Consider the following 113,122-nt stretch of genomic DNA (forward strand, 5'->3'; position numbering starts at 1 on the left):
TCGTTTATCCGCTTTTGCCGGGCATGGTCGCCGCTCAACAGATAGCACTGCGCAAAGAGCTCCCTATGTGGGCTAACGCTGGCGCGTCAGGTGGTACACGCGGGGAACCATGTACATGAGGCTCAACTGCCCGCGCGTGGGCTCATAGCGCGTGGCAACCACCACCGAGCCCAGATTCCAGAGGTGGGCGTCATCACCTTCTCCAGCGGAGGCCTTGCCAAAACGGTCAGTGACCATCTTGAGTATCATGCCCTCCACCGTATTGTTCGGCGCGGTGTAATCCAGCTCAAGAAATCCCAGTGAGCCGGGGTTTCCGGGGCCGTAGCAGATCGCCATCTGGCGCGCTCCGGGGGCAACCTTGGCCGCATCGTACAGATCGCAGATATAGGCGTCATCCTCGCGGATAACGGTTGCCCCGTACTGTCGCAGGGCCGTGCGCATGGAATTTCTGTCGGTATTGTCGAGCCGCTGGCCAAACAGAACGGCCTCGGGGCGCGAAGGTTCGGCGCGGGCCATGTCTTCCAGTTCCTTCATGGCGTTGGCATCGCCGTTCATGGCAGCCGCATAGAGCAGCAGCACCGCCCGCGAGGGGTTCTTGGTAACCCCTTGGCCGACGCGATAAAAATGCCCAAGGCGGAACAAGGCCTCAGTCTGCTGCTGCGCCGCAGCGCGGCTGTACCACGCCGCCGCCGCTGTGAAATCCTGCTGCACCCCGCGGCCCAGCTCATAGAGCATGCCCAGATTATACTGGGCCTCGGGCTGGCCTTGCCGCGCAGCCAGATCAAACCAGCGTGCTGCTTCTGCGGGGTTGGGCTCTATGCCGCGTCCCTGTTCCAGCATGCGCCCGTAATTGCTCATGCCGGAGGGGTGCCCGGTCTTGGCTGACTCCGCAAACCAGTGCAGGGCGCGGCCCAGGTCAGGCTCCACCCCCTGCCCGAGGTCGTAGAGCACGCCAAGGTTGTTCATGGCCTGCCCATCCCCAGCTTCGGCCTGTTTGCTCCAGATGCTCTCCGCTGTGGCATAATCGCCTTTGGCGTATGCTGCTGCGGCTTCTTCCGCCTGTGTGGGCGGCGAGGTTCTTTGCGGAACAGGCACCGGCGCTTTGGTGGGCGCGCTTTCCACTGTGGGAGCGGCTTTTTCCTGCTCGGCGGCCTCTTCTTTCTTGCCCTTTTTTGATTTTTTTTCCCTGCGGTTTTTTGAGCCCTTTTCCTTTACTGGAGCTTCTGGCTTTTTGGGCGCTTCAAGGGCAGGGCTTGCAGGCTGGGCAGGAGCTGCTGGGGCAGATGCGCCCTGTGCCGCAGGAACCTGCGGTTGCTGGGCCTGAGCAGGGGCGGGCGCTCCCGGTGCGGTCAGGGGGTTGACCTGCTGCGGCGTGGGCACGGATGGGCTTGCGACGGTTGGGGTTTGCACCGTGGGTGTCTGTACGGTAGGCACCTGAACCGTAGGCGTCTGCATTGGCGCCGCTGGCATTGGCTGCGAGAGCGTGGGCGAGGTGCCACCCCCGAAGGGTTGCCCACCCATGCCGTTGGGGCTGGGCGCATTGCTTCCGCCCATGGGAGCGGTGGGCGCGCCAGTACCCTGAACAAAAACGGAGTCTGACGCGGCAAAGGCCGCGCCGCCCGACAGAGCCAGGGACACGCACAGGCTGTACACGAGTACGGCCCGAATGGCTGAAATAAGATGGGCGCGGCTGTAAACCGCGCCCCATCGAAGAAACATGCGGGTGTTCCTTACGGTTTACGTTTGGGGCAGTTAAAATTCATAAAGTCCACTTCCGGGCGGCTTGTGAGGCGCTCGTCAGGCACCAGAGCATAGCCGCGCCAGTCGCGCAAGGTGGCATTGATTCTATCCATATTCACGTAAGCCAGCAAGGCGGGCCAGCGGTCGGCCATATCACGCAGCATGCGCGCGTAGGTGACTTCCCCGCCGTGGAAACCGTCAAAGAACTCGCAGTCGCCAGAGGCAAAGGTGCGCGGGTCGGTAAATTCCATAACATCAATGCCACGGGCAAGCAGGGCGTCGCGCAGCTTGAAGAGGTGCGGATAATCGGCCTCACGTTCGCGCATGGCGTCAAGCACACGGACAGAAAGGGGCGAAATGAAAACAAAGGTGGCAATGCCCCTGGCCTTGAGCCGGCAGTAAATTTCTGCAAAGGCGTCCAGATGGGCGCTGCTGATGCCGCCGGGGTCGCGGCTGTCAGCCAGTGGCTTGGCGTGGAAAAAGGCCTTGGTACCGTAGCGTACCTGCTTGAGGGTGTCCTCGAACTGGTAGTCAAAGGGCCGCTTTTGTCCGGTGCTTTCACCTGTATAATACCAGGAGCCGTCAGAGCCAAAGCCGTCGTTGTACTGCTGGGCCATGATGCCGTAACGGACGTTGCGGAATCCGCCCATGGACTGCGGCAACATGGGGGCGATAAAGTCCCTGAACGAAATCTTGCCTTCAAGCAGCCATGTCCAAGGTTTCTTGAGGCTGTCGAAACCGTAGTTGTACGATCCGCTGGTGGGCGGTTCTTCCTTGAAAGGATCGGCATTCCACTGCGGCATGAACCACCAGAAGTCCAGCCCGATGATGATGGCATCCGGCTTGTGGATGCGCAGCATGGCATCAATGGTGGAGCGCAGCACCGGCAGATTGCCCGCCGTGCCGCCCACATTGAGGAAAGGCTTGCGGAAGTATGCGCCCCGGAACTGCATGACCCGCGAGGAACCCACGACGGCGATTTCAGGCTTCACCTTGGCATAGAGTTGCAGTTTGTAGTCCACAAAATCCTGGGAAACGCCGGATCCAAACACGGCAAAATTCCCCTTGGACTGTTCGTTGACGGCCCGTTCCACGGCTACGTCGCCGCTGCTGTGCAGCCACCACGCGGTATAGGGAACGGCCAGCAGGCATCCCGCCAGGACAAGGCCCAGCAGCACGAGAAAATAACGCTTCAAAAAGGCGGTTTCTGTGTTGTTCATGGCGTTCACGCGTGGTTAAAATTGGAAGTACAGGAAGGTCGCCTTGCGCGAAACCAGAATCAGGGTGAGGAAGGCCATAACGGCCAGCCCCGTAGCCCAGGCGGCTGTGGGCCGCCAGCTCAGGCGCGGGCGGCTTCCATCGCGTCTGCCGTGCAGAATCTCGCGGCTGTTGGGCAGCGCCCAGACCACCAGAAAGCTCACCAGCAGCAGGGCAAAGGGAACCCATCCCTGAATGTAGTTGTTGGGCAGCCAGCGGGCCACCAGGGCGGCAAAGCCCGTAAGCCCGTCGGTTGTTGCGCTCAGGCCCGCCGCTTCACGCGTAAACGGCCCTGTGAACATGGCTTTGAACATGCGGCCCGCGCCTTCAATTGTCAGCGCGCGGAACACAACCCAGCACAGATTGATGCAGAAAAATGTAAACAGGATGGAGCAGATGCGCAACGGCGCAAGGGCCAATACGCGCTCCAGCGTTTTGCCCTTGATGCAGGCGCGGAAAAAGTGGTTGATGCCCAGCATGGAACCGTGCAGCGCGCCCCAGACAATAAAGGTCCAGCCAGCGCCGTGCCACGCGCCGCCGATCAGCATGGTCAGAAACAGGTTGCGGTACTGCATGAGCCGCCCTTTGCGGTTGCCGCCAAGGGGGATGTACAGAAAATCGCGCAGCCACGAACTGAGCGTGATGTGCCAGCGCCGCCAGAAGTCCACAATGCCTGTGGATTTATAGGGCGAATCAAAGTTTTCCGGCAGTTTGAGGCCCAGCATGAGGGCAAGGCCAATGGCCATGTCCGTGTAGCCCGAAAAGTCGAAATACAGCTGGAAGGTATAGCACAGAGAACCCAGCCACGCCTCGGCCCCGCTGAGCGGAAAGGCCTTTTCCGCCGCATTGAAGACAGAGTCGGCGTACATGGCAATGCTGTCGGCCAGCAGAACCTTTTTGATCATGCCGAAGGTAAAAAGCGTAAAGCCCTGAGCCAGATTCTCAGCATTGGTGGGGGCAAGGGTATCAAACTGCGGGCCTATCTGCTCATAACGCACGATTGGCCCGGAAATCACATAGGGAAAACATGCGGAGAACAGCGCATGCCGCGTAAAGCCCTGAGGCGTTACCTGCCCACGGTATACGCTGACAAGCCAGGCGATCTGGATGAAGGTATAAAAAGAAATACCCAAGGGCAGCCCGGGCGGGGTGAAATGCCACTGCGCATGCAGCAGCGCCCCAAGATTCTGGGCCAGAAAGGCGGAATACTTGAACCACAGCAGGGGCAGCAGGTTGAGCACCAGAGCAAGGATAAGCAGACCCTTGCGGCTCAGGTGGAACCGGCAGCCAGCCTGCTTGCGCGAACCGCACAGGCAGGCCTTTTCGGCATCGCCTTCCGCGTTTTCAGCGGGGGCTGCATCCTGTTTTTGCTCTGGCTCTGGCGCTGCCAGGGCAAGGGCAAAGGCATAGTTCATGCCCAGAATCACAGCCAGCAGAATCAGGAAGGGCAAACCCCACAAACCGTAAAATACTACGGAAAAAGCCAGCAGCACCAGGGCAAGACCCGTGGGGCCGTAGCCCTGGGTCAGCCGCCAGCATACCAGCAGCAGGGGTAGAAAGGCGAAAAGGAATGTGTACGAGTTGAAAAGCATGTGCGACTCCCGTTGGACGGCGTGGACATGCCCGCCGCGCTGGCGTCAGCCTGGATTCTTCCGAGTTTGCGGTGTGGGATGCTCCGCACTCTGCGGCTGAGCCGCCGAAATGCCGGGCACCCTGCTTTGATCCCCAGTGCCGCCTTGCGTTCCGCACAGCAGGGCAAGGCGGTTGCTCAAGCCCGGCATGCATGTCTGCCGTGCCGGGCTGTGCATTTTTTGTAGGCCAAATGGCAAAGAAAAAGCGCGCACGACAAGAAACGCGTCACACGCGCCCCCTCCGGCATGCCAAGGCTGCCGAGGCTCCGAGCTTGCCTAGGGGTTCAGCTCTGCGCGAAGCTTGCGCGAGAGGCGAAACACCATAACCTTGCGCGGCGGCAGGGTGATGGTTTCATCTGTCTTAGGGTTGCGGCCCTTGCGGGAGGCCTTGTCATAACACTCAAACTTGCCGAAGCCGCTGATAAGCAGGGCCCGGTCTTTTTTGATGGCGACCTTCATGATCTCCAGCAGTTTTTCTACCACGTTCTTGACATCTACGCGGTTTTTGTCCGTTTCTTCGTAGATGGCCTCCACGATGTCCGCTTTGGTCAGTGTTTTTTTCATAGTGCTCTCCGGCGCAGTGCGCTGGTATGGCTGAGTGGAACTCAGTGTCCCTAATGCCCCGCAGCAATGTTTGTCAGCTTCACACAAACGGAACTTTTGTGTAAAATACACGCAACTTACAGACAGAGCAAGATTTTTTTAAAAAAATCGCCTGCATGTTATTTGCCGTCCAATGCGCTCTACATACCGTTTCACAGTCAGCGAGCCCCATATGCCCCCCAAAAAAAAGTTTTTGTCCATGATCTTTATGGGCATTTCTTCACCCCTTTATAGGCAATCTCATTCCGAGAATACCTGCTGTGAAGCAGCCGCCGAACCACATATTGGGGGGCTGATATGGATATGACTCAGAATATTGCGCAACGTTCATCGCAAACTGGGGGCAAAGGGCGCGTAGTGCCGCTGGATTTTACATGGCTGCGGCGCAGTGCGGCACAAAGGCAGGCAGTGGTGCCAGTTTTTTTACCATTCAGGGGCTGCCCTGTGCGCTGTGTTTTTTGCGCGCAGGATGTGCAGACGGGTATTGGCGGTTGCCAAAATCCGGACAGGGCGGAAAGTTCGCGCGCCGCAAGTGTAGAGGGCCTGCTGCTCGCCGCACGGGAGAATCTTCGTCTGCGTCATGAAAGCGGGCAGGCTGCGGCGGAACTGGCATTTTACGGCGGCACGTTCACCGCATTGCCCGAGGAAGATCTGGCAGCCTGCCTTGATCTGGCCTGTGAGGCGCAGCAAAAAGGCTGGATAAGTTCCTTCCGCTGTTCAACCCGTCCGGACAGGGTCGATGCCCCAATACTGGAGAGGTTGCGCGCCGCAGGCTGCGGTGTGGTGGAGCTGGGCGTGCAGAGTTTTGCCGACAGTGCCCTTGCCGCCTCCCGCCGGGGCTATACCGGCGGCGCTGCCCAGGCGGCCTGCGCCCTTGTGCGGGCTGCGAACCTCAAGCTGGTGGTGCAGCTCTTGCCCGGCATGCCGGGGCATAGCACGCAGTTTTTTAGGGACGATGTGCCAACGGCCCTTGCTGCGGGCGCGCAGATGCTGCGGTTTTATCCCTGCCTTGTGCTTGAAGGCACCGGTCTTGCCGCCATGTGGCGCGAGGGGAGCTACAAACCCTGGCCGCTGGAGGATACGCTTGAAAGCCTTGCCCACGGCTGGCTCATGGCAGCGCGGGCCAACGTGTCCGTGATCCGCATGGGGCTTGCCCCGGAGCCGGGGCTGGAGAGTGCCGTTCTTGCCGGGCCTGTGGACAGGGAGCTTGGCGGCAGGGTCAAGGGCCGTGCCTTGCTGTTGGCGGTAAGGGAAGTGCTTGGCGAGGGTGCGGCAACACCAGCCGCGCAGTTTGATTTGCTGCTGCCCCGGGCCGCCCAGGGGTTCTTTTGGGGCGCGAAGGGTGAACTGCGCGCCAGATGGGCTGCGCTGGGGCTGCGCACGGTATTTTTTGACGATAACATCTCGCCGCAGCTTGTTTTCATCTAGGTCTGGTTGGAAGCGAAATGTTTTGCAGGGAGACGCCTTTTGTAAAAAGGTTTTTCCCACGCCCAGTTACTAAAATTCAAGCGCGGCCAGAGTAATACCGCGCAGGGCAAAACGCACAGAACCCGCGTTACGGCGGATTCTGTGCGTTTGTTGTCTGCTCTGGAAAAGGAGGCGGCCGCCGGGGGGGAACCGGCGGCCGAGAAGGGAGGGAGGGTGTTGATGGTTATAAGGTTCTGTTCAAAGGAGGAGGTTCTTGGAGGCTCCGTGATACCCCCCTTGGGGGTAGGGGGCAGGACGGAAATTTGTTCTCTGTGATTCTGTATATGTCAACCGCCTTGGGCGGACGAGTTGGGAGCGGCAATTTGGGTTAAGTTGTGGTTACTGGGCCGCGCCGTGCTGATGTTTCGCCGCAGCGGGTGCGTCCTTTTTGGGCATGGGGGCAGCGGCAGGCTTGCCCACTTCCTTTTCAAGACGCTGGGTCATGGTTTCGTGCATCTGACCGAGCTGCTTTCTGAGTTGCAGCAATTCGGTGGCAGTGGCGCGCACAGCCGCAATGTCGGGGTTGGAGGCATTTTGCAGGGCGCGCAGCTCCTGTCTCTTGATGAACATCTGGTCCTTTACGGGTTCCATCTGTTTGACGAACTCAGCCACAATGGCATCATACTTCTGCTGCTGTTCGGGGGTGTAGGCCCCACGCCCCATCATGCCGTGTCCCTGCATGCCAGGGCAGGGCATTTCACCCATGCAGCCGCCCATTTCCCGCATGCCTTCGGGCATATCGCCTGCGGGGCCAGGCTGGCTGTAGGCAGTTATGGCGCCACCCAGCAGGGTTGCGGCAAGTATGGCTGCGATGGCGATGTTTTTGGATTTCATGGAAGGCTACCTCGTAGTCTTTTTTCTCGTATATGGTTTCGTTGTTCCTGCAACGTTTGCTTCGTATATAGCAATGCGTGTGCCAACTAAATTTTATTTAATAAAATTAGTATTTTAATGTGGTGTTCCCTGTTGCCGTTGCGCCTGCGGGCAGAGAAGCGTATGTTTTTTATACATTCGGGCATTGTCTCTGTATAAAATTTGTACATCTGCATAATTTTCTTACAGGGGTCGCCGGGCAAAATTGAATAAAAAACGCGCCCGCCTTGAGGGCGGACGCGTGTTGTTGCGAGCAGATTGTCGCGGTTATTTGCTGGCGGAAGTGGACAGACCGGGATATTCCATGCTGCACCCGCGGGTTTGCGGGCTGCCAAGCGGAACGCCTACCTCAATACCCATGCGCTGGTCTGCTCGTTGCAGAAGGGCGCGCAGTTCATCTCGCAATTGCTGTAATTCATGCCCCAGACGGGGCAGCGTTTCCGGCGAGGTGGTCTGGTTGTAGCTCAGGTGGGCAAGCTCGTTTTTTTTCAGCATGATGCTTTTGCGCAGATCGTTCACCTTGGGGGAGTATTCGTCAATGACGGCCTGGGCTTTGGCCCGTTGCGCGGGCGAAAGCTGTTGCAGCCATGTCCGCATATCTGCGGCGTGGTTGGCTGCGGGGCTTCCCGGCGAAGGTGTATATTCCGCATAGTCGGTCTGATCCGCCGCCGTTGGCTGGGGGAGGCACAGACTGGCCAGAACACAAAGGGAAAGAAGGGGTTTCATCATAAAAGACCTTCTGAAGAATAAACTCGTCCCGCTCTCATACCAATCACTGAGCGGGGTGGCAAGATTCCCGGCTTTGTGGGCACAAGGAATGATTATTTTATTGCAAAAAGCGTGCAAATTTTTTTACTCGTGGTGCGCCCTTGGCGGTGCCGCCGCAATACAGAGTGTGCCGTATGAACATGGAAAACAGCACGGCTGAAAAAAACGGGCAGGAAGCTGCGCAACAGGGCACAGCCGCAGCAAACCCCACAAATCCCGCAAGTCCCACAGACAAGGCGCGGACAGCGCAGGCAACCGCTGTTGGCGCGCATACGCCGCTCGGCCTGCTGCTGGGCGGGGCCGCCGTTGTGCTGGCCCTAATGGTGACGCTGCTGACCCTTATTTCCATTGACCGCAGCGAGGCGGCCATGGCCCGCCTGCTGGCGGAAAAGGGCTCATCGCTGATCATCGCCTTTGAGAGCATCCTGCGCTCGGGCATGCGCAGCGAGGCTGGCGTCCGCCTTCAGGTGCTGCTGGAAGAAATGGGTGAAAGCCCCGGCATTGTTTTTGTGGCCGTGACCATGCCTGACGGCACCATTGTGGCGCACAGCAATCCTGCCCGGCTTGGCGAAATTTTGCAGGTGGGCTCGCACGAAGCCGATGAGGCCACCATGCGCGATCTTGCCCCCGACATGCTGCCCCACTGGGGCATCATGCGCATGGAGGGGCGGCGCGTGTTTGCCGTGTACAGGCAATTTTCGCCGGGCATACGCGATCTGCCGAGGGGCTTTCCCCTGCCGGTGATTTTTCTCGGGCTTGACCTTTCGCCCTTTGAAATAACGCGCAGCCAGAACCGGGACTACGTAGCCATGCTGGCCGCTGTGACCCTGCTGGTGGGGCTGGCCTGTCTGGTGGCCCTGTACTATGCCGAGCGGGCGCGGGAGTCGCGTCAGCGGCAGCGCATGGCCGAGGGCAAGGTGCGCCGGCTTGAAGAAGAAGTGCGCCGCAAGGAAAAACTGGCCGCTGTGGGCAATCTGGCCGCAGGCGTTGCGCACGAAATCCGCAATCCTCTCAGCTCCATCAAGGGCTACGCCACCTACTTCGGTCAGCGTTTTCCCGAAGGAAGCGAAGACCGCGAAGCCGCCAATGTGATGGTGCATGAGGTTGACCGACTCAATCGCGTAATTATGGATCTCATAGGTCTCTCGCGTCCCAGCGATGTGAGCCCGCACCCGGCGGATCTCAAACTTGTGGTGGATCACGTGACTCGCCTCATCCATCAGGATGCGGACAAGCGCAATGTCAAGATTGTCTGCCGTTCGCCCCGGCGGGTGCCGCTGGCCCTGGCCGACCCTGAGCGCATGGGGCAGGCCCTGTTGAACCTCTGCCTCAATGCTCTGGACGCCATGCCCGATGGCGGGCAGCTCACGCTTGCCATTGTGGAGCGCAAGGGGCGCGTGTGCCTTATGGTGCGTGATAACGGCACAGGTATTGAGGCCAGCCAGTTGCCGCATATTTTTGACCCCTACTATACCACCAAGGGGCAGGGTACGGGGCTGGGGCTTGCCATGGTGCACAAGATTGTGGAAGCCCACGACGGCGAAATCAGCGTTACCTCGCGCCCCGCGCAAACTGCGCGCCGTGGGGAGACCACGTTCAGCATCTGGCTGCCCCGCGCGGCAGAAGGCGCAGTGGCGCAGGGCAATCGTAAAAAATAACCTGCGCGGCTGCGGCGCGGCCCGGGATTTCAGGTTTATGCCAAGCATAAAGTGAGGATATGGTGAGCAACTGCATACTGGTTGTAGACGATGACGATGCACACCGCGGCATGCTGCGCACCATGCTGCGCTCTTGGGGCTATGCTGTGGAAGAAGCCACGGACGGCGACGAGGCCATTCCGCTGGTGCGCGAAAAATCCTTTGACGCCGTGCTGACTGACGTGCGCATGGCGCGCATGGACGGCATCCACGCGCTCAAAAACATTCTTGAATATAATCCGGCTCTGCCCGTGGTGCTCATGACGGCCTATTCATCAGTGGAAACAGCCGTGGAAGCTCTGCGCCTCGGCGCATACGACTATCTGGTCAAGCCGCTGGATTTTGAGGCTCTCAGGCATACGCTTGAAAAAGCCATTGAGCATTCGCGCCTCAGTGTGGAAAACCGCGAGCTGCGCCGTCAGCTCAGCGATGCCGCAGCGCGCCCCGGCATCCTTGGTCGCAGCGCCCCCATCCGCGCCATGCAGGAGATTATCGCCACTGTTGCCCCAACTGAGGCCACAGTGCTCATTTCCGGCGAATCCGGCACAGGCAAGGAACTGGTGGCCCGCGCCCTGCACTGCGCCAGCGCAAGAGCGGATAAACCGCTGGTAACAGTGAACTGCGCGGCCCTGGCCGAAAATCTGCTGGAATCCGAGCTGTTCGGGCACGAAAAGGGCTCGTTCACCGGCGCGGATCGCCGCCGCGAGGGGCGCTTTGCCCAGGCCAACGGCGGCTCGCTTTTCCTGGACGAAATCGGCGAGATGCCGCTTGCCCTTCAGTCAAAGCTCTTGCGCGCCTTGCAGCAGGGCGAGGTGCAGCGCGTGGGGGCCGATGCCGCCATAACCGTGGATGTGCGCATACTGGCGGCCACCAACCGCGACCTGCGCGAAGAAGTGGCCCAAAAGCGCTTTCGCGAGGATCTGTATTTCCGCCTCAATGTTATCTGTATTGAAGTGCCGCCCCTGCGCGACCGCGCCGAGGATATCCCCGTGCTTGCCGCGCATTTTCTGGAACGCTTTGCCAGCCGCAACCGCAAAAGCGTGCGTGGATTTTCGCCGCAAGCTCTGGCCTGCATGCTGCGTTACGGCTGGCCCGGCAATGTGCGCGAACTGGAAAACGCCGTGGAACGCGCCGTGATTCTCTGCAACGGCGACCTCATCACCGAGCGCGAACTGCCCTCTGTGGTCACAGGCCCCGCCCTGCCCGACGAGCGCCAGCCCGAGGTGGACGCCTCCCTGGCAGGCCTGCCCCTTGATGCCGTGGAGCGCCGCGCCATCGAGGAAACCCTGCGCCAGACAGGCGATAACAAGAGCGAGGCGGCCCGGCAGTTGGGAATTACGAGGGCTACTCTGCATAACAAGCTCCGCAAGTACGGCCTTGAGTGATCGGGTTCTTTTGCGCGCTGACGGCGTTCCGCTGCGGAGGCGACATCGGTCATGGACCGAACCGTCCACTCCCTCTGTCGCTCCTTGCGGGCCTCGTCAACGCACAAAATTTCCACATACAAAAGACAGTCGAAAAGTTATTGCCGTGTAAAACACTCCCGCCAGTAAAAGGCGATAGGAAGTTTCCTTCGTCGGAAAAGGCAGCGGAGTGCAGTGACAAGCTCATGAATTAGCAGGCAAGATTGGGTGAATCGGGGTTCTTGAGGGCGCAGCCCTTGAACCGCCGGAGGCGTTTTTTGTCCATTCTCCCATCAGCGCCGCGCATCCTTGCCACAGGCCGCCGGGATCGGTATTGAACATACATGAGTGAATCCAAGAGCAACAACGGTGATTTCCCGGCTATGGACGTGAGCGCGGATAGGCTTGACCGGATTGCGGATTTTTTTAACGAAGTCGGCATGCTGCGGCATACGCCCCGCACGGGTTACGCCTTTTTGGGCACCGGGCAGGAGAACGTGGCCGAACATTCTTACCGGGTGAGCGTCATGGGCTATGTGCTGGCTCGCATGTGCGATATGGATCCAGCGCGGGTGACGTATCTTTGCCTGTTCCATGATTTGCACGAGGCGCGCACGGGCGATCTGAACTACGTGAACCACCGCTATGCGCAGTGCCAGGCCCGCAAGGCGCTGGAAGACTGCGTGGATGGAACCGGGCTTGAGGGAGACGTGCTGCCCCTCTGGGACGAGCTGGAGGAAGAAGCCAGCCGTGAGGCCATTCTGGCGCACGATGCCGACCAGCTTGATCTCATCTGCAACCTCAAGGCCGAGCTGGACAAGGGCAATGCCTTTGCCGCCCAGTGGCTGGAAAGCGCGGTAAAGCGTCTGCGCAGCCCTGCGGCGCAGCAGGTGGCAGAGGCTGTGCTGCGTGCGGATCACAACCGCTGGTGGTATGGGCAGGTTGAGCGGGAATGGTGGGTGCGGCGAGGTCGCTAAAAACAGATTTTCAGAAGTATGAAAGGCCCGAAACCGGGCGGCGCATTGCCGCGTCATCCGGTCTCGGGCCTTATTTGATGTTTTGTTGGGGAGCCGGGCAGCCTTTTAACTGGCAGTCTGCTTTTTCCCCGCAACACATCCCGCAGTTATAACGCCCTAGGCGACCACAGTGCCAAGCGGGGCATCGTCAAGCAGGTAGCGGCGCAGGCTTGAAGGCGAACGCCCGTCAAGAATGAGCGCGCGTTGGCAGCCTGCGTCCAGGGCGTTAAGGCAGGCTTCCACCTTGGGGATCATCCCCCCGGTGATGACGCCCGCCTCACGCAGGTTCTGGATTTCCGTACGGTTGAGGCTGGGAATGATCCTTCCGTCAGCATCCAGCACGCCGGGAACATCAGAGATCAGCACAAAATATTCCGCGCCGATGGCCCCTGCCAGCGCGCCTGCGGCGGTGTCGGCATTGATGTTCAGGGCTTCGCCGTCCGGTCCGGAGGCCACAGGGGCCACAACGGGCACAAAGCCTCCATTCAGCAGGCAGCGGGGCAGGGCGGGGTCGACCGTTTCCACAGTACCCACCAAGCCGAGGGCGGGATTCTTCACCTTTGCGCGCAGCAGCCCGCCATCGCGGCCTGAAATGCCCGCAGCGCGCACGCCCTGACGTGTAAATTCGTTGACCACGGCCTTGTTCACCTGCCCGCACAGCACCATTTCAACAGCTTCCATGGTGGCGGCATCTGTAACGCGCAGGCCGTCCACAAAATGGCTTTCAATGCTCAGGCGTTTGAGCAGGGCAGAAATCTGCGGGCCGCCGCCGTGCACCACCACAAGGCCCATGCCCTGTTCGGTAAGCTGCGCAAGGTCTGCTGCAAAGGCCGAACTGAGTTCGGGCTTGTCCATGGCGTGTCCGCCGTATTTGATAACGACTGTAGCGTTTTTCATCTGTTTGATCCTTTGGCCGTCTGGCCGGAAAGGCTGCTCCGCCTCGTTCGCGCTTAGGCGCAGGCGCGGGCCTTTCATCAGTATTGCGTACTTGGTTTACAGTTGGAAGCACTAGCACCCTGTGCGCCGCCCTGCAAGAGTCGTATGTGACAAGCGTGTGGCGATGCGTAAAATTTTTGATTGTTGCCGTGAGCAAATTACGTTGGCCCCTGGCAGCCCAACCTTCCCCGGCATTGTCTTGGAGTAGCAAAACAGCTATGTATGGTACAATGGAAAACGGGGGAGTTATGGCCGCAAAAAGCGCTGCAAAAGACGCGTCCCGCAATGAGGACTGGAACAGCGAAGCCTTGGCTGCTGCCAATGTGGGGCTGTGGGTCATTGATATCGACAGAAACACCGGTCATATATCCATGCTTGCCAATCCGGTGACCCTGCGCCTGCTTGGTGCAAGCGAAGAAATGACCCCCGCAGAATGCTTCAACTTCTGGGTGGACAGGGTTGATGCCCGCTCCCGCCCCCATCTGTGGGCCATCCATGACGAATTTATTGCAGACACGGCCATGCATGAAGTGCGCTACCAGTACAACCATCCCACGTGGGGGCTGGTGCCTGTGCGCTGCGGCGGGCGGCGCATCAGCGCCGATAATGATGATGTTGTGCGGGTTGTCGGCTATCATCAGGATATGACGGAGCTGCACGAGGCGCATCAGAGCCTGCGCGAGGGGCTTGTGCGGCTTTCGCTGGCCTGTCGCCTGGGCTGGCTTGGAGTTTTTGAGATAGCGCGCCTTGAAAATTCCGGTCTGGACATCACAGGCAATGATGTTTTTTATGAGCAGTTTGGCATCAATACGGCCGCAAACACGGCGGACAGACTTGAGATCCTGGGTTCGCGCATTGTAAGCGAGGATCAGCCCAAGTGGCGCAAACTGTGCGACCCCGCCGGGTGGACGGCTGGCGGGCAGAAGCATCTGGACTTGCGGGTTGCTCACCCGCGTAAGGGCTTGCGCTGGTATGCCCTGGCCTATGAGATTGTGAGCGGGCCGGGAGTGCTGCGCATTGCCGGTTATATCAGCGATGTGACGGAGGCGCGCCAGCACGAGCGCATCCTGCGCGAGGCCAAGGAGGCCGCCGAAGCCGCCAATGCCGCCAAGAGCATTTTTCTGGCCAACATGAGCCACGAGATACGCACCCCCATGAACGGCATCATGGGCATGGCGCATCTGGTGCTCAACACCCCCCTGAATCCCCAGCAGCGGGATTATGTGGAAAAAATCCATGCAACCTGTGAATCGCTGCTGGATATCATCAACGATTTGCTGGATTTTTCAAAAATTGAGGCCAACCATCTGGAGCTTGAAAATCTGCCTTTTGAACCGCGCAAGGAACTTGAGTCGGTCATGTCCCTGCTGCGGCCCAAGGTTGGGCACAAGCTCAAGGATTTCAGTCTTGAGAGTCACATGGACCCTCGCATCCCGGAAATCCTCTCCGGTGACGCCCTGCGCCTGCGGCAGATTCTGCTGAATCTGGGCGGCAACGCCCTGAAATTTTCCGAGCGCGGCACGGTGCGTCTGGCCGTGGAGCTGCTGGAACAAAGTGACGGCAAGGCGCGGCTGGCCTTTCTTGTGAGCGATGAAGGCATTGGCATGTCGCCCGATGAACTGGCCCGCGCATTTACGCCTTTTTCGCAGGCGGATACGTCCATCACCCGCAGATTTGGCGGCACGGGGCTTGGCCTCTCCTTATGCCGCCGCCTGATCGCCCTCATGGGCGGGAGCATTTCCGTGCAGAGCGAGCCGGGTCAGGGGAGCGTTTTTCGTGTGGAACTGCCCTTTGCCATTTGCAGTCAAGACTGCGCGCAGGAGCAGGCAGAAGAAAGCAGCGGGGACGAAGCCGCGTCGCTTCAGGGCCTGCGGGTGCTTTTGGCCGAAGACGGCGATATTAACCGCGAGATCATGGAAGTGCTGCTGGAAGACATGGGCATAACCTGCATTTCTGCCGTCAACGGGCAGGAGGCCGTGGAAATCTGGAACCAGCGGAGCGCGGAGATTGATATTGTCCTCATGGATGTGCAGATGCCGGTTATGGACGGCTATTCCGCCACGCGCGCCATCAGGGCCAGTAACCTGCCGGAGGCGAAAACCGTGCCCATTATCGCCATGACGGCCTATGCCATGCGGGGCGATGCGGAACGCAGCATGCAGGAAGGCATGGACGCGCACCTGACCAAGCCCGTTAACCTTGCCGATCTGCGGCGCACGCTCAAACTTTTCAGCCGCAACCCGGCAGAGTAGAAATGTCTGATGCTCTGCGGACGGCAGCAGGCTTGCCGGACGCGGCAAAGCCGCCTTCACTTGCGCAGCGGCCCTTGACACTCAGCCGCCCATGCGCGACCTTCCCCCCAACGCCAGTTTCAAGGAAAGCAACATGACTCAAGTGGTAACCCGATTTGCACCCAGCCCGACAGGGCATCTGCACATAGGCGGTGCACGTACCGCCATTTTTTGCTGGCTTCTGGCCCGCCACTCCGGCGGACGTTTTCATCTGCGCATTGAAGACACTGATTTGCTGCGCTCCAAGCAGGAATATACCGATTCCATCTTAGCCTCCATGCGCTGGCTTGGGCTGGACTGGGACGGCGAGCTGACCTACCAGACCCAGCGGGCCGACGTGTACAACCGCTATGTGGACAAGCTGCTGGAAACAGGCCACGCCTACTGGTGCTCCTGCACGCCGGAAGAAGTGGAAGCCATGCGCGAAGAAGCCCGTCAGAACGGCCTCAAGCCTCGCTATAACGGACGCTGCCGCGAACGGAACATCGGCCCCGGCGAGGGGCACTGCGTGCGCCTCAAGGCGCCTGTGGCGGGCAAGGTGGTTTTTGACGATCTGGTGAAGGGCAAGATAGCCGTGGATGTCACCGAACTGGACGACATGGTTATCCGCCGCGCAGACGGCATGCCCACCTACAATATGGCCGTGGTGGTGGACGACTACGAAATGGGCATCACCCATGTTGTTCGCGGCGACGACCACGTTTCCAACACGCCGCGCCAGATTCTTATTTATGAAGCTCTGGGTCTGCCCGTGCCCCGCTTTGGGCATGTGCCCATGATCCTTGGCCCGGATCGGCAAAAGCTCTCCAAGCGCCACGGCGCGCGGGCTGTCATTGAGTATCAGCAGGACGGCCTGTTGCCTCAGGCTCTGGTGAACTATCTGGTGCGGCTTGGCTGGTCGCACGGCAATCAGGAGCTGTTTACCAAGGAAGAGCTGATCGAATACTTTGACGGCACCAATCTGAATCCTGCCGCTGCGGCCTTTGACCCGGCCAAGCTGGAATGGTGCAACGCCCATTTCATGCGTGAGCTACCCCTGCCAGAACTGGCGGCGCTGGTTGCGCCCTTTGTGGAAGAGGCCGGGCTTGGCGCATTGCCGCAGGAAAAGCTTGAGCCATTGTGCGTCATGTTCCGCGAGCGGGCCAACAACCTCAAGGCGCTGGGCGAGGCCTTCCGTCCGTTGGTGGTGCCTGCCGCAGAACTCAGCTATGTGGAAAAGGACACGGCCAAGCATTTTACCGATGCGGGCAAGGCGCATTTGCAGGCCCTCTCGGCTGTTTTTGCCGCGTGCGAACCTTTTACCGCTGAAGCTCTCGAGGCCGCGCTCAACGCCTATGTTGCCGACAACGGGCTGAAGTTCAAGGAAGTGGCCCCGCCTCTGCGCACGGCTCTCATGGGCTTTATGGGCGGCTCGCACCTCAATGAAATCATGGCCTTTCTGGGCAAGCAGGAAACCCTTGCCCGACTGCAACGGGCTATGGGCTAACAGGCGTTTTATTGTCAAAACCTCACGCAACGGGCAGTTTTGCCACGAGTGCCTGAGTTGATTTGAGCGGCGAGGGTATCCGGTTTTTTACTGCCGGATACCCTCGTGCCGCAGAATGGGCGTATGTTACCCTCAGGCGGCCTTCCTGCCCCCGTGCACTGACGCGTCTGAGCCCGGTTGCCTGAAGCGTGCGCTTCTTCTGAAGCAGCAAGCTTGCGCATCCGCGCTGGTATTGAGATTGCATGCAAGGGAAGGTGGAAAAGAGTGCCTTTGCGGCCTTGCGTCTTTTCAGGGGGGATAATGCCGGATCTACAGGGCGAGGATGTTGCGGGCGCGCCATGCCCGAGCCATAGCAGCAGACCGCTGGTGTCTTTTTTTGCGGCAGGCCGCAATGTGCAGGAGTATGTGGAGCAGGCCATGCGCTCCATGCTCGACCAGACGGTTGACGATTTTGAATTGCTCATGCTGGATGACGGCTCCACCGACAAAACCTACGACGTTATGATGGGCGTGCAGGACCCGCGCGTGCAGGTTTTGCGCAATGCAGAGGGGCAGGGCATCGCGCGCAGTCTCAACCGGCTTATGTCCCAGTGCCGGGGGCGGTACTGGGCGCACATGGACGCGGACGATATCTGCGCTCCACAGCGCCTGGAAAAGCAGCTTCAGCTCATGCAGGCAAACCCCGATATTGGTATCTGTGGGTGCCATTTTGTGGCCTTTCTGCCATCCGGTGAGGGCGGGCTTTTCAGGCTGCCTCTTGATTCAGAAAGCATCAAGGCCAACTTGCTCTTCAAAGCGCCGATGGCGCATCCTTTTGTGACCTTTGACGGGGATCTTTTTTCCCGCCTTGGCATACAGTATTCTGAAAAAATGATCTGCGCTCTGGATTACGAGCTTTACCTCAGGATATTTCTGCGTCATCCGCAGATGGCTTTTGCCAATGTGGATGATGTGCTCGGGTTTTATCGCAGGCATGACGCCCAGATTTCCACGGCCCGCAGCACAGAGCAGGCGCAATATGCCTTCAGGGCGCAGATGCAGGTATTCCAGGCTCTAGGTGTTGCGCCTGGCAACCGACTGATGATGCATCACCGCCATCTGTATGGCGGTGCCCCCGTTGAAACCGCTGAAGAGATGTCTGGGCTTGTGGATTGGGCTGTCACCCTGCGCATGGCCAACGCAACCAGAAAACTTTTTTCGCCTGATCTGTTCAGTGCCCTGTTGCATGATCGGCTTGCGGCCGCCATGCAGCGCAGTCCGCATTTGGCGCAGCCCCACATGTGGCGGCTGCAAAAGTGGAATTGTCAGCAATGACAGGGCCGCACTGATGGACCTCACGGGCCAGAAAGGCATGGCGCCTGCCGCAACCGTGCGCAATGAGGTAATGATGGATACCACTCTTCCTCCCCAGGAAAGCTTGCAGCCCCAGATGAGCGAAGCCGAAGTGGCCCTCATGGACAAATATACGCCGGATGGCTGCATTCTCGAATTTGGGGCTGGCGGAAGCTCGGCCTTTTTTGCAGAAAAAGGCGTACGCCAGCTGATCAGCGTTGAATCTGACCGGGAGTGGATAAACCGCATGCTGCTGGGCAACAGCACTCTGCGGGAATGGGCCAAGGCGCGGCGCTGGTGCCCCTTTCATGTAGAGATAGGGGCTACGGGCGAATGGGGATTTCCTCTGTCGCATGAGCCTGACGTGGCATGGCTTAACTACCATCAGGTCATATGGGATGCCGTTGACGCCTCAAGCCTGGATTTTGTGCTTGTGGACGGAAGGTTCCGGGTTGCCTGCGCCTTGCAGCTACTGCTGCGCACCAGGGAGAAAACGCCGCTGATCATGGTGCACGATTTTACGCCCCGCGAGTATTATCATGTGCTGCTTGAGTATTTTGACGTGGTTGAGCAGGCCGATACCGCCGTCATTCTGGAGCGCAAGACGCCAGTATCCTTTGCAGAAGTGGCTCTATGCGTGCAGCGGCATCAGTTTGACAACCGGTAGGCCTGTGCAGAACCGTTTGCGGACTGGCACCGTTTGAGGAAGGCGACCTGTCGGTATGGCAGGCCCAATAGCTCTTTTTTTGACCGCATCCATGCCCATCCCTGCAACTCACGGTGATTGCGCATAAAGGAGCCGCAATGTCTTTTCCGATCGATGTAGCCGCTATCCAGCGTACGGCGCTTGTGAAGGTGGATGGTGGCCTGGGCAGTCAAATGTGGCAATACGCCCTTTCGTTGGCTGTGGGGAAACACAGTTCCTTTACGGTAAAACACGATTTGTCCTGGTTTCGCCATTACGGCAAAGATATACGCGGGGTCGAAAACAGGTTTTTTATCCTTAACCGAGTTTTTACCAATATCAATTTGCGCTTGCCTTCTGAAAACGAACGTCTGTTCTTTCATATAGCTCTCAATCGCTATCCCGACAGCATTTGTAATTTTGATCCTGAAATATTTGCCCTGAAACAGCCCACCTACCTCGGCGGCTATTATGTCAATGCGCAGTATGTAACCAGTGCGGAAAAAGAAATCCGCGAGGCCTACGTGTTTGCGCCGGCGGTGGAAGAGAGCAACCAGGCCATGCTGCAAACCATACATGCCGCGCCGATGCCGGTAGCCGTGCACGTACGCCGCGGCGACTACATTGGCTCAATGCATGAGGTGCTTACCCCACGGTATTTTGAACGCGCCTTCAAAATTTTGGCAGCGGCTTTGCAGCCAAAGCCAACGTTTTTTGTTTTTTCCAACGGTATGGAGTGGACAAAAAAAGCCTTCGCCGGTCTTCCCTACGATTTTGTTTATGTGGATGCCAACGACAACGACAATGTCGCCGGGGATCTCTTTTTGATGACGCAGTGTAAACACTTCATCATCTCAAACTCTTCGCTGAGCTGGTGGGGGGCCTGGCTTTCGCAGCGGGCGGAGAATAAAACCGTCATCATGCCCAGCAAGTGGCGTGGCGGTAAAAGCCCCATCCCGGGAGAATGCATGCGAGTGGAAGGCTGGCATATGTGCCCGGTAGAATAACGGGCGCACACCCTGTTTTTTGCATTTTTTGCGGCAACGATCAGCGATACTGGGGGATATGTGAAAAGTGAAGAAATGGCGCTGAAAGAACGGTTTCTTCTGCGGTTTCTGGAAGTGGCGGAGCAGCTGCAAGATGGCGGGCGTTTCCTCTGCCGCAAGGAAGATCTGCACCCCTGTCTGAATGATGCGCAGGGCACAACCCCCTTTGACGCCCATTATATCTACCATACGGCGTGGGCGGCACGCGTTCTTGCACGCACGCGGCCTGCAAGCCATATAGACATTTCTTCGAGCCTCTATTTTGTGTCTATCGCGTCGGCCTTTGTGCCCATCACGTTTTACGACTATCGTCCCGCCCCCCTTACCCTTGGCAACCTGCGCTGCAAGCGGGCCGACCTTACCAGCCTCCCCTTTGCTGATGAAAGTGTGGATTCCCTGTCGTGCATGCACGTTGTGGAGCATATTGGCCTTGAGCGCTACGGCGATCCTTTTTCCCCGCAGGGGGATATTACAGCCATGCGCGAACTGGTGCGTGTTCTTGGCAAGGGGGGGCGTCTGCTCTTTGTTGTTCCCATAGGCGGGGTGGCAAAAATTCACTACAACGCCCACCGTATCTACACATACAGCGCGGTTTTAGAGGCCTTTGGCTCCCTGTGTCTTGAGGAATTTGCCCTTGTCACCGACAGGGGAGAATTCATTGCGCATGCCTCAGAAGCGGAAGCGCAGCAACAGAAGTACGGCTGCGGTTGCTTTCTTTTCAGAAAACAGAAGTAGCCTGCATGCCGCCTGAACTGCTGGAGGGGGCTGGCCGCGTCAATTGGGCCTTCTGCACTGACAGTGTTTTGGGATAGGGGCGACAGGGGAAGCCGGGCGACGTGTTTTGGATTTTGTCAGGGGCTTACTGGTACAAGGGACTCATGGACCGCAGTAGGTTGATGAACAGGCCGTCCAGCCCCTGCACAAAGGATGCGATGCGGTCAGACATGATGACCATGAGCAGCCCCAGAAAGAAAAAGCCCACCATCACCTTGATGGGGAAACCAAATTCCATAATGGGTATCTGCGGCGAGGTGCGGGCCATGAGGCCCAGCGACACTTCAACCATGAACAGGGCCACCATGACCGGGGCTGCGATCTGCAAGGCCAGCACAAACATCTGCGAGGCCAGATACAGGATCTGACGCAGCACCACAGGCCCGAGAAACAACCCTCCCGGCGGCACCAGGTCAAATGAGGCCGCAAATCCCTTGATCATATACAGATGCCCGTCAAGACTAAGAAAAACGAGCAGGGACACCATCCACAGAAAAAATGCCGTGACGCCTGTCTGGTTGCCGGTGAGCGGATCGGCAAAGTTGATCATGGTAAAGCCCATCTGAAAGCCTAGCAGCTCACCGCCCGCCTGAATGCCCATAAACAGAAAATTGACGGCCATGCCAAGTACCAGACCCAGCACCATCTCTCCCAGCATCATGAGCGCCACGTCAAAGGGATGCGCAGGCAATGCGGCGGCTGGGAGCGTGAGGTGCGGCCATACGCCCAGGCAAAAAACAATGGTTATGGCCGCCTTGACCTGCGTGGGGATGTTGTTGGTGGAAAATACGGGCAGCATGAACATGACGATACTTACGCGCATCATGGTGAGCAGCAGGCTGAGCACACTGGCCGGTTCGTAATTATAAACATCCATATATTGAGTTTTGCAAAAAGGTTGCCAAGTATTTCGTCACGCTTGTGACGCCCAAGGACAGGAGAGCGAATTGATTGGAGCGGCAAGCCTGAAATGGGTGTCACGCGATACCAGCATCGAACGGTTCCCGGTATGGCTTGCTTGATGCGTTCTGTCCTGGGTACTACTGTGACGCACCTACTATCACTGCTGCAAGGGGATATTATGGCCATTCCCACATCACGCACGCAAAGCGCGGCCACTGTCTGCATTGAAACCGCACTCTGCACTGGCTGTGGCCAGTGCGTTGCCGTATGCAAGGATTTTGGCCTGCGGCTTGAAGGCGGCAAGGCCAGTCGTGCACCCCAACCTCTTTTTGGCTGCGTGGGTTGCGGTCATTGCATGGCTGTTTGCCCCGTCGGGGCCATAACCGTGCGGGGCCGGACGCTGGGGCCGGACGATGTGTTTCCCTTGCCGCCCAGGAGCAGCGCCGCGAGTTTTGATGCGTACTACGCCCTGTTGCGGCGGCGTAGAAGTGTGCGCGAATTTATGCCCGCCGAGGTGGAGCCAGGGCTGGTTGAACGCATCCTTGACGCAGCTCGCACCGCGCCCATGGGCGTACCACCTTCAGACGTCAATGTGCTTGTGCTGGACAGCCGGGAGAAAAACCGCGCCTTCGCCAGCGATTTTTGCGCACACCTCAAAACCCTTGGCTGGCTCACTGCCCCATGGTTTCTTGCGCTCATGCGCCCAGTCTGGGGCAAGGCCAATGACGGGCTGTTCCGCAATTTTGTCCGGCCTGCGCTGGCGGCGTTCACGTCTTCAATGGATGCGGGGAAAAATATCGTTACCTATGACGCGCCCCTGACCATGTATTTTTACGGTTCGCCCTGGGCAGACCCCGCGGATCCGCTGGTGGCCGCATCCCTTGCCATGCTGGCTGGCGAGGCTCTGGGCCTTGGCACCTGTATGATAGGTTCCATCCACCCTTTGTTGCAGTGGGGCGGCAGCGCTGCGCGTTTTCGCAAACGGCATGGCATCCGCTGCAAAAGCCGCGAGGGCGTGGCGGTGCTGTTTGGATATCCGAGCGTCCACTATAGCAAGGGTATTGAACGGAGTTTTGCCTCGGTGCACAGGGCATAGACATCATTTATATAAAAAGCGCCGCAGGATATGTTCCTGCGGCGCTGGTAAATCTGGCCGGGAGCTGATTGGAGCAAGGTTGCTCCGGCCCTTTATTTGTTCAGTTTTTCGGAAATAACTTCGCGTATGATCTTGTTCAAGCCGGGGAGGTCAGGCTTGGAAACCTGCCTGTCTGCCCCAACCTTTACGCCCTTTTCATACAGCGCATCGGTGATGAGCGAGGAGAACAGGATGATGGGCAGTGTGCTGAGGCCGGGGGTTTCACGGATTTTTGCCGTGAGCATGTGCCCGTCCATTTCCGGCATTTCAATGTCGGAAATAACCAGATGCACCACATCCGTAAGTTCCTTGCCCTTGGCCTGGGCTTCCTCACGGGTGTGCATCAAAAAATCCCACGCAGCGCGCCCGCTGCCCACAGCCGTGACCTGGAAACCGGATTTTTCCAGCGACGACTGCATGACGTTGCGCAGAGAGCTTGAATCGTCAGCCACCAGCAGGTGAAACTGACCAGCGCCTTCCACTGGGGTGGTGTCCACCTCAACCTGCGACATGTCCAGCGTGCTGTCGAGGCTGGCGAGAATTTTTTCCATGTCCAGAATAAAAAGCACGCGATCCTGAATGCGCAGAACGCCCGTGATGCTTTCGCGCGAATATGTCTGCACGTACTGGTTCGGCGGCTCAATGCGATCCCAGGTCATGCGGTGGATGCTGGTGACGGAGGAGACCATAAACGCCGCCTGCACGCCGCTGAATTCGGTGACAATGACCTTGGTGTTTTCTTCCGTGGCCATTTCTTTGCCCAGCCATGCGGCCAGGTTCAGTATGGGCAGCACCCTGCCGCGCAGATTGAACGTGCCAAGTACTGAAGGGTCGCACTTGCTGGGCACACTGGTGATATTGGGCAGCCGGATGATTTCAAGCACCTTGGCAACGTTGATGCCGTAATGCCCGCTGTAAACCTTGCCGTCCGGCTGCTTTTCATCAATGATAAATTCAATAATTTCAAGTTCGTTATTGCTAACGTTCAGCAAGCTGTTTTGCGACATGGCTTTCCATCCTGTGCTGCGGAAGGCGTGGCTTTCCACCGATATCGTGTGCTCCGTTTACGGGAACCGCTGTTGAGATGTATCGGCAGGATATGCATTCCCTTAAGGCCTTTGTTCAAAAACCTATTTGCGGCCCCTGGCAGGCTTGGCTGCCTTGGGCGGTTCGCGCCGGGGGCAGAAGCTCAGCATTTCACACTGGTCGCACAGGGGTTTGCGCGCATCGCACACTTCGCGCCCAAACCAGACCATGCGGTGGTTCACATCGCCCCATTCCTCGCGCGGAAAAAGTTTCATGAGGTCGCGCTCAATAGGTATGGGATCGGTTTCGTCCGTCAGCCCCAGGCGGTAGGCAATGCGTTTTACATGCGTATCAACAGCAAGCCCCTCATTGATGCCGAATGCGCCAAACAGCACAACATTAGCCGTTTTGCGGGCAACGCCGGGGATTGTGACGAGGTCTTCAATGCTTTTGGGAATTTGCCCGTCAAAAACATCACGCACACGCCGCGCTGCCCCCAGCAGGTTTTTGGCCTTGCTGTGAAAAAATCCTGTGGGCCGAATGACGCTTTCCAGTTCTTCCAGCTGGGCCTCTGCCAGGGCGGCAGGGGTGGGCCAGCGGCGGAACAGCTCCGGCGTAACGGTATTCACCCTGGCATCTGTGCACTGTGCGGCCAGCACTGTGGCTACCAGCAGTTCCCATGCATTTTGGGCGTCCAGATGGGTGCGCGGGTGTGGATAGCGTTTTTGCAGGGCGGCAAGAACGTTCCGGGCCGTTGCCTGTGGGGATGATTTTACGCTCATGTCTCTTTATGCCACAGGGAGCGCATGCCCGCAAGCAAGCGCGCTGGCGGCGAGGCGCAATCCGCCGTGATGCAATCCCTTGCCCCGTTCGGATACATATTGCACCCGTGGCTAGGGTTTGTTTTTTTTTCGGCTACGTGTAGCATGCCTATATGGAACACGAGGAAAACAGCAAGGTTTTTCTGGTCTATATGACCGCGCCCACCCAGGAGGAGGCGCTGACGCTCGCGCGCGAGCTGGTGCGTCTGCGTCTGGCCGCCGGGGTCAACATGGTGCCCGGCGCGCAGTCGGTTTACCGCTGGAAGGGCGAGGTGCACGAAGCCGGGGAATGCCTGCTTGTAGCCCAGGTGAGCGAGGCCGCATTGCCGGATTTTATGGCAAAGGCGCGCGCACTGCACAGTTATGAAGTCCCCTGTGTGGTCGCCATGCCCATTGCAGACGGCCATCAGCCTTTTTTGCGCTGGATTACAGAAAACAGTCTGCCGCCCACGGCCTGACCAACCTTCATCCGTCACGTCATCAAGAGGAAACTATGTCCATCTATGTTTCAGGATCACTGGCTTTTGACCGCATCATGACCTTCCCCGGCAGTTTTCAGGATCACATCCTGATGGACAAACTGCACATGATCAACGTGAGCTTCATGGTGGACGGCATGGATGAACGGCGCGGCGGTTGCGCGGGCAATATTGCCTATTCTCTGGCCCTGCTTGGCGAAAAGCCCACCATCGTTGCCGCCGCTGGGCGCGACTTTGGCCCTTACGCCATTGTGCTGGAAAATATGGGGCTGCCGCTGGAAGGTATCCGCCGGGCGGAAGAAATCTTTACCGCCCTGTGCTACATCACCACCGACCTCAACAGCAACCAGATCACCGGTTTTTACCCCGGCGCCATGAGCCTCCCTGCTGATTACAGCTTCCCCGCCATTGATGGGGATAAGGACATTGCCATCATCTCCCCCGGCAATGTGGAAGACATGCGTCGCCTGCCGGGATTTTACCGCGAAAAGGGCGTTCCCTATATTTTCGACCCCGGCCAGCAGTTGCCCGTGCTTACCGGCAACGATCTGCTGGCGGCCATTGAAGGCTCCTTTGCCTGCATCACCAACGACTACGAACTGAACATGATCTGCAAGGCCACGGGCAAGAGCGAGGACGAACTGGTGGGCCGCACCCTGTGGCTTGTGACCACGCTCGGCGCCGACGGCGCGCTGGTGCGCGGCGCGGACGGCACGGAAACGCGCATTCCCGCTGTACCTCCCCGTCAGATTCTCGACCCCACCGGCGCGGGCGACGCGCACCGCGCGGGCCTGCTCAAGGGCCTTCTGCACGGGCTTCCCATGCCTGAAGCCGCCAAGATCGGCTCGGTGAGCGCCAGCTTCTGCCTTGAAAAAATGGGCACGCAGGAACACGAGTATTCACCGGAAGTCTTCCGGCAGCGGTATGAATCCGTGTTTGGCCCCCTGCCCGCAGGCATTCTGGCTTAAGCGGCAGGCCGCCCTTGCGGCAGACAATTTAAACGGGCTGTACCCCGGGGGTAAACCATGCAGAACAAGCTTCCAGAGGGTATACGGGTTCTGTTTGTGGCTGGTTTTGGCCCGGTAGTGGCCGACCCTGACGCAAGCGGCAAGCTGTACAGAAAGGTGCTGGGCCTGCCCCTGCGCCATGAAGAAGGTTACGAAGGCTATTGGCATTCCCAGTGTCTGGAGGGCGTAAAACATTTCGCCCTCTGGCCGCTGGAAAAGGCCGCGCTCTCCTGCTTTGGCGAGGAGGTCTGGCCGGAGCGCCTGCCTGTGCCGCAATCCTGGCTTGAGCTTGATGTGGAAGATATTGTTTCCGCCACGCGCATTCTTGAGCAGAACGGCTATGAGCTGCTCCTCCGGCTGAAGGAAGAACCCTGGGGGCAGACCGTCACCAGATTCCTCAGCCCCGAGGGTATACTCATGGCTGTTACGCACACGCCTTTTTTGCGCGAGGCGGCTTCGGCGGAGGAAACGGCCTGAGCAGGGAGGCGGCATGTACTACATTGCGCTGGTGGTATTTGCGGGCTGCATTGTGGCCCTGCAACCGCCCATTAACGCAGCCTTGAGCCGCACGGTGGGGCTGCTGGAAAGCGGGCTTATTTCCTTTGCCATAGGCGCGGTTTTTCTGGCTGTCCCCGTGCTGCTGATGGGGCGGGGCAATGTGTTCCGCGTAATTGAAACTCCTGTCTGGCAGTGGGCTGGCGGGGTGCTGGGCGCGTTCATGGTTGTGAGCACAACCATGGCCGCGCCGCGTATTGGCGTGCTGGCTACGCTGGTCGCCATGATTTTTGGCAACCTCGTTATGGCGGCCATTATTGACCACAACGGCTGGTTCGGCCTCAATACGATTCCTTTTGACTGGCGCAGAATGCTTGGGCTGGTGTTGGTGCTGGCGGGCATTGCCCTTGTGGTGCGCCGCTGATAATGCCTGCGGCGCGCGGCAAGAGGCTGGCGTTGCAGCAAAAATAAGGGAAAGAAATGCGCGTTGATGCAGTGCGGGAGTTTTTGGCCCGTCACGGTCTTGAAGAGGCATACCGGGAGTTTGAAGTTTCAAGCGCCACAGTTGATCTGGCGGCTCAAGCCATCGGCTGCGAGCCGGGGCGCATTGCCAAGAGCCTTTCCATCAGCGTCAACGATGCGCCGATGGTGCTGGTGGTCATGGGCACGGCCCGTCTGGACAACCGCAAGTTCAAGGACGCTTTTCACGCCAAGGCCCGTTTTATCAAGCCGGAAGATCTGGAGGCCCAGGTGGGGCATCCCATGGGCGGCGTCTGCCCCTTTGCCCTGCCCGAGGGCGTTGCCGTGTATCTGGACGAAAGCCTCAGGCGCTACGATCCTGTGTACCCGGCTGCGGGCGCGCCCAATAATGCCGCCAAACTCACTCTGGCGGAGCTGGAGCGGGTCACGGGCGGCGTGTGGGTGGACGTGTGCAAGAACGAAGAATTATGATTTTTTTGTGCTGATACGCCCGTAGGATAATACTGCGTTGCGGCAGGTGCCGTGCGTGATCCTGCGGGCGGGGCGTTCATCTGCGGATTGTTGCGTCAGAGCGGCCCGGTGAGCTGATTTTTTTGCCCTACTGCCCAAAACCGCCGCGCCGTCTGTGGCAGCCGCCCACGCCGCAGCGTGTGCCGTGCCCGTCGCACAGTTCATAATCTCCGCCTTCTATGCGCAGCAGTTTGCCGTTCACCAGCGAGTCGGCCAGTTTTTTGCGCGCTTCCGCATAGATGCTCTGCACAGTGGTGCGGGCAATGCGCATTTTTTCAGCGCAGGCCTCCTGATTCATGCCCTCAAGATCAATGAGGCGCACGGCCTCATATTCGTCCACGGTCATGATGACTTCCTGCTGCACCTGCGGGGCGCTCTGCCCAAAGCCCGGCAGCGGCCCAAAGTTGCGGGTTTCCGGCAGGCAGCAGACTTTGCGCCATTTTTTTGGTCTTGGCATGCAATCCTCTTAGTGGCCGTCCGGCAATGGCGCGCACAGGATGCGCACACTGGCCGGGCGGCCTTGCTCATTCATATGCGGGCACTTTAGCCGTTATTGCCCGCTGCGTCACTGCCTGCCGCAGGGCCTGCACCGCAGCTTTCGGCCTGACCTGCGGGCCCGTTGCCCTGCTGCATACCGCGACCCATACCACGTCCCATGCCTGCTTCCTGCCCGTTCATGGCGCAGTTGCCGCCCCTGTTGCCGTGTCGTTGTCCGTGGCGGCAGCAGCGGCCTTGCCCTATGCCCTGGCCCATGCCCCGGCCCATATTCTGGCTTGTGTCCTTCCCCTGATCTGCGGTCTGGCCTGCATCGGGCATGGCTCCCATGCCGCGACCTGCCGCGCGGGCGGACTTGCCGCCGCACTTGCCCATACCGCGCCCTGTGCGCGAACCGTTGCCTTCAGGGCCTGTGTGATCAAAATTAGGCATATGATGCTCCTTGTGTTGGTGTTATTGACATATGTCATAAATAGGAGTATGTCTGTTTTTGACATATGTCAATAACAAAAAATCAGGCAAGGCCAATTTGTCTGAAAAAATGCTTCTGAAAGCAGTTCATCTTGAGAGGGCAAAAAATCATGAGTGATTGCAATCATCAGTGCGGTTCCTGCGGCGAGCAGTGCGACGAGCGCAGCGAGGGGCAGGAGGCGCAGGTGGATTTTCGCGTTAAACCGCACCCCAAAAGCCGCGTTGGCAAGGTTATAGGCATTGTCAGCGGCAAGGGCGGCGTCGGCAAGTCGCTGGTAACATCCCTGCTGGCAGTAGCCCTTACCCGGCAGGGCAAACACTGCGCCATTCTGGATGCGGACATCACTGGCCCTTCCATTCCGCGCGTGTTCGGCCTGACGGGCAAGGCCCATGTTGAGGGTGATGGCCTTGTGCCCGAGCGCAGCAAGGGCGGGGTAGACATCATGTCCATGAACCTGCTGCTGCCCGGCGATTCAGACGCCGTGCTCTGGCGTGGCCCCATCATTGCTGGAGCGGTCAAGCAGTTCTGGTCGGATGTGGTCTGGCGCGATGTGGACTACATGTTTGTGGACATGCCTCCAGGAACGGGCGATGTGCCGCTGACCGTGTTCCAGTCCCTGCCGGTGGACGGTATTGTGGTTGTGACCTCGCCGCAGGAACTGGTGAGCATGATCGTGCAGAAAGCCATTGATATGGCGCGCCAGATGGATATTCCCATCCTTGGGCTGGTGGAGAACTACTCGTACTTCAAGTGCCCGGATAACAACAAGGAATACAAAATATTTGGCGAGAGTCACATTGACGCCGTGGCCCAGCGGTACGGCCTGAAGGTGCTTGCCCGCCTGCCCATTGACCCTGCCCTTGCGCAAGCCTGTGACAAGGGCGGCATAGAGGATGTCGACCAGCACTTTATGGACGGTGCATTGGCCGTGATTTCACATATGTAGGATCGCATACAGCGTAGCGCCTGTGTGGCGTCTGTTGCGTATGGCCGCAGGGTGAGGGAGCCGTTGCACGGCTGGCCCCGCCTTGCGCCATGCGCCTTTGCTGAATACGTAAAAAAGTGAGTATCTTTACCTTTGCTGCCATGTGTGCCTATGCTTGCCCAAACCAAGGAGCAACCATGCGTACATACCAACAATTCATCAACGGCAAATTGGTTTCCCCTACAGGCTTTGCAATGATTGAAGTGGAGAACCCCTCCACAGGCAAAATAATGGCCCAGACGCCCAACGGCGGGCGTGAGGACGGGCTGGCGGCGCTTGCAGCCGCGCACAGGGCACAGGATGCCTGGGCGGCGCTTCCGGCGGTGGCACGCGCCGGATACCTTAAAAAAATGGCGGATCTTATCCGCAAGCACAGGCTGGAGCTTGGGCGCATCCTCGCCGAGGAACAGGCCAAAACCCACCCCCTGGCCCAGGTAGAAATCGACCTCACCGCCGAGTATTTTGACTACTATGCCGGATGGGCGCGCATCTACGAGGGCGAGATCATCCAGAGCGACCGCCCGCGCGAAAACATACTACTGTACCGCAAGCCCATTGGCGTTGTGGTGGGCATCTGCCCGTGGAACTTCCCCTTCTTTGTCATGGCGCGCAAGGTCGCCCCCTCGCTGCTGGTGGGCTGCACCACGGTCATCAAGCCCAGTAGTATCGCCCCGGCCACGGTCATGCATTTTGCCAGCCTGCTTACGGAACTGGATCTGCCCGCTGGCGTGGTAAACTTTGTCACGGGCGGCGGCAGCACCCTGGGCGAGGCCCTTTCTTCCAGCTCCATGACCGACATGGTCAGCCTGACAGGCAGCGTGGAGGCCGGACAACGCATCATTGCCGCTGGCGCGCAGAACATCACCAAGGTTTCGCTGGAACTGGGCGGCAAAGCCCCGGCCATTGTCTGCGCCGATGCGGATATGGATCTGGCGGTCAAGGCCGTTACGGCCTCGCGCACGGTGTTCAGCGGGCAGGTGTGCAACTGCGCGGAACGCCTCTATGTGCACGAAAGCGTGGCCGACATGTTCGCCGAAAAACTGGCGGCTGCCTTTGCCGCAGTGCGGCTGGGCAATCCTTTTGACGATCCGGCCCCGGACATGTGCAGCCAGATCAGCGCCGAGCATCTTGAAAAGATCAGCGGCATGGTCAAGCGCGCGGAAGCGGACGGCGCGGAAGCCGTTGTCGGCGGCGCGCCCGCAGACCGCGATTCCGGCTACTTCTATACGCCCACCTTGCTGCGCAACTGCCGCCAGGACATGGAAATCGTGCGTAACGAAGTGTTTGGCCCTGTGCTGCCCATGATGACCTTCCACGATCTGGATGAAGCCCTGGCCCTTGCCAACGACTGCGACTACGGCCTGACGTCCTCCATCTACACCACCAACGTATCCACGGCCATGGAAGCGGTGAACCGCCTGAAGTTTGGCGAGACCTACGTGAACCGCGAAAACTTCGAGGCCATGCAGGGCTTCCACGCCGGCTGGCGCAAGTCGGGCATTGGCGGCGCGGACGGCAAGCACGGCCTCATGGAATACCTCCAGACTCATGTGGCCTATATTCAATATTAGCGAGTAATTGCAGACATGCTGAAATAGACGAGGCCCCTCACTGAGGGGCCTCGTCTATTTCATATCAGGGGGCGGCTTGCTTACTTGGTAAACAGAATCAGCGCCACCATCTTGAGATCCGTGGAGCCGGTATTGAGCAGGGCGTGGCTTTCGCCATCGTTGCACACGGTCACGTCGCCGGCTTTGACAGGGGCTTCAACGCCGTTGTCGTTGTACATGCCTTCGCCTTCAAGGATATAGTATATCTCGATTTCGCCGTTGTGTTTGTGGTTGCCCACGGCACAGCCGGGCTTGAGAGTGCCGATGTTGAAGAGGCGGCCTTTGCCAGCCAGCCCGTTCTCATTGACGATCTTGGTAAAGTGGACGGCGCCCGGCCCGCCAAAAAGTTCCTTTTCAAAGCATTCCAGAGCGTCAGCGCGGTTGATCATGGTGTTCTCCTGTGGTTCGGGCGCGGATGCGCCGGTTAAAACTGGGCTGCAAGAGCGCGTTTCCTTGTTTTGCAAGGCCCGCCCGCAATGCCCGCGTGATAACCGGGCATTGCTGCGGCGATCATTCGCGCGGTAGGCGCTTAGTTGGTGTTCTCGTCATCGTCCCCGTCATCGGGGGCGGCGGCTGGCGCATTTTTGGCGTCCGGCTTGCCCTTGGCACCGGCAGGCAGAACCTTGCGCGGACGGCGCGGCGCGCGTCTTTTGCTTGCGCGCGGCTCTGTCGGCGGTTGAAGCGCCCTTGTGAGCGGCGGCAGTTCCTTGATGTTCACATCAAGCTGCGGGAAGGCGATTTCAATGCTCTGTTCGCGGAATTCGCGCTCGATTTCCACGCGGATGTCCGAAGCTGTGGAAACAGATACGTCATAATCCCGCACCCAGAACTTCAGGCTGAAATCAAGCGTGCTGGCTCCAAAATCCACAAAGGCCACGCTCGGCGGGGGATATTTGAGCACGTTGCTGTTGGCGTTGGCCGTGGCCAGCAGGATTTTCATCACCGCATTGGCATCTGAGCCATAGGCCACGCCGATCTTGATTTCCCTGCGCACGGTGCGGCTGTTGCGCGTCCAGTTGATAAGGCGGCTGGCCACAAATTCCGAGTTGGGGACAATGATCAGGGCATTGTCAAAGGTTTCCACCATGGTAGCGCGCACGCTGATCTTGCGCACGCGGCCCTGAGTGCCGCCCACTTCCACCACATCGCCCGCCTGGAGGGTGCGGCTGAAGATCAGTATCAGACCCGACAGGAAGTTGTTGACGATGGTCTGCATGCCGAAACCGATACCGACAGAAAGACCACCGGCTACCATGGCAAGGTTGCTCAGTTCCATGCCTACGGCGCGCAGGGCGAACAGGCCGAAGCAGCACCACAGCGCATAGGTAAAGGCCGTCTGCATGGGAGGAATGAGCGTGGCGTCGATAGCCAGCCCCTGTTTGGGCAGTCGCGCCAGAAAGCGCGAACCCATGGCAACGGCCGTGCGCGTGAGGTAGAACATGGTGATGATAAGCAGCAGGTGCACAACATTGAACTGCGTTGCGCCCACATTGACGCCGCGCAGAACATAATGCTGGAGCAGGTACATGCCGCCGGGCAATGTGCCAACCCACTGCGAAACCCCCACAAAGGCCGCAACCAGCACCACAGGGGCGGAGAGCGCCACGGCAAGGTGAGCAAGGGCTGCGCGCACGCCTTCCTGAGGCAGCTTGTCGTTGAGGCTGCTGACAAGAGACATGCCGCCCATGCAGAGTTGCAGGGCCAGCGAGCAGGAAACAAAGAGCAGGTACAGCACCATGCTGTAGATGTGCAGCCCGGCCAGGGTCAGCACAAGGCATATCCACAGCACGATGGGTTCGCATTCAAGCACGCTGGTTTCCACATGCATGGGGCCAAGATCAAGCTTGGGCCGGCGGTGCTGCCGCACAATGGAAATGATGACGATGCACAGCCAGATAACCAGCACCAGAGGCTTGGTCAGCGGCAGATAAAGCAGCACGTATGAGCACAGCGTTGGCTGAATGAGTATCCAGAAGGGCGGCTTTTGGCGGGGCACCTCGGGGTATTTCAGCAGGCGCAGGTCCCATGCCAGATGGATCTGGGCCACAATGAGGCACAGGTTGCCCAGGGCCAGAAACAGGCGAAAGAACTCGCCGGATGCGGACATGGAACTGCCAAGAAATGCCAGCCCCACGCACAGCCAGGGCAGACTGACGCGGAAAACATGCCGCAGGGTGCTGTTTTCGTCCTTGTCCTGCGCGGCCCAGCGGCGGTACAGCAACACGGTGAGCACGCCGGTAAGCAGCAGTCCGAGGATAAAGCGCAGCACTGCTGTGCCCCAGCGTTCAAGCGTGACGGGAACTTCCACAGGCAGGCGCAGGATCATGCCCTGAACCGAATAGTGCATCTGCCGCCCAAAGTCGGCCCATGCATCGGGGCTGAGCCAGGGCACCGGGCTTTGCAGATAATAGTTCTTCCATAGCAGGGGGATCTGGGTGTTGATCTCTTCCTGCATTTTTTCCAGCCGTTTGATAAGCGCCAGAGCAGGAGCAAGGGCCGAGTCGTACTGCGCCAGCACGGCTGTAAGGCGCAAACGGGTAAGAGCCAGCGTTTTGCCGTATTCCTGCATTTCAGGGCTAAGACTGCCATCGTGCAGGTCTTCAGGCATGCTGTCGGCCAGATAGCCCACGCGTTCCAGCAGGGCCTGGGCTTCGGTGCGCGCAACCAGCACAGGGTCAAGCACCTTGCGCAGATCAAGCACCGTGGCCGTGATGCGGCGGCTGACAGCTTCAACGGGGTTGGGCCAGTTTTTATACGTATTGAGCAGCACCAGCAGGCGGCGCGCTTCTTCCATAAAGGGCTGAACCTTCTGGCTCAGATTGGTTGACCGCTGGGCAAAGGTATCACCCATGGCCGTGGCCTTCTGGGTGATTTCATCGAGCATGGCCTTTTGCCCGCTCCAGACCATCTCCCAGGGATCGCGCAGGGGCAGGGTGGCGATGGCGGGTTCTTCGTTGGTGTCAACCTTGCCCTCAGCCTTGTCGCCAGCCTTTGGGTCGGCTTTTGCGTCGGCCTTGGCATCGGCTTTTGCGTCAGCCTTGGCGTCTGCTTTTGCATCAGCTTTTGCATCGGTTTTGGCGGCGGGCTTGTCGGCCTTGTCAGGTTTGTCTGCTTTGTCAGGCTTGTCAGCCTTGTCGCCCTTGGGGGCGTCCTGTTTGGCGGCATCGGGTTTGGCAGTATCAGGCTTGGCAGTGTCTGCCTTGGGGGAATCCTGCTTGGCGGCGGGGGTCGGTTCCGCCGCAAATACGGCGGGAGAGGCCAGGGCACAGCACAGGGTCAATAAAAGGGCGGTTATCAGCAATTTGGGTGCGTGCATGGAATCCTCAGATTACAGTCGGTTGTCCCTGAAGGTGGATGCCCTTCCATACGTCAAGAAAGGCCGTTTGAAAAGGCCGCGGTCTTTACAAGGGGCCGGACGGGCGGCATAGTCCGGGCATGGAAAACGGCATCAATACCCCGCCTGCCGGGCTGGAAAACAGCCCTGTCGCCGCCCCGGCTTCACTGCCCGTGGCCTTGTTGCAGCAAGAGGATTACCATGATCCCGGCTTGGTCAGGGCTGTGGGCGACGTCATGGACGCCGCCCGCCTGACGGAACTTTGCCCCCTGCGCCCCGGTGCGCGCGTACTGGTAAAGCCCAACCTTTTGCTGGCAAAGCCCCTTGCTTGCGCTTCGCCGCAGGTTGTGGCCGCCGTATGCGCCTGGCTTATGGATCACGGGGCGCGGGTGCGTGTTGCGGATTCGCCGGGTTTTGGACGTGCGGCCTCCGTGGCCCGGGCTGTGGGGCTTGAGGCGGCTTTGCGCCCTCTGGGGCTTGAAGTTGAAGAGATCGGCCCTGCGGAGCCGGTGCCTCTGCCCCTTGAGGGCGAAGCGGCGCAAAAGGCTGGTTTGCAGGCGGGCGGATCGCGCTTTCATGTGGCGCGTCTGGCGCTTGAGAGCGATTTTATTGTGTCGGTTCCCCGGGTCAAGGCCCATGCGCAGATGCTGGTGACGCTCTCCGTCAAAAACTGTTTTGGTTGCGTGCGCGGCCTGCACAAGGCTTTTGCCCACGCCCGCGAGGGGCGCGACCCCCTGTTTTTTGCCGACTGCCTTGCGGCGTTGTGGGCGGCCTTGCCCCCTGTTGCCGCAGTTGCGGACGGCGTTACGGCCATGCACGTTACAGGGCCGAGCAACGGCAGCCCTTATGCACTGGGCGTGGTCGGGGCCAGCGCCTCTGCCGTGGCGCTGGACGAAGCGCTGTATGCCGTATTGGGCCTTGCGCCGCAGGATGTGCCTCTGGGTGCGGCCCTGTGCCGCCGCCAGGCCTGGGGCAGCGCCCCGGCAGAAGGGTATGACGGCATTGGGGCTGTCTTTCCCCTGCGAAGCCCCGGGGATTTTTCATCCGAAGGATTTCAGTTGCCAGCGGAGCTTTCGCACACGTCCTTTCATCCTGCCCGCTTTGTACACAGTTGTTTTCGCCGCATTGTTGCGGCGTTCAGAAAATAGCCGCCAAGGAGCCTCATATGCCCAGAATCCTGCCTGGAGAAACGGATATTTATGCCATCACGGATGCCGGTCTTTCACTGGGAAGGCCGCTTGAAGAAGTTGTTTCCGCCCTTATGGGGGCAGGCGTGCGCATTTTGCAATATCGCGAAAAAAAGCTGAAATCCGGTGCCATGCTGGAGGAATGCCGCCTGTTGCGGCGGCTGACCAAGGAGGCCGGAGCCTGCTTTATCGTCAACGACCACGTGGATATCGCCATGCTGGTGCAGGCCGACGGCGTGCATGTGGGGCAGGAGGATTTGCCTGTCCCCGACGTGCGCAGCCTTGTGGGGCCGGAAATGATCATCGGCCTTTCCACCCATCTGCCGGAACAGGCACGGGAAGCCCGCAGCCTTGGCGCGGACTACATTGGCGTGGGGCCGATCTTTGCCACCAACACCAAGGAAGACGTGGTTGATCCCGTTGGGTACGAGTATCTGGATTGGGTCGCCCGCAATGGGGATTTGCCCTTTGTGGCCATTGGCGGCATCAAGCGGCATAACATTGCGGAAGTCGCGCGGCACGGCGCGCGCTGCTGCTCGCTTGTGAGCGAACTGGTCGGCGCGCCCGACATCCGTACCAGAGTGGAAGATGTGCGCAAGGCCATGCGTGAAGGCATGGTGGGGTAGGGCCTGTTTCTAAATAATTCTTTTGGCCGATCACTGCGTCATCCAGCATTTTTTACTCCAGTCATGGACAAAAAGCGCTGCTGTCTTTATCCGTAGATTCCTGCGTCGCAACGGCTAAAGCGAGTCCACTCCTGTCGTAAAAAACACTGTTTTCCTTGTCCTCGGCGCAAAATCTTTTATTTAGAAACAGCCCCTAGATGTAATATTCCAATAGGTTGTTCACCCTCCATAAATCGGTAAAGCTGTTGTTACCAGACAACAACAAACCGAGTGAAGGGAAGGGTGAACAACGTGTTGACACTCTACACCTGGAGCGGGCCAGCCCCAAAAAAGGTGGCGGCACACGCTGTTGCGTATGCCGCCATCTATGATTCAGAACGCATGGTGTGCTATTGCAGCGCCTGGCCCACTGCCCTGTGGTAGCCGCGCATGCGGCGACTTTCGAGGCGTGAGCGTTGCAGCTGCGACCTGATTTCGCTGTGCGCCCTGGTGGCAAGTTCCGTCAGTTGATCCTGCACACGGGCCAGTTCAATCAGGTGAGTTTTGTACTGGTCGGCCTGGCTGTCTTCCAGCATGTGCCATGCCATGCTGGTCACTTCGCCCCGCCTTTCGGCAAGCTCGACCGCCCTGTCGTATGCGCCGTCTTCCAGTGCCGCCATTTCCAGGCGGGCAAGATTCAGCGCTTCATCAAGAAGGCATACTCCCTGATTCATGCAAGCTCCTGAGGCCTATTGGGCCATGTGTTCGGCAACCTGCTTGTGCAGAATCTCGCTGGTGGCGCGCCAATCGTCGCAAAGCGGGATGAATTCATATTCAAGCAGGTCTGCCAGAAGAATCCAGTCTTCGTTTTCCAGCACGTCGCCCATTTCAGAAAGCAGGCTGGAAAATTTTTCGGTTTTTTCGGCAAAATCGGGCAGAGCACCATCTGTGTAGTTGGTGCGCAGTTCGCCCAGCATGCCCATGAAGTCGCGGGTCACGTCCAGCAGATCCTGAAAAAGTTCCAGGGCGTCCGTGTCAGAGGCGGCGCGGAATAACCGGGCCACTTCGCGCGAGCCGTGGGCCATCATCTGGGCGACCTTGCCCAATTCGGCGGACATATCCACAGCCATTTCAGCCATGGGCACGGAGCGCACCTCAATGGAAGAAATTTCGGAGCAGGCGATGTCTTCGGCCTGATGCGGATAGATCTCGGAAAACGCTTCGTTGTTTACCAGAACGTCCGTTACCACGCGGTTGACCATCTGGTCTTCCAGCATTACATCCTTGAGCAGTTCTTCAAGGTTGGCAAAGGCAGAAATACTTTTTTCGCTTTGTGAGCCGTCTATGATTATCATTCCAGTTCCCTCCTCTCCCCACAGGGAAGATTTTACCGTAATGTGTTCTGAGTATGTTTAAGCAAATGACGTGCCATCGGTAAATTTATGACGCCAGATAACGAAATGCGCGCCAAGCTGGGCAGTAAGCTCCAGCAGGTCGTCCAGCCGGTCGCCGCGTTCCTGGCGCAGTTCACGCCAGAAGGCTCCCAATGAGCGCAGCTCGGGGCAGGCGTCAAAAACTGTTTGCAGGCGTTCGCAATTACGCAAAAACAATTGCCCTGCCTTGGGGCTCTTGCCCAGCAGTTGCCCTTGTTGCGTAAGCATTTCAAAAAGTTGTGCGGCCTGCTCCAGCGATGCCGCCATGCGTTGCGCAAATCCGGCAGAAAACGCGGCAGCCGGGCCGTCCGCATGTGCTGTGCCGTGCGCAGATGCTGAAGGGGCATTTTCTTCAGACAGCCTGGTATCCGCGCTCTGTTGCTCCACAGCTGCGGGCCGGGCGGCATCGTCCAGTTCGTCAAGTATCTGACGCCAGAAAATCCGCTGCTGCGCAAGCCATAGGCTGCGATCTTCGGCGGCGTGCCTCGTAAGGCAGCGCACGGTCATAAATCCCTTGTCGTCCTGCTCCGTCAGCCATACGCGGGCCTCGTGCCCCACAAGGTCGAGTGGGGCGGCATCCCAGCGGCCAGCGTCAAGCCACGACAGAGCGAGGGATTCCACGCTCCTGGGGCTGACATGCGTCACACACGCCAGATTATTGGGGCAGGGGCGGCCAAAGGGGCAGGGATGGCAGGGCAGGGCAGGTTCCAGACAGCAGCATCCGGGCAGATAGGGGCCAGTGTCGCAGGGCTGGGCCGTGGCAAGGAATATGGCCAGGCAGGGCACCCCAAGGCCAGCAGCTAGATGCATGGTGCCGGTATCGTTGGTAAACAACAATTTTGACCGGCGCAGCAAAGCCGCCAGTTGGGTAAGATTGGTCTTGCCCACGGCATCCACCCAATGGCTTTGGGCAGCCTGAGCATAGGCCTCGGCCAGCGGGCGTTCGGCAGGTGAGCCAAGCAGCACCGGGCAGAGCTTACGCTCGCGCCACAGCTGGTCGCCCACCTCGGCAAAAAAATGTGCGGGCCACTGCCGCCGTGCTTCACTTGCGCCCAACTGCATGGCCACAAAACCGCATGTCTCTGGCGGAACTCCGGCAAGCAGGGCATCCGCTGCATCCTGGGCTTCCTGGGGCGGATCGGCCAGCCTTTGGCGAGTCTGCACGGCTGCGGCTGCTGGTGTGTGCGGCGCGCCCACCATGCGGAACATATCCGCAATATTGAAGGGAGCGCTCAGACGGTTTGTAGCGCCGCTGTTCAGGAATGTGGACCAGATGCCCCTGTTCTGCCCAAAACCGTGCGCGTCAAGGCAGAAACCGCGAATTTCGGCCTGCCCGTCAGCCTGCCCGCCAGCCAGCAAGCCTGTGAGCAGCCGCGCAGGCAGGGTGGTAGTCAGGTTGACAACGCAGCCGGGCCTTGCCTCGCTCCTGACGGCGCGGGCAAATTCCAGCAGAAGGGCCGTTGCGATGCGCCAATCCTTGTCCATGTCGGCCATGAGCCGCGCGCCGGGCAGGGGCCAGGTGCGCTCCACATGGCGCAGCAGGGGCTGGGCGCTGGAGAAATTGTCCAGACACACCAGATGCACTGTCTGGCCCTGACGATGCAGATCCTCAATGAGGGGCTGGCATTGCAGCAGGTCGCCAAATCGCGTCAGGTTGATGACCAGTGTGGTGCCTGAGCGGTCATCCGCAGAGCTGGTGGTCTCCATTGCTTGGCCGCCTTATGCCAGCGCCGAGGTTTTGCCGCCGTTCAGAAGGTTCAGGGCCAGAGCCTTTTCCTGCTTGAATCGGTTGGCCACGGCTGCCTGAATATTGCTGTCGGAAGATCCAAACTGCCCCACGCGTATGTTGTACACGTTGTTGATGAGGTTGCGTTCATAGGCCGCATCGGTCGGCTTGCCGCTCATGGCGTGCGCCCGCTCGAAAATGCGGGCCGCGCCCGCAGGGCCGTGCTGCACGGATGTGCTCCAGATAACCTCGCGCATGGCTGTGGAAACCTTGTCGGGGTTCAGTCCGATGCGTTGCGCAATGGAATCCAGTGCGGGTTTGTAATGGCTCTGACGCACAAAGGCCTCCTGAAGATCCTCAAAACGCTCGGGCTGTTCGCTGGCGATGGCGCGCCAGGTGTCGGGCATGGCGCCCTTGCGGCTGCCCGTGTTGCCGGGGCCTGAGGAGCGCAGGCGTTTGGAAAGATCCGGGGCTTCCGTATCCAGAAAATCCAGAAAATCCTTCAGGCTGCCCGCGCGTGACGATACCTGATACTTGCCGTAAGAGGTGCCGCCGTTGCGGTCATAGCCCACGGCGGCAATGCCGTCGCTGCCAGACTCAAAGCGGGCTGAAAGCTGACCGAGCTCCATGTCCTCGACCTTATGCGAGGCCTTGGTGCGGGCCTGAGCCTGGGGCTGGGTGCGCGAATGGACAAAATCGCCCATGCTGAGCCCCTTGACGCGGTTGTCCATGGCGCTGGTCATGGAGCGCAGATGCCGGGCAGTACCCATGCTGCGGGCAAGATCAAGGGTGGAGTTGCCGCCGGATACTGTCTGCATGAGGCTGTCAATGGCCTTGGTCTGCCGCATGTCGGTTTCTGCCTTGCTGAATACCTGAGTGCGGGCAAGATCGCTTGGCGAGCGCCCTGCCAGTATCATGCCCTGCTGCCCCATGTTCCCGGCCAGGGCCATGCCTGTGCGCTGCGTTTCGGCAGTGCTGGCGTTTTCCGCATTGGTGGTCTGGCCGCTCATGATGTTGGCAAAGGACGCGGGGTTTCCGGCCTGCGCAGGCGCAGTGCGGCGTGGAGCGCCCGCCTGGGCCTTTTGTGCATCAGATGGGGGGCGGATCAGAAAATTGGAAAGTGCCATGTGTTCCTCCTGCGGGGCTGAGGCTCCGCGTTGAGGAAAAAGCAAGTACAGTGCCAACTCTGGATATGCGCGGGTAAAACGACAGGTTATATTTTGCGGATCGGGCCTGCGCCGGAATGCTGACGCTGGCGCAGGAACCCTTCAGGGCCGCCGTCAATAACAAGGGCAACCGACGCTGTCGGTTGCCCTTGGGAAAGACAATGGGGTGGGAGTCAGGCCGGGTCTTCCGCGCGGAAGCAGCTACTGCTTTGCGGGTTGGGTTGGTGCTTCTTCGGTGTTGGCGCGGTGAACGGAAGTCGCCAGTTCCTTGGCAAGGGTTTCGGCAAAGACCGGGGGCATGCCCGCGCCCGTCTTGAATTCCTGATGGACGAGCAAGGCAATGCGCATCTGGCTGCTGCCAACGGCATTGCGTTTGCCAATGTTTTTGAGGTTTGTGCGGCGGGAACCCTGAGTGCTGGGGACATGGCGCTGCACCAGCAATACATCCGCCACCATGGCGGTGCCGCCTTTGCCGCTCAGTTGCGAGGGGGCGTCATACCCTGCAGTCACCACCTGACGGGCGGTTTCCGGTGCGGTCGTCCCGGCAGCAAGCACGACTATCTGGAGGATGTAGCCAGCTTCGCTGGGGTTTGGCACTACCGTGTAGCCCTGGCGTTGCAGCCATGTTTCCACCTGGGTGCGCAGGCCGAAAATCTTGTTGGTATTGTCGCGCACGTTGACATAAACCGCCGGATGGATGTTCACATCGGCTTCCGGCTCCTCAATCTGGCCCTGGCGCAGCACTTCCACACGTGCGGCGTCCGCCGATTGGCGCACGCAGCCGCACAGGGAGGCAAAGGCCAGGCACAGCATCAGAATATAGCGGATAAAGGACATACTGCTCCTTTGAGATGCCGCCGCCAAAAAAGGCGCGGATCTGAGTTGTATTCGGGGGGAGATAGTATTTGCGCCCAGCCTCGCAGGGCGAGGGCTGGAATGCGGATAGCGTTGGCGCGAAATCAGGAGCGCAGCGACTCGAGAATCTTTCGGCTTAATGTGTCCTCTAGGGCTGGCAGGATTTCCTCCTTGCCCATGTTGGCTCCCTCAGCGCGCACCGTGGTGCGGTGCATGTCCGCATCTGACGGTTCCCGTCCGTTGCGGCCCACGCCTACAAGAGCTTTCATTCCCCATATTTTGCTTTTGCCGGAACTGTCCAGCAGGGCCACGCCCAGGCCAAGGGCTGCTCCGGCGCCGGCCCCCCAGGCTGCCCCGCTTCTGCCGCCGGTTGTGCCGCCAAGCAGCACGCCCAGCATGGCTCCGGTGGCGGTTGAACCCAGGGCATGCCCTGCGCTCACAGGCGCGTTGCGCGAACCCAGAGGGTATATGTCCTCCACCTTCACGCGTATGAGCAGGTCTGCCTTTTGCGCCGAATCGGCGGGGGTCAGATCTTTTTCGCTCTGTAAATAACTCGTGAGCATGGATTCAAAGTCGGCGTTAAACGAGGCGTCGCCGCCGCTCACTGTCACGTGCACGGTCTGCCCTTTGCGCACCTGCACACTTTGCAGCGGCGCATCAGAAACGTCTGCATCTCTGCCTGGCTGCGTTCCGGAATCTGCGGCAGGCGGGGTGCCCGGCTGCTCCTGATGCGTGGCGCAACCCGCGCCAAAAGCAAACAGGGTCAGCAGGCACAGAGCCGCAAAAAAGTTACGTGGCAGAAAACAGATTGGCATATGCTTCCTTGCAATTTTGAACGACACTATCATAAATAGCGCAGATTGGCCTTGCTGTCCAGTTTGGCACGGTTGACCCCAGGGTAAGCGGTGTTGGCGCATGGCACTGAGATAGGTCGGGACTTGACAAATGCTTCGTACTTGACGCTATTGGTTGTGTCGCGCATTGCCGCCAATGGGGCGTTATGGCGCTGCAATGGATTTTGGCAACGGGAAATAATCGTTGCGAGGGCGTGTTGCGTTGCGATTGCACGTAAGAAAAATTGCGCGAAAACGCCGCGCTGACAACCATATAAGTGACGGTGCAGGGTGCGGGCGGCAGCCACGCGATGGCGTGAGCGTTGACAGGGCCGCGCGTCTTTTGCCGGCAAGCACGAGATAACCGAGGGGCAGCATGGGCAAACAGCTTATCATTGTGGAATCACCCGCCAAGGTGAAGACCATCAAGAAGTTTCTGGGGCCGCAGTACATGGTGCAGGCCAGTGTTGGCCATGTGCGCGACCTGCCGTCCAGCTCGCTTGGTGTGGACGAAGCCAACGACTTTGCGCCGCACTACGAGGTTATAGACAATAAAAAGAATGTGGTCAGCGAACTCCGCGCGGCCGCTTCCAAGGCCGATACCGTATATCTCGCGCCCGACCCCGACCGCGAGGGAGAGGCCATTGCCTGGCATGTGGCGGAGCTTATCCGCGACAAGGCCAAGGATATCAAACGTATCCAGTTCAACGAGATCACGGCCAAGGCGGTGAAAGAAGCCCTGGCGCATCCGCGCGAGCTCAACGTACATCTTTTTGACGCGCAGCAGGCGCGCCGTGTACTGGACCGGCTGGTGGGCTACAAGATTTCGCCCCTGCTGTGGAAGTCCATCAAGCGCGGTATTTCTGCCGGGCGTGTGCAGTCAGTGGCCCTGCGCCTCATTGTTGAGCGCGAGGAGGCCCGCGAGGTCTTCAAGCCCGAAGAATACTGGCTGTTCAAGGCTCTGCTGGCTGCGGAAGTTCCGCCGCCCTTCAAGGCCGAGCTTGCCAAGGTGGGCGGCAAAAAGGCTGTGGTCAGCAATGCGGCCCAGGCCAAGGATATTGAAGACGCCATGGCGGGCAAGCCCTTTGTGGTGGAAAGTGTGGAAGAAAAAGAGCGCGAACGCGCCCCGCAGCCGCCCTTCATTACCTCAACCTTGCAGCAGGCTGCCAACCAGCGCCTTTCGTACACTGCCAAGCGCACCATGAATATTGCCCAGCGTTTGTACGAAGGCGTTGAACTGGGCGACAGGGGGCTCACGGCACTCATCACCTACATGCGTACCGACTCCACACGCATTGCCGATGAAGCCCGCGATGCGGCCAAGGCCTTTATTGAAGGCAGCTTTGGCAAGGAATATCTGCCCAAGCGGGCCAGGGTCTACAAGGCCAAGGGCGGCGCGCAGGACGCGCATGAAGCCATCCGCCCTGTTGACGTGGCCATCACGCCCGATGAGGTGAAAACTCACCTGCCGCCGGAGCAGTACAATCTTTATCGGCTCATCTGGTCGCGCTTTGTGGCCTCGCAGATGGCCGGGGCGCGCTTTCACGACACAACGGCCAGTATTGCCTGCGCGCATACGCAGTGGAAGGCCAAGGGCGAGCGCCTGCTGTTCCCCGGTTTTCTGGCGGCCATGCCGCGCGGCAAGGATGAGGCGGACGCTGAGCTGCCGCCCCTGACCGCTGGGCAGACGCTCACGCTCGAAAAGCTCGACAAGGAACAGAAGTTCACCCAGCCCCCGGCCCGCTTCAGCGAAGCAAGCCTTGTGCGCGAGCTGGAAGAACTGGGCATCGGGCGTCCTTCCACCTATGCGGCCATTATTTCCACCCTTCAGGACAGGGAATACGTGAGCCTGAAGGAACGCCATTTTGTGCCCACCGACCTTGGGCGCGTGGTATGTACCCAGCTTGTGGAGCATTTCGGCAAGCTCATGGACGTGGGTTTCACCGCCCAGATGGAAGAAAACCTGGACAAGGTGGCCGAAGGTCAGGAACAGTGGGTCGAACTGCTGCGGCGTTTTTCGGAAGATTTCAATCCCACGCTGGCGGCTGCGTCCAAAAATATGAAGAGCCTCAAGGGGGGCATGCCCGCAAACCTGCCCTGCCCGGAGTGCGGCAAGGATCTGCTCATCAAGTTTGGCAAGGCCGGGGCTTTTCTGGCCTGTTCGGGCTATCCGGAATGCCGCTACACAAGCAATTTTGAGCGCACGGAAGACGGCACCGTGGAAGCCGTGGCCCAGGAAAAGCCCCAGTATGAAAAGGTGGGGGACTGCCCGCAGTGCGGCAAAGACCTGGTGATCAAGAAGTCCCGCACGGGCAGCAGCTTCATTGCCTGCACGGGCTATCCCGATTGCAAGTACGCGGCTCCGCTTTCCACCGGGGTGCCTTGCCCGCGTTGCGGCAAGGGCTCGCTGGTTGAAAAAAGCACCAAGCGCGGCAAGATATTCTATTCATGCGACCAGTACCCGCAGTGTGATTTTGCCCTGTGGGACAAGCCCGTGCCCGGCCCCTGCCCACGGTGCAATTCGCCCTATCTGATCGAAAAGAAAAGCCGCGATGGCGCAAAGGTCATCTGCCCGGTCAAAGGGTGCGGCTATGTGAAGGAGGATGGAGATGGGTAAGAAAAACGAGGCCTCTCTGTTGCCTTCAAACGGCGAAGGCCCCAAGGGCACGCCGGAATCTCTGGTGACAATCCCGTGGGAAGACACGCTTGAAGCCCGCGCCGCGGCCCTGCTGACAGGGGGCGAACCTCTGGTGCTTGTGACTGTGGTGAGCCGCACAGGCTCTGCCCCGCGCGAAGCCGGAACCCGCGCCCTTCAGACGCGCAATGGATTTGAAGGAACAGTGGGCGGCGGCCTGCTTGAAGCCCGCGCCATGGAAGCTGCCCGCAACAGCCTTGCAAGCGGCCTTTCTGCGCGTGTTTCGTGCGACATGAGCGGCTTTACGCCCAACAGCGACATGATCTGCGGCGGCGGCATGGAAGTACTGTGCGAGGTGCTTGCACCACGTCAGGCTGAAATGTTCGCCCTTGCGGCAGAGGTGTTGCGGCTGGGGGGGCGGGGCGCATGGCTGGTTGAACTGCGTCAGGACGGCGTTTCGCTGCATGGCGAGGCGGAAACCCCGCAGCGGCGGCTGTTTGTGGACGCCTTGCCGGAGCATTCCGTTCAGCCCGAAGGCGTGACCCTGGGGCTGGACGCGGTAAACTCCCAGCTTGAGACGCGCAAGGGCCGCCCTGGCCTGGTAGACGTTGACGGACGCATCTTTTACGTGGAACCTCTGGATGCGCCGCCAGTGCTCCTACTGTGCGGCGGCGGGCATGTGTCGCTGGAAGTTGCGCGGCTGGCCCATTCCTGCGGCTTTGTGGTGGATGTGGTGGACGACCGCGAAGAGTTTTCCAATGCGGGGCGCTTCCCCATGGCCCGCCATTGCCGGGTTTTGCCGGGCTACGAAAATCTTGTGCAGACCTGCGACATCGGGCGCAGACATTTTGTGGCCATTATCACGCGCGGGCACAGTTTTGACCGTGAGGCCTTGGCTCAGGCCCTGACAAGTCATGCCCAGTATGTGGGGATGATCGGCAGCAGAACCAAGCGCGAACAGGTCTATGCCGCTTTGCGCAAGCAGGGTGTGCCGGATGCGGAACTGGCTGCCGTATGCTGCCCCATTGGCCTTTCCATAGAAGCGGAAACCCCGCAGCAGATTGCAGTTTCCATCGTGGCCGAACTGCTGGCCGCCCGTGCCGGAACCCTGATGCGCCTGCGGTTTGACGACTAGAGCAGTTGACAATGAAATGAATTAACTGCTTGGCAAAATTTTTTTGAAAATTCTTGCGGCGAAATGCGGGCAGGCAGGCTTTTGCCTTCTATAGGCGTCTTTCAGGTGCTAACTGGCCCTGAAAGGCGAGTGTGCGCCGCTCCGCCGCGCAGTTGCCTGCTGCCGGATTGCCGGGTGCGCAGATACTTCATCCCTTACCCTCCAAGGCGCTTTGCATGACCCTTACAATTGTCGCCCTGCTGTTCCTCCTGCTTGTAGGCATTTATATAAATGCCAGGATGCGTACTGCGCGCCATCTGCGCTGCATCGCAGAGGAGAAGGGCGATATTGCCAGGGCCTCCGGCATGACGGCCAGCATCGGCGTTTTTTATCCTGATGTAAGCGCCACCGTTGTTATGGGCGTTTCTGAGGAAATCGGGGCGTGTTATTACCGTGTGCTGCGCGATGGCAAGGTCATCAACCGCAGCCGTATCAATCTGGCCAACATCAAGCGTATGGAACTGTTGATCAACGGCGATGTGCGCAAGGTGGGCATTTCATCCGCCCAAGCAACCAGTTTCCTCAAGGCCACCGACGTGGCAGGCAGAATACTTACCCAGTATTCCCCGGCAGACCTGCGCGTCATGCTGCGCGCTGGCCTGCGGATTGTCTTTATGGGCGAAAATGGCGCAGAGAAGCAGCTGGAGATAACAGTGCTGCGCATGACTGACGAGCGCCACAAGTTCAAACGCATGGAGCTGTTCAAGGATACCGTATGGTGGGTGGTCTTTCTGGACAGCGCAAGCGCCAATGCCAGACACATCAGGGAGTACTTTGAGAAGAGTGAAACCCCTGATTCTGATGGAGAATTTTTCTAAAAAAATAGTTAGTGATTTCAGCATGTTATAAAAAAATACCACGATATTGTAACTACCTGAAATTACAAAGAATAATCACGCTCAGCATTTGGCTGCCAAACAGCCAGATACATTGCTTTTTGGCGTGAACTGTGCTTTTTAAAGGGGTGGTTTACTGCAATTGTCGGTGAGTTTATCAGGCTGGGGCCGTATGACGCCCCCAACGCGTCATGAGGCGCTTGTTAGCGCCAAATCTTTCATGCTGATCCCCCCCAGGAACGACGTTTAGCGATGACCCGTCTCGGTGGAAAATTAAGCCACCGCCGTTACGCCGTGCGTGTTTTGAGCGCCGTGCGCCACGCCATATGGAGTTATTCATGAGTATCAGATCTATTGCAAAAATTTCAGTTGTATTGGGGCTTTGCCTTGCCCTTGTCGCCTGCGAGAGCGACAAAAAAGGACAGCCCGACATGCGCTTGCCGGTGTCGGCTGTTGAAGTAACCGTTGCCGATGCCTCCTGGCCCAGCCAGTTCCAGGCGCAGGCCTCAGGTTCACGCGCTGTTGAAGTGCGCGCCCGCGTTCAAGGGATTATTGAAAAGCGTCTGTATAACGAAGGCGATTTCGTTAAGGCCGGAAAGCAGATGTTCCAGCTTGAACGCGACCAGTACGAAGCCCAGGTACAGCAGGCGCAGGCCCAGTACGTGAACGCGGAACGTGAATGGAAGCGCATTCGCCCTCTGTACGAAAAGAACGCCGTTTCGCAGAAAGACCGCGATTCTGCCTTGGCCGCGTACGACAGCGCCAAGGCATCCCTGCGTCAGGCCAAGATCAATCTGGATTACTGCCAGGTGGTGGCTCCTGTTTCCGGCTACAGCAGCAAGGAAAACTACACCCCCGGCAACCTGGTGAGCAACAACTCGCTGCTTACCTATGTGAACCAGACAGACCCCATGTACATTGACTTTTCCATTGCCGCCCCTGACCGCATGCTGCGCCAGCAGCTTGCAGCCTCGGGCATCCTGATGTTCCCGAAGGACAACCGCTACAAGGCCAGGTTGCGCCTGCTGGACGGCACCATGTACGGCACGGAAGGCGAAGTGACCTTTATCGATAGCCAGGTGCAGCCCACCACGGGCGTTATCAAGGCCCGCGCGGTGTTTCCCAATGCCGACGGGCAGATTATGCCCGGGCAGTATGTGCGCCTGTTTGTGGAAGGCGACATCCTCAAGAACGCCATTCTTATTCCGCAAAAGTGCGTTATCGTGACCCAGAAGGGTACCGTGGTCATGGGGCTGGACAAGGACGACAAGGTCTACGCCATCCCCATCACTGTGACTGTGGCTGTGGGAGATCAATATCTGGTGGGTTCCGGCCTCAAGGGCGGGGAACGCATCATCAGTGAAGGTATCATCAAAGCCCGTCCCGGGACTCAAGTGCGCGTGCAGCAAGCCGGTGGGCAGCAGCCCCAGGATGCCGCGCCGAAGAAGTAGGTAGCATATGGCTGTTTCTACAAAGCCGAATTTCTTTTTGCGCAGGCCGGTTCTGTCGGCCGTTATCTCTATTGTCATAACCCTGGTGGGCGCGCTGGCCATGAAGGCCCTGCCCATCGCACAATACCCCGACCTTGTGCCGCCCACGGTCAACGTGAGCGTGTCGTACCCCGGCGCTTCTGCGGAAACCATTGCCTCCACGGTTCTGGCCCCCCTCGAAGTGAATATCAACGGTGTGGAAAACATGCTCTACATGACTTCCATTGCCGCTTCGGGTTCCGGCTCGGGCAACATCAACGTGTACTTCAAGCTGGGCAGTGATGCCAACATGGCCCTGGTCAACGTTAACAACAAGGTTAACCTGGCCCAGGCCACCTTGCCGGAAGATGTGCGCAGGCAGGGCGTCACGGTCGTCAAGCGTTCGCCCGCCATGTTGCAGGTGTTCTGTTTCTATTCGCCCGACGGGCGCTATAGCGACGTGTTCATCCACAACTGGGCCCAGGTCAATGTTGTTGACGAACTCAAACGCATCAACGGCGTGGGCGACTGCACGCTTTTTGGCAGCATGGACTACTCCATGCGCATCTGGCTGCAGCCGGACAAGCTTGCCAAGTACGGCATTACCACAAAGCAGGTAACCTCGGCCATTCAGGAGCAGAACTCGCAGTATGCGCCTGGGCGTCTGGGCGACATGCCCACGGCAGACTCCACCCAGCTTACCTGGCAGATCGACACTCAGGGCCGCCTTGTAACGCCTGAAGAATTTGGCGAAATCATCATCCGCTCCGGCGATGACAGCGCCATGCTGCGGCTCAAGGATGTGGCGCGTATAGAACTGGGCGGCAAGGACTACAGCGTTCTTTCCAGCTACAACGGCATGGGTGCCCGCATGGGCGCCGTGTATCTGTTGCCGGGCGCCAACGCCATCGCCACTGGCGATATGGTAAAGGCCAAGCTGGAGGACATTGCCTCGCGCATGCCCGATGGTCTGGCTTACACCCTGCTGGTGGACAACAACGACTTCGTTATCGAATCCATCAAGGAAGTGGTGAGCACCCTGGTCGAAGCCATGATCCTGGTGTTCATCGTTGTTTACGTCTTTTTGCAAAACTGGCGCGCCACGCTCATTCCCTGCATTGCCGTACCTGTATCCATTATCGGCACGTTCGCGGGTCTGTACGCCTTTGGCTACACCATCAACACGCTTACGCTGTTCGCTCTGGTGCTTGCCATCGGTATCGTGGTGGACGATGCCATCGTTGTGCTTGAAAACGTTGAACGTATCATGAGTTCGGAGCATCTGCCGCCCAGGGAGGCGACAGCAAAGGCCATGAACGAAGTTACGGCCCCGGTTATCGCCATTGTGCTTGTGCTGTGCGCCGTGTTTATCCCTGTTTCGTTCATGGGCGGCCTTGCGGGGCAGATGTACAAGCAGTTTGCCATTACGATCTCGGTATCGGTGGTGCTTTCGGGCATTGTGGCGCTGACGCTCACTCCGGCGCTCTGCGCCCTGCTGCTCAAGCCGCATGCCCATGACCACACGCCTGCCAAGGGCTTTGTGTGGTTCAACTATGTGTTTGGTCGCATTACCCGCCGCTATGTAAACGCCGTGCGTTTTGTCAAAGCCTCCGCCTGGCGTGCGCTGGCGCTCTGCGTAGTCATGGTTCTGTGCATCGTGGGGCTGTTCCGCGTAGTGCCCGGCGGCCTTGTGCCGGATGAAGACCAGGGCTACCTGCTTGGTCTGGCCATTCTGGACGATGGCGCGGCCCAGCCCCGCACCCGCGCGGTCAACAAGGTGCTTACCGACTTCATGCTCAAGAACCCTGCGGTCTTGAGCGTGGGTACGCTCTCCGGTCTGGACATCACCTCCATGGCTGCCAAGAGTAACTACGGCACCTTCTTTGCCCTGCTCAAGCCCTGGGGAGAACGCAAGGATCCCAAGGATGCAGCCAGCGTCATCGTTAACTCGGTGGGCGCTGTAACCGTGATGCAGCCCGAGGCCTTTATCTTGGGCTTTACGCCGCCGCCCATCAGCGGCATGAGCAATACCGGTGGTTTTGAAGGCTATGTGCAGATGCGCGGCAGCGGCAGCCTCAAGGACATGGAAGAAGCTGCCAACAAGCTGGTGCTTGAAGTGACCTCCAAAAATGCCGACGGCAAGCCCAAGTACCCGGCAGTGGGCATGGTGCGCAACCTCTTCACTACTGGTTCGCCCCAGCTCTACGCCAACCTTGACCGCGAACGCTGCAAGGATATGGGCATCAGCATCGCCGATGTGTATTCGGCCATGAGCGCCACCTTCGGCAGTTCATACGTCAACGACTTCAACCTCATGGGCCGCACCTTCCAGGTACGCTTGCAGGCTGAGGCGGATATTCGTGTGCTGCCTGAAAGCCTCAACGACATATACGTGCCCAACAAGAGCGGGGACATGGTGCCCCTTACGGCTGTGATGACTCTTGAACGTCGCACAGCCCCGCAGGTGGTGGAGCGCTACAACGTGTTCCCCGCGGCCCACATCATGGGTTCACCCTCGCCTGGGTATTCTTCGGGCCAGGCCCTCAACGAAATGGAAAAAGCCGCTTCTGTGGTCTTGTCCTCCGATTATCAGCTGGGCTGGGTTGGTACCGCCCTTCAGGAAAAGCTGGCAAGCGCCGACACCACTGTCATTTTTGTGCTGGCGCTGGTCATGGTCTTCCTGATTCTTGCCGCACAATATGAATCATGGTCGTTGCCGCTTTCAGTGCTCACGGCAGTGCCTTTTGGCGTGTTCGGTGCATTGGTGGCGACCTGGGGTCGCGGACTTTCCAACGACATCTACTTCCAGGTGGCACTAGTGACCCTGGTTGGTCTGGCGGCTAAAAACGCCATCCTTATCGTGGAATTCGCTGTTGAGGCCTGGCGCGCCGGGCGCAGCCTTGATGCGGCGGCCATCCACGCATCCAAGCTGCGTTTCCGTCCCATCGTGATGACCTCGCTTGCCTTTATCCTCGGCTGCGTGCCGTTGGCCATCAGCACGGGCGCGGGCGCAAACAGCCGCCACGCCATCGGCACGGCGGTCATCGGCGGCATGCTGGCGGCAACGTGCATCGCCACGCTGTTTGTGCCGTTCTTCTTTAAGGCCATCATGCAACTCTCACTGAAACTGCAGGGCAAAACTGATCCCAATGCGGGCAGGGACCACCTTGCGGAAGACCAGGAGGACGACATATGAGCGCTTCCGGCAAGGCCCCGGCCATAATGCTCAAGACACCTGCATTGGTGCTGATGCTGGCCATGCTGCTTTCGGCATGCTCTCTTGCTCCGCGCTATGACAGGCCGGAGCAGGAAATGCCCAAGCAGTGGCGGGCAGTGGATATGGGTTCAGCGCCCCTGCATACCGACTGGTGGAACAGGTTTAACGATCCTGTGCTGTCAGAACTGGTTGAAGAAGCGCTGAAGAACAACCAGGATCTGGCCGAATCCATGGCCAAGATCGAATCTGCCGCCGCCAAGGTGGGTGTAGGCACAGCCGCGTTGATGCCCGTCATCAACGGCACCGGTTCCGCCGCCGCTCAGGGCGCATCAGAAAAAGCCGCCAACACGGTGCCTTTTGACCAGAGCAAGATGTCGCGTTCTACCACAGCCTACCAGGGCGCGCTGAGCGCCTCCTGGGAGCTGGATTTCTGGGGCAAGATCCGCAACCAGTACACCATGCTCAGCGATATCCTGATGAACACGGTCATTGGGCACGAAGCTCTCCGCCTCTCGGTGGCTGGGCAGACGGCCCAGGGGTACTTTGCCCTGCTGGCGCAGGACATGCAGCTTGATACGGCCCGGCGCACCCTGAAATCGCGTGAGCAATCATTCCAGATTTATACTGCCCGCTACAAGCAGGGAGATATAACCGAGCTTGACTGGCAGCGCGCCCGTGCAGAGGTGGAAACCGCCCGCGCCCAGGTGCACACCAGCACCGTGGATGTGGACAAGGCTGAGGCTGGCCTGGCCGTACTGCTTGGCCGTTCGCCCCGCGACATTATGGATCGGGCCATGAAGCGCGGACAGGGCATCCACATGTTGCCCGCGCCGCCCGTGCTGCCCGCTGGCCTGCCTTCTGATCTTCTGGAGCGTCGGCCAGACGTGCGCGCAGCAGAATTCAGCATCATGGCCTACAATGCCAATATCGGCGTAGCCCGGGCGCAGTTCTTCCCCTCCATTTCCCTTACGGGCATGCTGGGTTCCCTGAGCGCTTCCATGGGCAACCTTTTTACCGGCCCCGCTGGTACATGGAGCTATGGCGCAAGCGGCACCGTGCCGTTGCTGGATTTTGGCCGCAACTGGTATAACCTCAAGGATGCCGAAGCCCAGAAAAAGGCAGCCACCGCCGTGTACCGCAAAACCGTGCAGACTGCCTTTGAGGACATCCGTACGGCGCTTACCTCGCAGCGCGAGGCTGACCACATCGTGCGCAGCATGCAGGTGCAGGTTGAAAGCCTGCGGCGTGCCGCCCAGATTGCTGGCCTGCAATACGACAACGGCTATACGGACTACCTGACGGTGCTGGACGCAGAGCGTCAGCTTTTTGCTGCCGAACTGCGGTTGGCGACAGCGCTGCGCGACAGGCTTGATAGCGTGGTCAGCGTATGCATGGCCCTTGGCGGCGGCTGGCAGGACCCCGGCACAAGCCCCAGCTTCCCTGTGGTGAACACAGAAAAGCTGTTGCAGGAGCAGGCTGGCGGGCGGGCAAGCGCGCCTGCGGCTAAATCCGAATAACACACGAACCCAAGCGGCATGCTGCCGCTGACTGATAAACAGTGGGGGAGGCGTCTGACGGCGTTTCCCCCACTGTGCGTTTGCGTGCATATTCGGCCCATATCTGGGAATTGAAGCCAGTCCTGCCCGCTCGCGGGGCTTTACAGAAGGGGCAGGCCTGTCGTAAAGGGAAAAACATGGATAAGAAGTTGCCCCTGATTTTCCTTTCTCTTTGCGTTGCGCTGGGCTTGTGCTGCTCTGCGCCTGATTTGGCATGCGCCAAGGAAAATCCGGCTTCGTCAGAGCAGACCGACATAAGTGCCCCCCAGATTGCCCCAAAAAGCTCCAGAGCCAAGCGTTCTGGCGAAAAAAAGGGGGTCTCTGCCAAGGCAAACCGGCGCGAAAGCAAGCAGAAGGAAAAGAACTCCAAAGGTATTCACGCGCCAGCGTGGGCGTTTGGCGGCGAGGCGCAGAGCCGAGATGCATGGCGGGAAGGTACAAGCTCCAAAGATTTGCAAAAGCGGGCCGTGGTGGATGACGCGCCCAAGGAAAAATCAGTAAATACCACGGCCAGCATCAATTCCGCCCTCAAGGGGCCGCTGGCAAAAGAAGAACACAAAAGCGGCATGGCCGTGAGCGTGGGGCAGGAAGACTCCGCGTGGCGGAAGAAGGGGCAGCATGAAATAGAGGCTGACGAAAACATCCCTATGCAGAGCCGCCATGTTGTACGGGCCTATGCGGATGTAGACGCGGGCGATGACCTGAGCATCAGGGTGGGGCCTGAGCTGATCCTCAAGGATGAGCAGCGCGAGCGGACCAATGCCAACAAGCAGCCGGAATCTGCCCTGGGGCTGGGCATGCAGTTCAAGCTTGACTTCTAGCCTGGTCGCCCTGAGTAAGCGATTGTTTGTCTGGGAATGTAGGCTTGCATCAGGAATAGCTGCACAGCAACTGCAACGCTGTATGAGCGTTACTGAACGTTCTGCGCAAGGATAAGATCCACTTCATCCACGCTGAGGCCAGCGTTTTTGGCGATCTGCCTATTGGTCAAGCCTTTGCGGTGGCCATTCAAAATCAGTTCCCGCAAAAACTGGGGCGAGCGGCTGATGCCCTCGGCCTGTTCCAGCAGACGGCGCAGTTCATGCGTCCGCGCTTCGAGCTTTTCATCCAGATTCCGCAATTCTGCTTGTCGTTGGGCAAACGTAGCCACGATTTCCTTTTCCAGCCGAGCGTTCATTTCTATGCGCGCCAGCAGGCTGTCCTGATTGCCCTGCAAGGCGTTGAGCAGGGCTTCCGACCGGCGCAAGCGCAGGTAGAAAACAAGCACACCGCCAAGTATGGCAAGCTCGAAGAGGGAAAAGAGCATGATAAGTGCGTAAAGCAGGGTGTCGTTCATACTTTTATGTTCAAAAGGTTGCCCACAAGCGGGGATGAAGTTTCACCCGATGGGGCTTCCGGTTCAGGGGGGGGCCGCCGCCTTCTGCGGCTGCCAAAATGGGGTGCGCCCTGGTGATCGGCATCCGGGGTTAGCGCCGTCTGGCTCCCAGGTTCTGTGCGTGCTACCTGTTGCTGCTCCTGCTTTGCCATGGCGGCAGCAATAACGCGCGACATTGCAGCCGATGCCTGCGGGGCGACAGCAGCGGCATTGCTTATGGATGTGCCCAGGCTGGTCTGGGCATACAGCACGGCCATGGTGGCGTCAACGCTCATGGAGGCCTCCTGTTGCCGGTTCCGGGGGCCTGTACGACCATTCAGAGGGTCGCGTGTGCAGCAGCGGGTTATGCTTGCGCCGCGCAACGGGCGCTGGCGTTTGCGGGCTTCACTGCCCGACAGCTGCTGCTGTGGCTATTCGTTCAGATAACTCTCAAACAAAATGTCATCAATGCGCCCCTGCGTCAGGTAATCGTTCAGCACCCCGCTGAGGTCTTTTTTTATGGTAGCCGTATTGGCCGGATTCAGCAAAAATTCGTCCGACTTGCTGCTCAGGTAATAATACAGGGCATCGCGCAGAGGAATGAGCTTGTGGTCAATCTCCATGCCGACCCTGGGGCTTTGACTGACTGTTGAAAATTTGCAGATCAAAAAGCGCGCGCCAGTGGGTGTTTGCCGGGGTATAACAAATGGCGCCAGTTCCTTGACGCTGTCAGGCTGGGCAGTGGGCGTTTTTGCAGAAGGCACCACGATGACCTCTGGCTTGATTGGCTCCGGAGGCAGCGGCGGGGGAGTGCGCAGTACAAACCACCAGATTGCAGCGCCTGCCACCAGCAGCACGAGCAGGCCAGCAGCGGCAGCAATGATCAGAAGTTTTTTTTTCTTCTTGGGTGGTTCGGCCCCATCTTCGGCTACCTGAAGTGGGGCTTCCTCGGTTTTGGCCTGGGGAGGAGGCGCCTGTTCCACAAGGAACGGGGCATCGTCAAGATCAAGTTCGACCTTGCGCAGGCTTGTATCCTGGCTGACCGCAACCTGAAGTTCATCCTTGACGGGGGCGTCTTTCAAATCCTGCTTTTCAGCCACGCGCCTCTCCTGACAAACACGGCCTGTTCATCTGTTCCATGCCGTGACCAGCATTACACGACCGCAACCACTAAGAACAAAAAACCCGCCCCGAACCAGGTGAGCGCATGCAGCGCTGACCCCGGCCAGAAGCGGGCCGTCAAAGCCAGGGAAATTTTGGCGCTGTAGCCAAGGGCAGGTTGCCTGCGAAAAGGCTGGCTGCCCTGCGTGGATATTGATGGATATCCGCGCCACGCATACGTGCCGGGCGAATGCACATCGCCACTGGCAAGTATTTCAATGTGGAATGCCCTAGGGAAAAATCTTGTCGATTTTCTGCTTCATCGTGTCCGCAGTAAAAGGCTTGACGATGTAGTTGGAAACCTTGGCCTGCACAGCTTCAATTATGTTTTCCTGCTGGGCTTCAGCAGTGACCATCAGAAAGGGGATGTTGGCAAACTGCTCGCTTGAGCGAACCTTGCGGAGCAGATCAATGCCTGTCATCTGGGGCATGTTCCAGTCCGAAACGATAAAGTCGATCTTTTCGCGGTTCAGAACATCCCATGCCGAGGTCCCGTCATCGGCTTCCACCACGTTCTGAAAACCAAGCTGGCGCAGAATGTTGCGCACAATACGGCGCATGGTGGAAAAATCGTCAACCACAAGAACACGCATATTCGGATTGTAAGGCATGAGAAAAACTCCTTGAAGCGCCGTCAATATCGGTTTGCAACAGACGTTGCAGCCGTGCGCCACTGTCTGTTGTAAGCTTATATTTCAGTGCCTTCGCCGTAGAGATTATGAAATTCCTTGCGAAGGCGGCTCAGTGCCTGTGAATGCAATTGTGAAACCCTGCCTTCGGTGATGCCCATGACTTCGGCAGTTTCACGCATATTCAGCTCATCAGTATAATACAGCGAGAGTACCAACTTTTCTCTTGGCGTCAAGCGGTCGATCAGCGGCGCCACACGCTCGATGAGCTCTTGCAGGGCAGTGCTGCGGAAGGGTTCTCCGCCTTCGGGGCCTTCGCCCGAGAGCGTGTCCTGAATGGCGTCAAGTGAAATCCAGAGCTGGTTTTGCAGGGCTTCAAGACCCTGCCGCACATCGCGCATGTCGAGGCCGGTGATCTTTTGCAGCTCGTCCTCGGTGGCCTGTCGGCCTTGCTCGTGCTCAACCTTGCGCATGGCTTCATCAAGCACCCGCACACGCTGACGCAAGGACCGGGGAAACCAGTCAAGCCGGCGCAATTCATCGAGCATGGCTCCCTTGATGCGGCTTTCGGCATACGTTTCAAAGCGGATGCCGAGCTGCGGCCTGAACTTGCCCAAGGCTTCCATGAGGCCCAGGGTGCCGGAGCTGATCAGCTCCCCAAGTTCTATGCTGCGTGGCAACTTGGCTTTGAGCCGCAAAGCGAGAAAGCGTATCTTGGGCGCATAGTGACGCACCACGGATTCCTGCTCTGCCGGTGAAAAGCTCTCCCAAGGGGTTGCCCCGGTTTCGAGCGCTTCCCAGGGGCAGGGAGCTTGCGCTTGCGCTGTGCCGGTCTTCATGTTGGTTTCCTTCGGATTTGCCTCTTCTACCCCGTGGCATCTGGATGCCTGTTATGCCTCGCTCCACCTGCCCGCCAAGGCTGGTTGCGCTGCGTTTTTGACACGTTGAGGTTATGGAGCGTTGTTTCTGTCGCAAAAGGCCTGTCAGGTCAGGAATCCCACCCGCAATTCTAGCGGAACAGCAGTTTTTTCCAGAAAAACTTGATGTTGCCGTCGAGGTTTTCGGGGGCTTCCCATGCGCTGATGTTCTTGGCCAGCGACATGGTGGCCTTTGCCGCCGGGCTTTGCGGTTCGCTTATGCAATAGGGCAACTGCTGCACCACGGCCTTGCGTACGCCTGTATCGCGCGGGATAACGCCCACGAGTTCCAGGGAGACGCCACTGAGAAAATGGTCGCAGGCCTGATGCAGACGCACAAACATGTCCTTGGCCGTCTTGAGGTCCGGGGCCATGTTAACGCACACCTTGAAGCGTTCAACGCCGTGATTGTTTTTCAGCACCTTGATAAGAGCATAGGCGTCAGTGAGCGAGGTCGGTTCCGGTGTAAGCACTACCAGGCGTTCTTGCGCGGCCATGTTGAAATAGAGCACGTTGTCGCTGATGCCTGCACCTGTGTCCACGATGAGGTAGTCAAGCCCGTCTTCCATTTCGTCAACGGCTTCAAGCAGTTCAAGCTTTTGACCCGTGGAAAGGGTGAGCATTTCGCTCATGCCGGAAGAAGCAGGCAAGATGGAAAAACCGTAAGGCGTGGGAAAGAGTATGTCCGAAATGGTGGCCCCTTCGTGGAACAGATGAAAAATATTCTTCTGCGGGGTCAGACCAAGCACCACGTCTACATTGGCCAGGCCGAGGTCGGCGTCAATAAGCACCACCTGCTTGCCCAGTTGCGCAAGGCAAATGGCAAGATTAACCGAGATATTGGTCTTGCCTACGCCGCCCTTGCCTGAGGTGACGGAAAAAACCAGAGGGAAAGTGCCGCTCATCTGTCTGCTCCACATGTTATGGCTCATACCGCGCTAGGCGGCCTGGCCGGGAAGTTGCCTTTTGAAAATAAGACGCCAGACCAGCGGCTCGGTGGCCGGGGCAAGGCTTTCCTTGAGTTCCGCGCCGAACGACAGTGCTGAAACCGGCAATCCGGCAGCGCAGGCCACATTCACAATATTGCCGAAGCTTACGGCTTCGTCCAGCTTGGTCCATACAAGGGAGCCAGGCCCTTCAAATTTGTATCTTTGTAAAAACGCCTGTGTTTGCAGAGCGTCAAAAAATGGCGAAAGCGTAAGGTGTGTAGCGGTTTCCACAGTGTCCAGACCCATGTCGGCCCGCCAGTGAGCAAGATTGCCGTTGCGGTCAAGGCCGGGAACATCAATGAATACGGCGCGGGCCTCGCGGGTGGCGGCCAGGGCAAGTTCCATGGCGGCCTTGTCGGGCGCTTCCATATACGTAAAATTGGAAAGTTCCGCCCAGTGGCGCAAAATCAGCCTGCCGTTGCCGCGCAGGCAGTCGGCGTTGATAAAGGCAATGCGCGCTTCTGGTTCGTGTTTGCGCAGGTGCAGTGCAAAGCGCAGGGCAGTTGTGGTTTTACCAAAACCGAAAGGCCCGGCCATCAGGTGGATACGCTGCCGCCACTGTTCCGCACCCCAGGCCTTAACCGGCACCATGCCGCAGAGGCATTCCAGTACAGAGGCTCCGGGTTCTGCCAGCAAACGCTGGTAGAGGTCAACCGCCACAGAGTCAGAAACACCTTCGCGCTGCAAATATTCCAGAGCAACTCGCTGGCGGGGCGTGAGGCGTTCAAGCTGAATGGCTGGCTTCATCAAGGCAAATATTTGATCCTTGAGATGCATCCATTCCTTGTGCCATTCACCCCAGCCAGCAGGCGCGCCTGCGGCTTGCGTTCCTTCGGTCTTGGGGCGCTCGATCCCGGCAGTTATTTCATGGCAGACGGCCCCGTTCTTGCGATAGGTGCGGTTGCCCAGGATAACGGCGTCAGGCCCCATCTCGGCCTTGATTCTGGCCAAAATTTCCTGTGATGTGGCCCCTGTGAACGTCTTTACCTGCATGGCCCATTCCTTTGCCTTACGGTTCAATATCGCCCAACGGCGCATCAGTGCCGTTTGTTTGACGACAAACCTGTATTTGCAAATTCGGGGCCAACTTTTTGGGCAGTATTGGCCCATGCGATTTCAACCACGGGAACACAGCTTTTGCCATAAACAATACTAGCTGGTGGAAAAGTAAAAGGCAACGAATCCTGATAGCTGGAGATGAATATAAAAAATAAAGCGGCGCTCTGACACAAGGGTCGGAGCGCCGCGTAACGTTGGGGCAGGCCGGATTATTCGGCGCTTACCACGCCCACCGATTGCAGCCGGATGTCGGGCGGAATCTCCGCCTGCGAGATGACCGGCACCGTGGGCAAAAAGCGCGTGACAATCTGGGCCAGATGCGGGCGGATGATCGGCGTCACCAGCAGCACGGGCTGGGCATCGGTATTCACCGCATTGTCGGCAGCCGTGCTGATGTTGTTCACCAGCCGCTGGGCCACAGCCGGATTCATGGAGAGGAAGGTCACGCCGTTGTCGGCATGGCGAATGCCTTCCTGCACCAGACGCTCGGCATTGGGCGCAAGGGTCAGCACTGAAAGCGTTCCCTGGCTGTCCAGATAGGGCCGTACAATGGCGCGGGAGAGTTTTTCGCGCACATATTCTGCCAGCGTGTCGGGATTTTTGACGCTTGAGCCAAAATCGCCCAGAGTTTCCACAATGGTGAGCATGTCGCGTATGCTGACGCTTTCGCGCACCAGCAGTTGCAGCACTTTCTGCACCACGCCAAGGGGCAGCACGTTGGGCACCAGGTCTTCCACTGCCTTGGGCGAATGCTTGGCGACCGTGTCCAGCAGCCCTTGCACGCCCTGGCGGTCAAGAAAGTCGGCCAGCTGACGCTTGAACACTTCCGTCAGATGCGTAGCGATAACCGTTGCCGGGTCAACCACAGTGTAGCCCGCAAGCATGGCCTCCTCGCGCTGACTGTCGGGAATCCACAGGGCAGGCAGGTTAAAGGCAGGCTCGCGCGTTTCAATGCCGCTGATCTTGGTGGTCACGTTGCCGGGATCCATGGCCAGAAAGTGATCGACCAGAATTTCTGCCGAAGCCACCTGATTGCCCTTGATAAGCAGGGCGTACTGGCCGGGCTTGAGCTGAAGGTTATCGCGCAGGTGCAACGAGGGAATGACCACGCCCATGTCCAGAGCAAACTGTCGGCGTATGGAGCGGATGCGGGCCAGCAGGTTGCCGCTCTGTTCTTCGTCCACCAGGGGGATGAGGCCGTAGCCCACTTCAAGTTCAAGTGTATCAAGGGGCAACAGCGCCTGTACCTCTTCCGGCGTGTCGGCGGTGCCGGAACCGCTTTTCTTTTTCTTGTCTGCCTTGGCCTTGTCGGCGGCCTCCTGATCCTTGTTTTCCGTGAGGCGGCTCACCACAAAGATAAGGATGGATATGCAGAGGAAGGGGATGGTCGGCAGGCCGGGAACCAGCGCAAACAGCAGCAACACGGCCGAGACCATCTTGAGCGCACGGCTGTTGAAGGTAAGCTGGGCCAGAAATTCTTCGCCCATCTTGGCTTCGGAGGCGGCGCGCGAAACCAGCAAGCCAGTGCCGGTGGAAACAATGATGGAAGGTATGGTGGAAACCAGGCCGTCACCGATGGTCAGCAGAGAATAGGTGGTGAGGGCTGTGTTCCAGTCCATATCCTTCTGGACCATACCAATGATGATACCGCCCACAAGGTTCACCAGGGTGATGAACATGCCTGCGTTCACGTCGCCCGAAACAAATTTGCAGGCACCGTCCATGGCGCCGTAAAAATCTGCTTCCTTGCGCAGTCCTGCGCGGCGGGCATTGGCCTGTTCTTCATCCAGCAAACCAGCGTTGAGGTCAGCTTCAATGGCCATCTGCTTGCCGGGCATGGCGTCCAAGGTGAAGCGGGCAGCCACTTCTGCGATACGCGAGGTACCAGCGGTGATAACGGTCTTGTTCAGAATGAACAGGATCATAAAGATAACGGCGCCCACAACGTAACTGCCGCCCACAACAAACTGGCCGAATGCGCGGATGACTTCGCCCGCAGCGTTTGCGCCCATATTGCCGTTGAGCAGAATAAGGCGGGTGGACGCCACGTTGAGCGCCAGCCTCAGAAGGGTTGTGACCAGCAGCAAGGAAGGAAAGATGGTAAATTCCAGCGGCGAGGTCATGAACATGGTGGTTATAAGCACCAGCAGGGAAATGGAAATACTGATGCAGAGCATGAAATCGAGAAAAAACGTGGGCAGAGGCACCAGCATGACAAACAGGATGATGACCACACCGGCTGCAAGAAATATTTCGCCGTTTTTTGAAAATCGAGCGTAATCAAGCTGGGGGATTACTACGGCAGCCATTTTTATGACACCTCTCTGCGTTGGTTCCCGAAAGCGGGTTTACCCTGGTACGTATGGACAAGATGGAAAAATTCCTTGCCTTTCTAGGGCCTTGCCGCCTTGGGCTTGAGCTTCCAGATGCTGGCCAGCACAGCAGCCACTGCTTTGTAAAGCTCTTCGGGAATCATGTCGCCCACCTCTGTGGACTTATACAAAGCCCGTGCCAGAGGCACGTTTTCGCGAATGGGAATCCGGTTTTCGCGGGCTACTTCCTTGATTTTTTCGGCCAGATTGTCTGCACCCTTGGCAAGCACGATGGGCGCGGGAGCTTCCGAGGTATTATAGCTCAGGGCCACGGCTATGTGCGTGGGGTTTGTGACCACCACATCCGCCTTGGGCACGTCGGCCAACATACGCTTGCTCATCATTTCCATCATTTTTCTGCGCTGCTGTCCCTTGATCACGGGGTCGCCTTCAGCCTGTTTCTGCTCGTCCTTCACTTCTGACTTGGTCATCTTCATGCCTTCGTTATAGGCATAGTGCGACTGCCATACGTCAAAAATGGCAATGGCAATGATGGGCAGCAGCGCGTAGCAGGTCAGCTTGAAAGCCATTTGCAGCATGTAGGTCGCCACGCCTTCGGTGCTGGCGTAGTACATGGGCAGAAAATTCTGATGTTCCTTGAAGATGATCCAGCCAGGGATGATGCCAAGAACAAGAGAAAACAGCAGGCTCTTGATGGTGCGCAGGGCTGTTTGCGGCGATGCCAGCATCTGCTTGAGCCCCTGGACTATGTTGAAGCGCTTCAAGGTGGGGCGCATGGCCTTGGTTGTCCAGAGTTTTCCCACCTGTAAGCGCTGCGCCAGAAAGGCCAAAAAGCCCAAGGTCAGCAGAATGGGCATGATCATGCGGGCAATTTCAAGCGTGACCTCAATGCTGAGGCTGTAGACGTTTTCAGGGTTGGGATCGAACTCCCACGAGTGGCTGAGAAAGTGGCGGAACAGGCGCTTGATGTTGTCGGCCATGGGGCCGATCCAGGCATAAAGAACACACAAGCCCCCCAGCAGGCTCACTGCCTTGCCCAGTTCTGGCGCTTTGGGAACATTGCCCTCCTCACGCTGCTTACTGACGCGTTTTGGAGTGGCTCTTTCTGTTCTGCTTGGATCTTGCTGCGAACCGAACATGCTCTTACCGCCCTGGTTTGGTTGGCGCTGTTAAGCGCTTTGCCCAGGCAATAGCAAAAAATATGCCCGTCAGAGAACTGGCGGGCATATCAGATCAGGGCGCAATGGTCATTGGGCGCATGGAGTTTCCTCCGCATGTGCGTCATCTGTTGTGGGCTGTTTGAAATCAGGGAGTTTGCTGATCCGCTTCTTTCTGCCACCACCAGCGGGCGCGCTGGCAGAGCAGGTCAATATCGCCAGCGGCGGCGAGGTTGAGCATCTGCCGGTATTGGCGCACAGCTTCGTAGCTGTAGGGATTGGCCTCAAATAGGCCAGCGAACATGCTCGCGTCTTCTGTCAGCATTTTGCGGGCAGCGTTCTGGCGGCGGCGGAATGAAGGCGTAAGAAAGGGCAGCAGGTCCTCATGCTCCGCCAGCAGGGCAAAGTACGCCAGGCTGGTGATGAAGTTCATGTTCTGGATGCTGGCCATGGCCTTGTCGTGTTTTTCGGCAGTGGTGCAGAAAACACGGCAGCCAAGGGCTGTAAAAAAGCCCGAGGCCAGTTCCACATGATCTTGCCCCGCATGGTCCCCCGGCACAATGGCCACGGGCTGGTCTGCCTGCGGATCCGGCTTGGGGCCAAAGAGGGGGTGCGTGCCCACTACTGGCCCGGCCCAGACCTTTTCCATCTGTTGCAGCGGGATTTCCTTGACGGAGGTTATGTCCGCCAGCACCGCCCCAGGGAGCAGATGCGGGCAGACCACAGCAATAACCTCGCTGAAAACAGCGGCAGGAACGCAAATGATGGCCAGCTCGGCACCCGCGCAGGCGGGAGCCAGAACTTCGGGCGTCAGGGGCACGTCCACGCCAGCCACGTTCAGCCCTGCCGACTCGGCGCGAGCCAGCAGCATGGCACCCATGCGGCCAGTGGAGCCAACAATGACGGTTTTTACGGGATTGCGCGGGCAGAAGCCGGTAAAGCCGTCAAATCCATCATCCACAGCGGATTCCCCGCCGTTCTGGGCGGCAGGGACGCCGTTGCTGCCTTGATTGCCGTTCATGCCAGTTGCTCCCAGATATTCCAGAATTGCGGAAAGGATTTGCGCACCACCAGCGGGTCGTCCAGCAGGCCGCGTACATTTGTTTCAGGCTGGCGCAGCCCCAGCAGGGCCAGAGACATGGCAATGCGGTGGTCGTTGTGGGCCGAGAGGGAAACGCCCTCGGGCAAGCGCGGACAGTCCGGCTTGCCGTTGCCGCGCCCGGCCAGGCCGTGAATGAGCATGCCGTCGGAAAGCTGGTCAATGACCACGCCAGCCTTGGCAAGCTCCTGCGCCGGGGCGCTGATGCGATCCGATTCTTTATAACGCAAATGGGCCACATTGCTGATGCGTGTGGAACCCTGCGCAAAGGCTGCCAGCACAGCTACAGTGGGCACGAGGTCGGGGCAGTCGCCCATGTCCAACTCCACGCCATGAAGGGCGGAGGGGTACACGATGACGGAATTTTCCGTCATGGTCATGCGCGCGCCCATGCGCTCCAAAATGCCCAGCATGGCGCGGTCCCCCTGCAGGGAATCCGTGCGCAAACCTTCAACCCTCACGGGCTTAAGGCCCAGTGCGCCAGCGGCCAGCAGATAGGACGCGCCAGACCAGTCGCCTTCAACGGTGTAGTTGCCCGCGCGGTACGCGCCGGGATGGACTGTCACGCGCAGGCAGCCGGGATGCGCGGCCTTGAGTTCGCGCCATACGCCAGGAGGCAGCATTTCCCACGGAGCATCGGCCGCGTCGCGGGTTTCCACGTCAAAGTGGATGCCGTAGTCTGTCAGGCATTGCAGGGTCAGCCCCACATAGGGCCAGGACACGGCTTTCTGCCCGCCAAGCGTTACGGACAAGGGCGCAGGCCCCATGGGGGCCGCCAGCAACAGACCCGAAAAATACTGGCTCGAAATATCCATGCCCAGCGTCACCTCTCCCCCGCACAGGGCAGGGTTGAGGCCCTTGGCGTGCAGCACCAGAGGCGGACAGTCGGGCTTGCCCTCAAATGTGACGGCAAGGCCCAGTTTTTTGAGGGCATCGGTCAGTTCTTCAATGGGGCGTTCGTGCATGCGCGGCGCGCCGTGCACGCGAAATTCACCCTCGCCAGCGGCCAGCACGGCGGTGAGCAGCCGACATGTGGTGCCGGATTCTTCCACATCACAGGAAAGAGGATCGCCCGTTGCGCCGCCGCGGGGCTTGCCGCCCATGCCCGTCACGCGCCACGCGCCGGAGGCTTGTGTGCTTTCGGGCAGGGTTTCCATGCTCGCCCCGGCCCCGCACAGGATGGCGCGGGTGCGTTCGAGGTCGCGGCTTTCAAGGGTGTGCCGCACTGTGGAAACTCCCTGCGCCAGCGCCGCGCCAATAAGGTAGCGGTGCGAAACAGATTTGGAAGCGGGTGCGGTAACGCTTGCCGTGGCCTGCTTTTCGGCCTCAGTGATGATAATGGTGCTCTGGCTCATGAGGCTGGCTGCTCCGGTGTTTCCGAGTGGAGGTCAAGACGGTCCAGTTGCGGCCCTGTGGGGTAGCTGCCCAGTATGCGGAAGCTGGTGCAGACTTCGTGCAGTTTTTCCAGCAGGGGGGCGTAACGGGGATCTTCCAGGTCGCTTTCCACATCGGCAAAGAAGACGTATTTCCAGCGCTGGCCGCGCAGGGGGCGCGATTCCAGCTTGCGCATGTTGATGCCGTTGCTTGCCAGCAGGTCAAGCACGCTTGAGAGCGCGCCCGCCTTGTCTGCCGTGGTGAACAGCAGCGAGGTTTTGTCCGCGCCGGTATGGCCGGGCTGGGGGCCGCCCGTGCGGCTGCCCGAGCGCGCATCGCCGGGGCCGATGATCACAAAGCGCGTCCAGTTGCCGGGCTCGTCCTCAATGCGGCGGGCCAGAACGGCAATGCCCATGAGGTCGGCCAGCTTGCCGTGACCAATGGCGGCAGCGTCTTCCTTGCCAGCGGCGTACTGGGCGGCGGCAGCGGTGGATTCCACCGGCACAAGGCCTGCGCCGGGCAGATGGGCGCGCAGCCACGCGCCGCACTGAGCCAGCGGCTGGGGGTGGGAATACACGGTGCGCACGGCGGCCAGCGAAGGCGCGTTGCTCAGCAGACAGTGCGAAATGCGCGAAAACAGTTCGGCCTGAATATGCACGTCGTACTTGAGGAACAAGTCAAAGCTCACGCCCACGGTTCCCTGAAGGGAATTTTCCAGCGGCACCACGCCGAGCTCGCACTGGCCGGAAGCCACTTCCTGAAAGACCTGCGTAATATCGTTGCAGGGGCGGAACTGGGCGGCATGGCCGAGGTATTCCACGCCCGCAAAGTAGGAAAACGTGCCTTCCGGGCCGAGATAGGCCACATTCTGGGGCCGCTGCAAGGAGCGGGAGGAAGAAAATATCTCGCGCCAGATGGCCCGCAGATGATCCTCCGGCAGGGGGCCTGGGTTGCGCGTTGCCAGACTGTCCAGCACTTCCTTTTCCCGCAGGGGCTTGAAGATAATGCCCGGCACATCGGCCTTGATGCGTCCCACTTCGAGGCTCAGGGCCGCCCGCTGGTTAAAGAGCGCGAGCAGATCCTGATCCACGGCGTCAATCTCGTGCCGGATGGCGGCAAGGCGCGCGCCCGCCTCATCTGGAGAGGCTGCCTGACGGTCTGCTGCGGCTGCGGGGTGGTCCTTGGGCCAGTGGCTGTTGCTGTCGTCCATGCTTATATCTCCCGGATGTCTTCGCGGATGCGCATGCCAAAATGGCGACCAGCTTCGTCCAGACGGCACAGCACGGTATCGCCGGGTTTCAGGCTCACCACGCTTACCGGCTCGCCGCCGGGGGTCGTCAGGCGGATGGTTTCGGCATTCTGCAAAAATACCGCGCCGGTTTTAACGCCGTCTTCGGTGGTAACCTGGGCTTCAACCAGCAGCATGGGGCGCACTTCAATCTTGACCCTGCCAAGGGTGGCAAGGCTGGTTTCGCCGTTGGCGTCCACGATCAGCACTTCCTGCCCCGCCTTGAATTCGCCAAGATAGGTGGTTTTGTCGCCGGGCAGGCGCACGTAGGCATGCACAGCCCCCGCATTGACCCTGAAGGGGCGGGCGGCAACATACTCGTTGCGTTCGGTTTCCGCGTGCACAAGAAAGGTAAAGGCGCTGGAATTGCCCACCAGCATGCCCTGGCCCTTGCGCAGGATGGAGAGCGTATCGGCGCAGACTCGGTGCCCGAGGCCCACAGATTCGACACGGGTGATCACGGCGGGCAGCAGTTCTTCATGCCCCTGCGAAAGCTTGCACTGGCTGACAATGGTCTTGAGATCGGCCACGGCCTCTCTGGATACAACAATGCCCGCCACACCGCGTTCCAAAATTCCTGCGGCAAGGCGGGCCTCGTCCAGCGTAGCGGCCTCAGCCAGAACGCTGTCGCTCTGGGCCAGAAGGTTTTCCACAGGTATTACCTCCCAGCCGCGAGCCAGAACCACACGCTCGCCCTTATGCAGCCGTTCGAGCACGGCTTCTTCGTCAGCCTTGACGGTGAGCGTCATCATGGCGGTATCTTCGGCGGCCCACACTGGGCAGCGCGAAAGACCGGAAACTTCTTCCACATGCTTGCGCGGCACAATAACGCCGTCCACGCCGGATTCCAGCGCCAGGGTCACATCGCCCTTGTCAAAGGGAACGCAGTTGAAATAGATGCGGGACATGCGGCTTACTCTCCTACAATTTCCATGGCCTGATCCACGGAAACGTTGTCGTGTACGATGGCGCGCAGGGCCTTGACCAGAGCAACGCGGTTGGGATGCTGGAAGACGTTGCGGCCCACGGAAATGCCCGCCCCGCCTGCGCTCAGCGAATCCTGAACCATCTGGAGGATCTGGCGGGTGGAATCCATGCGCTCGCCACCGGCGATAACCACGGGCACACAGCAGGCGGCCACGACTTCAGAGAAGCTTTCCGCATCGCCGGTGTAGGGCACCTTGACGATATCCGCGCCCAGCTCAACGCCCACGCGGGCGCAGTGGGCCACCACGTCCTTGGCGTAACCGTTCTGGATCTGGGGGCCGCGGGCGTACATCATGGCCAGCAGCGGGATGCCCCAGTTGTCGCATGATTCGGCCACACGGCCCAGATCGGCCAGCATGAGGCGTTCGTTGGGGTCGCCCAAGTTCACGTGGACAGAAACGCAGTCCGCGCCGTGCTTGATTGCTTCTTCAACTGTGGCCACGAGGGTTTTGGTGTTGCCGAGGGGCGAAAGCGTGGTGGAGGCGGAGAGGTGGATGATAAGACCGATGTCGCTGCCCGCGTTGCGGTGGCCGCAACGCACAAGGCCCTTGTGCATGAGCACTGCGTCTGCGCCGCCCGTGGCCATGTCGTTGACGGTGTCTCGCATGTCCACCAGACCTTCAACAGCACCAATGGTCACGCCGTGATCCATGGGAACAATGATGGTACGGCCATTTGTGCGGTTGATGATGCGTTCCAGGCGGATTTTTTTTCCAAGGTACATGGGCTCGCTCCTTTCAGTCTGCTGCTTTAAGGTGACCCGCGTGGAGCGGGGTTTGCCGCATTTTTTCCGGCGGCCCATACAAAAAAAGGGCCGCTGGCTTGTTGCCTGCGGCCCGTTGAACTTTCTAACTTTTACGCGTCAGCAAAGCTCCCGACCACAGGCTCCGGTAAAGTACGCAAAATAATACCAGCTAAAGATGCCGGCGGCGTAGGAGGAGGTGTGGTTGGAAGAAATGCGCTGCATGAAAGTATCCTTAAATTTTCTAGGTAAAAAGCTACGCGGCATGCAAAAGCCTGTCAATAAAAAATTGAAGTTTGCATGCAAATTATTCGCAAAGTCAGGCTGCGCCCCGCTCTGCGGGGTCAGAGGGGGCCTCCGGGGCTGTTGTTTTGCGCCGCCGCTTGCGCGTTTCAAGCCGCCTGAGCACAAACTCGCCGGGTTTGACCCCTTCCGGTACTGCCGACAGGGGAAATTCCGCGCGGGCCAGATTGCGATGCCCGCCAGCCTCGCCCACATCGTAAAAACAGGCGTCCGCCAGACGGCCAATGTCCCGTCCGCCATCGCCGCGAAAGATCACGATAACGGTTTTGTCCACCACGCCGCTCACGGCTATCCACCGCAGGCCGTGCACGCGTGTGAAAAAGTCCGCCACTGCCACCAAAAGGTCTGCGCTGTTGACCTCGTTGAGCGAGGCAAAGGCTCCGCCGCCTCGGCAGTCGGCAAGGGAACGGAATGCGCGTGAAAACAACGGCAGCCATTCCCGCAGGTATTCGCTACGCAGAATACGGCGCAGCAGGCCGTTGTCCGCATGGCGCGAAAGCCACTGATACGCGCGAAAATCGTCTTCGCCGCCGGAGCGCTCAAAAGCCGCCGTGTCTGTGCGTATGCCGTACAGCAGGGCTGTGGCAAGCCTTGGCCCTGGGCGCATGCGCAAGGCCTTGAGATAACGGGCCATCATGGTGCTGGTGGCGCCCATATTGGGGCGGATATCACGCAGCAAGGCCGGGCCAGCCAGCGAGCATGCCGCAATGTTGTTGGTAACGCGGGGCAGGGGATGATGGTCGATAATGCAGTCAAAGTGCAGGCCTTGAAAAGCCTTGCTGTGGTGCGGCTGGGAATCCACCATGGCAAAGTGGGTGTACTGGTCGGCATTTTCAGGCTGCCAGGGGCGCACCGGGATGTTCAGGTAGCGGATCATGGCCAGGTTGTCGGGCCGGGTCACCTCATTGATGCGCGCAATGTCCACGTTGTGCACCTTGTGGATCATAATACGCTTGAGCGCCAGCGCCGATGCCAGGGCATCGGGGTCGGCATTGATGAGGATGCACCAGCGGTCGTCCTTGCTGAGACCTGCCCGCCATTTTTGCAGCAGGGCGATGTGGTCTGTGGCGCCAGCCATGATTCTCCTTAAAAGTTCTTCTGCGAAAGCCCGCTTGCGAAAGTGCGTTTGCCAATGTTCATTCGCCGGAATGCGGTTGCGCAAGCGCCTCCAGCACCGGCAGGGATGCGGCCAAACGATCCCAGTTGAATATCTCGACCATATGCACTGCTGAATCGGGGATGCGCTGCATGAGGGCGGCTGCGGTCTGCGCCTGCCCGGGCGTAAAAGCCGTGAGGGGCAGATGCCGGTCGCCGTCGCCGGGGGCGCTCCAGTGCGTCATGCTCGCCTGCTCTGGCAGGGGCGAAACCAACAGGTTTTTTTGACCATAGCCCAGGAGGTGCCCTACGTCCAGACACAGCCCCAGTCCGTGATCCTGAAGAAATCCCTGTCCAAGGCAGGCAATATCGCTGTGGGCAACGTTTTCCAACAACAGCGGAATATGACAGCAGCTTTTCCAGTGAGAGGCAAACCCTGCCAGAAGGCTGCGTTGCACCATCGGCGAGCCTTGGGGCGGGTGCAGCACGGCACAGCGCGGCTGAAGAAATGCCGCCTTGCCAAGTACAGACAATGCCAATTGCGCTGCCCTGCGGGCAGGATGCGCGGCAGAACTTTTGCTGGAGGGCCAGGGCAGGTCAACGGGCAGATGCACATGCCAGCGCAGGGGCAGGGTTGCCAGATCGGGCGGCAAGTCCTGCGGCCCGTAATTCAGGCAGGACTGAGCTTCAAAAAAGCACAGTCCTACCTCGTCCACCTTGCCAGCCAGAAAACGCGCATTTTCCGCCACTCCGGCGGGCAGCACAAAGGACGGCGCGGCCAGACGGCCTGCAAAGCGTGCGGGCCGCAGATGCGGCGTGTCTGGCTGGAGCGGCTGGTCGCCTGAATCTTGGGACATCGGGTGTTCCTTGTGCGCGGCATACAGTGTCGGCCTTGCCGCCACTGTGCGCAAAAGGGGGAGATTTCCGGAAAATCTCCCCCTTTATCATTCTATAATTGCGGAATGCTACACCAGTTTGGTGCTGCTCCAGCTGTGTTCTTTGGCTGCTGCTTCGGTCTTGGGGCCGCCCAGCACGCAGGTGGCTCCGTTGCGCGCAACCTCGGCCAGCACCTCGGCAAATTCGCGGAAGTGCTTTCCGGTGGTGGAAAGGATTTCTTCGCGCATGAGGGCGCGGGCGGCATCTGTGTCGTCCGTGAGCCAGCGCGAGAGGGACTGCGCGCCCTTGGCGTCGGGCAGCAGGTAGCTGTCCAGATCCCCCACCGCGCCCACTATGGCCTGGGTGAGCTGGGCCTTGTCCGGGCTGAAGGTGCGCAGGTATTCGGCCATGCCGTCAAAGGCCGCCAGGGTGTCGTCCACGTTGGGGTCGCGGTATGAGGCGCACACAAGGGTGCCGCCCAGGCGGTCAAGGTTGCAGAACGCGCCGTACGCGCCGCCGCGTACACGCACCCGCTCCCACAGGTAGCCCATGCGCAGGCTGCGCAGGATAACGCTGGCGGAGCCATGGTACACATAGCCCTGGTCATAGATGTTGGCGGCCTTGCCCACATAGTTGATCTGGGCCGGGGCAATGAAGGCTTCGCCCTTGGGCAGTTCCAGAGGGGCGCTGCCAAAGTCCGTTGACGCCCCTGCCCGCGCGGGCAAAAGCGAGCGCAGCAGCTGGCGGGCTTCCGTTTCTACCAGCGCAAGACCCTGCGCCTCTGCGGTGCAGTCCACAACAGCGCCGGGACGGGCGATGATGCGCGAGCGCAGTTCTTCCAGATCATTCAAAACAGACTGCGGGTCAGTGTCCATACGCTCCAGCAGGCCGCGCACGCTTTCAAGGTAGCTCAGGCCCGACGTGCGTTCGGCAATGGCGCTTGCGCCGTTGAAGCGCGCCCGCAGGCGGGCGCTGACCGCCGCATGACCGGCGGACTGCAAGCCATGTTCCAGCCGGGCCTTGCCTTCAAGCAGCATCTGGCCCAGGCGTTCGCGCAGCACATCGGCGTCCGTCAGGGGTTCCAGCAGGATTTCGCGGGTCAGGGCAAAGAGATCGGGCAGCTTGTCGTACACGGCCTTGCCCGACACGCCAAGGTAGCCAAAAGTCTTGCGGCTGCCGCGCACAAGGCCCACCAGCGTTTCAGCGCCAAGGCCGCCCGTTTTGGCGGCCATGAGTGCGCCAAGCTCCGTAAAATCGCGTTTGGCGGTACCTGTTTCGGTGAGGGAACGGGCAAAAAGCGGCAGCAGGGGCACGAGCCTGTCCGGCACATTGGCAAGGGGCAGCAGCAGGGTCGCGTAGGCAATACCCTGTGTGGGCAGTTCGTGCGTTAGAAATGTCTCGGGCAGTTCTGCCACTGCGCGGGGCAGCAAGGCGTTTTCACGCGGCAGGTCTTCAATCCCCAAGGCCGGGATGGTCGCAAGAGCCTCCGGGCTGTCGGGCGCGCTCTGGGCTTCCATGAGGCGGGCGGTTTCTTCCACCATCTTGGCGCGGGCCTCGGCATCGGCATCGGCCTGTACGGCGTCCACGCGGGCCTTTTCCGCATGTTCGCGGGCTTTGCCCAGCTTGGTGTCCGGCAGCAGCACCACGGTGGCGCGGTGCTCGTTGTTCAGGAACCAGTCCTTGATGGCCCGTTCAAATACGGGTTCGCCAGCCTCGATGCGGGCTTTGAGGGCGTTGAGCGGGGATTCCCATGCCAGCGGAGCCAGCGGATCGCCATCATACAGCCATGTGGTCAGGGACTGCACCATGGCCGAAAGCCCACGGGGGAAGCGCCCCGAATTGTTTTCACGGTAGGCGAATTCCACGCTGTTGACGGCGGCTTCCACTGCCGAGCGGGGGATGCCTTCTTCCGCCAGTTGGGCCAGGGTGTCAAAAATGAGCAGTTCGGCCTGCTGCACATCGCGCGGGGCCACGCCCTTGAGACCGGTGGAGTAGTACATCTGGCGCAGGTCAGTCTCCAGCCCGCAGCCCGTGGTGTCTTCACCAAGGCCGGAGGCGATGAGCGCCTTGCGCAGGGGGGAGCCGGGCAGGCCTTCAAGGATATGCTCGAGCATTTCCATCAGCAGGGCCTGATGCACGTCCCCACGCTCGCCCAAAAGCCAGTTGACCGTAAACAGTGCGCGTTTTTCGCCCTTGGAGGCGGCATAGGCCACTTCAATCTGGCGTGGGGTTTCCAGGCGCGGCTGCAAAGGCACATCGGAATTGACCGGGCGGGCCGTGTAGCCTTCAAGCGCGGCTGCCGTCAGGCGCAGGCGTTCGTCTTCCGGGTCGTCGCCCCAGAAGAAAAAGCGGGCGTTGCTGGGGTGGTAGTAGCGGCTGTGAAAATCGTAAAAGGCCTCGTAGGTGAGGTCGGGGATATTTTCCGGATTGCCGCCGGAATCAAGGCTGTAGAGCGTATCGGGGAAAAGCGCCTGCTGGCTCTGCTCCGCGAGGACGGAATCGGGCGAGGAGTAAACGCCCTTCATTTCATTGTAGACCACGCCCTTGTATGACCACGGGCCATCGGACGTTTCGGCCTCCACGTGCCAGCCTTCCTGCCGGAAGATATCCTCATCGATGCGCGGGTGGAACACTGCGTCTATGTAGACGTCAATGAGATTGTAAAAATCGCGCAGATTGCAGCTAGCGATGGGGTAGCAGGTCTTGTCGGGAAAGGTGAATGCGTTGAGAAAGGTTTGCAGCGATCCCTTCATCAGTTCCACAAAGGGTTCCTTGACGGGATATTTGTCCGACCCGCAAAGAACGGAGTGCTCCAGAATGTGGGCAACACCTGTGGAGTCGGCTGGCGGCGTGCGAAAGTTGACGCCAAAGCACTTGTTTTCGTCAGAGTTATTAATGGAAAGCAGTTGCGCCCCCGTGGCCTCGTGCCGCCACAAACGGGCGGTGCCGTCCACTTCGTGCAGATGCTGTTCTGTAAGAAGAGTGAATCCGTGCTTGTTCATGATGAATCCTGGAGTGTTGATGTGCAGCGCCGCTTGAGGCGCAGCGTGAACTCTAACTATAAGTGTAGATGCGCCGTTTGAAAAGGGGCGCAGTCTGTGGCACGCCATCCCAAGCTTGTGACACGGCCTCCGGCGTGATACTGAAATCTGCCCGTGCCCTTGCGCGGGGCAGCAAATTTTTGATTGAACGAGATGATATGAACATGAACTGCAAGTCCTGTACAGGTGGGTCTGCGCTGGCAGAAAAGCTGGTGCTCTGGTACATTCCTCTGGCTTTTGCCGCCTTGTTCATATGGGGCAGCGTGTTGCAGATGCGCAGCTTTGTCATCAATGATGCGGATTTTGGCTACTTTATCACGCAGATTTGGCGGGTCTGGAACGGCTGGGACTGGCAGGCTCCTTTTTCCAACGTCTATGAGGGCAAACCCTTTTACGCCCACCATTGCACCCCTCTGACGGCCCTGCTGGCTCCCCTTGTGGGGCCGTGGAAAAGCCCGTACCCCCTCAGCGCTCTGCAAGGCGTGGCGGTGGGGGCAATGGCCTTTATTCTGCCCCGGCTGGTGCGCGCCCTGCATGAAGAAGCAGACGGCGATACGCCTTCCGGCAACTGGGTGTGGACGGCTGGTTTTGCGCTGCTTCTTTTCTTTTTTTTCCGCCCGGTGCTCACGCCGTGGTCGCGGCAGGTTCACTACACAACTCTTGTTACGCCCATGCTCATGCTGGCCGTGCTCATGCTGCACAAGCGCCGCTGGTGGGCGCTTGCCGGATGCTGCCTTGTGGTCTTTCTGGCGCAGGAACGCGCCGCACCCAGTATTTTCTGCCTGGGCATGTATGCCTTTTTGCTGCTGGGGCAGCGGCGTGTCGGCGCGATTTTATGCCTGTGTTCCGGGCTGTGGTTTGTCACGGTCACAAAGGTATGGCTGCCCTACATGCGCCAGCTTGCGGGCGCGGGAACGGGCTATGCCTTCAGCAATTTTGTAGATGTTGGCGGACAGTGGAATTTCAAGCTGCGCTACTATCTGCATCTGCTGGCTTACTCGTGGTTTTTGCCCCTGCTTGGGCGCAAGGCCATGCTCTGCCTGCTGTGTACCTTGCCCTATCTCGCCATGGTGGCTGTTTCCGGCTACGGTCATATGTGGGCCATGGCCGGACAGTATGAGGATTTGCCCGGCGTGTTCCTGATGCTGTCCATCTGCCACGCCTGCATGTGGGTGCAGGGCAAACTGCGCCCCGCATTGTGGAAAAAGCTTCTGCCTGCCGCTGGTGTTGTGATGGCCGTCATAATGCTCTCTACGCAGACGGGTTGGTACAATCCGGCTGCGACAGTGGCGCGGCTGCTGCAACATCCCGATGCCCAGTCGTATGCGCGCCTGCGCGAAGCTCTGGGGCAGTTGCCGGATTTTCCCCCGACTGTGCGAGTGTGGGCGCAGTCCGGCCTTGGGCCGCACGTATTTTATCCCTATCAGCGCTATACCGCCGACATATCGCACATGGACGGGGCGCTGAACGACAGCGTGGTGATGATTTCACCCTATGCGGGCACGGCCTACCTTGCGGGCGGCGGGGGCGGGGTGTCGCGCGGGGAATTTGAGCGGGCGGAGGCGTTTTTTGACGCGCATCCCGATCTTGTCCGCGTAAAGAGCAGCGATGTTCTGGTAATTTATGCAGGAAAGAGTCTTCGCGAAACCCAGCCTGAGCTTGTGCAGGGGCTGGGTCGGTAGCTGATGTGCGGTTTGCGCGGAAATTTCCGCATCAGTGCTTGCTATTCGCAAGATGGTAGTGTATTGACTCCCTTTCCATCAAGCACACCCAAAGGCAGCGGCCCGGGGTGCCCGGTGGGACGGCGCGTGTGGTGTCGTCCATTTTTTGCGCCCAAGGACGGTTTGCCCATCCTGGGTGTGGACATCGGGTTGCAGGGTCAGGGCATGGGTGGAAGAAGTTAACCCTTTGGAGGAATCCCAATGGCTTATGTCAGCATGAAGCAAATGCTGGAAACCGGCGTGCATTTCGGTCACCAGACCCGCCGCTGGAACCCCAAGATGCGTCCTTACATCTTTGGCGCCCGCAACGGCATCCATATCATCGACCTGCAGCAGACCGTCAAGCTGTTCCGCGTTGCCTACGACAAAGTGGTCGACACTGTTGCCAAGGGCGGCAAGGTGCTGTTCATCGGTACCAAGCGCCAGGCTCAGGAAGCCGTGGCCGCTGAAGCTGGCCGCGCCGGTCAGTTCCACGTGACCAACCGTTGGATGGGCGGCACGCTCACCAACTTTGTCACCATCCAGAAGAGCGTGGATCGTCTGAAGAAGCTGGAAGCCATGTTTGGCGACGGCACCATCAATCGCTACCAGAAGAAGGAAATTCTGCTTCTGGAACGCGAAATGAAAAAGCTCGAGGAAACCTTGGGCGGTATCAAGAACATGGACCGCACTCCCCAGCTTGCCTTTATCATCGACCCGCACCGTGAAGACATCGCCGTGAAGGAATGCCGCAAGCTCGGCATCCCGATCGTGGCCGTGACCGACACCAACTGCGACCCCGATGTTATTGACTACATCATCCCCGGCAACGACGACGCCATCCGCGCCATCAAGTTGTTTGTGGCTGCTTTCGCCGAAGCCTGCATGGAAGGCGAAGCCATGAACAAGGATCACAAGGGCGAAGTCGTCAACGCTGAAGAAGCCATGCAGAAGGCCGAAGCCGCCGCTTCCGCTCCGGAAGCCGCTCCCGCCGAATAGCTGGCCTTTCCATATTCCGTATCCTGGGGGCGGCGCAACCTGTAAAGGCTGCGCTGCCCCCGTCTGGATGAAAGATTGCGCGCCGCGCTTCGCGGAGGCCGCGCAACCGATCAGGCATTTACAAAACTCCGGCTTGGGGCCGGACAGCGTGTGGAGTATACTATGGCTATCACTGCACAATTGGTTAAAGAACTGCGCGACATGACCGCCGCAGGCATGATGGATTGCAAGAAAGCCCTGGTGGAAGTGGAAGGCGACCTGGAAAAGGCCGTTGACTGGCTGCGCCAGAAGGGCATGGCCAAGGCTGCCAAAAAGTCTGGCCGCGCCACCAGCGAAGGCCTCGTGACCGTGGCCGCCACTGCCGACAACATGCACGTCGCCATGGGTTCGCTGCTTTGCGAAACCGACTTCGTGGCTCGCGGCGAACAGTTCCAGACCATGGCTGCCCGCGTGACCCAGGTCATCCTTGAAAAGGCTCCTGCCGATGCCGCAGCTCTTGAAGCCCTCTTGGGCGAAGAAGTGACCCAGCTCATCGCCTCCGTGGGCGAAAACATGCAGCTTGGCAAGTTTGCCCGCTTCAGCAAAAAGAGCGCCAACGATGTGGTGGGTCAGTACATCCACGCCAACGGCAAGATCGGCGTTCTTGTGTACCTGACCTGCGGCAAGGCCGAAAGCGCCGCCAAGCCCGAAGTGCTGGAACTGGCCAAGAATCTCTCCATGCAGGTTGCCGCCGCCAGCCCCCTGGCTCTTGACGCTGCCAGCCTTGATCAGGCCGCTGTGGAACGTGAACGCGAAGTTTACCGCCAGAAGGCCATTGAAGAAGGCAAGCCCGCCCAGATCGTGGACAAGATTGCCGATGGCGCGGTGAAGAAGTTCCAGAAGGAAGTATGCCTCATGGAACAGCCCTACATCCGCGACGACAAGAAGATTATTTCCGACATCGTGCGCGAAACGGGCAAGACCATCGGCGACGAAATCACGGTTACCGGTTTCGAACGCATCCAGCTTGCTGCCGAATAGGCACAGCGCTGCGCCGGATTACGGCACATAAGTGTACGCCTTCTGGCCAAGCACGGTTTTATGGGGGGCCTTTGGCCCCCCATTGCGTTTGACAAAGTCAGCGCAACCAGAAATCATAAATTGACAGCGCCTTGCGGTGTTGTCGGGCGCGAATGGTTTCTTCAAATCCCGCCAGGCGGGAATTGCTGTCTGCTGGGGGCCTCTGGCCCCTTTTTTAATACGGAAACGCGGCATGGCCGCCGGAGAAGATATGTGGGATCTGGCATGGGTAACTGACCCCGCAGCCTGGGCTGGTCTGGGTACGCTGGTGCTGCTGGAAGTGGTGCTGGGCGTAGACAACCTGGTTTTTATTTCCATTCTTGTGAACAAACTGCCGCAGGAAAAGAAGCGTCAGGCCTTCATGACCGGCCTTGGGCTTGCCCTGCTCATGCGCATGGTACTGCTGGCCTTCATGGCGCGGCTGGTTGCCCTCACGGACCCCCTGTTTACCCTGGGCGGGCATGGCTATTCTGCCCGCGATCTTATCCTTATGGCTGGCGGCGTGTTTTTGCTGCTCAAGGGCACCATGGAACTGCACGATAGGCTTGAAGGCCACGCGGGCAGGTTCGATACCAGCGGGCCGCAAGCTGGCTACTGGCAGGTGATTTTTCAGATCATCATTCTGGATGCCGTATTTTCCCTGGATTCCATCATCACGTCCGTGGGCATGGTGGACCATGTGTTCATCATGATGCTGGCGGTGCTGGCTGCCATGGTCATCATGGTGCTCGCCGCGGCTCCCCTGCTGGAATTTGTGGAGCGCCATCCCACAGTTATCGTGCTGTGCCTGGGATTTTTGCTGATGATCGGTCTGAGCCTGCTGGCCGATGGCCTTGGCTACCATATCCCCAAAGGCTATATGTACGCGGCCATTGGGTTCTCGGTGCTGGTTGAGGCCTGCAACCAGTGGGCCTTGCGCAGTCGGCGCAGGCGTTACAGCATGCGCGACATGCGTGAATCCACGGCACGGGTCATTCTGAATCTGCTTGGCGGCGGCGTGCCCGGCGGCGGCGAGGCGCAGCTGGAGGCAGCGGCGCTGGCAGGCGATGCCGGGGGCCAGCTCTTTGCCCCCATGGAGCGGGACATGGTGGCTCGTGTGATCCGCCTTGGCGGGCGCACGGCACGTTTTATCATGATCCCGCGCCAGCGCGTGGACTGGCTGGACAGTAACGCCGACCGCGCCACGGTCACGCGTTTTGCCGCGGCCTCGCGCCTTGCCTGGCTGCCCGTGCTGCGGTGCGACACGGACGAAGTGCTGGGCGTGGTGCATCCCGGTGAAATTCTGCAACAGGAGCAGCAGGGCATAGGCAACCGCGAGTGGGATCTTAAAACCTACGTGCGCCCCGCGCCCACCATATTCGAGCATACGCCGCTGACGACCCTGCTGGAAGATTTTCGTACCAATCCCGCGCCACTGGCCTTTGTGCGGGATGAATACGGCAGCGTTGTGGGTATTATCACCCCTGCGGAACTGCTGAGCGTGCTTGCGGGCCAGATGGGCGACATGCCCGCCGGGCCGGAGGTTTGCCGCAGGCCTGACGGCAGTTGGGTTCTGCCCGGGCGTCTGGCTGTTGACCTGTTTGCAAGCTGGCTTGGGGTGAGCCTGCCGCGCCGTCTGTTCAGCGCCACCCTCGGGGGGCTCATTATGGAGCGCCTTGGCCGCATACCTGAAAAAGGCGCGCGCCTGCGCTATCAGGGCTGGGATCTGGAGATAACCCGCATGGATCGCCGCCGTATTGACGAAGTGCGGGCGGTCAAGCTGCTGCTGCCCCATGCCGATGGCAAGAAACGCAAGAAATAAAATTGTTGGGCCGAACTGGTCTGACATGTTGACAGCTTGCCGGGTGCGGGCGTAGGGTTCAAAGCATGAGCATGAACACACAATCTTCTTTCCGCCACGTAGCGCTGCTATCCATTATGTGCGCCGTAGTAGTACGGTGTCACACTTTGCGCGCGTTCTGAGCAGGGAAGATCTAAGGTAGTATTGCAAACCCCGCCGGCGCGAGTCGGCGGGTTTTTTTTATTCCGCACCGCCGCCGACAAGCCTCACCATCGAAAAGGAGTCTTGCGGCGATGTTACGTCTTTCGGGAGCAGAACTCACCATCCGCCTGCTGGAAAATCAGGGTGTCACGCACATTGCCGGCATCCCGGGCGGTTTCAATCTTCCTCTCTACGATGCCCTCGGGCGCAGTGGAACCATCCGGCACATCCTTGCCCGTCATGAACAGGGCGCAGGCTTCATCGCTCAGGGCATGGCAAGAGTCACGGGCCGCCCCGGCGTTATCTTTGCCACTTCCGGCCCCGGCGCCACCAATACGCTCACGGCGCTCGCCGATGCGCGCATGGATTCCGTGCCTCTGGTCTGCATTACCGGGCAGGTGCCCCTGAACATGATCGGCACCGATGCCTTCCAGGAAGTGGACATCTACGGCATGTCCATTCCAGCCACCAAGCACAACTTCATTGTGCGCTCCATTGACGAACTGCTGCGCGTGATTCCCGAGGCCTTTGCCATTGCCGCTGGCGATCGCCCCGGCCCTGTATTGGTGGACATCCCGCGTGACGTGCAGGTGGCTGTTGCTGAATTGCAGGATCTGCCCGCCGCCGGAACCCCCGCTCCCTTGCCCCAGCCAGACCCGCAGGCCCTTGCCCGCGCGGCGGAAATGATGAACGCCGCAAAGCGCCCCCTGTTGTTGCTGGGCGGCGGCACGTCTTCACCCGAGGCTTCGGCGGCGGTGGTTTCCTTTATGGAGGCCCGTCGCATCCCTGCCGTCATGTCCCTGCGCGGGCTGGGCACGGTGCCGCACGGGCATGAACTGGCCGTGGGCATGCTTGGCATGCATGGAGCGCGCGCTTCCAACATGCTGGTGGACGAATGCGATCTGCTCATGGTTGTGGGCGCTCGTCTTGGCGACCGCGCTACGGGCAGGCTGGACGGCTTTTGCCCCAAGACGGGCCTTGTCCATATTGATATTGATGCCTGCGAGGTGGGCAAGCTGCGTATTCCGCAGGTGGGTATTACGGCGGACGCGGCAGAGGCTCTCACGGCCCTGCTGCCCCTGTTGCGCAAGACAGACCACGAGCCGTGGCTTGAGCGCGTAGCAGCATGCAAGGCGGAGCACGGCCTGCGTTTTGACCGCATGGATGAGGTCTGTTCGCCCTACGGCATCATCAGACACGTGGCGGACGCCCTGCACGGCAAGGGCATTGTGAGCACAGACGTGGGCCAGCACCAGATGCGCGTGGCTCAGGCCTACCCCATGATGCAGCCCCGGCAGTGGCTCACATCCGGCGGGCTGGGAACAATGGGTTTTGGCCTGCCTGCCGCCATAGGCGCTGCGCTGGCAAAGCCGGAGGAAACCGTGGTCTGTTTTTCCGGCGATGGCAGCCTGCTCATGAATATTCAGGAAATGGCCACGGCTGTTGAAAATCAGGCCAACGTCAAGATTATCCTGTGCAACAACGATGGACTTGGGCTTGTGCAGCAACAGCAGGATCTGTTCTTTGGAGGGCGGCTGTTCGGCTCGGCTTTCACGGCAGGCACGGACTTTGTGCGTATTGCCCAAGGCTTTGGCATGCCGGCCATCTGTCTTAACAACGAGCGCGACCCCAGGGCCGTGCTGGAAAAGGCCTTGGGCACGCCCGGCCCATGCCTGCTTGAAGTGCGCATGAGCGCAGAAGAAAAAGTTTTTCCCATGGTGCCGCCAGGAGCGGCAAACAGTCAGATGATAGAGGGGGTTAACGCATGAACGGTTCCGTGACGAGCGCGCTTACAACTTTGCACTTGAGCGTCAACAATCATCCTGGTGTGCTTTCGCACGTGTGCGGCCTCTTTGCTGGCCGTGCCTACAACCTTGAAGGCGTGCTTGTTACGCCGGAAGCAGACGGCGATACCTGCCGCATGTGGCTGGTGGTCAAGGACGACGGGCGCATGGAGCAGATAGTCAAGCAGGTGCGCAAGCTGCACGATGTGCTGGATGTGCAGGTGGGGCATGCGGAACCGACGGTCTTCAACCGCCTGGCCGGTTGCCTTGAATGCTAAACAAGAGCAGGGCGCGGTGCGTACCAACATAACACCGCGCCCCGCGTAACAGGCTGTCCACGGGCTGTGCCCCTATCTGCCTGCGTTTGATGGACGCGCTGGCAGATAGGGTGCAGCCTTTTTTATTCAGCCAGCAGGCTGGCCCCCGGCCCGCCGTCATAGGGCAAGCGTTCAAAGACCTTGCGGCGCGGGGTCAGGCTGATGTGGTAGTACTGGTTTTGCGGAATATAGATAAAGGGTACGTCTTCGTTGCGCTGTCGGAGAAAGAGCGAAAGCAGCACTCGGTTGATGGCCTGATGCCCCACAATGATCAGGGGCGCATCCCCAGCCAGAAAAAGCGCCCGCCGCAAACCGCGTTGTACCCGCTCGCGCAGCAGGGCGTAGCTCTCGCCATTGGGGTAAGTGTAGGTGTACTTGCTGGCGTTGCGGCCTTGGGTGACCTCGGGCATGCGCTCGCGGATTTCGCTGTAGAGCATGCCCTCGCAATCGCCCGCCCATATTTCGTCAAACTCCTTAAAGGCCATGGCATGCGCCTCGGGCCGTTCGGTCAGCAATGGGGTTGCCGTTTCGTGCGAGCGTATGCGCGTGGAGGTAAACACCCACTCAATGGGTTTGTTGCGCAGGTGGGTGGCAAGGGCAAGCGCCTGGGCGCGGCCTGTGGCTGTGAGCGGCGGGTCGCCGCCGATGCGGCCCCGCAGATTGAATTCCGTCTGCCCGTGGCGCGCCAGATACAGGCACTGGATCCACACGCTGACAACCATTTCGCGGATAGCGGGGTAGTAGGGTGAACTTTCGCAGGGGCGCTCGTCCAGAATGCGGTTGGCTGTGGAATCAACGCGCAACCAGTATTTTTCGTCCTGCAATGACTCGTAAATGGTTTCATAGTAGCTGATGCGCTTCATAAAGCTGGCAAGGGCTTCTTCTTCAGTATACGAGGCGTATTCCGGCAGGGTGGTCTTGCGGCGTATGCAGGCATTGAGCAGCAGCTGGTCTTCGTTGACGCATTCCACAAAGAGCACCGGGTAGTCGGTGAGCGTGGTTTCTATGAGGTGCCTGCGCGCGCGGCTGACGTTGGTGGCGTCAAGAATGGCCACCTCGCCGTCCTTGGCCAGCCATTCGCGGGCAATCTCCATGTTGCGCATGCAGATCATTTCGCGCGCATCTCGTCCCAGTTTGTTGTTGGGATCGTAAAAATTGGGGTCGGTGGATTCCGCGCCAATGAGCGCGCGACGCATGTCGCCGTTATTGAACAGCTTTGCGGCAATGCCTTCGGTCACAAGACCGTCGCGGATGCGCTTTGCCAGAGTGGATTTTCCCCTTGCGGGCAGACCGACCATGGCGACATAAAGTTTCTGCATACGACCTCCGTTGCCGCATGGTAGGAGAAAAGAGAAAAAAATAAAAGAACTCTGCTGGATGGGGCGGGTCGCTCCTTGCCTGCCCGCGATGGCGGTAGTATTATGCAATAAACATATTTACCTGCCGAGTTTTGACATGAGCATCACGGCCTTTTTCAGAACGCTGGCTTCCCGGTTGCACTGGGCCATCCACAGTGTCTGGCTGGTCGTGCTTGCTGGCCTCCTGTGCGCCAACGTGGTGGACGATTATTTTCTGCTTCAGGAAAACGAGCTGCGTCTGCTGCTCTCTGAAAGCAGCATTGCCGTCAATATTGTCAAAATGGAAGTGGGCGGCATCACCTATCTGCTGAACTCGGTGGAAAGCGCCGCCATTTCCTCCTTGGACGAAGACCAGCTTGCCGGCAGGATGCAAGATATGGTGCGGGATAATCCCTTTGTCGCCGCCATTGCTGTCGAGCTCAACGGTGCGCCCCGGGCCTCCACTGGCGAAATTTCTTCTGCGTCCACAGCCGTTTTTTCCCGTTCCACCGCAAAGGACGGGCTTCCCTCCGTATCTGTAAGCATTGCCCTGAAACCAGAATTCTGGGGATACAAACTGGCGTATGCGTTCAGTCGCGCAGATGCCAAGGTTGCAGTCTATACGGCCTCTGGACGTCCTTTGCTGCCCTTTGCCGACCTGGACAACGCTGAAAATACATTTCTGGCGGAGAGCATTGCAAACATGGCACCCGATGCGGCGGCCTTGCACACCCAGCCCCTGCGGGCTGATGGGGCGCGGTCCATGCTTACCTTGCAGCAGGCGGCAGCGCCCTTTCTGGAGGGCGGCCCCCTGGTGGTGGGAACAATCATCAGCGGCGAAAACAGCTATGCCCACTGGCGTAGCGACCTGCTCGCTCAAGTGCTGATATGGCTAACTGCGGCTGTGCTCTCAACTTCACTCCTGGTGATAGAAGCGCGCAGACGCCGCCGTTCTGAACTTTCCACAGAAAAACTGCAAAGCGCCATGCGCTCGCGCGACAAGTTCATCAGTATCCTGATGGACCACGCGCCCATCATGGTCTCCTACTGGGACGCGGAGCGGCGGTGCCATTACGCCAACAGAATGTACAGGGCATGGTTTGGCAAAGGTGAGGAGGAGATCATCGGCATCGATTTGCAATCCTTGCTTGGCGAGGAGCTGCTTGTCAAATGCGCCCCCCTTGTTGATGCGACCCTGCGCGGCGAACCACAGGATTTTGAGCAGGAAAGGGTCAGGGCCGACGGCTCAACAGGCTATGTGCTGTCCCGCTACATACCGGATATGGATGGACGGGAGGTGCGGGGTTTTTTTGTTATTGCCTCTGACATTACAGAACTCAAGCAGACACAGCAGAGCCTGGAAAAACGTATTGAAGACCTGTACTCGCTGGCCACCACTGACGCGCTTACTGGCTTGAACAACCGCAGGAATTTGCTGGAAAAAATTCAGTTCGAGATTGAAAGGGCCAAGCGCTATGGTCTGAACATGGTCTTCTTTATGCTTGATATCGACCATTTCAAAAAGATCAATGACACGTACGGGCATGATACGGGTGATGCCGTGCTGAAGGGGCTTGGCGCGCTGCTGCATGACACCATGCGTACCTCTGACCATGTGGGGCGGCTTGGCGGTGAAGAATTTGGCATTCTGCTAGCCAGCGTTGTGCCCGATCAGGCAGAGGCCATTGCAGAGCGCTTGCGCAGGCGCGTGGAAGAAATGGTCGTGTGGCACAACGAAAAGAACATTCGTTTTACAGTTAGCATTGGCCTGGCGGATTTACAGGCAGATGTGGAAAATCCCCTGGAAGACATGGTGAAGAGGGCAGACCTTGCCCTCTACCGGGCCAAGAACAGTGGCCGTAATCGCGTATGCCTTGCGGACAATTTGTTGCCGCCCGCTGTGGAGAATTCGGAGGGTCAGGGTTTTGGCGCATAAAAAGGACGCCCTTGCGCGGCAGGTCTGTATCTGCGGCACAAGGGCGTTCTCCAAGTATCCAGGCTGATTGCGCCTTAACGCACCTTCAGCTTGAGGAAGCGCTTTTTGCCGAGCTTGACTACGTATTCACCGGCTGCAAGCGGGGTGACGGCGTCTTCGCAGCGTTCCCCGTCAATGGAGAGCGCGCCTTCTTTCATCAGGCGTTTTGCTTCGCCCCGGCTTTTGACAAGGCCTGCGGCCTCAAGAAACACCGGGGGGGTGCTGTCTTCGCCGCAGGCGCACTGGTGCTCGGGCATATCGTCCGGCACGCCGCCGCCAGCAAAAACGGCATTAAAGCCCTGCTTTGCTTCATCGGCATCTTTTTCGCTGTGGTAGCGGGCCACCATCTCGTGGGCAAGATTTTCCTTGGCGGCCTTGGGGTGCAGCTCGCCGTTGGCCACGGAAGCCTTGAGGGCTGCAATGTCTTCAAGGCTTTTGGCCGAGAGCAGCTCATAGTAGCGCCACATGAGCTCATCAGAGATAGCCATGACCTTGCCGAAAATCTGGGAAGGGGCTTCGTCAATACCAATGTAGTTGCCGTAAGATTTTGACATCTTGCGCACGCCATCGGTGCCTTCGAGCAGGGGCAGGGTCAGAATGCACTGGCTTTCTATGCCGTAGTGCGCCTGGAGGGTGCGGCCCACCAGCAGGTTGAACTTCTGGTCAGTGCCGCCCATTTCCACATCGCTCTTGAGAGCGACAGAGTCATAACCCTGACACAGCGGATACAGAAATTCGTGGATTGATATGGGACGCTGCTCGCGGAAACGCTTTTCAAAATCATCGCGTTCCATCATGCGGGCAACGGTATAGCTGGAAGCCAGCTTGATAAAGCCCGTGGCGTCCATCTTGCCCAGCCATGCCGAGTTGAAGGCAACCTCGGTCTTCTGCGGATCAAGAATTTTGAAAACCTGTTTTTTGTAGGTTTCCGCGTTGGCAAGAACCTGCTCCTCAGTGAGGGGGGGGCGGGTTTCCGAGCGGCCGGAGGGGTCGCCTATGCGGCCCGTAAAGTCGCCGATAAGAAAGATGACATGGTGCCCCAGTTCCTGAAAATGACGCATCTTGTGCATAACAACCGTATGCCCAAGGTGCAGGTCAGGAGCGGTGGGGTCAAAGCCCACCTTGATGCGCAGCGGCTTGCCGCGCGCAATCTTTTTGCGCAGTTCGTTTTCGTCAATCAGCTCGGCCATGCCGCGCTTGATGGTGGCCATTTGGCGGTCAATATCCGTCATCACCCTTACCTCTGTGCTGGCTTCGGTAAAAAACGCCGGACCAAAAAAAATATGCGCCGACGTAGACGGAAAGTGATACCCCCAAGGCGGCGATAGTGTCAAACCATGCCGCAGAGAATCAGCCAGCCTACAGGCTCAGCAGCGAGGCAACGCGGCTGGCGCTCAGGCCGCCGTGAACGGAAAGCGCATCCATGGGATTTTGCGAGATCATGCTCATGGTGTCGTCAAGCACGCCGTCCACTTCGTCATCTGCCAGCAAATTGGGGGCGCTCAGGCTGACAACATCGCGGGAAGGCATGCTGGCAGCGGTGTTTTCATCTTTTTCCATGGCGGGGAAGGCAAAGGCCGGAGTGGGGTTGAGTCCGGAAATTTTCATGGCGGTATCCTTTATGTTGATGACCTGCATGGGTCAAATTTTCCGCATGGCGGCAATACTGCCACAAATCATGCAATTTTAGGGCCATAAAACCCGGATTGGGAGAAGGGTCAGTAGGGTAAGGTCGTGGCAAAAGCAGGAACGTTGCGGCTACTTGCGCCTAAGCGGATTCTTGCTGATCCTTTGACGCATCGGCGTATTTGGTGAGGCACTGACGCAAACGGGGGGAGCCGCCCTTGACGTTGAGCCAGCGCAGCCTGGCGCGGCGGGCGCTCCAGTCCAGTTCTTCCTGAAAGCGCAGGCGCACGGCAATACCCTGTGCGTCAGGGGCCTTGCCAAAACCTGCCCGCTTGGCAAGAAAAACGTAGGGAGGCACAGTAACAGGCACCACGCTGGGCTGGAGAAAAAACAGGTAGGTTGCATCGGAGGTGAAGGAAGGTACCGCCAGTTCTTCCGGCATGCAGACGCATGCCCCGCCTTCTGAAACATCCAGAATGCGCGTGGCTGGCGGGGGCAGCTGACTGTACTCCCCAAGCATGATGCGCAAATCGTTGATGGTGTCGGGGCGCTCCGGCGCGAGCAGCACGCTCGACATGCGGCTGTATCCAGCGCGCCAGGGTATCCGTTTGCTGCTGCGCAACTGCCGTACAGTCACATGGCGTGAAAAGCGCAGTCTCAAATACAGCATTTCGCCACTGGGCCCCACAGCTGTTTCGAGAATCTGCGCGCTACCGTAAACGCCAAGGCGCGCCGTCATATCCTGCGCAATGTGCCGCTTGACGCTGAAGTAAAATTTGCCCTGGTTTATTAAAACCTTGGGGTTCTGGGGCTGCATGCTCATGGAACGCACAACAAGCTGGGCCTCCCTGCCGTTGACCTCGCGTACCAGACCCTCCACAGATATGCAGGCAGTTTCGCCGCACCAGATAAGGCAGCATTCAAGGTGTACATTGGCCCCGGTGTTTTGTGCATCGGCCAGCGCCTCATGGCAGCTTGAGTTCCAGAGGCAGAATGAAGCGTCTGAATTCATGGGACAGCCTTGAATGAGTTGGTAAAGCCGTGTAAATATATTAATACTGGTATTATGTCAATATGTTAGTGATATTTGCTTGGATAATATACAGTCCGATTGTGCCTAAGTTGTTACTTATAACAGACTTTTTTTGAAATGTATCAGATTGCATATGTAGTGTCTGGTGGTGTGCGCGGTCAAGCCGCGACCTGCTCCAGCTTGCTGGTCGCGTTGACGGCATCAACGCTCAGAAGGCCGTCTTCCACAGGAAGACGGCTGCCAACGTGAATAAGAGTCCACCAATCTGTCACGACGGCGCGGGCAAGCCGCGACCTGTTCCAGATTGCTGGTCGCGTTGACGGCATCAACGCTCAGAAGGCCGTCTTCCACAGGAAGACGGCTGCCAACGTGAATAAGAGTCCATCAATCTGTCGCGACGGCGCGGGCAAGCCGCGACCTGCTCCAGCTTGCTGGTCGCGTTGACGGCATCAACGCTCAGAAGGCCGTCTTCCACAGGAAGACGGCTGCCAACGTGAATAAGAGTCCATCAATCTGTCGCGACGGCGCGGGCAAGCCGCGACCTGTTCCAGATTGCTGGTCGCGTTGACGCCATCAACGCTCAGAAGGCCGTCTTCCACAGGAAGACGGCCTTCTTCAATATCCAACCAGGCAAAGCCGGCATATCCCCATTTTTTAGCAGACGCGAGCTATGGGGATGTGTGCGTCTCCGGTTTTATGCCTTAGCCTTCTTTTTTGACTTTGGACTTGGTCATGGCAAGGCCAATACCTTCGAACAGTTCGAAGATGGCAAAGCCATACCACAGGGTGTAAAGCACATAGAAAACCAGCATGCCAACCATCAACAGAACGTGCTCGGACACCTTGGCGGCGGTCACGCTGTAGAAGTTGTTGCCCGGCTCAATGGCGCGGCGCAGCACATGATCCACTACCTGCGACTCGGTAATCAGGCGCTGCTTTTGCAGTTCCTTGATGCTGGGCGAAAGCAGGTACCACCATGCGGAAGCCACTTTAAGGGCATTTTCTCCACCGTATTTCTGCGAAACCTTGTCCGTATCGTTGTGATACAGGGCATCGGAATCGTCAGTGGCGGAGGTGAGAATCTTGCCCAAGTCGCCGGTAAAGGTAACCTTGCCGTCAGTAGCGCTCACATCCGTGGCACCCGCAGTTTGCAGGACCATGGCGGCAACGGGGGCAAGGGCGGCCTTCTTGAGCTTGACCGTAATCGTCACTACTTTGCCGTCAACTTTTTTCAGGTTTTCACGAACGCCGGGAATAAAGTAGGACGAACCCTTGGAGAGCTCGTTGAAGACGTTATCGGCGTATTCAAGGCCGGTAACGTGCTTGCCGTTTTCGTCACGCAGGATGGGCATGAGCAGGGTGGCAAACAGAGCCAGAAACGAAATAAGCATCAAGCTGCCCCGGAAGAACGGGGCTTTGGCATGAATAAGCATGATCAGGCCTCCCCTCTAAGCTTGCCGAGGTTGAAGAAGAACTTGCTGAACACCCAGATGCCGAAGAAAGCAACGACAACCCAGAAAACCACGTTGCCCACATCTTCAATAATGCCCACCACACTGGGCGACCAGTTCAGCACTTCAAGCTCAACGAGCTTCTTGGGCAGGGTGGCCGCACGGTTGATGAAGCCGGCAATGATGGAGATGGCGTAAAAACCGCGAATGTGGATGCCTTTGACTACCTTGGTGGTCAGAGCGCCCACCTGGATGCCCAGCAGCGAACCAAGCAGCATGCCGACAGCCAGCGTGTAGAACACGTAACCGTAAATGGCGTACTGGCCGATGGAGGCAAAACCAGCGGTAAAGATAATCTGCAGAATGTCGGTACCAACAGTGGTCATGGACGACACGCCGAAGATGTACACGAACATGGGGAAGGTGACGAAACCGCCACCCACGCCCATGATGGCGGCCAGCATGCCCACGATGACGCCGCCCGCGGCAACGATCCAGCCGGAGATCCGGCGGCCGCCGGGAATGAGGTCTTCGTCAAAGGTGATCATGGGCGGCACGGCCAGAGCCTGAAGCTTCAGGGCAACGCCTGTCATACCGGCGCTGCCGCCGTGCGCGTCCTGATTCGCCGCGGCGGCGCCGCGGGAGCTCTTCAAAAAGTCAAACAGGGCATAAAAGCCAAGAAAACCCAGCAGCACGGCGTAAATGGTGCTGATGAACAGTTCGGAAAGCAGCGGGTCAGCGTTGTACAACCCTTTGTTGATCGCGCCGCCAATAACTGTTCCCACGCCGGAGCCTACAAGAAAGGCGATGGCCAGCTTGGTGGAAACGTTGCCCAGTTTTTTGTGCACCGTGGTGCCCATGATGGCTTTGGCGAAAATGTGGAACAGGTCAGTACCCACCGCCAAAATGCCTTTCACGCCCGCCGCCATAAGGGCAGGAGTAATGATGAAGCCGCCGCCAGCACCGATACACCCGGTGATCAGACCGGCTGCAAGGCCAACGGCAATGGATGCCAAAAAGATTGTGTTGGTGTAAAAAGCCGGGGCATAGGCGGTTTTTCCGCCCAGCATTTCGTGATACTCATAGGCTTCGGCAAAGCAGCCCGCCAGAATGGGAACTGCAAGAGCCAACAAGATGAGCAGCTTTTTCCTGCTTTTGAGAATGGAAGTGGAGACTTCCAAATCCCATTTGGCATAAGCCTGGGAGCTGCTCAGCAGAAACTCATACACCTGTCTGCCAAAACTCATACTCTCCTCCAATACGATTGTTCCGGCCAATGGCCGAGGTCGTGGCCCCAATACAAACAAACCGTCTAAGGCAATGCCGTGCGTCGCGTCACACACAGCTGGGTTCTGTCAGTAGATATGCTTGAATTCTTTGGTTTTTTATCAATCTCCAGCTCAAAATATCCTGTACCCAGTCACTCTGACATATTAGCCGGAATTTGTAAAAGAAATTTATCACGAGCAAGGCTGCTCGGTCTGCAAACTTCCAAAAAATAGCCCCGGTATTCGCCATGTTTTCGCTATGCTGGAATGCTTAATAACCTCGGCAAGATATGAAAAAGCGCACCCTCGCATTGCTGTGGGGGGCGCTTTTTCGCCATATTTGTGAAATTCAAAACAATCTATTTTTTTGTCAGGCCCTGGCTCTGGCCAAAAATGACAAGCTCCATCCAGTCCAGCCCGAAATCAAGCGCGGCCTCATCGCCGTGCTGGCTGTCTTCCATGATGTCCGCCTTGCGCTGGTCGCTTATGTCCACATGCGAGAATACACGCATGTTTGTGATAAGCTCACGGAACTTGTCGATCTGAAACAGACACAGCACTATCATAGTTACCAGTCGGGGTTCAAGTGGTTGACCCGTTGCCCGTACCATGGCCATGAGGCGCATATAGCGGTCGTTGGAAGTGTTGAAGTGCCTTAGCTCCTCGTTTTCCAGCCACTGATGAGGGGTGCGCACGGTGCCTTTGTCAAAGCCAAGGCAGTGTGGCTCGCGCACCACAAAGAAGCGTTCTGAAACGCCGTTTGTCGCCATCTTTGTGCCGCGCCCCAAGGGGTAGTAGCGGCATGCGCCGGGCCTGTCTTCGTACACTGAGCAGCCCGCAGGGGTCACAAAGGGGCAGGGTTCGTCCGGTCCGTCAAGCATGCGCAGCATGGGCAGGGGAAAGCCTGTGTCGGGAAACGAGCGCAAGGTGGTAAAGGTGCCAAGAAAGTCCTCGCTGCCAAGGCCCAGATTACGCCGCAGGCGCAGCACGTCGTAAGGGGTCAGTGGCAGGGTCAGCTCTGCGCAGCAACGGTTGAAACAGGGGACATCTGGGTTGCAGTCAAAGCAGAATGTTTCGTCAGGTTTCAGTTCTGGCAGGCTGTCGAGAAGTTCACGGCTGGCATCAGAGGACATGGGCGCTCCTGGTTGCGTGCCCGTGGCGCGGCGGCGCGGGGCGAGGAAACAATAAATGCCCGCCGCGCGGGCAGAAAGCGGCCCGCTTGCGCAGGCCGCCTTGCCGTTATTTGTGCTGCCGCCTGTGTGGACGGCTAGTGCTAAATGACCTTGTTCAGCGCGTATTCAATGATACCCTCCGCGCCAGCGAGGCGCAGGCGGGGAATCAGATCGCGCACCACATCAATCTGCACCACGGATTCCACCGAGAGCCAGTGGGTGTCGCGCAGGGGCGAAACCGTGGGCGAATTGAGCGAGGGCAGCATTTCAAGGATGGCGGCCAGATTGTCCGCTGGCGCGTTCATCTTGAGGGCCACCAGATTTTCTGCCTTGAGCGCGCCCTGGAGCAGCAGATCGAGCTGTTCGATTTTGGCGCGCTTGGCGGGGTCTTTCCACGCTTCTTTATTGGCAATGAGCACGGGGTAGGAAACCATGACCTCGTCAATAATGCGCAGGCCGTGAGCGCGGATGGTGGTGCCGGTTTCGGTCACTTCCACAATGCCGTCAGCCAGGCCTTCCACAACCTTGGCTTCGGTCGCGCCCCAGGAGTAGAATACGTCAACCTTAACGCCTTCGCGGTCAAAGTAGCGCTGCGTCAGGCCTTGCAGCTCGGTGGCGATGCGCTTGCCCGCGAGGTCGGCGGCCTTCTGGTAGGGCGAATCGCCCGCCACGGCCAGCACCCAGCGGCAGGGGCGGTTGGAGGTCTTGGAATATACAAGGTCGGAAACGCGTACTACTTTGTCTTCGTGGTTGCGTTCGGTCAGCCAGTCGAGGCCGGTGATGCCCACGTCCAGCACGCCAGCTTCAATGTATTCGCCGATTTCCTGTACACGGCAGAGCGAAGCGGTGATCTGCGGGTCGTTGATGTCGGGAAAATAGTTGCGCGTATGTTTGCGGATTTTCCAGCCCGCGCGTTCAAAAAGGTTGATGGTGGCTTCTTCCAGCGAGCCCTTGGGCACGCCAAGCTTGATGATGGGCATGGTATCCGCGCTCATGACAGTTTCCTTCTATCGACCGTAGACTTTTTTGGGGTCAAAAACCTGCGGGGAGCATTCCCGCACCGAACCTTGCTTCAATTCCCTGTAAAAGCAGGAGCGCCGTCCTGTATGACAGGCGGCCCCGCCGATCTGCTCAATAAGCAGCAGTATTGTGTCATTGTCACAATCAAGCCGCAGGGAACGCACTTTTTGTACATTGCCCGATGTGCCGCCCTTGTGCCAAAGCTCCTTGCGGCTGCGGCTCCAGTAATGGGCCTCGCCGGTTTCAAGGGTTTTGCGCCATGCGTCTTCGTTCATATAGGCCAGCATGAGCACTTCGCCGCTGTCGCAATCCTGGGCGATGGCGGGCAAAAGCCCCTTGCTGAAATCGGGCTGAAAGCCGGGGTTGCCTTCCAGAGCCGCGCTGCCGTCAGGGGTAGCGGACATGGGGCCTCCTTTGTTGTGTCGGTTGGCAGGGCTGTGCGCGCTTGCGTTGTGCCGACAAAATACGGTGTCTAATAGTGCGGTTTGTTCCGCGCAAACAGTTAAATCTACCTGCAAGAGCCGCAGGACGCAAGAGCTGCGTTCCTGAGACGGCATGGTCTGCCGCAAAAGCGCAACTTGCGAATCCATGCCGGGTGTGGCATGCTGGCACGTTAGCAAAACTCTTAGTTATGGCGGGTGTGCCGCCGGGAAAATACATGGCCGATTACGATTCCACTGTGAATGATTGTGCGGATTCCGCTTCTGATGCCGTGCTGCACGGCATTTCCATCAGCGAACCCGATGATGCCCTGCCCAGGGTGACTCTTGACGAATTGCCCGAAACCGTGAGTGCGGCCTGCCGCCGGGCCGGCTGGCAAAGCCTTATGCCCGTGCAGTCGCTGGCCTTGCCCTATCTGCTGGCCGGGCGCGACATCATGGTGCAGTCCCGCACTGGCAGCGGCAAGACGGGCTGCTACCTCTTGCCCATGCTTCCCCATATTTCTGCCGACCTCAAGGCCCCGCAGGCCCTGGTGCTGGCCCCCACGCGCGAACTCGCCGTTCAGGTTGAGCGCGAAGCTGCTGTAATTTTTGCAGAAACTGGTATCCGCACTGCCGCTGTTTATGGCGGCGTGGGCTATAAAAAGCAGATGGATGCCCTGCGCGACGGCGCGCAGGTTATTGTGGGCACGCCCGGTCGCGTTCTTGACCATTTGCTGCGCCGCACCATGGAGCTGCGCGACCTGCGCGTTCTGGTTTTTGACGAGGCCGATCGCATGCTTTCCATCGGGTTTTATCCCGACATGAAGGAAATTCAGAGCTACCTGCCGCAAAAGCGCATCCATACCTGCCTGTTCTCCGCCACGTATCCGCCCCATGTGCTCAAGCTGGCGCGTGAATTCATGGCGGAACCGGCCATGCTTTCCCTCTCGCAAAAAGAAGTGCACGTGGCCGAAGTGCAGCACCTCTTTTGCGAGGTGAAGCCCATGGATAAAGACCGCGCGCTCGTGCGCCTGCTGGAAACGGAAAACCCCGCCTCCGCCATTATTTTTTGCAATACCAAGTCCAACGTTCATTATGTGACGGGCGTTTTGCAGGGCTTTGGCTACAGCGCCGACGAGCTTTCCGCTGATCTTTCGCAGTCGCGCCGCGAGGCCGTGCTTGAAAAAATCCGGGCGGGCAAGCTGCAATATCTTGTGGCTACAGATGTTGCGGCGCGCGGCATTGATATTGCGCAGCTCTCGCACGTTTTTCTTTATGAGCCGCCGGAAGATCACGAAAGCTACATCCATCGCGCAGGCCGCACAGGCCGTGCGGGTGCCGCCGGTACGGTCATTTCGCTGGTGGACGTGATGCAGCGCATGGAGCTTGACCGTATCGCCAAGCACTACAAGATCGGCATAATACCCCTGCCTCTGCCTTCTGACGAAGACGTGGCCCGGGTAGCCGGGGCCAGGCTGACCGCCATTCTTGAAGGGCGGTTCCGCAATCTGACCGGGCTTGAACGCATGCGCGTTGGGCGCTATGCCCAGCTTGCGCGCGATCTGGCCACGCAGAGCGATGAAGAAGACAACGTGCTGCTTCTGGCCATGCTGCTGGATGCCTGCCATCAGGAAAGCCTGTGCGAAACGCGCTTTCCCGATGGACGGCCCCGCGCCTCCGAAGGCCAGCACCGTCCGTCGCGCCAGCCCCAGCAGGGGCGTTCCCGCGGTGCCCGGCCAAAGCCGTCCGGTGGCCGCAGCGCGGACGCCGTGGAAGCCAGGCCCGCTGCCCCTGAAGAGCAGAGCGGGGGATCAGCCCCGGATTCCGGTTCTGATTCTGGCGCTGACGAAGGCAAATCTTCGCATTCCGGCAAACGCCGTCGCCGTTCCTCGCGACGCCGTGGCGGCAATGCAACCGAGGGTACTGCAGGGCAATCTGCCGATGGGCAGGGCCAGGGTTCGTCCCAAGAGGGCGAGGGCTAGGCATTTTGGGATCTTACGAGCAAACAGTTAAGTGTGACAGCCATGCAGAACAGTGACGATCTCACCACGCAGGAGGCATCGACAGACGGTGCCCCGACTGAAGCCGCGCGCGCGGCTTTGGAGAATTTCAAGGCATTGCTGGCCGATGCCGACTTTACCCTTGAACTTGAACTGCTGGGCGTAAAGCGCATGCAGTTTATGCGTCGCCGTCAGATGCAGTCGGAACTCATGGGGCTTTACATGGCCCTGTGGCGACTGGCGCTGGCGAGGTCTTTTCCTGTTGATGCTCCGCGCATGTTTGAGCTTTTTCAGCAGGAATACGTGCGGGCGCACAAGGACAAGCACAGCACCCATATTGTGCAGCGGGCCAATGAATACTGGGCCATGCTTGAACCGCGGGGCGATGGTGACTTCAGCGAGCTTGCTCGCCACCTGTGCTCCTTTTCCACGCTGGATCCCGGTCAGGCCAAGAGCATCAATCTCAAACTGGTGCTGCATATCCGCAAGATTTACAAACTCGTTTTCGACCGGCTCATCTAGCCGCCGGGCGTGCGCTATTTGTTCGGGAATCGGCATATCTAATGAAAATCGTCCATTCAGTTGACGCGCTGGGCACCCTCGCGGGTTCAGCCGTCACCATCGGTAATTTCGACGGCGTCCATCTTGGGCATCAGGCTCTTATCCGCCGCACCCTTCAGGTTGCGGCGCAGGAAGGCCTGACCCCGGTGGTCATGACCTTCTGGCCGCACCCCCGTCAGGTGCTGTTTCCCGAGCGCGGGCACATGCCCCTCACCACGCGTGAAGACAGGTTCGCCCTGCTTGAAGCGCTGGGCGTTCCCTTTGTGCTTGAGCTGCCCTTTACGCGCGAACTGGCCTCGCTGGATGCCGGAACATTCGTGCAGACCATCCTTGAACCCATGCATCTGCGCCGCCTTGTGGTGGGCTACGATTTTACGCTGGGCCGCAACCGTGGGGGGCAGGTCACCGTGCTGCGCGAGCTTGGCGCACTGACAGGCTTCACCGTGGAGCAGCTTGAACCTGTGCTGGTAGAAGGCATGGTGGTCAGCTCCACATCTCTGCGCGGGCTTATCGGCCAGGGGGATGTGGCGAGGGCCGCGCGCTTGCTTGGGCGCTTCCACGGTTTCAGCGGCGAAGTCATACACGGCGATGGGCGCGGGGCTGGTCTGGGCTTTCCCACCGCCAACCAGCGCAAGCCCGAAGTGGTGCTTCCTGTGGAAGGCGTGTATGCCACCCGCGCAACTCTGGGGGAACACAGCTGGCCCGCAGTGACCTGTGTGGGTCGCAAACCCACCTTTGGCGACAACGAGCTTGGCGTTGAAACTTTTTTGCTGGAAGACGGCAAAAACCTTTATGGTCAAATGATGCGCCTGGAGTTTGTGGGCCGTGTGCGTGGTGAAGAACGTTTTGCCTCGGTGGACGCTCTCAAACAGCGCATTGCCCAGGATGTGAAGGACGCCCGCTCCCTGCTTGCACAGGCTGCTTTTTAGGAGGGCCGGGGGCGGCTGGAGAAACCATGATCTGCGCCGACATTCATAACCATACCGTTGCCTCGCACGGCCTTGCCACAGTGGCCGAAATGTTTGCTGCCGCACAGGCGCGCAAGCTGGTCTGGTACGGTTTTTCAGAGCACTCGCCCTTGCCGCCCGGTTATTCCTGCCCTTTGTACAAGGGCGACCTCGCCGTGACCTTCCCTGCCTATGCCGAAGAAGTACTGGCCTTGAGGGAGCAGACCTCCAGCCAAAAATCCGGCGCGCAGGCCCAACCGCGCGTACTGCTGGGCATGGAGCTTGACTGGCTGCCGGTCAACACCCCGTGGATGCGCGATATGGTCAGCCGCTACGCCTTTGACTACATCATCGGCGGGCTGCACTTTGTGGACGACGTGCCAGTGGGCTCTCCCCGCAGTTGGGGGCCGGAAGTGGAGCGCCAAGAGCGCTTTGCGCGCTACAATGCCTATTATGATGCCATGCGGTGGCTGGCTGCCAGCGGGATGGTGGATGTGGTGGCCCATCCGGATTTCATTAAGGTGTGCTGCTTTGATGATTTTCAGGCATGGCTGGCCCAGCCGGGCAGCACAGACCGCATAGCAGCCGTGCTTGAAGCTATGCGCGCCACAGATACAGCCATGGAAGTTTCTTCGGCTGGCTTGCGCAAGCCCTTCCACGAACCCTACCCCGGTCCGACCATCATGCGCTTGGCGGCGGATCTGGGTCTGCGCATCAGCTTTGGTTCAGACGCGCACAATATGGAAGATACTGGCTCGCATTTTACGGAACTGGCGGCCTATGCAGCGTCCTTTGGTTTTACGCGCAGCCGCATCTGCGTGGCCCGCGAGAGCAGGGAACTGACGTTCTAGCTCTATTGGCCCTTTTTGCTCACACTCTCTGCGTGTGCAAGATATGAAAAATCCCCGTTCTTCGCATGAAGAGCGGGGATTCGCTTTTGCGTCTGACAAAGTCTTACTTCAGCAGGCCCACCGTCTGGATGATAAAGACCTTCCAACCTTCAGGCAGGGGAAGTTTGCCGTCCAGCGCATGCAGGCCTGAAACATGTACAAAGTTGCCCAGCCCTGCGGAGGCACAGAACAGCCCGGCATTCTGATACAGGGAGCCCACATGCGCCCCGCCCCATTCGTTGCCCTGCGGTATGGCGTAGAGCAGGGTGAGCGAGCCTCCGCCCATCTGGGCGCGCCAGTCGCCATCCATCACCTTGACGAGCGCGTGCTCAGGCTCATAGAGCCACACGCCGCTTTCAAGGGCCACGTACAGGCGTACATCCTGCCGGTTCATGGCCGTGGGGGCTGTTCTGCGGCCGCCGTCGCGGTTGACGCCCCAAGTGGCCCACAGCAGATCGCTCAACTGTTGGGGCGAAAGGGCTGCTCCGCTGAAGCCCGTTTTGATGGAGCGACGCTGGGCCAGGGCCTGCATCAGGGGCATGCCGCCGGTTTTATTGGGGGCGGGCAGTTCCATGCGGGCGGTGCTGTCCGCAGCGTTCACAGCTGTGGGCGCGGCGGGGATAAGGGCAAGAGCCGCCAATGAAAGCAATAGGGAAAGTGAGCGTCTGACGGTACGGATCATGGGTGTTCTCCGTGTGGTGGTTGGGTTTGTACCAGTAGCGGTTCGCTATGAAATACAGGCAAGATTACAGTTTCGCAAACGCGCATGGTCAAGCACGCCTTGCAGCAGAATGTTCAGATTTCGCTTGTAGGGGAACGTTCCAGCATGGTGTCGAGCGCGGCAACCGCGTATTCGCCGGTCATGCCCATGCGCGGGGCCAGTTGGGGGAGATTTTCAACCGCATCGCAGGGGCGCACATAGAGCGGCTCCACATCTGCGTCAAAATAATCGCCGTGACGGGCCAGCAGACACAGCGAAGCCGTATCAGGGCAGACCAGCCGGGGCATGGCGAATGGCGAGTCGGTTTCCTCTTCTACGGGAACCATACGCATGCCTTCCAGAGCCGTAAATACATCTGCATTGCGGGCAAGGCCGCTGCCGCAAACATGTGTGCGACGGTGTTTGTCGGTGCCATCCGGCAGGGGCGCTCCCTGTGCGTTCTCGACACGCCGCAAGGCCTCCTGCGGCGCGCAGAGATCAACAGCCTGCGTGGGCTGGGCCGGAATCTGCGGCCCATACGACATGAAGGGCTGGCAGTGCACAAGATTGCGGCGGGCGTGGGTGAGCACCCAGACAGGCGTACCGTAAAACAGGTTGTGCTGGAGCACGGCGCTGGTGGCCAGAGCCTGCATGTAGTCCAGCCCCGCCAAGCGGGCCTGCCCCACGCGGCGCAGGGCTGCGGCGGTGGTCAGCACCAGCCGTATGCCCGTAAAGGAACCCGGCCCGCACACGCAGGCAATGCGCCGAAAGTCGGCGGGCTTGATGCCAAGGCTGCTGCAAATCTCTGCAAGGGCCGGGGCCAGAATTTCCGTAGCCCTGTCGGCCTTGTGCCATTCCTGCACGCAGATCAGCCGCTCATCTTCGGTGACAATGATCTGGAGCACGCCCTCTGCGGCATTGAGGATAAGCTCAAGCCCGGTGCCGTTCTGCATTATGAGCCGCTCCCGAACCATCCGGTATTTTTGAGGATGCGCCACAGGTCATTATAGGTGGCAAGCAGCATGAGAGCCACCAGCAGGGCAATGCCCGCGCGCATGGCGTAATCCTGCAAACGTGCGTTGAGCGGACGGCGGAAAATTATTTCCCACAGGCAAAACACAATCTGCCCGCCATCCAGCACGGGGATGGGCAGCAGGTTCAGGATGCCAAGGTTGATGCTGATGAGCGCTGCCAGCGCCAGCAGCCCGGCAAGGCCTTCGTGGGCCTGCTTGCCCACCATCTGCATGATCATGATGGGGCCGCCCACCTGATCCAGAGGCACCACGCGCTCGGCCAGTTTTACAAAACTCTGCCACGTGAGTGAAACCATGTCTGCGGTCTGGCCCGCTCCGGCAATGGCCGCATCGGCAAAATTGTGCTGCACGAGCCGCACAGCGCCGGAATTACGGATGCCGATAAGCCAGGCGCTTTCTTCTTCGCCAAAGATTGTCTTGCGCGTGGAACGTTCAGGCGTGAGTTCCACGCTGATGATCATGCCCTGCTCGGGCTGCGCGGCTTCATCGGCGCGTGTTTGATCATCAGCCTGGGGGGCCATATCGGGGCGCGAAAGCGTGACGGCAAGAGTTTTGCCGTTGCTCTGCGTAATGGCGTCGGCCATGGCCTGCCAGTTGGCAACGGCAGCGCCGTTGATGCTCACAATGGTGTCGCCGGGCTGAATGCCCGCCTTGTCCGCAGGGCCGTTCTGCACAACGCCGCCAACCTGCGGCAGCAGCACGGGGGTGCCCCAGCCCAGGGCCAGGGTCCAGCAGAGCAGCCACGCCAGAAGGATATTGGCGGCGGGGCCAGCGGCAACCACAAGCAGACGCTGCCATGCGGGGCGCAGGGCAAAGCTTTCTTTTTCGCTAAAGCCTTCGGGGATATCCTTGGGGTCGCTTTCACCCACCAGGGCCACATAGCCGCCAAGCGGCACCAGCGACAGGGCGTATTCCGTCTTGCCCTTGCGGTATTTGAGAATCTTGGGGCCAAAGCCCAGCGAGAACGTGGAAACGCCCATGCCAAGACCACGAGCCACGGCAAAGTGTCCCAGTTCGTGGAAAAAGATCAGGCCGCCAAGAACGACCACTACTGCAATAATTGTTGTCAGCACAAGGAACCTCCGTCACGGGCCAGTCCGTAGACCAGATCGCGGCTCTGGCAGTCAAGACGCTGCATGCGCTCCGCCAGTGTATGCGCCTCGATTGTCAGTGCGGCTTCGCTATCAGTTGCGGAAGCTGCACCTTCAAGAGGCGCGCATAAAGGCTGATTGCCGGGGTTGGAAGCGTCATGCGCCTCCAGTGCGGCGGCTATAAGCCGGGGAATATCCATAAACGCGCAGCGGCCTGTAAGGAAAAGATCCACTGCGGCCTCGTTGGCGGCGTTGAGTACAACGCAACGTCCGCCACGGTTTTCCAGCACCTGTCTGGCCAGTCCAAGACAGGGAAAAGCGGTTTCGTCTGGATCATGGAAGGTAAGCTGCTTTGCCGTAAGGTCAAGGCGTGGCACATTTGCCGTTACACAGCGCGGCCAGAGCAGGCAGGCCGAAATTGCCATGCGCATGTCGGGTGTGCCCAGCTGCGCAAGTTGGCTTCCATCGTGAAATTCTACAAGCGAATGTACTACAGACTGTGGATGCACCAGCACTTTGATGCGCTCAACGGGCAGGCCGTAGAGGTGAAAAGCCTCAATGACCTCCAGCCCCTTGTTCATAAGTGTGGCCGAATCAATGGTGATCTTGGCACCCATGCTCCAGTTGGGATGCTTGAGTGCCTGCTCCGGCGTAACGTCGCGCAGTGCTTCTTGCGTCCAGCCGCGAAAGGGACCGCCGGATGCCGTAAGTATGAGCTTGTCCACTTCTTGCCCACGCCCGGCCAGACACTGAAAAATGGCGTTGTGTTCGGAATCCACGGGCAGCACTACTGCCCCGGTGCGGGCGCAAACGCGTCGCACAAGCTCGCCAGCCAGCACCAGCGATTCCTTGTTGGCAAGGCAGATGACCTTGCCTGCCAGGGCCGCCGCCAGCGTTCCGGCAAGGCCCGCCGCGCCCACCTGTGCGGAAAGCACGGTGGAGGCCTCAGGCAGGGAAGCAAGTTCTGCGTAGCCGTCGCTCCCCACAAGAATACGGGGGCGGTAGTCCGCAGGCAGCAGTGCGCGCAGTTTGGCTGCGGATTCTTCATCCAGCACTGCCAGATGCGGCGGTCTCCATGTAAGGGCCTGTTCCGCAAGGCGCTGCACGTTGCGGGCGCAGGCAAAACCCACCATGCGGAAGGCCTGCGGATGCACAGCGGCAACTTCCAGCGTGCTGCGGCCTATGGAGCCTGTGGAACCCAGCAGTACCAGACTGCGCGGCCATGTTTGCTGCCAGCTTTCACCGGGGGCGTCAGAAATGTAATTGATGGAAGGGCCGCCCAGGCCGGGCCAGAGTTGCGCCATGGTGACGTTGTCCTTTAATGGGCGCGCGCAGGTGCTCGCGGCGCGTGTGCGCATAAGATTGGTACTGCGGCAAAAAATTCAAGCTCCCCGGTGGGGATAACCGAGGATTTCAAAATAAAAATGCTCTAAGGGCCATTAACACTATGAGAAGCTTCGCCCCCCGCCGCAAGCAGGGGGCAAAAGAGGCATAGCGTTACCAGGCCCTAAAAGAAGAAAAACCACTGGTCAACAACAGCCACCATGGGCATGGCAAACAGCAGGCTGTCGGCTCTGTCGAGGATGCCGCCGTGCCCTGGCAACAGATTGCCGGAATCCTTGATGTTTACCGAGCGCTTGAGGGCGGATTCAAAGAGGTCGCCCAACTGGGCGAAGGCATTGACCGCAATGCCCAGCAGCGCAAAGGAGAACCATCCTGTCTTGCCGTAAATTTCGCCGTATATGGCGCAAAAGATCACGCAGCCAACAAGGCTGCCCACCGCGCCTTCCGAGCTTTTCTTGGGGCTGACGCGGGGCCACAGCTTGTGGTGCCCAAAGCGTGTGCCCACAAAGTAGGCGGTGGTGTCTGAAATAGCCACCGCTGCAATAACAAAGATGAGCTTGGTGGTGGAAAGATAGGTCGCCGGAAGCAGCAGCAGGGGCACATAGGCCAGCCCCGCCATAAAGATGCCGCTGGAGGCAAAGGCATTGTCGTCTTCAACAACATCCCACCGGAAAAGAAAACTCATGGACGCCAGCACAAAGCCAGCGCCAAGGCAGACCAGAGCATCTTGCGGCCTGTGCAGCCACGTGAGGCAGATCATGCACCAGCCAAGCACGATGGCGCAGATGCGGCTGGGCACACGGCTGGAGCCCCAGAACAGGGAGTAGAACTCCCACAGGCCGAGGGCGCATACCAGCAAAATGACGAACAACAAAGGCAGGCCCCTGAACCAGAGTGCCAGCAGCAAGACCGCAGCAAGGGCAAGACCTGTGAAAATGCGGCGGATATCGATGGATTGCGTTGAAGGATCAATGGGCATCAATTTGCTCCTGTGTTTTGCCGAAGCGGCGCGAACGGGCGGCATAGGCGTCAAGGGCCATGCGGAGCTGCGCGGCGTCGAAGTCCGGCCATGGCACGGGCGTGAAATACAGCTCGCTGTAGGCGCATTGGTAGAGCAGATAATTGCTCAGCCTCTGCTCGCCGCTGGTGCGGATAAGCAGGTCAGGGTCCGGTTGCCCGGCAGTATACAGATGATCGGCTACGGTCTGTTCGGTCACGTCTTCAGGGCGCAGACCTTCGCGCAGCATGGTTTGCATGGCTCGTACAATTTCGCCCCTGCCGCCATAGTTGAGGGCGAGATTCAGAACCATGTCCTTACCGCCCTCGGTGCGTTTGATGGCATGGCGCAGGGCAGTGCGCTGAGCAAGGGGCATGGAGTCAAGATCGCCCAGAACGCGCATGGAAATGCCTTGTTCGACCATGCGCGGCACCTCGCGGCTCAGAAATTCCATCAGCAGGCTGAAAAGGGCGCTGATTTCTGTCTTGGGGCGGTTCCAGTTTTCGCTGGAAAAGGTGTAAAGCGTGAGGTGGCGTATGCCCAGCGATCGGCAATCGGTCACAATGTTGCGTACGGTTTCCGCGCCAGCGCGGTGGCCTGCTTCGCGGGGCAACCCGCGCGCCTGAGCCCAGCGGCCATTGCCGTCCATGATGATGGCGAGGTGTGTGGGCAGTTTGTCTGGATGATCCGTCATGCAAAAGCCTGTGGTGAAAAGTCCTGCGGGTCTGCGGCCTTGTCTGCGGCGGCAAAGCCGCGCCCCGCAATGTGCTTGCGGGGCGCGCGCAACCCGGGCGGAAAATCCGCCATGGGCTATATTTCCATGATTTCCTTTTCTTTGGCCGCGCACTTTTTGTCGGCATCAGCCACAAACTTGTCCGTCAGCTTTTGCACGTCTTCAGAAGCCTTCTTCTGTTCGTCCTCGCTGATGGCCTTGTCTTTTTCCAGCTTTTTCAGGCTGTCGTTGGCATCGCGGCGCACGTTGCGTACAGCCACCTTGGCGTCCTCGGTGTATTTGCGGGCAACCTTGACCAGATCCTTGCGGCGTTCTTCGGTCAACGGCGGTATCATGATGCGGATGACCTTGCCGTCATTGATGGGCGTAAGGCCAAGGTCAGACTTCAGAATGGCCTTTTCAATCACCGAAATGCCGCCCTTGTCCCATGGCTGGATGGTCACCGTGCGGCTGTCGGGCACGGCAACGGAGGCCATCTGGCTGATGGGCGTTGGGGTGCCGTAATAGTCGCCCTTGATGCCGTCCACCAGAGCGGTGGAGGCGCGGCCCGTACGCAGTTTGGAAAAATCGCGTTCCTGTGCGGCAAGGGCCTTTTCCATACGGTCTTCGGCGTCCAGAAGGATGCTGTCTATATCCATCAGTATTCTCCTTGGGGGGGCTCAGTTCTGAACGATGGTGCCTACGGACTCGCCGGTGACGGCGCGGCAGATGTCGCCGCCAAACATGCGGCACACGATGATGGGCACGTTGTTGTCGCGCACAAGGGCAAAGGCCGTGGCGTCCATGACGCCCAGATGGCGCGCCAGTGTTTCGTCATAGGTGATGCTGTCGTACTTGACGGCATCGGAATATTTGTTGGGGTCTTTGTCGTAGATGCCGTCAACCTTGGTGGCCTTGATGATGGCGTCGCACTTCAGCTCCATGCCGCGCAGGGCGGCGGTGGTGTCAGTGGTGAAGTAGGGGTTGCCGGTGCCTGCGGCGCAGATGACCACGCGGCCCTTTTCCATATGGCGCAGGGCGCGGCGGCGAATAAAAGGCTCGCACACTTCCTGCATGGTGATGGCCGAAAGCACGCGCGTGGGGTAGCCCAGCTTTTCCAGCATGTCCTGCACGGCCAGCGCGTTAAGCACTGTGGCCAACATGCCCATGTAGTCGGCGGACGAACGTTCCATGCCCTTGGCCGAGCCGGAAAGCCCGCGAAAAATGTTGCCCCCGCCAATCACAAGGGCCATTTCCACGCCCATTTCGAGCACGGTGCCGATTTCACGGCAGATGGTGGCTACGGTTTCGGGGTCAATGCCGGTCTTGTTTTCTCCGGCCAGGGCCTCGCCGCTCAGCTTGAGCAGCACGCGCTTGTATTTCAGTGTGGGCATGAGTCCGCCTTGGTAAAGGCTGAGGTGTTGCGGGCTTTCGCCGGACGCAGGAAAAGGGCTGGGCTTTTGGCCCCGCCCCAAAACGAAAAAATTGTAACAGAACTTGCGCGCAGCTCAAAGTGTTTTTGCATCTGCAGTCCCGGCAGGGTTGAACTGCCCTGAGCAGATGCCGCTGGCGCAGTCTGGAAACGGCGAGTACGTCTATTTGGGCCATTCCTCAATGGTAAATGGCAGGCTTTGGGCCATCTGGGTCAGAGCCTCGCGCGCCTCTCGCTCTCTGTGAGGTGAAAAGATAACCCGCAGCAGGGCGGTCTTATTTTCAAGTACGGTAAAATAGGCAATGTGCTCATAGGCTTCGAGCAAAAAGCGGAACAGCCCCGTATGCTCCGGCGCAATGCGCACCAAAAGGCTGGCGCTGCGTGTTGGCGGCGGCAGTGCGGGAGCCGGTTTGCGCCTCTCGCGCAGTGAGGGCGGCCCGGAAGCGGAACCCCGTGCGCGCGGCATCAGTACAACCCGGCCCAGCGGGCCAGAATCACCAGCCCGATGCCAAAGGCAATGGTGAGAAAATAATTCTTTGACCACCACGCAACCAGCAGCGAGGGCAGGGCCACCATCAGAAACAGGTTGGAAGGCCCAGCGTTGAAATGCCCTTCGTAAAAGAACACGTCCGGCCCCACCAGGGCGGCCATGACGGCAACGGGCACAAAGGACAGCCAGTGCCGCAGCAGCGGGGGCAGGCTGTCGCCCTTCAAAAAGGTGACAGGCAGGATCTTTGGCAGAACCGTAACCAGAACACTGCCAAGCAGGCAGAGCATCAGGGCCGCATGGGTGCTGAACCATCCGCTTTCGTTCATGATTCGGCCTCCTCTGTGCGCTGTGTGTTCAGGCTCGCAGTTTCGCAGTCTTTGGCGGGTGTGTGCGCTGCGCAGGCAAGGTCAAGGGGCGCGCCATCGTGCTGCGCCTTGCGCACCAGCAGCCATGTGCCAAGGCTTGCGCCCAGCACCGTGGCAACGGCAATATTCCACTGGGTCATGCCCGCAGCCTTGAGGCTGATGGAAAGCGTGGTGGTAAAGAGCGCCACCAGCACATGCAGGCGGCTGACGCACTGCGGCACCAGCAGGGCCAGAAACATGGCGGTGAGCGCATAATCAAGACCCAGCGGCTTGACATCACTCACCAGTTCTCCGCAGAACGCGCCGATGGCCGCGCCGGAAACCCAGCCCAGCTGCGCGGTCTGGTTGCAGACAAAGAGCGTGGTGAGGCTGCGCTGCCAGCCGTTCTGAAAAGCTGTGACGTGGACGGCAAAGGTCTCATCCGTGAGGCCGAGGCCCAGCAAAAAGCGTTGTCCGCGCGGCAGGCCTGCCAGCCAGGGAGATTCTGCGGCGGATTGCAACAGATAGCGCAGGTTTACAATAAACACTGCCGCCATGATGGAGAGCGCGCTTGCGCCAGCGCCCCACATGCCCGCGAACACGAACTGGCCGGAGCCGGAAAACATGAGCACGGACATGGCGACAGCCAAAGAGGGCGGGATGTTGTTCTTGACGGCAAGAACCCCAAAAGCGAAGCCTACGGGCAGGTAGCCCAGCACAATGGGCAGGGCGCGCCGCAGGCCCTCCGCCAGGGGGGAAGCGGAAGATATGCCGGACATGTCATAACCTCGATAAAAGTAAGACAATGAGGCTACGCCCTTTGCCCCTGGCTGGCAAGCCGAAGCCGGGTCTTGGTTCCAAGCCCGGCGGATGGCGGGAGTTCGGCTGATTCCCCTCTGGCATGAGGCAAGCAGAAGCAATGGAGAATGCAATGCGGGGTGTTTCGGTTGCAGCCATCCATCCTCGAAGCAAAGTTTGCCTGCCTTCGTGAAGGGGCGCGGGGGCAGACTCCACGAAGGCAGGCAAACTGTTATGGCTCTGTGCTGCAAATATGAATCGTCAGCACCACGTTTTTTGTGAGATCTTTACCACCAGAACAGGGGATACCTTTTGCGGGCGGCGAGATTATTGGCGGCATATGCCAGGGCCAGCATGCAGATGGCCCCCGCTGCGCAGGGCAGGAGTACGTACCAGTAGCCAAGGCTGTGGATGCCGGGGCCGCCGATGACGGCGATAAGGGCCGTTGCGCCCCCAGGAGGATGCAGGGTCTGCGTTGCGTGCATGAGGGCAATAGCTGTGGAAACAGCAAGGCCCGAGGCCAGCACCGGATTATCGCTGAACAGGAGCTGGCAGGTCACGCCCACAAGCGCGGAAAGCACATGCCCGCCCACAAGATTGCGGGGCTGGGCCAGCGGACTGTGGGGCGCACCAAAGGCCAGCACGGCGGACGCGCCGAACGAGCCGATGAGCAGGGGCAGATTCCACTCTTGCGAGCAGAGCTTTTCAAGCAGCGCAAGGCTGATTATGGACAGACAACTGCCTGCCCACGCCCAGAATATTTCATTCCAGTCGGCCCTGGGCGGGGCCATTGTGCCTGCCCGCAGGCGGCGCAAAACACGCATCATTGGCATCCTCGTTACTCGATGTTGCGAGAGTCGCGGTTGTGAAGCCGTGCTTCCCTGGTTGAATGGGCTGGCTGTCTATATCCGGGCCATGGCAAGAAAGGCCGTGTGCAGGGCGGCAAGCAGGGCAATAAGTGTTGGGCCTGCCCAGGCCTGCGTGCCGTGCATGCCGTAGCAGGTTATGGAGAGCGCCTTTTGCGGGCATACAGCTATGCAGTCGCGGCACAGATTGCAGTCCGCATTGGGGCCTGATGTCGTCATGGGATCGCCCATGGCGTCCTGACGGCATACCCGCACGCAGGCCATGCAGCGGCGGCAGGGGCCTGTGCGGCGCACGCGCCAGGGGGCAATGCGCCCAATCCACTTTGTCAGCAGCCCCAAGGGGCAGAGGCCCCGGCAGTAGGCGGCGTATCCAGCCTTGCGGCTGACCAGCAGGGATGCCGGTACAGCCAGCAGTCCAAGCAATAGGCCGCAGGCAAGAGCCGCCTCCAGCGGCGCACCCGAAAGACGCAAGAGCAGGGGAACGGCAAGGGTCAGGCCCAGCATGGCGAGCCGCAGATATGGCAGCCACCTGGGCGCGCGGCGGGGAATGGGCAGAGCAGCATTACCGGAATCGGTGTTTGCGGAGCCGGAATTTTTTATCGCAGTCAATCCACGCGGGCCGCCGACGCAGGATTTTGCGGCGCTGGCATCCCACACGCCAAAGTAGCAAAGATGGCTGCACCAGGCCGCGCCAGCAATCAGGGTGGAAAAACCGAACAACCCCAGCATGAACCAGCCGCCGCCACGATAGATGGGTGCAGCGGCGATCAGCCCCGGAACAGGCAGATGCAGTTGCCCGCTGAGCAGAAAACGGCTTTCCAGAGCCAGCCCAAGGACAAGCTGGGCGAAAAAAACCAGTGAAAAAAGCCGCCACAGGCGCATTCTGACCTGCGGAACCTTTTTGCCGCTCAGCCATCCGGCTGCGCAGGCCGCCCAAATGCCCGCCAGCGCAAGTTGCAGTGATCCCCATTGAGGGAAAAACCGTTCAATAACGAGCAGTTGCGGCTTCATAAACCAGACTGGCAACAACAGGCCAAGGCAAAGGAGCAGCGCGCCCAGTTGGGTGCGTGCGGTCGTGTCGCCTTTATGGTAGCGTTGTCGTGCGGATTCGCGCAGCAGGGGCAGGGCGGCAAGCGCCGTCAGCAGGGCTACGCTCAGCAGGATAACAGCCAGCCTGTGCCACGGTTCGCCCATGAACATGCGCATTTGTACAAACTGGGCCGCAGCCCATATCCAGCGGGCGGCCAGCAGGGGCAACACCAGCAGCAGGAGCAAACGCACCCATGCGGCGCGGCCCCAGGCAAGCAGGGCCAGTGCAAGGCAGGCGGCGGCAAGGCCGGGCTGACCGTTGCGCCAGAAGTGCGCTCCGGCAGGCAGCAGGGCCAGAAAAGAAGGCAAGGGGATAAGGCGGGAAGCTCCGCGCATGTCAGACTTCCTTTACATTCGGCATGTTATGGCGCTGCTACGCGCCGCCGTGCATGGGGTGAGGCGTTTACTTGGGCAGTTTGCGCTTGCCCACCAGATCCACAATGTCGATGCGCACTACACCCGTGCGGGCTAGGGCCGCATCCGGCGTGGGCGTGGGGCAGAGGGCGGCGTAGCGCACTGCCAGGGCATCAAGGGCAAGGCCCTTTTCCGCCGGGTCATCCACAATCACGGCGCGGCCGGTGCCGCACAGCGATTTGTAATAGGTCGTGGACTTTTCCCTGTGGATGGTCACATCCGCGCACAAGGTAAAGGCCACATTGGGGTTGCGGCGGATGCAGTCCAGCTTGTGGCCTTCAAGGGCGCAGTGGATATAGATGCAGTTGCCCTGGCGCACAAAGTTGAGCGGAATGGCATAGGGAAATTCCCCGTCGTGCATGGCAAGGCAGAGGTCTTCAGCCGTGGAAAAAACTTCGTCAAAAAATGCCGGATCAAGGCATTCGCGGTTTTGTTTGCGCATTTGCGGCTCCTGATACTGGCCTGCTGGCTGGGTTACAGCGAGGTATTGCTGCCGATGGGGTCCGGCGTGGATGAAATGTCTGCGACAAAGCAGGGGGGTGGCGTCACAGAAAAATTGGCAGTGTGATTCTGCAGGCTGCGTTGCCAGTGCAGGCGCGCCGCCGTGAGATCTGTCGCGTCCGGGTGGCGCTCTGCCTCGCGCAGGCGGGCCAGACGCTCGGGGCTCAGTGGATGACCGCCCTTGCGCTGCGATGCGGCAACCACCTGCGGATTGACCCGGCCCTGACACAAGAATCCATCAACTACCGTATTGCCGCCAGCCTGTAAAATTTCATGTGTTGCAGCCATGCAGCGGCGGGCGTGGTCTGAATGGGGCCACGCGCCCAGCGTGCCGAAAAAAAATACGTGCTTGCCGCGCACTCGCTCCATGTAGCGCAGGGCGCGGGCATCAGGCAGGCCTTTGCGCACCCAGAAGCCCAGGGCCAGTATATCAAAGTCATCCGGCTCAGGGGCGATGCGCACGGGAAAGCAGGGAAGACCCGAGGTGTCGGCCAGAGCCTCAGCCACTTTGCGGGTATTGCCCGTGCAGGAAGAATAAACAATGCAAGCGTTCATGCGGATCCTGAAAATCTGTTTTGAGAATTTGCATTCCCATCGCGTTTGGAGCGCTCCTTGGCGAGCGCGCACTCATAAAGGCGGTGCTGCCTGAGTGGCGGCATCTTCACTACATAACGGTCAAAGCTGCGCCTGCAGCCGACAGAGTGGTATCGATATGAAATGAATCTATGCTTCTGCCCTTTCGCGCAGGGCGTTGGCATCAAGCAGAATGATGCGGCGGCGATCGCGGTCAATGAGACCGGCTGATGCCAGGGCACTGAGCTCCCGGCTCAAACTCTCGCGGCTTATGCCCATCTGGCGGGCCAGGGTTTCCTGGGTAACTCCCATGCTCAGGGTGGCGCTTTTTTCCATCTTTGCACGGTGCAGCAGCCATGCCGCTACCCGGCCCGAAACGGAAATGCGACCCTGCGACCCCGCAATCTTGTTGATGAACAGGCGCTGGCGCAGGCTCATGGCCGCCAGCATGGCGACTCCAAGGGCCGCATCGTTGTGCAGGGCTTCAAGCAGTGCCTTGCGTTCCAGCCGCAAAACTACGCCGTTCTGCACTCCGATGGCCGTTGCGGGCAGGCCTTCTTCGTAAAAAAGCACCCCTGCGTCCAGCATTCTGCCGCAACGCACAAGGTGCAGCACACATTCCTTGCCCTGAGCCGAGTGGCGGCACAGTTTGACCATGCCCGAGAGCAGCAGCATGGCATCGGCAGTGGCTTCGCCTTCGCGAAAAAGTGTCGTGCCCTGGCTGAATGGCTGCACACGGGCGTGCAGCGCCAGCTTTTGGCGTTCAGTATCCGACATGGCCGCAAAGGGGCCGGTTTGCAAGGCAGCATGGATGGTTTGCAGGTCGCTGTTTTCCATCTCGTCTCCCCTCAGACCGCAGCATGTGTGCGGGCGGTCTGGTATTGCAGTTTCGCTTACGTCTGTACGGAACGCCTCAGTGCCATTGGCTGACAGCAAGGCCTGTTGTCAGCAACACTGGCAATACACCAGAAATGCCCGGGATGTTCTGTGACCGAGATCACAAAAACTTGCAATTCAAAGCCGGATTTCAGGCTAAATCAAAGCAACATGCTGTATGTTAAGGTGATTTTAGAACAGGGGGCAAATGAAATGAATTAATTGCTCCGCAAGGACGTTCCCGAAAATCCTTGCCACGAAATGCGAGCAGGCAGGTTTTTGGCTGGTGTAAGCGAGCATTTCAAGTGCTTAAGGTTATAGAGGCTGCAATCTGCGGGAAATGTGCGGCCTTTGCATAAAGCGCAAAGCCTCGGCGCAGAAGCCGGAATATTCCGACTGCCGCGCCGAGGCCTGAATGTGCAGAGTGGGCAGAAGCGCTTACTTCTTGCCGCCCTTCTTGGTGCTCTTTTTGTTGCTCTTGGCAGGCTTGGAGGGCGCTGCCGGAGTAGGTTCGGGCTTGGTTTCAACCGGTGTTGCGGGTTCCGTTGCCGGAGCTTCTGCCGCAGGCTCCGCCTTGACTTCAGGCGCGGTCGCTTCTTCCACTACCGGAGCGGCTTTGTCTTCGACAGGGGCTTCCACAGGAGTCTCAACCTTGTGTTCCTCGGCTTTGGGCGCGGCGGGAGTCTCTGCCTCAGGTGCCGGAGCCGCCGCTTCCGCCACAGGGGCGGCAGGGGCTTCAGCCTTGGTTTCCTCAGCCTTAGCTTCTTCAGGGGCGCGGCCAGCAGCGGTCACGGATGCACGGGGGCCAGGTTCGGCCACGGGAGCGGCGGGTTTTTCCGGCGCGCCTTCAATGGCGGGCTTCTTTTCCGGCGCAGGGGCTTCCACCACTGAACCGTCGGCCAGCACCAGCGAAAGGGCGTGGGCCGGGCAGGCTTCCATGCAGGCGGTGATGCGCTTGCCGTTTTCCATACGCCATGCGCGGCACATGTCGCAGCGCACGGCCACTTCGCGGCGGGCGCGCTGGGCCAGGGTTTCACCATCGTCGCCATCCACGGAGGGCATGCCGATGGTGTCAAGGGTGATGGTGCCGTAAGGGCATGCAGCGATGCACATCTTACAGGCAACGCAGTATTGTACGCGCATGATGATGCGGCCATCGGCATCCTGCTGCAATGCGCCAGTGGGGCACACGTTGGCGCAGGGCGCGTGGTCGCACTGGTGGCAACGCACGGTGGTCTTGAAGCCTTCGGCCTTGACCACCTGTACGCGCGAAACCAGTTCGTCGCGGTGTTTCATGGCCTCTTTAAAGCTCATGCCGTGGTGGGCGGCAATGCAGGCCACTTCACAGCGGCGGCAGGCGCGGCATTTGTCGGGTACGACCTGGATATGTTCAGTCATGGTCCGTTTCCTTGGATGCAACGTGCAGGGCCATAAGCGTCATCCCATGACCCCCGTTGAAGTGGATGTTTTCGCCGCCGCAACTGGGGCAGACGAAATGCCGTTGCGTCAGGCTGAATTCATGTCCGCACTGATTGCAGGTACAGGCCAGGGGCGCGCAGGCAAGCGTAAGCTTTGCGCCCTCGGCAAGGGTCCCTTCCGCCAGCAGTTCAAAGCAGGCGGTGAGCGTTTGCGCTTCCACGCAGGCAAGCAGGCCCAGTTCGCACTGGAACTCCACGATACGGCTGACCGGAGATTCCGGATGCGCCTTATTGTGGTCTTCCACAGCCTTGATGGCCATGTTCAGCAGTCCCTGGACCAGCGTTGCCTCATGCATGGATCAAACTCTCCAACCCTTCGCGCCTAGCGTTCGGTGCAGGAAACGCATGGGTCGATGCTGTTGGTTATCAGCGCCACATCGGCCACCTTGCAGTCACGCATCATGACGCCCAGAGCCTTCCAGTTCATGTAGGAAGGCACACGCCATTTGAGGCGCGAGGGCATATCCGTGCCGTTGGTGCGAATGTAGTAAAACACTTCGCCGCGCGGGGCTTCGGTGCGGGCGCAGGCCTCTGCCGTGCGGATCTGGCGCATGGGCGCCGTGATCTCGCCCTCGGGCATCCTTTCGATGCACTGGCGGATGAGGCTGAACGATTCAAATATCTCATGCAGCCGCACCATGGTGCGTGAGTTCACGCAGCAGCCGTGCTCAAGAACCGAGTTGAAGTTTAGCTTGCCGTAGGCGGCGTAAGGCGAATCCTTGCGCACGTCGATGGCAACGCCGGAACCACGGGCCACGGGGCCAACAATGCCAAGATGCACTGCGTCTTCCTTGGGCAGCAGGCCAAGGCCCTTGGTGCGGCCAAGAACCATGCCGTTGGTGGCGTAGATCTCGCGGATTTCATCCACCTGCGGTTCAACCTTGGCAAGGGTCTTGAGCATGTAATCCAACAGATCGGGCGTGACATTGTATTTTACGCCGCCGATGCAGTTGGCCGCCAGGTTCATGCGGTTGCCGTAAACGGTTTC

The 113,122-nt window shown here is 59.2% G+C and carries 105 protein-coding genes (2 of these 105 running past the window's edge); 39 read left to right on the plus strand and 66 right to left on the minus strand.

Annotated elements, in window-relative coordinates; genetic code table 11:
* Positions 1-45, plus strand: the 3' portion of a protein-coding gene (locus ACUZ9P_RS05820; RefSeq protein WP_449249005.1) for a LysR substrate-binding domain-containing protein. 834 nt of this gene lie to the left of the window's left edge; only the last 45 of its 879 coding nucleotides appear in the window; its start codon lies off the left edge, out of view; it ends in the stop codon at positions 43-45.
* 27 nt (positions 46-72) lie between these two features.
* Here the strand turns inward: ACUZ9P_RS05820 and ACUZ9P_RS05825 are convergent, their stop codons facing one another.
* The 4 genes from ACUZ9P_RS05825 to ACUZ9P_RS05840 form a co-directional block, all read right to left on the minus strand.
* A complete protein-coding gene (locus ACUZ9P_RS05825) occupies positions 73-1,719 on the minus strand; it encodes a sel1 repeat family protein (protein ID WP_449249006.1) in 1,647 nt (548 codons plus the stop codon).
* A gap of 11 nt (positions 1,720-1,730) precedes the next feature.
* Positions 1,731-2,960 carry a hypothetical protein gene (locus ACUZ9P_RS05830; RefSeq protein ID WP_027180612.1) on the minus strand — a complete coding sequence of 410 codons (1,230 nt, stop codon included), beginning with the start codon at positions 2,958-2,960 and terminating at the stop codon, positions 1,731-1,733.
* 15 nt (positions 2,961-2,975) lie between these two features.
* A complete protein-coding gene (locus tag ACUZ9P_RS05835) occupies positions 2,976-4,589 on the minus strand; it encodes an MBOAT family O-acyltransferase (RefSeq protein WP_449249007.1) in 1,614 nt (537 codons plus the stop codon).
* Positions 4,590-4,904: 315 nt separating this feature from the next.
* Positions 4,905-5,192 carry an integration host factor subunit alpha gene (locus tag ACUZ9P_RS05840; RefSeq protein ID WP_022657574.1) on the minus strand — a complete coding sequence of 96 codons (288 nt, stop codon included), beginning with the start codon at positions 5,190-5,192 and terminating at the stop codon, positions 4,905-4,907.
* Positions 5,193-5,534: 342 nt separating this feature from the next.
* Here ACUZ9P_RS05840 and ACUZ9P_RS05845 point away from each other — a divergent pair, with 342 nt between their 5' ends.
* Positions 5,535-6,659, plus strand: a complete 1,125-nt coding sequence (locus ACUZ9P_RS05845; RefSeq protein ID WP_449250237.1) for a radical SAM protein — start codon at positions 5,535-5,537, stop codon at positions 6,657-6,659.
* A gap of 378 nt (positions 6,660-7,037) precedes the next feature.
* Here the strand turns inward: ACUZ9P_RS05845 and ACUZ9P_RS05850 are convergent, their stop codons facing one another.
* Positions 7,038-7,532, minus strand: coding sequence for a Spy/CpxP family protein refolding chaperone (locus ACUZ9P_RS05850; RefSeq protein WP_449249008.1), 495 nt, complete (start codon positions 7,530-7,532; stop codon positions 7,038-7,040).
* Positions 7,533-7,838: 306 nt separating this feature from the next.
* The gene (locus ACUZ9P_RS05855; RefSeq protein ID WP_449249009.1) at positions 7,839-8,300 is read right to left on the minus strand and encodes a periplasmic heavy metal sensor; all 462 of its coding nucleotides are present in this window, start codon (positions 8,298-8,300) and stop codon (positions 7,839-7,841) included.
* A 173-nt stretch (positions 8,301-8,473) separates the two neighbouring features.
* Here ACUZ9P_RS05855 and zraS point away from each other — a divergent pair, with 173 nt between their 5' ends.
* From zraS to ACUZ9P_RS05870, 3 genes are all read left to right on the plus strand, one after another.
* Positions 8,474-9,997, plus strand: coding sequence for a two-component system sensor histidine kinase ZraS (gene zraS / locus ACUZ9P_RS05860; protein WP_449249010.1), 1,524 nt, complete (start codon positions 8,474-8,476; stop codon positions 9,995-9,997).
* A gap of 59 nt (positions 9,998-10,056) precedes the next feature.
* Complete coding sequence (locus ACUZ9P_RS05865) at positions 10,057-11,421, plus strand: sigma-54-dependent transcriptional regulator (RefSeq protein WP_209818577.1); 1,365 nt, start codon at positions 10,057-10,059, stop codon at positions 11,419-11,421.
* 362 nt (positions 11,422-11,783) lie between these two features.
* Entirely contained in the window at positions 11,784-12,416 is a 633-nt protein-coding gene (locus tag ACUZ9P_RS05870) for an HD domain-containing protein (RefSeq protein WP_449249011.1), read from the plus strand.
* A gap of 156 nt (positions 12,417-12,572) precedes the next feature.
* On the opposite strand, the gene argB is transcribed toward ACUZ9P_RS05870, so the two are convergent.
* A complete protein-coding gene (gene argB / locus ACUZ9P_RS05875; RefSeq protein ID WP_298998509.1) occupies positions 12,573-13,352 on the minus strand; it encodes an acetylglutamate kinase in 780 nt (259 codons plus the stop codon).
* Positions 13,353-13,639: 287 nt separating this feature from the next.
* Between argB and ACUZ9P_RS05880 the strand changes: the two genes are divergently transcribed.
* From ACUZ9P_RS05880 to ACUZ9P_RS05905, 6 genes are all read left to right on the plus strand, one after another.
* Positions 13,640-15,643 carry an ATP-binding protein gene (locus tag ACUZ9P_RS05880; RefSeq protein WP_449249012.1) on the plus strand — a complete coding sequence of 668 codons (2,004 nt, stop codon included), beginning with the start codon at positions 13,640-13,642 and terminating at the stop codon, positions 15,641-15,643.
* 133 nt (positions 15,644-15,776) lie between these two features.
* The gene (gltX, locus tag ACUZ9P_RS05885) at positions 15,777-17,168 is read left to right on the plus strand and encodes a glutamate--tRNA ligase (protein ID WP_449249013.1); all 1,392 of its coding nucleotides are present in this window, start codon (positions 15,777-15,779) and stop codon (positions 17,166-17,168) included.
* 300 nt (positions 17,169-17,468) lie between these two features.
* Positions 17,469-18,482 (plus strand): glycosyltransferase family 2 protein, encoded by a 1,014-nt coding sequence (locus tag ACUZ9P_RS05890; RefSeq protein ID WP_449249014.1) that lies wholly within the window; start codon positions 17,469-17,471, stop codon positions 18,480-18,482.
* 73 nt (positions 18,483-18,555) lie between these two features.
* Positions 18,556-19,167: a hypothetical protein gene (locus ACUZ9P_RS05895; RefSeq protein ID WP_449249015.1), complete on the plus strand. Its 612-nt coding sequence runs from the start codon at positions 18,556-18,558 to the stop codon at positions 19,165-19,167.
* A 137-nt stretch (positions 19,168-19,304) separates the two neighbouring features.
* Positions 19,305-20,192 (plus strand): alpha-1,2-fucosyltransferase, encoded by an 888-nt coding sequence (locus ACUZ9P_RS05900; RefSeq protein ID WP_449249016.1) that lies wholly within the window; start codon positions 19,305-19,307, stop codon positions 20,190-20,192.
* A gap of 60 nt (positions 20,193-20,252) precedes the next feature.
* On the plus strand, positions 20,253-20,966 hold the full coding sequence (locus ACUZ9P_RS05905) for a DUF268 domain-containing protein (protein ID WP_449249017.1): 714 nt from the start codon (positions 20,253-20,255) through the stop codon (positions 20,964-20,966).
* A 124-nt stretch (positions 20,967-21,090) separates the two neighbouring features.
* On the opposite strand, the gene fliR is transcribed toward ACUZ9P_RS05905, so the two are convergent.
* The gene (fliR, locus tag ACUZ9P_RS05910) at positions 21,091-21,882 is read right to left on the minus strand and encodes a flagellar biosynthetic protein FliR (RefSeq protein WP_449249018.1); all 792 of its coding nucleotides are present in this window, start codon (positions 21,880-21,882) and stop codon (positions 21,091-21,093) included.
* Positions 21,883-22,086: 204 nt separating this feature from the next.
* Between fliR and ACUZ9P_RS05915 the strand changes: the two genes are divergently transcribed.
* Positions 22,087-23,004: a nitroreductase family protein gene (locus ACUZ9P_RS05915; RefSeq protein ID WP_449249019.1), complete on the plus strand. Its 918-nt coding sequence runs from the start codon at positions 22,087-22,089 to the stop codon at positions 23,002-23,004.
* Positions 23,005-23,096: 92 nt separating this feature from the next.
* Here ACUZ9P_RS05915 and ACUZ9P_RS05920 read toward each other — a convergent pair whose 3' ends face one another.
* Positions 23,097-24,050, minus strand: coding sequence for a chemotaxis protein (locus ACUZ9P_RS05920; RefSeq protein WP_192112167.1), 954 nt, complete (start codon positions 24,048-24,050; stop codon positions 23,097-23,099).
* A 123-nt stretch (positions 24,051-24,173) separates the two neighbouring features.
* Complete coding sequence (nth, locus tag ACUZ9P_RS05925) at positions 24,174-24,851, minus strand: endonuclease III (RefSeq protein WP_449249020.1); 678 nt, start codon at positions 24,849-24,851, stop codon at positions 24,174-24,176.
* 152 nt (positions 24,852-25,003) lie between these two features.
* Between nth and cutA the strand changes: the two genes are divergently transcribed.
* From cutA to ACUZ9P_RS05950, 5 genes are read left to right on the plus strand one after another with little or no spacing between them, the layout of a single operon-like run.
* A complete protein-coding gene (gene cutA / locus ACUZ9P_RS05930) occupies positions 25,004-25,348 on the plus strand; it encodes a divalent-cation tolerance protein CutA (RefSeq protein WP_449249021.1) in 345 nt (114 codons plus the stop codon).
* A gap of 35 nt (positions 25,349-25,383) precedes the next feature.
* A complete protein-coding gene (locus ACUZ9P_RS05935; RefSeq protein ID WP_449249022.1) occupies positions 25,384-26,337 on the plus strand; it encodes a carbohydrate kinase family protein in 954 nt (317 codons plus the stop codon).
* A 57-nt stretch (positions 26,338-26,394) separates the two neighbouring features.
* Entirely contained in the window at positions 26,395-26,853 is a 459-nt protein-coding gene (locus ACUZ9P_RS05940; protein ID WP_298995271.1) for a VOC family protein, read from the plus strand.
* A gap of 13 nt (positions 26,854-26,866) precedes the next feature.
* Entirely contained in the window at positions 26,867-27,295 is a 429-nt protein-coding gene (locus ACUZ9P_RS05945) for a DMT family transporter (RefSeq protein ID WP_298995268.1), read from the plus strand.
* Between the two features lie 56 nt (positions 27,296-27,351).
* Positions 27,352-27,822, plus strand: coding sequence for a YbaK/EbsC family protein (locus tag ACUZ9P_RS05950; protein WP_449249023.1), 471 nt, complete (start codon positions 27,352-27,354; stop codon positions 27,820-27,822).
* A 127-nt stretch (positions 27,823-27,949) separates the two neighbouring features.
* Here ACUZ9P_RS05950 and ACUZ9P_RS05955 read toward each other — a convergent pair whose 3' ends face one another.
* Positions 27,950-28,318, minus strand: coding sequence for a DUF134 domain-containing protein (locus tag ACUZ9P_RS05955; RefSeq protein ID WP_449249024.1), 369 nt, complete (start codon positions 28,316-28,318; stop codon positions 27,950-27,952).
* An 86-nt stretch (positions 28,319-28,404) separates the two neighbouring features.
* Entirely contained in the window at positions 28,405-28,788 is a 384-nt protein-coding gene (locus ACUZ9P_RS05960; protein ID WP_449249025.1) for a DUF5320 domain-containing protein, read from the minus strand.
* Positions 28,789-28,937: 149 nt separating this feature from the next.
* Between ACUZ9P_RS05960 and ACUZ9P_RS05965 the strand changes: the two genes are divergently transcribed.
* Positions 28,938-29,774, plus strand: a complete 837-nt coding sequence (locus ACUZ9P_RS05965) for a P-loop NTPase (RefSeq protein ID WP_449249026.1) — start codon at positions 28,938-28,940, stop codon at positions 29,772-29,774.
* A gap of 176 nt (positions 29,775-29,950) precedes the next feature.
* The gene (gene aldA, locus ACUZ9P_RS05970) at positions 29,951-31,384 is read left to right on the plus strand and encodes an aldehyde dehydrogenase (protein WP_449249027.1); all 1,434 of its coding nucleotides are present in this window, start codon (positions 29,951-29,953) and stop codon (positions 31,382-31,384) included.
* A gap of 80 nt (positions 31,385-31,464) precedes the next feature.
* Here aldA and ACUZ9P_RS05975 read toward each other — a convergent pair whose 3' ends face one another.
* Both ACUZ9P_RS05975 and ACUZ9P_RS05980 read right to left on the minus strand, forming a co-directional pair.
* Positions 31,465-31,812, minus strand: a complete 348-nt coding sequence (locus ACUZ9P_RS05975) for a cupin domain-containing protein (protein WP_240823585.1) — start codon at positions 31,810-31,812, stop codon at positions 31,465-31,467.
* Between the two features lie 140 nt (positions 31,813-31,952).
* The gene (locus ACUZ9P_RS05980) at positions 31,953-34,739 is read right to left on the minus strand and encodes a mechanosensitive ion channel family protein (protein WP_449249028.1); all 2,787 of its coding nucleotides are present in this window, start codon (positions 34,737-34,739) and stop codon (positions 31,953-31,955) included.
* Positions 34,740-34,858: 119 nt separating this feature from the next.
* Here ACUZ9P_RS05980 and ACUZ9P_RS05985 point away from each other — a divergent pair, with 119 nt between their 5' ends.
* Both ACUZ9P_RS05985 and thiE read left to right on the plus strand, forming a co-directional pair.
* Positions 34,859-35,905, plus strand: coding sequence for a DUF362 domain-containing protein (locus tag ACUZ9P_RS05985; RefSeq protein ID WP_449249029.1), 1,047 nt, complete (start codon positions 34,859-34,861; stop codon positions 35,903-35,905).
* 17 nt (positions 35,906-35,922) lie between these two features.
* Positions 35,923-36,570, plus strand: a complete 648-nt coding sequence (gene thiE / locus ACUZ9P_RS05990) for a thiamine phosphate synthase (RefSeq protein WP_449249030.1) — start codon at positions 35,923-35,925, stop codon at positions 36,568-36,570.
* A 389-nt stretch (positions 36,571-36,959) separates the two neighbouring features.
* On the opposite strand, the gene ACUZ9P_RS05995 is transcribed toward thiE, so the two are convergent.
* From ACUZ9P_RS05995 to ACUZ9P_RS06020, 6 genes are all read right to left on the minus strand, one after another.
* Positions 36,960-37,283: a hypothetical protein gene (locus tag ACUZ9P_RS05995; protein ID WP_298995235.1), complete on the minus strand. Its 324-nt coding sequence runs from the start codon at positions 37,281-37,283 to the stop codon at positions 36,960-36,962.
* 15 nt (positions 37,284-37,298) lie between these two features.
* The gene (locus ACUZ9P_RS06000; RefSeq protein WP_449249031.1) at positions 37,299-37,904 is read right to left on the minus strand and encodes a hypothetical protein; all 606 of its coding nucleotides are present in this window, start codon (positions 37,902-37,904) and stop codon (positions 37,299-37,301) included.
* 57 nt (positions 37,905-37,961) lie between these two features.
* Positions 37,962-39,689, minus strand: coding sequence for a glycosyltransferase family 9 protein (locus ACUZ9P_RS06005; RefSeq protein WP_449249032.1), 1,728 nt, complete (start codon positions 39,687-39,689; stop codon positions 37,962-37,964).
* A gap of 12 nt (positions 39,690-39,701) precedes the next feature.
* Positions 39,702-40,835 (minus strand): VgrG-related protein, encoded by a 1,134-nt coding sequence (locus tag ACUZ9P_RS06010; RefSeq protein ID WP_449249033.1) that lies wholly within the window; start codon positions 40,833-40,835, stop codon positions 39,702-39,704.
* 240 nt (positions 40,836-41,075) lie between these two features.
* On the minus strand, positions 41,076-41,711 hold the full coding sequence (traT, locus tag ACUZ9P_RS06015) for a complement resistance protein TraT (protein WP_449249034.1): 636 nt from the start codon (positions 41,709-41,711) through the stop codon (positions 41,076-41,078).
* A 122-nt stretch (positions 41,712-41,833) separates the two neighbouring features.
* Entirely contained in the window at positions 41,834-42,544 is a 711-nt protein-coding gene (locus tag ACUZ9P_RS06020) for a hypothetical protein (RefSeq protein WP_449249035.1), read from the minus strand.
* A gap of 394 nt (positions 42,545-42,938) precedes the next feature.
* Here ACUZ9P_RS06020 and topA point away from each other — a divergent pair, with 394 nt between their 5' ends.
* From topA to ACUZ9P_RS06055, 7 genes are all read left to right on the plus strand, one after another.
* Entirely contained in the window at positions 42,939-45,179 is a 2,241-nt protein-coding gene (gene topA, locus ACUZ9P_RS06025; protein ID WP_449249036.1) for a type I DNA topoisomerase, read from the plus strand.
* Positions 45,172-46,332, plus strand: a complete 1,161-nt coding sequence (locus tag ACUZ9P_RS06030; RefSeq protein WP_449249037.1) for an XdhC family protein — start codon at positions 45,172-45,174, stop codon at positions 46,330-46,332. The genes topA and ACUZ9P_RS06030 overlap by 8 nt, the downstream gene beginning before the upstream one ends.
* 215 nt (positions 46,333-46,547) lie before the next feature.
* Entirely contained in the window at positions 46,548-47,189 is a 642-nt protein-coding gene (locus tag ACUZ9P_RS06035; protein ID WP_449249038.1) for a thioredoxin, read from the plus strand.
* Between the two features lie 356 nt (positions 47,190-47,545).
* Entirely contained in the window at positions 47,546-48,658 is a 1,113-nt protein-coding gene (locus ACUZ9P_RS06040) for an efflux RND transporter periplasmic adaptor subunit (RefSeq protein ID WP_449249039.1), read from the plus strand.
* Positions 48,659-48,665: 7 nt separating this feature from the next.
* Complete coding sequence (locus tag ACUZ9P_RS06045; protein ID WP_449249040.1) at positions 48,666-51,872, plus strand: efflux RND transporter permease subunit; 3,207 nt, start codon at positions 48,666-48,668, stop codon at positions 51,870-51,872.
* The gene (locus ACUZ9P_RS06050; protein WP_449249041.1) at positions 51,869-53,410 is read left to right on the plus strand and encodes an efflux transporter outer membrane subunit; all 1,542 of its coding nucleotides are present in this window, start codon (positions 51,869-51,871) and stop codon (positions 53,408-53,410) included. Before ACUZ9P_RS06045 ends, ACUZ9P_RS06050 begins: the two co-directional genes overlap by 4 nt.
* 176 nt (positions 53,411-53,586) lie before the next feature.
* The gene (locus tag ACUZ9P_RS06055; protein ID WP_449249042.1) at positions 53,587-54,270 is read left to right on the plus strand and encodes a hypothetical protein; all 684 of its coding nucleotides are present in this window, start codon (positions 53,587-53,589) and stop codon (positions 54,268-54,270) included.
* A gap of 89 nt (positions 54,271-54,359) precedes the next feature.
* On the opposite strand, the gene ACUZ9P_RS06060 is transcribed toward ACUZ9P_RS06055, so the two are convergent.
* From ACUZ9P_RS06060 to ACUZ9P_RS06140, 17 genes are all read right to left on the minus strand, one after another.
* Positions 54,360-54,785 carry a hypothetical protein gene (locus ACUZ9P_RS06060; protein ID WP_449249043.1) on the minus strand — a complete coding sequence of 142 codons (426 nt, stop codon included), beginning with the start codon at positions 54,783-54,785 and terminating at the stop codon, positions 54,360-54,362.
* The gene (locus tag ACUZ9P_RS06065) at positions 54,782-55,099 is read right to left on the minus strand and encodes a hypothetical protein (RefSeq protein ID WP_298995194.1); all 318 of its coding nucleotides are present in this window, start codon (positions 55,097-55,099) and stop codon (positions 54,782-54,784) included. The genes ACUZ9P_RS06060 and ACUZ9P_RS06065 overlap by 4 nt, the downstream gene beginning before the upstream one ends.
* A 135-nt stretch (positions 55,100-55,234) precedes the next feature.
* A complete protein-coding gene (locus ACUZ9P_RS06070) occupies positions 55,235-55,903 on the minus strand; it encodes a flagellar basal body-associated FliL family protein (RefSeq protein WP_449249044.1) in 669 nt (222 codons plus the stop codon).
* A 291-nt stretch (positions 55,904-56,194) separates the two neighbouring features.
* Positions 56,195-56,575: a chemotaxis response regulator CheY gene (locus ACUZ9P_RS06075; protein WP_298995188.1), complete on the minus strand. Its 381-nt coding sequence runs from the start codon at positions 56,573-56,575 to the stop codon at positions 56,195-56,197.
* A gap of 77 nt (positions 56,576-56,652) precedes the next feature.
* Entirely contained in the window at positions 56,653-57,432 is a 780-nt protein-coding gene (locus ACUZ9P_RS06080; protein WP_449249045.1) for a FliA/WhiG family RNA polymerase sigma factor, read from the minus strand.
* Between the two features lie 170 nt (positions 57,433-57,602).
* Positions 57,603-58,415: a MinD/ParA family protein gene (locus ACUZ9P_RS06085; protein ID WP_022657631.1), complete on the minus strand. Its 813-nt coding sequence runs from the start codon at positions 58,413-58,415 to the stop codon at positions 57,603-57,605.
* Between the two features lie 33 nt (positions 58,416-58,448).
* Positions 58,449-59,492 (minus strand): flagellar biosynthesis protein FlhF, encoded by a 1,044-nt coding sequence (locus tag ACUZ9P_RS06090; protein WP_298995175.1) that lies wholly within the window; start codon positions 59,490-59,492, stop codon positions 58,449-58,451.
* A 275-nt stretch (positions 59,493-59,767) separates the two neighbouring features.
* On the minus strand, positions 59,768-61,867 hold the full coding sequence (flhA, locus tag ACUZ9P_RS06095) for a flagellar biosynthesis protein FlhA (protein WP_449249046.1): 2,100 nt from the start codon (positions 61,865-61,867) through the stop codon (positions 59,768-59,770).
* A gap of 83 nt (positions 61,868-61,950) precedes the next feature.
* Entirely contained in the window at positions 61,951-63,030 is a 1,080-nt protein-coding gene (gene flhB / locus ACUZ9P_RS06100) for a flagellar type III secretion system protein FlhB (RefSeq protein ID WP_449249047.1), read from the minus strand.
* Positions 63,031-63,196: 166 nt separating this feature from the next.
* A complete protein-coding gene (locus ACUZ9P_RS06105) occupies positions 63,197-63,928 on the minus strand; it encodes a prephenate dehydrogenase/arogenate dehydrogenase family protein (RefSeq protein WP_449250238.1) in 732 nt (243 codons plus the stop codon).
* Between the two features lie 137 nt (positions 63,929-64,065).
* Positions 64,066-65,502: a 3-phosphoshikimate 1-carboxyvinyltransferase gene (locus ACUZ9P_RS06110; RefSeq protein WP_449249048.1), complete on the minus strand. Its 1,437-nt coding sequence runs from the start codon at positions 65,500-65,502 to the stop codon at positions 64,066-64,068.
* On the minus strand, positions 65,499-66,731 hold the full coding sequence (gene pheA, locus ACUZ9P_RS06115) for a prephenate dehydratase (protein ID WP_298995162.1): 1,233 nt from the start codon (positions 66,729-66,731) through the stop codon (positions 65,499-65,501). The genes ACUZ9P_RS06110 and pheA overlap by 4 nt, the downstream gene beginning before the upstream one ends.
* A 2-nt stretch (positions 66,732-66,733) precedes the next feature.
* Entirely contained in the window at positions 66,734-67,717 is a 984-nt protein-coding gene (locus tag ACUZ9P_RS06120) for a 3-dehydroquinate synthase II family protein (protein WP_298995159.1), read from the minus strand.
* A 5-nt stretch (positions 67,718-67,722) separates the two neighbouring features.
* Positions 67,723-68,520, minus strand: a complete 798-nt coding sequence (locus ACUZ9P_RS06125) for a 2-amino-3,7-dideoxy-D-threo-hept-6-ulosonate synthase (RefSeq protein WP_449249049.1) — start codon at positions 68,518-68,520, stop codon at positions 67,723-67,725.
* A gap of 337 nt (positions 68,521-68,857) precedes the next feature.
* Positions 68,858-69,919 carry a DHH family phosphoesterase gene (locus ACUZ9P_RS06130; protein ID WP_449249050.1) on the minus strand — a complete coding sequence of 354 codons (1,062 nt, stop codon included), beginning with the start codon at positions 69,917-69,919 and terminating at the stop codon, positions 68,858-68,860.
* Positions 69,920-69,977: 58 nt separating this feature from the next.
* Positions 69,978-70,793: a cobamide remodeling phosphodiesterase CbiR gene (gene cbiR, locus ACUZ9P_RS06135; RefSeq protein WP_449249051.1), complete on the minus strand. Its 816-nt coding sequence runs from the start codon at positions 70,791-70,793 to the stop codon at positions 69,978-69,980.
* A gap of 108 nt (positions 70,794-70,901) precedes the next feature.
* A complete protein-coding gene (locus ACUZ9P_RS06140) occupies positions 70,902-73,814 on the minus strand; it encodes an insulinase family protein (RefSeq protein ID WP_449249052.1) in 2,913 nt (970 codons plus the stop codon).
* A gap of 197 nt (positions 73,815-74,011) precedes the next feature.
* Here ACUZ9P_RS06140 and ACUZ9P_RS06145 point away from each other — a divergent pair, with 197 nt between their 5' ends.
* From ACUZ9P_RS06145 to ilvN, 6 genes are all read left to right on the plus strand, one after another.
* Positions 74,012-75,535, plus strand: a complete 1,524-nt coding sequence (locus ACUZ9P_RS06145) for a DUF2079 domain-containing protein (RefSeq protein ID WP_449249053.1) — start codon at positions 74,012-74,014, stop codon at positions 75,533-75,535.
* A gap of 240 nt (positions 75,536-75,775) precedes the next feature.
* Positions 75,776-76,552 (plus strand): 30S ribosomal protein S2, encoded by a 777-nt coding sequence (gene rpsB / locus ACUZ9P_RS06150; RefSeq protein ID WP_298995143.1) that lies wholly within the window; start codon positions 75,776-75,778, stop codon positions 76,550-76,552.
* A gap of 162 nt (positions 76,553-76,714) precedes the next feature.
* The gene (gene tsf / locus ACUZ9P_RS06155; protein ID WP_298995141.1) at positions 76,715-77,572 is read left to right on the plus strand and encodes a translation elongation factor Ts; all 858 of its coding nucleotides are present in this window, start codon (positions 76,715-76,717) and stop codon (positions 77,570-77,572) included.
* Positions 77,573-77,804: 232 nt separating this feature from the next.
* Positions 77,805-79,412: a TerC family protein gene (locus ACUZ9P_RS06160; protein ID WP_298995138.1), complete on the plus strand. Its 1,608-nt coding sequence runs from the start codon at positions 77,805-77,807 to the stop codon at positions 79,410-79,412.
* Positions 79,413-79,684: 272 nt separating this feature from the next.
* Positions 79,685-81,361: a biosynthetic-type acetolactate synthase large subunit gene (gene ilvB, locus ACUZ9P_RS06165; protein ID WP_449249054.1), complete on the plus strand. Its 1,677-nt coding sequence runs from the start codon at positions 79,685-79,687 to the stop codon at positions 81,359-81,361.
* A complete protein-coding gene (gene ilvN, locus ACUZ9P_RS06170; RefSeq protein WP_022657648.1) occupies positions 81,358-81,654 on the plus strand; it encodes an acetolactate synthase small subunit in 297 nt (98 codons plus the stop codon). Before ilvB ends, ilvN begins: the two co-directional genes overlap by 4 nt.
* Before the next feature lie 122 nt (positions 81,655-81,776).
* Here the strand turns inward: ilvN and ACUZ9P_RS06175 are convergent, their stop codons facing one another.
* On the minus strand, positions 81,777-83,012 hold the full coding sequence (locus tag ACUZ9P_RS06175; RefSeq protein WP_449249055.1) for a bifunctional nucleoside/nucleotide kinase/histidine phosphatase family protein: 1,236 nt from the start codon (positions 83,010-83,012) through the stop codon (positions 81,777-81,779).
* A 136-nt stretch (positions 83,013-83,148) separates the two neighbouring features.
* Between ACUZ9P_RS06175 and ACUZ9P_RS06180 the strand changes: the two genes are divergently transcribed.
* Positions 83,149-84,966, plus strand: a complete 1,818-nt coding sequence (locus ACUZ9P_RS06180; protein WP_449249056.1) for a sensor domain-containing diguanylate cyclase — start codon at positions 83,149-83,151, stop codon at positions 84,964-84,966.
* A 74-nt stretch (positions 84,967-85,040) separates the two neighbouring features.
* Here ACUZ9P_RS06180 and tyrS read toward each other — a convergent pair whose 3' ends face one another.
* The 9 genes from tyrS to hisI form a co-directional block, all read right to left on the minus strand.
* Complete coding sequence (gene tyrS / locus ACUZ9P_RS06185) at positions 85,041-86,237, minus strand: tyrosine--tRNA ligase (RefSeq protein ID WP_298995123.1); 1,197 nt, start codon at positions 86,235-86,237, stop codon at positions 85,041-85,043.
* Between the two features lie 127 nt (positions 86,238-86,364).
* Positions 86,365-86,613 carry a hypothetical protein gene (locus tag ACUZ9P_RS06190; protein ID WP_449249057.1) on the minus strand — a complete coding sequence of 83 codons (249 nt, stop codon included), beginning with the start codon at positions 86,611-86,613 and terminating at the stop codon, positions 86,365-86,367.
* 160 nt (positions 86,614-86,773) lie between these two features.
* Positions 86,774-87,643, minus strand: coding sequence for a hypothetical protein (locus ACUZ9P_RS06195; RefSeq protein WP_449249058.1), 870 nt, complete (start codon positions 87,641-87,643; stop codon positions 86,774-86,776).
* A gap of 179 nt (positions 87,644-87,822) precedes the next feature.
* Positions 87,823-87,990 (minus strand): hypothetical protein, encoded by a 168-nt coding sequence (locus tag ACUZ9P_RS06200; RefSeq protein ID WP_449249059.1) that lies wholly within the window; start codon positions 87,988-87,990, stop codon positions 87,823-87,825.
* A gap of 375 nt (positions 87,991-88,365) precedes the next feature.
* Positions 88,366-89,097: a hypothetical protein gene (locus ACUZ9P_RS06205; protein WP_449249060.1), complete on the minus strand. Its 732-nt coding sequence runs from the start codon at positions 89,095-89,097 to the stop codon at positions 88,366-88,368.
* A 2-nt stretch (positions 89,098-89,099) separates the two neighbouring features.
* Positions 89,100-90,362, minus strand: coding sequence for a sulfite exporter TauE/SafE family protein (locus ACUZ9P_RS06210; protein ID WP_449249061.1), 1,263 nt, complete (start codon positions 90,360-90,362; stop codon positions 89,100-89,102).
* A 380-nt stretch (positions 90,363-90,742) separates the two neighbouring features.
* On the minus strand, positions 90,743-91,516 hold the full coding sequence (locus tag ACUZ9P_RS06215) for a YkgJ family cysteine cluster protein (protein WP_449249062.1): 774 nt from the start codon (positions 91,514-91,516) through the stop codon (positions 90,743-90,745).
* Between the two features lie 140 nt (positions 91,517-91,656).
* The gene (hisG, locus tag ACUZ9P_RS06220; protein ID WP_449249063.1) at positions 91,657-92,550 is read right to left on the minus strand and encodes an ATP phosphoribosyltransferase; all 894 of its coding nucleotides are present in this window, start codon (positions 92,548-92,550) and stop codon (positions 91,657-91,659) included.
* Positions 92,551-92,562: 12 nt separating this feature from the next.
* Complete coding sequence (gene hisI, locus ACUZ9P_RS06225) at positions 92,563-92,979, minus strand: phosphoribosyl-AMP cyclohydrolase (RefSeq protein ID WP_022657658.1); 417 nt, start codon at positions 92,977-92,979, stop codon at positions 92,563-92,565.
* 254 nt (positions 92,980-93,233) lie between these two features.
* On the opposite strand from hisI, the gene ACUZ9P_RS06230 reads away from it, so the two are divergent.
* Genes ACUZ9P_RS06230 through ACUZ9P_RS06245 form a run of 4 tightly spaced genes read left to right on the plus strand, consistent with a single transcriptional unit; the run spans position 93,234 to position 97,356 of the window.
* On the plus strand, positions 93,234-94,979 hold the full coding sequence (locus tag ACUZ9P_RS06230) for a DEAD/DEAH box helicase (protein ID WP_449249064.1): 1,746 nt from the start codon (positions 93,234-93,236) through the stop codon (positions 94,977-94,979).
* A 42-nt stretch (positions 94,980-95,021) separates the two neighbouring features.
* Positions 95,022-95,519, plus strand: a complete 498-nt coding sequence (locus ACUZ9P_RS06235; RefSeq protein WP_449249065.1) for a hypothetical protein — start codon at positions 95,022-95,024, stop codon at positions 95,517-95,519.
* Positions 95,520-95,560: 41 nt separating this feature from the next.
* The gene (locus tag ACUZ9P_RS06240; RefSeq protein WP_449249066.1) at positions 95,561-96,487 is read left to right on the plus strand and encodes a bifunctional riboflavin kinase/FAD synthetase; all 927 of its coding nucleotides are present in this window, start codon (positions 95,561-95,563) and stop codon (positions 96,485-96,487) included.
* 26 nt (positions 96,488-96,513) lie between these two features.
* The gene (locus tag ACUZ9P_RS06245) at positions 96,514-97,356 is read left to right on the plus strand and encodes a histidinol-phosphatase (RefSeq protein ID WP_449249067.1); all 843 of its coding nucleotides are present in this window, start codon (positions 96,514-96,516) and stop codon (positions 97,354-97,356) included.
* 103 nt (positions 97,357-97,459) lie between these two features.
* Here ACUZ9P_RS06245 and ACUZ9P_RS06250 read toward each other — a convergent pair whose 3' ends face one another.
* From ACUZ9P_RS06250 to ACUZ9P_RS06340, 19 genes are all read right to left on the minus strand, one after another.
* Positions 97,460-98,077 carry a nitroreductase family protein gene (locus tag ACUZ9P_RS06250; RefSeq protein ID WP_298995082.1) on the minus strand — a complete coding sequence of 206 codons (618 nt, stop codon included), beginning with the start codon at positions 98,075-98,077 and terminating at the stop codon, positions 97,460-97,462.
* Between the two features lie 113 nt (positions 98,078-98,190).
* On the minus strand, positions 98,191-99,048 hold the full coding sequence (gene tsaB / locus ACUZ9P_RS06255) for a tRNA (adenosine(37)-N6)-threonylcarbamoyltransferase complex dimerization subunit type 1 TsaB (protein WP_449249068.1): 858 nt from the start codon (positions 99,046-99,048) through the stop codon (positions 98,191-98,193).
* On the minus strand, positions 99,048-100,202 hold the full coding sequence (gene rseP, locus ACUZ9P_RS06260; protein WP_449249069.1) for an RIP metalloprotease RseP: 1,155 nt from the start codon (positions 100,200-100,202) through the stop codon (positions 99,048-99,050). The genes tsaB and rseP overlap by 1 nt, the downstream gene beginning before the upstream one ends.
* Positions 100,196-101,524 carry a 1-deoxy-D-xylulose-5-phosphate reductoisomerase gene (gene dxr / locus ACUZ9P_RS06265; protein WP_449249070.1) on the minus strand — a complete coding sequence of 443 codons (1,329 nt, stop codon included), beginning with the start codon at positions 101,522-101,524 and terminating at the stop codon, positions 100,196-100,198. The genes rseP and dxr overlap by 7 nt, the downstream gene beginning before the upstream one ends.
* A 203-nt stretch (positions 101,525-101,727) precedes the next feature.
* Entirely contained in the window at positions 101,728-102,543 is an 816-nt protein-coding gene (locus tag ACUZ9P_RS06270; RefSeq protein ID WP_192112229.1) for a phosphatidate cytidylyltransferase, read from the minus strand.
* A complete protein-coding gene (locus ACUZ9P_RS06275) occupies positions 102,533-103,255 on the minus strand; it encodes an isoprenyl transferase (protein ID WP_298995069.1) in 723 nt (240 codons plus the stop codon). The genes ACUZ9P_RS06270 and ACUZ9P_RS06275 overlap by 11 nt, the downstream gene beginning before the upstream one ends.
* Positions 103,256-103,371: 116 nt before the next feature.
* The gene (gene frr, locus ACUZ9P_RS06280; protein ID WP_298995066.1) at positions 103,372-103,932 is read right to left on the minus strand and encodes a ribosome recycling factor; all 561 of its coding nucleotides are present in this window, start codon (positions 103,930-103,932) and stop codon (positions 103,372-103,374) included.
* Between the two features lie 21 nt (positions 103,933-103,953).
* Complete coding sequence (gene pyrH, locus ACUZ9P_RS06285) at positions 103,954-104,667, minus strand: UMP kinase (RefSeq protein ID WP_022657672.1); 714 nt, start codon at positions 104,665-104,667, stop codon at positions 103,954-103,956.
* A gap of 201 nt (positions 104,668-104,868) precedes the next feature.
* The gene (locus tag ACUZ9P_RS06290; RefSeq protein WP_449249071.1) at positions 104,869-105,171 is read right to left on the minus strand and encodes a DUF4911 domain-containing protein; all 303 of its coding nucleotides are present in this window, start codon (positions 105,169-105,171) and stop codon (positions 104,869-104,871) included.
* Complete coding sequence (locus tag ACUZ9P_RS06295) at positions 105,171-105,521, minus strand: AzlD domain-containing protein (protein WP_298995059.1); 351 nt, start codon at positions 105,519-105,521, stop codon at positions 105,171-105,173. The genes ACUZ9P_RS06290 and ACUZ9P_RS06295 overlap by 1 nt, the downstream gene beginning before the upstream one ends.
* Positions 105,518-106,318, minus strand: a complete 801-nt coding sequence (locus ACUZ9P_RS06300; protein WP_449249072.1) for an AzlC family ABC transporter permease — start codon at positions 106,316-106,318, stop codon at positions 105,518-105,520. Before ACUZ9P_RS06300 ends, ACUZ9P_RS06295 begins: the two co-directional genes overlap by 4 nt.
* A 306-nt stretch (positions 106,319-106,624) precedes the next feature.
* A complete protein-coding gene (locus ACUZ9P_RS06305) occupies positions 106,625-107,164 on the minus strand; it encodes an HPP family protein (protein WP_324836045.1) in 540 nt (179 codons plus the stop codon).
* A gap of 75 nt (positions 107,165-107,239) precedes the next feature.
* Positions 107,240-108,628 carry a 4Fe-4S binding protein gene (locus ACUZ9P_RS06310; protein ID WP_449249073.1) on the minus strand — a complete coding sequence of 463 codons (1,389 nt, stop codon included), beginning with the start codon at positions 108,626-108,628 and terminating at the stop codon, positions 107,240-107,242.
* 67 nt (positions 108,629-108,695) lie between these two features.
* Complete coding sequence (locus ACUZ9P_RS06315) at positions 108,696-109,148, minus strand: pyridoxamine 5'-phosphate oxidase family protein (RefSeq protein ID WP_298995048.1); 453 nt, start codon at positions 109,146-109,148, stop codon at positions 108,696-108,698.
* A gap of 32 nt (positions 109,149-109,180) precedes the next feature.
* Complete coding sequence (locus ACUZ9P_RS06320) at positions 109,181-109,762, minus strand: flavodoxin family protein (protein WP_449249074.1); 582 nt, start codon at positions 109,760-109,762, stop codon at positions 109,181-109,183.
* A gap of 168 nt (positions 109,763-109,930) precedes the next feature.
* A complete protein-coding gene (locus ACUZ9P_RS06325) occupies positions 109,931-110,617 on the minus strand; it encodes a Crp/Fnr family transcriptional regulator (RefSeq protein WP_449249075.1) in 687 nt (228 codons plus the stop codon).
* Positions 110,618-111,094: 477 nt separating this feature from the next.
* Positions 111,095-112,054, minus strand: a complete 960-nt coding sequence (locus tag ACUZ9P_RS06330; RefSeq protein ID WP_449249077.1) for a 4Fe-4S dicluster domain-containing protein — start codon at positions 112,052-112,054, stop codon at positions 111,095-111,097.
* A complete protein-coding gene (locus tag ACUZ9P_RS06335) occupies positions 112,047-112,430 on the minus strand; it encodes a hydrogenase maturation nickel metallochaperone HypA/HybF (protein WP_449249078.1) in 384 nt (127 codons plus the stop codon). The genes ACUZ9P_RS06330 and ACUZ9P_RS06335 overlap by 8 nt, the downstream gene beginning before the upstream one ends.
* Positions 112,431-112,456: 26 nt before the next feature.
* On the minus strand, positions 112,457-113,122 hold the 3' portion of the coding sequence (locus ACUZ9P_RS06340; protein ID WP_449249079.1) for a hydrogenase large subunit. The gene runs 417 nt beyond the window's last position; the window shows 666 of its 1,083 coding nt (coding positions 418-1,083); its start codon lies beyond the right edge, outside the window — the gene reads right to left on this strand; the stop codon is at positions 112,457-112,459.

The sequence above is a fragment of the Desulfovibrio intestinivivus genome, assembly GCF_053570665.1.

Excerpts from the sequence above, each read along its gene's own strand:
- ACUZ9P_RS05825 (WP_449249006.1), bottom strand. The coding sequence starts at position 1,719 with ATGTTTCTTCGATGGGGCGCGGTTTACAGCCGCGCCCATCTTATTTCA.
- ACUZ9P_RS05830 (WP_027180612.1), bottom strand. The coding sequence starts at position 2,960 with ATGAACAACACAGAAACCGCCTTTTTGAAGCGTTATTTTCTCGTGCTG.
- ACUZ9P_RS05835 (WP_449249007.1), bottom strand. The coding sequence starts at position 4,589 with ATGCTTTTCAACTCGTACACATTCCTTTTCGCCTTTCTACCCCTGCTG.
- ACUZ9P_RS05840 (WP_022657574.1), bottom strand. The coding sequence starts at position 5,192 with ATGAAAAAAACACTGACCAAAGCGGACATCGTGGAGGCCATCTACGAA.
- ACUZ9P_RS05845 (WP_449250237.1), top strand. The coding sequence starts at position 5,535 with ATGACTCAGAATATTGCGCAACGTTCATCGCAAACTGGGGGCAAAGGG.
- ACUZ9P_RS05850 (WP_449249008.1), bottom strand. The coding sequence starts at position 7,532 with ATGAAATCCAAAAACATCGCCATCGCAGCCATACTTGCCGCAACCCTG.
- ACUZ9P_RS05855 (WP_449249009.1), bottom strand. The coding sequence starts at position 8,300 with ATGATGAAACCCCTTCTTTCCCTTTGTGTTCTGGCCAGTCTGTGCCTC.
- zraS (WP_449249010.1), top strand. The coding sequence starts at position 8,474 with ATGAACATGGAAAACAGCACGGCTGAAAAAAACGGGCAGGAAGCTGCG.
- ACUZ9P_RS05865 (WP_209818577.1), top strand. The coding sequence starts at position 10,057 with ATGGTGAGCAACTGCATACTGGTTGTAGACGATGACGATGCACACCGC.
- ACUZ9P_RS05870 (WP_449249011.1), top strand. The coding sequence starts at position 11,784 with ATGAGTGAATCCAAGAGCAACAACGGTGATTTCCCGGCTATGGACGTG.
- argB (WP_298998509.1), bottom strand. The coding sequence starts at position 13,352 with ATGAAAAACGCTACAGTCGTTATCAAATACGGCGGACACGCCATGGAC.
- ACUZ9P_RS05880 (WP_449249012.1), top strand. The coding sequence starts at position 13,640 with ATGGCCGCAAAAAGCGCTGCAAAAGACGCGTCCCGCAATGAGGACTGG.
- gltX (WP_449249013.1), top strand. The coding sequence starts at position 15,777 with ATGACTCAAGTGGTAACCCGATTTGCACCCAGCCCGACAGGGCATCTG.
- ACUZ9P_RS05890 (WP_449249014.1), top strand. The coding sequence starts at position 17,469 with ATGCCGGATCTACAGGGCGAGGATGTTGCGGGCGCGCCATGCCCGAGC.
- ACUZ9P_RS05895 (WP_449249015.1), top strand. The coding sequence starts at position 18,556 with ATGGATACCACTCTTCCTCCCCAGGAAAGCTTGCAGCCCCAGATGAGC.
- ACUZ9P_RS05900 (WP_449249016.1), top strand. The coding sequence starts at position 19,305 with ATGTCTTTTCCGATCGATGTAGCCGCTATCCAGCGTACGGCGCTTGTG.
- fliR (WP_449249018.1), bottom strand. The coding sequence starts at position 21,882 with ATGGATGTTTATAATTACGAACCGGCCAGTGTGCTCAGCCTGCTGCTC.
- ACUZ9P_RS05915 (WP_449249019.1), top strand. The coding sequence starts at position 22,087 with ATGGCCATTCCCACATCACGCACGCAAAGCGCGGCCACTGTCTGCATT.
- ACUZ9P_RS05920 (WP_192112167.1), bottom strand. The coding sequence starts at position 24,050 with ATGTCGCAAAACAGCTTGCTGAACGTTAGCAATAACGAACTTGAAATT.
- nth (WP_449249020.1), bottom strand. The coding sequence starts at position 24,851 with ATGAGCGTAAAATCATCCCCACAGGCAACGGCCCGGAACGTTCTTGCC.
- cutA (WP_449249021.1), top strand. The coding sequence starts at position 25,004 with ATGGAACACGAGGAAAACAGCAAGGTTTTTCTGGTCTATATGACCGCG.
- ACUZ9P_RS05935 (WP_449249022.1), top strand. The coding sequence starts at position 25,384 with ATGTCCATCTATGTTTCAGGATCACTGGCTTTTGACCGCATCATGACC.
- ACUZ9P_RS05940 (WP_298995271.1), top strand. The coding sequence starts at position 26,395 with ATGCAGAACAAGCTTCCAGAGGGTATACGGGTTCTGTTTGTGGCTGGT.
- ACUZ9P_RS05945 (WP_298995268.1), top strand. The coding sequence starts at position 26,867 with ATGTACTACATTGCGCTGGTGGTATTTGCGGGCTGCATTGTGGCCCTG.
- ACUZ9P_RS05950 (WP_449249023.1), top strand. The coding sequence starts at position 27,352 with ATGCGCGTTGATGCAGTGCGGGAGTTTTTGGCCCGTCACGGTCTTGAA.
- ACUZ9P_RS05955 (WP_449249024.1), bottom strand. The coding sequence starts at position 28,318 with ATGCCAAGACCAAAAAAATGGCGCAAAGTCTGCTGCCTGCCGGAAACC.
- ACUZ9P_RS05960 (WP_449249025.1), bottom strand. The coding sequence starts at position 28,788 with ATGCCTAATTTTGATCACACAGGCCCTGAAGGCAACGGTTCGCGCACA.
- ACUZ9P_RS05965 (WP_449249026.1), top strand. The coding sequence starts at position 28,938 with ATGAGTGATTGCAATCATCAGTGCGGTTCCTGCGGCGAGCAGTGCGAC.
- aldA (WP_449249027.1), top strand. The coding sequence starts at position 29,951 with ATGCGTACATACCAACAATTCATCAACGGCAAATTGGTTTCCCCTACA.
- ACUZ9P_RS05975 (WP_240823585.1), bottom strand. The coding sequence starts at position 31,812 with ATGATCAACCGCGCTGACGCTCTGGAATGCTTTGAAAAGGAACTTTTT.
- ACUZ9P_RS05980 (WP_449249028.1), bottom strand. The coding sequence starts at position 34,739 with ATGCACGCACCCAAATTGCTGATAACCGCCCTTTTATTGACCCTGTGC.
- ACUZ9P_RS05985 (WP_449249029.1), top strand. The coding sequence starts at position 34,859 with ATGGAAAACGGCATCAATACCCCGCCTGCCGGGCTGGAAAACAGCCCT.
- thiE (WP_449249030.1), top strand. The coding sequence starts at position 35,923 with ATGCCCAGAATCCTGCCTGGAGAAACGGATATTTATGCCATCACGGAT.
- ACUZ9P_RS05995 (WP_298995235.1), bottom strand. The coding sequence starts at position 37,283 with ATGAATCAGGGAGTATGCCTTCTTGATGAAGCGCTGAATCTTGCCCGC.
- ACUZ9P_RS06000 (WP_449249031.1), bottom strand. The coding sequence starts at position 37,904 with ATGATAATCATAGACGGCTCACAAAGCGAAAAAAGTATTTCTGCCTTT.
- ACUZ9P_RS06005 (WP_449249032.1), bottom strand. The coding sequence starts at position 39,689 with ATGGAGACCACCAGCTCTGCGGATGACCGCTCAGGCACCACACTGGTC.
- ACUZ9P_RS06010 (WP_449249033.1), bottom strand. The coding sequence starts at position 40,835 with ATGGCACTTTCCAATTTTCTGATCCGCCCCCCATCTGATGCACAAAAG.
- traT (WP_449249034.1), bottom strand. The coding sequence starts at position 41,711 with ATGTCCTTTATCCGCTATATTCTGATGCTGTGCCTGGCCTTTGCCTCC.
- ACUZ9P_RS06020 (WP_449249035.1), bottom strand. The coding sequence starts at position 42,544 with ATGCCAATCTGTTTTCTGCCACGTAACTTTTTTGCGGCTCTGTGCCTG.
- topA (WP_449249036.1), top strand. The coding sequence starts at position 42,939 with ATGGGCAAACAGCTTATCATTGTGGAATCACCCGCCAAGGTGAAGACC.
- ACUZ9P_RS06030 (WP_449249037.1), top strand. The coding sequence starts at position 45,172 with ATGGGTAAGAAAAACGAGGCCTCTCTGTTGCCTTCAAACGGCGAAGGC.
- ACUZ9P_RS06035 (WP_449249038.1), top strand. The coding sequence starts at position 46,548 with ATGACCCTTACAATTGTCGCCCTGCTGTTCCTCCTGCTTGTAGGCATT.
- ACUZ9P_RS06040 (WP_449249039.1), top strand. The coding sequence starts at position 47,546 with ATGAGTATCAGATCTATTGCAAAAATTTCAGTTGTATTGGGGCTTTGC.
- ACUZ9P_RS06045 (WP_449249040.1), top strand. The coding sequence starts at position 48,666 with ATGGCTGTTTCTACAAAGCCGAATTTCTTTTTGCGCAGGCCGGTTCTG.
- ACUZ9P_RS06050 (WP_449249041.1), top strand. The coding sequence starts at position 51,869 with ATGAGCGCTTCCGGCAAGGCCCCGGCCATAATGCTCAAGACACCTGCA.
- ACUZ9P_RS06055 (WP_449249042.1), top strand. The coding sequence starts at position 53,587 with ATGGATAAGAAGTTGCCCCTGATTTTCCTTTCTCTTTGCGTTGCGCTG.
- ACUZ9P_RS06060 (WP_449249043.1), bottom strand. The coding sequence starts at position 54,785 with ATGAACGACACCCTGCTTTACGCACTTATCATGCTCTTTTCCCTCTTC.
- ACUZ9P_RS06065 (WP_298995194.1), bottom strand. The coding sequence starts at position 55,099 with ATGAGCGTTGACGCCACCATGGCCGTGCTGTATGCCCAGACCAGCCTG.
- ACUZ9P_RS06075 (WP_298995188.1), bottom strand. The coding sequence starts at position 56,575 with ATGCCTTACAATCCGAATATGCGTGTTCTTGTGGTTGACGATTTTTCC.
- ACUZ9P_RS06080 (WP_449249045.1), bottom strand. The coding sequence starts at position 57,432 with ATGAAGACCGGCACAGCGCAAGCGCAAGCTCCCTGCCCCTGGGAAGCG.
- ACUZ9P_RS06085 (WP_022657631.1), bottom strand. The coding sequence starts at position 58,415 with ATGAGCGGCACTTTCCCTCTGGTTTTTTCCGTCACCTCAGGCAAGGGC.
- ACUZ9P_RS06090 (WP_298995175.1), bottom strand. The coding sequence starts at position 59,492 with ATGCAGGTAAAGACGTTCACAGGGGCCACATCACAGGAAATTTTGGCC.
- flhA (WP_449249046.1), bottom strand. The coding sequence starts at position 61,867 with ATGGCTGCCGTAGTAATCCCCCAGCTTGATTACGCTCGATTTTCAAAA.
- flhB (WP_449249047.1), bottom strand. The coding sequence starts at position 63,030 with ATGTTCGGTTCGCAGCAAGATCCAAGCAGAACAGAAAGAGCCACTCCA.
- ACUZ9P_RS06105 (WP_449250238.1), bottom strand. The coding sequence starts at position 63,928 with ATGGGTGCCATGCTGCTGGCTCGCGCCGAGTCGGCAGGGCTGAACGTG.
- ACUZ9P_RS06110 (WP_449249048.1), bottom strand. The coding sequence starts at position 65,502 with ATGAGCCAGAGCACCATTATCATCACTGAGGCCGAAAAGCAGGCCACG.
- pheA (WP_298995162.1), bottom strand. The coding sequence starts at position 66,731 with ATGGACGACAGCAACAGCCACTGGCCCAAGGACCACCCCGCAGCCGCA.
- ACUZ9P_RS06120 (WP_298995159.1), bottom strand. The coding sequence starts at position 67,717 with ATGTCCCGCATCTATTTCAACTGCGTTCCCTTTGACAAGGGCGATGTG.
- ACUZ9P_RS06125 (WP_449249049.1), bottom strand. The coding sequence starts at position 68,520 with ATGTACCTTGGAAAAAAAATCCGCCTGGAACGCATCATCAACCGCACA.
- ACUZ9P_RS06130 (WP_449249050.1), bottom strand. The coding sequence starts at position 69,919 with ATGGCTGGCGCCACAGACCACATCGCCCTGCTGCAAAAATGGCGGGCA.
- cbiR (WP_449249051.1), bottom strand. The coding sequence starts at position 70,793 with ATGTCCCAAGATTCAGGCGACCAGCCGCTCCAGCCAGACACGCCGCAT.
- ACUZ9P_RS06140 (WP_449249052.1), bottom strand. The coding sequence starts at position 73,814 with ATGAACAAGCACGGATTCACTCTTCTTACAGAACAGCATCTGCACGAA.
- ACUZ9P_RS06145 (WP_449249053.1), top strand. The coding sequence starts at position 74,012 with ATGAACATGAACTGCAAGTCCTGTACAGGTGGGTCTGCGCTGGCAGAA.
- rpsB (WP_298995143.1), top strand. The coding sequence starts at position 75,776 with ATGGCTTATGTCAGCATGAAGCAAATGCTGGAAACCGGCGTGCATTTC.
- tsf (WP_298995141.1), top strand. The coding sequence starts at position 76,715 with ATGGCTATCACTGCACAATTGGTTAAAGAACTGCGCGACATGACCGCC.
- ACUZ9P_RS06160 (WP_298995138.1), top strand. The coding sequence starts at position 77,805 with ATGGCCGCCGGAGAAGATATGTGGGATCTGGCATGGGTAACTGACCCC.
- ilvB (WP_449249054.1), top strand. The coding sequence starts at position 79,685 with ATGTTACGTCTTTCGGGAGCAGAACTCACCATCCGCCTGCTGGAAAAT.
- ilvN (WP_022657648.1), top strand. The coding sequence starts at position 81,358 with ATGAACGGTTCCGTGACGAGCGCGCTTACAACTTTGCACTTGAGCGTC.
- ACUZ9P_RS06175 (WP_449249055.1), bottom strand. The coding sequence starts at position 83,012 with ATGCAGAAACTTTATGTCGCCATGGTCGGTCTGCCCGCAAGGGGAAAA.
- ACUZ9P_RS06180 (WP_449249056.1), top strand. The coding sequence starts at position 83,149 with ATGAGCATCACGGCCTTTTTCAGAACGCTGGCTTCCCGGTTGCACTGG.
- tyrS (WP_298995123.1), bottom strand. The coding sequence starts at position 86,237 with ATGACGGATATTGACCGCCAAATGGCCACCATCAAGCGCGGCATGGCC.
- ACUZ9P_RS06190 (WP_449249057.1), bottom strand. The coding sequence starts at position 86,613 with ATGAAAATTTCCGGACTCAACCCCACTCCGGCCTTTGCCTTCCCCGCC.
- ACUZ9P_RS06195 (WP_449249058.1), bottom strand. The coding sequence starts at position 87,643 with ATGAATTCAGACGCTTCATTCTGCCTCTGGAACTCAAGCTGCCATGAG.
- ACUZ9P_RS06200 (WP_449249059.1), bottom strand. The coding sequence starts at position 87,990 with ATGCCGTCAACGCGACCAGCAATCTGGAACAGGTCGCGGCTTGCCCGC.
- ACUZ9P_RS06205 (WP_449249060.1), bottom strand. The coding sequence starts at position 89,097 with ATGCTTATTCATGCCAAAGCCCCGTTCTTCCGGGGCAGCTTGATGCTT.
- ACUZ9P_RS06210 (WP_449249061.1), bottom strand. The coding sequence starts at position 90,362 with ATGAGTTTTGGCAGACAGGTGTATGAGTTTCTGCTGAGCAGCTCCCAG.
- ACUZ9P_RS06215 (WP_449249062.1), bottom strand. The coding sequence starts at position 91,516 with ATGTCCTCTGATGCCAGCCGTGAACTTCTCGACAGCCTGCCAGAACTG.
- hisG (WP_449249063.1), bottom strand. The coding sequence starts at position 92,550 with ATGAGCGCGGATACCATGCCCATCATCAAGCTTGGCGTGCCCAAGGGC.
- hisI (WP_022657658.1), bottom strand. The coding sequence starts at position 92,979 with ATGTCCGCTACCCCTGACGGCAGCGCGGCTCTGGAAGGCAACCCCGGC.
- ACUZ9P_RS06230 (WP_449249064.1), top strand. The coding sequence starts at position 93,234 with ATGGCCGATTACGATTCCACTGTGAATGATTGTGCGGATTCCGCTTCT.
- ACUZ9P_RS06235 (WP_449249065.1), top strand. The coding sequence starts at position 95,022 with ATGCAGAACAGTGACGATCTCACCACGCAGGAGGCATCGACAGACGGT.
- ACUZ9P_RS06240 (WP_449249066.1), top strand. The coding sequence starts at position 95,561 with ATGAAAATCGTCCATTCAGTTGACGCGCTGGGCACCCTCGCGGGTTCA.
- ACUZ9P_RS06245 (WP_449249067.1), top strand. The coding sequence starts at position 96,514 with ATGATCTGCGCCGACATTCATAACCATACCGTTGCCTCGCACGGCCTT.
- ACUZ9P_RS06250 (WP_298995082.1), bottom strand. The coding sequence starts at position 98,077 with ATGATCCGTACCGTCAGACGCTCACTTTCCCTATTGCTTTCATTGGCG.
- tsaB (WP_449249068.1), bottom strand. The coding sequence starts at position 99,048 with ATGCAGAACGGCACCGGGCTTGAGCTTATCCTCAATGCCGCAGAGGGC.
- dxr (WP_449249070.1), bottom strand. The coding sequence starts at position 101,524 with ATGGCGCAACTCTGGCCCGGCCTGGGCGGCCCTTCCATCAATTACATT.
- ACUZ9P_RS06270 (WP_192112229.1), bottom strand. The coding sequence starts at position 102,543 with ATGCCCATTGATCCTTCAACGCAATCCATCGATATCCGCCGCATTTTC.
- ACUZ9P_RS06275 (WP_298995069.1), bottom strand. The coding sequence starts at position 103,255 with ATGACGGATCATCCAGACAAACTGCCCACACACCTCGCCATCATCATG.
- frr (WP_298995066.1), bottom strand. The coding sequence starts at position 103,932 with ATGGATATAGACAGCATCCTTCTGGACGCCGAAGACCGTATGGAAAAG.
- pyrH (WP_022657672.1), bottom strand. The coding sequence starts at position 104,667 with ATGCCCACACTGAAATACAAGCGCGTGCTGCTCAAGCTGAGCGGCGAG.
- ACUZ9P_RS06290 (WP_449249071.1), bottom strand. The coding sequence starts at position 105,171 with ATGCCGCGCGCACGGGGTTCCGCTTCCGGGCCGCCCTCACTGCGCGAG.
- ACUZ9P_RS06295 (WP_298995059.1), bottom strand. The coding sequence starts at position 105,521 with ATGAACGAAAGCGGATGGTTCAGCACCCATGCGGCCCTGATGCTCTGC.
- ACUZ9P_RS06300 (WP_449249072.1), bottom strand. The coding sequence starts at position 106,318 with ATGTCCGGCATATCTTCCGCTTCCCCCCTGGCGGAGGGCCTGCGGCGC.
- ACUZ9P_RS06305 (WP_324836045.1), bottom strand. The coding sequence starts at position 107,164 with ATGATGCGTGTTTTGCGCCGCCTGCGGGCAGGCACAATGGCCCCGCCC.
- ACUZ9P_RS06310 (WP_449249073.1), bottom strand. The coding sequence starts at position 108,628 with ATGCGCGGAGCTTCCCGCCTTATCCCCTTGCCTTCTTTTCTGGCCCTG.
- ACUZ9P_RS06315 (WP_298995048.1), bottom strand. The coding sequence starts at position 109,148 with ATGCGCAAACAAAACCGCGAATGCCTTGATCCGGCATTTTTTGACGAA.
- ACUZ9P_RS06320 (WP_449249074.1), bottom strand. The coding sequence starts at position 109,762 with ATGAACGCTTGCATTGTTTATTCTTCCTGCACGGGCAATACCCGCAAA.
- ACUZ9P_RS06325 (WP_449249075.1), bottom strand. The coding sequence starts at position 110,617 with ATGGAAAACAGCGACCTGCAAACCATCCATGCTGCCTTGCAAACCGGC.
- ACUZ9P_RS06330 (WP_449249077.1), bottom strand. The coding sequence starts at position 112,054 with ATGACTGAACATATCCAGGTCGTACCCGACAAATGCCGCGCCTGCCGC.
- ACUZ9P_RS06335 (WP_449249078.1), bottom strand. The coding sequence starts at position 112,430 with ATGCATGAGGCAACGCTGGTCCAGGGACTGCTGAACATGGCCATCAAG.